The sequence below is a fragment of the Nocardiopsis mwathae genome (genome assembly GCF_014201195.1).
Lineage (GTDB): Bacteria > Actinomycetota > Actinomycetes > Streptosporangiales > Streptosporangiaceae > Nocardiopsis_C > Nocardiopsis_C mwathae.
On record NZ_JACHDS010000001.1, the window covers coordinates 2,648,490 to 2,758,143 of the forward strand.

The 109,654-nt window shown below is 70.1% G+C and carries 129 protein-coding genes, 2 tRNA genes and 1 pseudogene (1 of these 132 running past the window's edge); 31 read left to right on the forward strand and 101 right to left on the reverse strand.

Features of this window, described 5'->3' with window-relative positions:
- Positions 1–426: 426 nt before the first annotated feature.
- From HNR23_RS11245 to HNR23_RS11260, 4 genes are all read right to left on the reverse strand, one after another.
- On the reverse strand, positions 427–693 hold the full coding sequence (locus HNR23_RS11245; protein ID WP_184075526.1) for a hypothetical protein: 267 nt from the start codon (positions 691–693) through the stop codon (positions 427–429).
- A gap of 109 nt (positions 694–802) precedes the next feature.
- The gene (locus tag HNR23_RS11250; RefSeq protein WP_221308092.1) at positions 803–1,711 is read right to left on the reverse strand and encodes a DNA cytosine methyltransferase; all 909 of its coding nucleotides are present in this window, start codon (positions 1,709–1,711) and stop codon (positions 803–805) included.
- A gap of 155 nt (positions 1,712–1,866) precedes the next feature.
- A tRNA-OTHER gene (locus HNR23_RS11255) sits at positions 1,867–1,941 on the reverse strand.
- 17 nt (positions 1,942–1,958) lie between these two features.
- Positions 1,959–2,213 carry a helix-turn-helix transcriptional regulator gene (locus HNR23_RS11260; RefSeq protein ID WP_184075527.1) on the reverse strand — a complete coding sequence of 85 codons (255 nt, stop codon included), beginning with the start codon at positions 2,211–2,213 and terminating at the stop codon, positions 1,959–1,961.
- A 268-nt stretch (positions 2,214–2,481) separates the two neighbouring features.
- Between HNR23_RS11260 and HNR23_RS11265 the strand changes: the two genes are divergently transcribed.
- Complete coding sequence (locus HNR23_RS11265; RefSeq protein ID WP_184075528.1) at positions 2,482–3,534, forward strand: hypothetical protein; 1,053 nt, start codon at positions 2,482–2,484, stop codon at positions 3,532–3,534.
- A gap of 512 nt (positions 3,535–4,046) precedes the next feature.
- Positions 4,047–5,171, forward strand: coding sequence for a methyltransferase domain-containing protein (locus tag HNR23_RS11270; protein WP_343070520.1), 1,125 nt, complete (start codon positions 4,047–4,049; stop codon positions 5,169–5,171).
- A 54-nt stretch (positions 5,172–5,225) separates the two neighbouring features.
- Here HNR23_RS11270 and HNR23_RS11275 read toward each other — a convergent pair whose 3' ends face one another.
- The 41 genes from HNR23_RS11275 to HNR23_RS11475 all read right to left on the reverse strand — a co-directional run bounded on the left by HNR23_RS11275 (position 5,226) and on the right by HNR23_RS11475 (position 27,626).
- Complete coding sequence (locus HNR23_RS11275; RefSeq protein ID WP_184075530.1) at positions 5,226–5,468, reverse strand: hypothetical protein; 243 nt, start codon at positions 5,466–5,468, stop codon at positions 5,226–5,228.
- Positions 5,469–5,525: 57 nt separating this feature from the next.
- Positions 5,526–5,990 (reverse strand): hypothetical protein, encoded by a 465-nt coding sequence (locus HNR23_RS11280; protein WP_184075531.1) that lies wholly within the window; start codon positions 5,988–5,990, stop codon positions 5,526–5,528.
- Between the two features lie 65 nt (positions 5,991–6,055).
- Complete coding sequence (locus HNR23_RS11285; RefSeq protein WP_184075532.1) at positions 6,056–6,205, reverse strand: hypothetical protein; 150 nt, start codon at positions 6,203–6,205, stop codon at positions 6,056–6,058.
- A gap of 74 nt (positions 6,206–6,279) precedes the next feature.
- On the reverse strand, positions 6,280–6,534 hold the full coding sequence (locus HNR23_RS11290; protein WP_184075533.1) for a hypothetical protein: 255 nt from the start codon (positions 6,532–6,534) through the stop codon (positions 6,280–6,282).
- Between the two features lie 125 nt (positions 6,535–6,659).
- Complete coding sequence (locus HNR23_RS11295; RefSeq protein WP_184075534.1) at positions 6,660–6,869, reverse strand: hypothetical protein; 210 nt, start codon at positions 6,867–6,869, stop codon at positions 6,660–6,662.
- Positions 6,870–7,020: 151 nt separating this feature from the next.
- Positions 7,021–8,001, reverse strand: a complete 981-nt coding sequence (locus tag HNR23_RS11300; protein ID WP_184075535.1) for a DUF3560 domain-containing protein — start codon at positions 7,999–8,001, stop codon at positions 7,021–7,023.
- Between the two features lie 64 nt (positions 8,002–8,065).
- Entirely contained in the window at positions 8,066–8,350 is a 285-nt protein-coding gene (locus tag HNR23_RS27480; RefSeq protein ID WP_184075536.1) for a hypothetical protein, read from the reverse strand.
- A 62-nt stretch (positions 8,351–8,412) separates the two neighbouring features.
- Positions 8,413–8,679: a hypothetical protein gene (locus tag HNR23_RS11310; RefSeq protein WP_184075537.1), complete on the reverse strand. Its 267-nt coding sequence runs from the start codon at positions 8,677–8,679 to the stop codon at positions 8,413–8,415.
- An 86-nt stretch (positions 8,680–8,765) separates the two neighbouring features.
- The gene (locus HNR23_RS11315; RefSeq protein ID WP_184075538.1) at positions 8,766–9,143 is read right to left on the reverse strand and encodes a hypothetical protein; all 378 of its coding nucleotides are present in this window, start codon (positions 9,141–9,143) and stop codon (positions 8,766–8,768) included.
- 153 nt (positions 9,144–9,296) lie between these two features.
- Positions 9,297–9,890 (reverse strand): hypothetical protein, encoded by a 594-nt coding sequence (locus HNR23_RS11320; RefSeq protein ID WP_184075539.1) that lies wholly within the window; start codon positions 9,888–9,890, stop codon positions 9,297–9,299.
- Between the two features lie 164 nt (positions 9,891–10,054).
- Positions 10,055–10,540 (reverse strand): hypothetical protein, encoded by a 486-nt coding sequence (locus HNR23_RS11325; protein WP_184075540.1) that lies wholly within the window; start codon positions 10,538–10,540, stop codon positions 10,055–10,057.
- Positions 10,541–10,626: 86 nt separating this feature from the next.
- Positions 10,627–11,043 (reverse strand): hypothetical protein, encoded by a 417-nt coding sequence (locus HNR23_RS11330; protein ID WP_184075541.1) that lies wholly within the window; start codon positions 11,041–11,043, stop codon positions 10,627–10,629.
- Positions 11,044–11,116: 73 nt separating this feature from the next.
- Positions 11,117–11,329 (reverse strand): hypothetical protein, encoded by a 213-nt coding sequence (locus tag HNR23_RS11335; protein ID WP_184075542.1) that lies wholly within the window; start codon positions 11,327–11,329, stop codon positions 11,117–11,119.
- Between the two features lie 10 nt (positions 11,330–11,339).
- Positions 11,340–12,221: an endonuclease domain-containing protein gene (locus tag HNR23_RS11340; protein WP_184075543.1), complete on the reverse strand. Its 882-nt coding sequence runs from the start codon at positions 12,219–12,221 to the stop codon at positions 11,340–11,342.
- Positions 12,221–12,910, reverse strand: a complete 690-nt coding sequence (locus tag HNR23_RS11345) for a hypothetical protein (protein ID WP_184075544.1) — start codon at positions 12,908–12,910, stop codon at positions 12,221–12,223. Before HNR23_RS11345 ends, HNR23_RS11340 begins: the two co-directional genes overlap by 1 nt.
- A gap of 260 nt (positions 12,911–13,170) precedes the next feature.
- Complete coding sequence (locus HNR23_RS27625) at positions 13,171–13,815, reverse strand: GNAT family N-acetyltransferase (RefSeq protein WP_394353766.1); 645 nt, start codon at positions 13,813–13,815, stop codon at positions 13,171–13,173.
- 171 nt (positions 13,816–13,986) lie between these two features.
- Positions 13,987–14,280: a hypothetical protein gene (locus HNR23_RS11355; RefSeq protein WP_184075546.1), complete on the reverse strand. Its 294-nt coding sequence runs from the start codon at positions 14,278–14,280 to the stop codon at positions 13,987–13,989.
- Positions 14,277–14,606: a hypothetical protein gene (locus HNR23_RS11360; RefSeq protein WP_184075547.1), complete on the reverse strand. Its 330-nt coding sequence runs from the start codon at positions 14,604–14,606 to the stop codon at positions 14,277–14,279. Before HNR23_RS11360 ends, HNR23_RS11355 begins: the two co-directional genes overlap by 4 nt.
- A complete protein-coding gene (locus HNR23_RS11365; protein ID WP_184075548.1) occupies positions 14,603–14,863 on the reverse strand; it encodes a hypothetical protein in 261 nt (86 codons plus the stop codon). The genes HNR23_RS11360 and HNR23_RS11365 overlap by 4 nt, the downstream gene beginning before the upstream one ends.
- A 3-nt stretch (positions 14,864–14,866) precedes the next feature.
- Entirely contained in the window at positions 14,867–15,097 is a 231-nt protein-coding gene (locus HNR23_RS11370) for a hypothetical protein (RefSeq protein WP_184075549.1), read from the reverse strand.
- 169 nt (positions 15,098–15,266) lie between these two features.
- Positions 15,267–16,475 carry a helix-turn-helix domain-containing protein gene (locus HNR23_RS11375; RefSeq protein ID WP_184075550.1) on the reverse strand — a complete coding sequence of 403 codons (1,209 nt, stop codon included), beginning with the start codon at positions 16,473–16,475 and terminating at the stop codon, positions 15,267–15,269.
- 83 nt (positions 16,476–16,558) lie between these two features.
- Entirely contained in the window at positions 16,559–17,680 is a 1,122-nt protein-coding gene (locus tag HNR23_RS11380; RefSeq protein ID WP_184075551.1) for a methyltransferase domain-containing protein, read from the reverse strand.
- A gap of 521 nt (positions 17,681–18,201) precedes the next feature.
- Positions 18,202–18,585 (reverse strand): hypothetical protein, encoded by a 384-nt coding sequence (locus tag HNR23_RS11385; protein ID WP_184075552.1) that lies wholly within the window; start codon positions 18,583–18,585, stop codon positions 18,202–18,204.
- Positions 18,586–18,695: 110 nt separating this feature from the next.
- A complete protein-coding gene (locus tag HNR23_RS11390) occupies positions 18,696–19,436 on the reverse strand; it encodes a hypothetical protein (RefSeq protein WP_184075553.1) in 741 nt (246 codons plus the stop codon).
- A 57-nt stretch (positions 19,437–19,493) separates the two neighbouring features.
- Positions 19,494–19,706, reverse strand: coding sequence for a hypothetical protein (locus HNR23_RS11395; protein WP_184075554.1), 213 nt, complete (start codon positions 19,704–19,706; stop codon positions 19,494–19,496).
- Entirely contained in the window at positions 19,703–20,446 is a 744-nt protein-coding gene (locus tag HNR23_RS11400; RefSeq protein WP_184075555.1) for an exonuclease domain-containing protein, read from the reverse strand. Before HNR23_RS11400 ends, HNR23_RS11395 begins: the two co-directional genes overlap by 4 nt.
- Before the next feature lie 189 nt (positions 20,447–20,635).
- The gene (locus HNR23_RS11405) at positions 20,636–20,947 is read right to left on the reverse strand and encodes a hypothetical protein (protein ID WP_184075556.1); all 312 of its coding nucleotides are present in this window, start codon (positions 20,945–20,947) and stop codon (positions 20,636–20,638) included.
- A gap of 62 nt (positions 20,948–21,009) precedes the next feature.
- Positions 21,010–21,147 carry a hypothetical protein gene (locus HNR23_RS11410; protein ID WP_184075557.1) on the reverse strand — a complete coding sequence of 46 codons (138 nt, stop codon included), beginning with the start codon at positions 21,145–21,147 and terminating at the stop codon, positions 21,010–21,012.
- A gap of 162 nt (positions 21,148–21,309) precedes the next feature.
- Positions 21,310–21,738: a hypothetical protein gene (locus HNR23_RS11415; protein WP_184075558.1), complete on the reverse strand. Its 429-nt coding sequence runs from the start codon at positions 21,736–21,738 to the stop codon at positions 21,310–21,312.
- Positions 21,739–21,805: 67 nt separating this feature from the next.
- Positions 21,806–22,060 carry a hypothetical protein gene (locus tag HNR23_RS11420; RefSeq protein WP_221308093.1) on the reverse strand — a complete coding sequence of 85 codons (255 nt, stop codon included), beginning with the start codon at positions 22,058–22,060 and terminating at the stop codon, positions 21,806–21,808.
- Positions 22,050–22,340, reverse strand: coding sequence for a hypothetical protein (locus HNR23_RS11425; protein WP_184075559.1), 291 nt, complete (start codon positions 22,338–22,340; stop codon positions 22,050–22,052). The genes HNR23_RS11420 and HNR23_RS11425 overlap by 11 nt, the downstream gene beginning before the upstream one ends.
- A gap of 70 nt (positions 22,341–22,410) precedes the next feature.
- Positions 22,411–23,187 (reverse strand): RNA ligase family protein, encoded by a 777-nt coding sequence (locus HNR23_RS11430; RefSeq protein WP_184075560.1) that lies wholly within the window; start codon positions 23,185–23,187, stop codon positions 22,411–22,413.
- An 84-nt stretch (positions 23,188–23,271) separates the two neighbouring features.
- Positions 23,272–23,700, reverse strand: coding sequence for a hypothetical protein (locus HNR23_RS11435; protein WP_184075561.1), 429 nt, complete (start codon positions 23,698–23,700; stop codon positions 23,272–23,274).
- 199 nt (positions 23,701–23,899) lie between these two features.
- The gene (locus HNR23_RS11440; protein ID WP_184075562.1) at positions 23,900–24,259 is read right to left on the reverse strand and encodes a hypothetical protein; all 360 of its coding nucleotides are present in this window, start codon (positions 24,257–24,259) and stop codon (positions 23,900–23,902) included.
- A 233-nt stretch (positions 24,260–24,492) separates the two neighbouring features.
- Complete coding sequence (locus HNR23_RS11445; RefSeq protein WP_184075563.1) at positions 24,493–24,855, reverse strand: hypothetical protein; 363 nt, start codon at positions 24,853–24,855, stop codon at positions 24,493–24,495.
- On the reverse strand, positions 24,852–25,106 hold the full coding sequence (locus tag HNR23_RS11450; protein WP_184075564.1) for a hypothetical protein: 255 nt from the start codon (positions 25,104–25,106) through the stop codon (positions 24,852–24,854). Before HNR23_RS11450 ends, HNR23_RS11445 begins: the two co-directional genes overlap by 4 nt.
- Before the next feature lie 61 nt (positions 25,107–25,167).
- The gene (locus tag HNR23_RS11455) at positions 25,168–25,407 is read right to left on the reverse strand and encodes a hypothetical protein (protein ID WP_184075565.1); all 240 of its coding nucleotides are present in this window, start codon (positions 25,405–25,407) and stop codon (positions 25,168–25,170) included.
- 69 nt (positions 25,408–25,476) lie between these two features.
- Complete coding sequence (locus tag HNR23_RS11460; protein WP_184075566.1) at positions 25,477–25,812, reverse strand: hypothetical protein; 336 nt, start codon at positions 25,810–25,812, stop codon at positions 25,477–25,479.
- A 164-nt stretch (positions 25,813–25,976) separates the two neighbouring features.
- Entirely contained in the window at positions 25,977–26,504 is a 528-nt protein-coding gene (locus HNR23_RS11465) for a hypothetical protein (RefSeq protein ID WP_184075567.1), read from the reverse strand.
- The gene (locus HNR23_RS11470; protein WP_184075568.1) at positions 26,494–27,291 is read right to left on the reverse strand and encodes a hypothetical protein; all 798 of its coding nucleotides are present in this window, start codon (positions 27,289–27,291) and stop codon (positions 26,494–26,496) included. The genes HNR23_RS11465 and HNR23_RS11470 overlap by 11 nt, the downstream gene beginning before the upstream one ends.
- 71 nt (positions 27,292–27,362) lie before the next feature.
- Positions 27,363–27,626 (reverse strand): hypothetical protein, encoded by a 264-nt coding sequence (locus HNR23_RS11475; protein ID WP_184075569.1) that lies wholly within the window; start codon positions 27,624–27,626, stop codon positions 27,363–27,365.
- Between the two features lie 159 nt (positions 27,627–27,785).
- On the opposite strand from HNR23_RS11475, the gene HNR23_RS11480 reads away from it, so the two are divergent.
- Positions 27,786–28,052 carry a hypothetical protein gene (locus HNR23_RS11480; RefSeq protein WP_184075570.1) on the forward strand — a complete coding sequence of 89 codons (267 nt, stop codon included), beginning with the start codon at positions 27,786–27,788 and terminating at the stop codon, positions 28,050–28,052.
- Positions 28,053–28,239: 187 nt separating this feature from the next.
- Here the strand turns inward: HNR23_RS11480 and HNR23_RS11485 are convergent, their stop codons facing one another.
- The 8 genes from HNR23_RS11485 to HNR23_RS11520 form a co-directional block, all read right to left on the reverse strand.
- The gene (locus HNR23_RS11485) at positions 28,240–28,623 is read right to left on the reverse strand and encodes a hypothetical protein (RefSeq protein ID WP_184075571.1); all 384 of its coding nucleotides are present in this window, start codon (positions 28,621–28,623) and stop codon (positions 28,240–28,242) included.
- Positions 28,624–28,625: 2 nt separating this feature from the next.
- Positions 28,626–28,889 carry a hypothetical protein gene (locus HNR23_RS11490; protein ID WP_184075572.1) on the reverse strand — a complete coding sequence of 88 codons (264 nt, stop codon included), beginning with the start codon at positions 28,887–28,889 and terminating at the stop codon, positions 28,626–28,628.
- An 80-nt stretch (positions 28,890–28,969) separates the two neighbouring features.
- Entirely contained in the window at positions 28,970–29,389 is a 420-nt protein-coding gene (locus tag HNR23_RS11495) for a hypothetical protein (RefSeq protein WP_184075573.1), read from the reverse strand.
- 121 nt (positions 29,390–29,510) lie between these two features.
- Positions 29,511–29,978, reverse strand: a complete 468-nt coding sequence (locus HNR23_RS11500) for a single-stranded DNA-binding protein (RefSeq protein WP_184075574.1) — start codon at positions 29,976–29,978, stop codon at positions 29,511–29,513.
- A gap of 541 nt (positions 29,979–30,519) precedes the next feature.
- Positions 30,520–31,236 (reverse strand): ATP-binding protein, encoded by a 717-nt coding sequence (locus HNR23_RS26745; RefSeq protein ID WP_184075575.1) that lies wholly within the window; start codon positions 31,234–31,236, stop codon positions 30,520–30,522.
- Positions 31,233–32,135: a helix-turn-helix domain-containing protein gene (locus HNR23_RS11510; RefSeq protein ID WP_184075576.1), complete on the reverse strand. Its 903-nt coding sequence runs from the start codon at positions 32,133–32,135 to the stop codon at positions 31,233–31,235. Before HNR23_RS11510 ends, HNR23_RS26745 begins: the two co-directional genes overlap by 4 nt.
- Before the next feature lie 73 nt (positions 32,136–32,208).
- Positions 32,209–32,604 carry a hypothetical protein gene (locus tag HNR23_RS11515; protein ID WP_184075577.1) on the reverse strand — a complete coding sequence of 132 codons (396 nt, stop codon included), beginning with the start codon at positions 32,602–32,604 and terminating at the stop codon, positions 32,209–32,211.
- Between the two features lie 30 nt (positions 32,605–32,634).
- Positions 32,635–33,003, reverse strand: coding sequence for a hypothetical protein (locus HNR23_RS11520; RefSeq protein WP_184075578.1), 369 nt, complete (start codon positions 33,001–33,003; stop codon positions 32,635–32,637).
- Positions 33,004–33,135: 132 nt separating this feature from the next.
- Between HNR23_RS11520 and HNR23_RS11525 the strand changes: the two genes are divergently transcribed.
- A complete protein-coding gene (locus HNR23_RS11525; protein WP_184075579.1) occupies positions 33,136–33,375 on the forward strand; it encodes a hypothetical protein in 240 nt (79 codons plus the stop codon).
- A gap of 278 nt (positions 33,376–33,653) precedes the next feature.
- Here HNR23_RS11525 and HNR23_RS11530 read toward each other — a convergent pair whose 3' ends face one another.
- The 7 genes from HNR23_RS11530 to HNR23_RS11560 form a co-directional block, all read right to left on the reverse strand.
- Positions 33,654–34,127 carry a hypothetical protein gene (locus HNR23_RS11530; protein WP_184075580.1) on the reverse strand — a complete coding sequence of 158 codons (474 nt, stop codon included), beginning with the start codon at positions 34,125–34,127 and terminating at the stop codon, positions 33,654–33,656.
- Positions 34,124–34,474 carry a hypothetical protein gene (locus tag HNR23_RS11535; protein ID WP_184075581.1) on the reverse strand — a complete coding sequence of 117 codons (351 nt, stop codon included), beginning with the start codon at positions 34,472–34,474 and terminating at the stop codon, positions 34,124–34,126. Before HNR23_RS11535 ends, HNR23_RS11530 begins: the two co-directional genes overlap by 4 nt.
- The gene (locus tag HNR23_RS11540; protein WP_184075582.1) at positions 34,471–34,827 is read right to left on the reverse strand and encodes a hypothetical protein; all 357 of its coding nucleotides are present in this window, start codon (positions 34,825–34,827) and stop codon (positions 34,471–34,473) included. Before HNR23_RS11540 ends, HNR23_RS11535 begins: the two co-directional genes overlap by 4 nt.
- A 220-nt stretch (positions 34,828–35,047) precedes the next feature.
- Positions 35,048–35,383: a hypothetical protein gene (locus HNR23_RS11545; RefSeq protein ID WP_184075583.1), complete on the reverse strand. Its 336-nt coding sequence runs from the start codon at positions 35,381–35,383 to the stop codon at positions 35,048–35,050.
- A complete protein-coding gene (locus tag HNR23_RS11550) occupies positions 35,380–35,604 on the reverse strand; it encodes a hypothetical protein (protein ID WP_184075584.1) in 225 nt (74 codons plus the stop codon). Before HNR23_RS11550 ends, HNR23_RS11545 begins: the two co-directional genes overlap by 4 nt.
- Positions 35,594–35,767: a hypothetical protein gene (locus HNR23_RS11555; protein WP_184075585.1), complete on the reverse strand. Its 174-nt coding sequence runs from the start codon at positions 35,765–35,767 to the stop codon at positions 35,594–35,596. The genes HNR23_RS11550 and HNR23_RS11555 overlap by 11 nt, the downstream gene beginning before the upstream one ends.
- Positions 35,757–36,014, reverse strand: coding sequence for a helix-turn-helix domain-containing protein (locus HNR23_RS11560; RefSeq protein WP_184075586.1), 258 nt, complete (start codon positions 36,012–36,014; stop codon positions 35,757–35,759). Before HNR23_RS11560 ends, HNR23_RS11555 begins: the two co-directional genes overlap by 11 nt.
- A gap of 175 nt (positions 36,015–36,189) precedes the next feature.
- Here HNR23_RS11560 and HNR23_RS11565 point away from each other — a divergent pair, with 175 nt between their 5' ends.
- From HNR23_RS11565 to HNR23_RS11580, 4 genes are all read left to right on the forward strand, one after another.
- Complete coding sequence (locus HNR23_RS11565; protein WP_184075587.1) at positions 36,190–36,900, forward strand: helix-turn-helix domain-containing protein; 711 nt, start codon at positions 36,190–36,192, stop codon at positions 36,898–36,900.
- A 62-nt stretch (positions 36,901–36,962) separates the two neighbouring features.
- The gene (locus tag HNR23_RS11570) at positions 36,963–37,481 is read left to right on the forward strand and encodes an ImmA/IrrE family metallo-endopeptidase (RefSeq protein WP_184075588.1); all 519 of its coding nucleotides are present in this window, start codon (positions 36,963–36,965) and stop codon (positions 37,479–37,481) included.
- Complete coding sequence (locus tag HNR23_RS11575) at positions 37,482–38,714, forward strand: MAB_1171c family putative transporter (RefSeq protein ID WP_184075589.1); 1,233 nt, start codon at positions 37,482–37,484, stop codon at positions 38,712–38,714.
- Between the two features lie 10 nt (positions 38,715–38,724).
- Positions 38,725–39,306 carry a phosphatase PAP2 family protein gene (locus HNR23_RS11580; protein WP_184075590.1) on the forward strand — a complete coding sequence of 194 codons (582 nt, stop codon included), beginning with the start codon at positions 38,725–38,727 and terminating at the stop codon, positions 39,304–39,306.
- A gap of 454 nt (positions 39,307–39,760) precedes the next feature.
- Here the strand turns inward: HNR23_RS11580 and HNR23_RS11585 are convergent, their stop codons facing one another.
- The 3 genes and pseudogenes from HNR23_RS11585 to moaA all read right to left on the reverse strand — a co-directional run bounded on the left by HNR23_RS11585 (position 39,761) and on the right by moaA (position 43,393).
- Complete coding sequence (locus HNR23_RS11585) at positions 39,761–41,326, reverse strand: recombinase family protein (RefSeq protein ID WP_184075591.1); 1,566 nt, start codon at positions 41,324–41,326, stop codon at positions 39,761–39,763.
- Between the two features lie 36 nt (positions 41,327–41,362).
- Positions 41,363–42,271: pseudogene (locus tag HNR23_RS11590) on the reverse strand (RtcB family protein); the annotation flags it as partial.
- Positions 42,272–42,403: 132 nt separating this feature from the next.
- Positions 42,404–43,393 carry a GTP 3',8-cyclase MoaA gene (gene moaA, locus HNR23_RS11595; protein ID WP_221308094.1) on the reverse strand — a complete coding sequence of 330 codons (990 nt, stop codon included), beginning with the start codon at positions 43,391–43,393 and terminating at the stop codon, positions 42,404–42,406.
- Between the two features lie 412 nt (positions 43,394–43,805).
- Between moaA and HNR23_RS11600 the strand changes: the two genes are divergently transcribed.
- Positions 43,806–44,633: an alpha/beta fold hydrolase gene (locus HNR23_RS11600; protein WP_184075593.1), complete on the forward strand. Its 828-nt coding sequence runs from the start codon at positions 43,806–43,808 to the stop codon at positions 44,631–44,633.
- Between the two features lie 52 nt (positions 44,634–44,685).
- On the opposite strand, the gene HNR23_RS11605 is transcribed toward HNR23_RS11600, so the two are convergent.
- Positions 44,686–46,548 carry an AMP-dependent synthetase/ligase gene (locus HNR23_RS11605; protein WP_184080204.1) on the reverse strand — a complete coding sequence of 621 codons (1,863 nt, stop codon included), beginning with the start codon at positions 46,546–46,548 and terminating at the stop codon, positions 44,686–44,688.
- A gap of 247 nt (positions 46,549–46,795) precedes the next feature.
- Entirely contained in the window at positions 46,796–48,232 is a 1,437-nt protein-coding gene (gene yczR / locus HNR23_RS11610; RefSeq protein WP_184075594.1) for a MocR-like transcription factor YczR, read from the reverse strand.
- A gap of 332 nt (positions 48,233–48,564) precedes the next feature.
- On the opposite strand from yczR, the gene HNR23_RS11615 reads away from it, so the two are divergent.
- The 6 genes from HNR23_RS11615 (at position 48,565) to HNR23_RS11640 (ending at position 54,539) form a co-directional block, all read left to right on the forward strand.
- On the forward strand, positions 48,565–49,254 hold the full coding sequence (locus HNR23_RS11615; RefSeq protein ID WP_184075595.1) for a Uma2 family endonuclease: 690 nt from the start codon (positions 48,565–48,567) through the stop codon (positions 49,252–49,254).
- A gap of 342 nt (positions 49,255–49,596) precedes the next feature.
- A complete protein-coding gene (locus tag HNR23_RS11620; protein ID WP_343070521.1) occupies positions 49,597–51,390 on the forward strand; it encodes a glycoside hydrolase family 15 protein in 1,794 nt (597 codons plus the stop codon).
- Positions 51,391–51,613: 223 nt separating this feature from the next.
- The gene (locus HNR23_RS11625; protein ID WP_184075596.1) at positions 51,614–52,330 is read left to right on the forward strand and encodes an MgtC/SapB family protein; all 717 of its coding nucleotides are present in this window, start codon (positions 51,614–51,616) and stop codon (positions 52,328–52,330) included.
- 433 nt (positions 52,331–52,763) lie between these two features.
- On the forward strand, positions 52,764–53,396 hold the full coding sequence (locus HNR23_RS11630) for a DUF2975 domain-containing protein (protein ID WP_184075597.1): 633 nt from the start codon (positions 52,764–52,766) through the stop codon (positions 53,394–53,396).
- Positions 53,396–53,656 carry a helix-turn-helix domain-containing protein gene (locus HNR23_RS11635; protein ID WP_184075598.1) on the forward strand — a complete coding sequence of 87 codons (261 nt, stop codon included), beginning with the start codon at positions 53,396–53,398 and terminating at the stop codon, positions 53,654–53,656. The genes HNR23_RS11630 and HNR23_RS11635 overlap by 1 nt, the downstream gene beginning before the upstream one ends.
- A gap of 208 nt (positions 53,657–53,864) precedes the next feature.
- Positions 53,865–54,539 carry a uracil-DNA glycosylase gene (locus tag HNR23_RS11640; RefSeq protein ID WP_184075599.1) on the forward strand — a complete coding sequence of 225 codons (675 nt, stop codon included), beginning with the start codon at positions 53,865–53,867 and terminating at the stop codon, positions 54,537–54,539.
- A 94-nt stretch (positions 54,540–54,633) separates the two neighbouring features.
- Here the strand turns inward: HNR23_RS11640 and HNR23_RS11645 are convergent, their stop codons facing one another.
- The 5 genes from HNR23_RS11645 to HNR23_RS11660 form a co-directional block, all read right to left on the reverse strand.
- Positions 54,634–55,959, reverse strand: coding sequence for an HNH endonuclease (locus HNR23_RS11645; protein WP_394353767.1), 1,326 nt, complete (start codon positions 55,957–55,959; stop codon positions 54,634–54,636).
- A 418-nt stretch (positions 55,960–56,377) separates the two neighbouring features.
- On the reverse strand, positions 56,378–56,611 hold the full coding sequence (locus HNR23_RS26750) for a tautomerase family protein (protein WP_343070522.1): 234 nt from the start codon (positions 56,609–56,611) through the stop codon (positions 56,378–56,380).
- A 6-nt stretch (positions 56,612–56,617) separates the two neighbouring features.
- Positions 56,618–56,788, reverse strand: a complete 171-nt coding sequence (locus HNR23_RS26755) for a tautomerase family protein (protein WP_246421717.1) — start codon at positions 56,786–56,788, stop codon at positions 56,618–56,620.
- A 1-nt stretch (position 56,789) separates the two neighbouring features.
- A complete protein-coding gene (locus HNR23_RS11655; protein WP_184075601.1) occupies positions 56,790–57,380 on the reverse strand; it encodes a TetR/AcrR family transcriptional regulator in 591 nt (196 codons plus the stop codon).
- Positions 57,381–57,475: 95 nt separating this feature from the next.
- Positions 57,476–57,874, reverse strand: a complete 399-nt coding sequence (locus HNR23_RS11660) for a VOC family protein (RefSeq protein WP_184075602.1) — start codon at positions 57,872–57,874, stop codon at positions 57,476–57,478.
- A gap of 141 nt (positions 57,875–58,015) precedes the next feature.
- On the opposite strand from HNR23_RS11660, the gene HNR23_RS11665 reads away from it, so the two are divergent.
- Positions 58,016–61,453, forward strand: coding sequence for an NACHT domain-containing protein (locus HNR23_RS11665; RefSeq protein ID WP_184075603.1), 3,438 nt, complete (start codon positions 58,016–58,018; stop codon positions 61,451–61,453).
- A 16-nt stretch (positions 61,454–61,469) separates the two neighbouring features.
- On the opposite strand, the gene HNR23_RS11670 is transcribed toward HNR23_RS11665, so the two are convergent.
- On the reverse strand, positions 61,470–62,243 hold the full coding sequence (locus HNR23_RS11670; protein ID WP_184075604.1) for an SIR2 family NAD-dependent protein deacylase: 774 nt from the start codon (positions 62,241–62,243) through the stop codon (positions 61,470–61,472).
- Between the two features lie 424 nt (positions 62,244–62,667).
- On the opposite strand from HNR23_RS11670, the gene HNR23_RS11675 reads away from it, so the two are divergent.
- Positions 62,668–63,546, forward strand: a complete 879-nt coding sequence (locus tag HNR23_RS11675) for a sulfotransferase (protein ID WP_184080208.1) — start codon at positions 62,668–62,670, stop codon at positions 63,544–63,546.
- Between the two features lie 62 nt (positions 63,547–63,608).
- Here HNR23_RS11675 and HNR23_RS11680 read toward each other — a convergent pair whose 3' ends face one another.
- The 4 genes from HNR23_RS11680 to HNR23_RS11695 all read right to left on the reverse strand — a co-directional run bounded on the left by HNR23_RS11680 (position 63,609) and on the right by HNR23_RS11695 (position 69,810).
- On the reverse strand, positions 63,609–64,343 hold the full coding sequence (locus tag HNR23_RS11680) for an alpha/beta hydrolase family protein (RefSeq protein ID WP_184075605.1): 735 nt from the start codon (positions 64,341–64,343) through the stop codon (positions 63,609–63,611).
- 149 nt (positions 64,344–64,492) lie between these two features.
- A complete protein-coding gene (locus tag HNR23_RS11685; RefSeq protein WP_184075606.1) occupies positions 64,493–66,892 on the reverse strand; it encodes a bifunctional salicylyl-CoA 5-hydroxylase/oxidoreductase in 2,400 nt (799 codons plus the stop codon).
- Positions 66,893–66,902: 10 nt separating this feature from the next.
- On the reverse strand, positions 66,903–68,540 hold the full coding sequence (locus tag HNR23_RS11690) for an AMP-binding protein (RefSeq protein ID WP_184075607.1): 1,638 nt from the start codon (positions 68,538–68,540) through the stop codon (positions 66,903–66,905).
- A 22-nt stretch (positions 68,541–68,562) separates the two neighbouring features.
- Positions 68,563–69,810: an acyl-CoA dehydrogenase family protein gene (locus HNR23_RS11695; RefSeq protein WP_184075608.1), complete on the reverse strand. Its 1,248-nt coding sequence runs from the start codon at positions 69,808–69,810 to the stop codon at positions 68,563–68,565.
- 331 nt (positions 69,811–70,141) lie between these two features.
- Between HNR23_RS11695 and HNR23_RS11700 the strand changes: the two genes are divergently transcribed.
- Positions 70,142–71,023: a PaaX family transcriptional regulator C-terminal domain-containing protein gene (locus HNR23_RS11700; RefSeq protein ID WP_184075609.1), complete on the forward strand. Its 882-nt coding sequence runs from the start codon at positions 70,142–70,144 to the stop codon at positions 71,021–71,023.
- A 40-nt stretch (positions 71,024–71,063) separates the two neighbouring features.
- Here the strand turns inward: HNR23_RS11700 and HNR23_RS11705 are convergent, their stop codons facing one another.
- From HNR23_RS11705 to HNR23_RS11730, 6 genes are all read right to left on the reverse strand, one after another.
- Positions 71,064–71,531: a RidA family protein gene (locus tag HNR23_RS11705; protein ID WP_184075610.1), complete on the reverse strand. Its 468-nt coding sequence runs from the start codon at positions 71,529–71,531 to the stop codon at positions 71,064–71,066.
- Positions 71,532–72,359 carry an enoyl-CoA hydratase family protein gene (locus HNR23_RS11710; protein ID WP_184075611.1) on the reverse strand — a complete coding sequence of 276 codons (828 nt, stop codon included), beginning with the start codon at positions 72,357–72,359 and terminating at the stop codon, positions 71,532–71,534. It lies immediately after the preceding gene.
- 292 nt (positions 72,360–72,651) lie between these two features.
- On the reverse strand, positions 72,652–73,482 hold the full coding sequence (locus HNR23_RS11715) for an aldo/keto reductase (RefSeq protein WP_184075612.1): 831 nt from the start codon (positions 73,480–73,482) through the stop codon (positions 72,652–72,654).
- Positions 73,483–73,781: 299 nt separating this feature from the next.
- A complete protein-coding gene (locus HNR23_RS11720; protein WP_184075613.1) occupies positions 73,782–74,102 on the reverse strand; it encodes a hypothetical protein in 321 nt (106 codons plus the stop codon).
- A 69-nt stretch (positions 74,103–74,171) separates the two neighbouring features.
- Positions 74,172–75,599 carry a nitronate monooxygenase gene (locus HNR23_RS11725; protein WP_184075614.1) on the reverse strand — a complete coding sequence of 476 codons (1,428 nt, stop codon included), beginning with the start codon at positions 75,597–75,599 and terminating at the stop codon, positions 74,172–74,174.
- Positions 75,600–75,713: 114 nt separating this feature from the next.
- Positions 75,714–76,199, reverse strand: coding sequence for a hypothetical protein (locus tag HNR23_RS11730; protein WP_184075615.1), 486 nt, complete (start codon positions 76,197–76,199; stop codon positions 75,714–75,716).
- A gap of 294 nt (positions 76,200–76,493) precedes the next feature.
- Here HNR23_RS11730 and HNR23_RS11735 point away from each other — a divergent pair, with 294 nt between their 5' ends.
- From HNR23_RS11735 to HNR23_RS11760, 6 genes are all read left to right on the forward strand, one after another.
- Complete coding sequence (locus tag HNR23_RS11735) at positions 76,494–77,318, forward strand: alpha/beta fold hydrolase (RefSeq protein WP_184075616.1); 825 nt, start codon at positions 76,494–76,496, stop codon at positions 77,316–77,318.
- 155 nt (positions 77,319–77,473) lie between these two features.
- A complete protein-coding gene (locus tag HNR23_RS27200) occupies positions 77,474–78,262 on the forward strand; it encodes a GNAT family N-acetyltransferase (protein WP_184075617.1) in 789 nt (262 codons plus the stop codon).
- A gap of 203 nt (positions 78,263–78,465) precedes the next feature.
- Entirely contained in the window at positions 78,466–79,413 is a 948-nt protein-coding gene (locus tag HNR23_RS11745; protein WP_184075618.1) for an alpha/beta hydrolase, read from the forward strand.
- 211 nt (positions 79,414–79,624) lie between these two features.
- The gene (locus HNR23_RS11750) at positions 79,625–80,812 is read left to right on the forward strand and encodes a hypothetical protein (protein WP_184075619.1); all 1,188 of its coding nucleotides are present in this window, start codon (positions 79,625–79,627) and stop codon (positions 80,810–80,812) included.
- A gap of 188 nt (positions 80,813–81,000) precedes the next feature.
- Positions 81,001–82,800 carry an L-lactate permease gene (locus HNR23_RS11755; protein WP_184075620.1) on the forward strand — a complete coding sequence of 600 codons (1,800 nt, stop codon included), beginning with the start codon at positions 81,001–81,003 and terminating at the stop codon, positions 82,798–82,800.
- A gap of 131 nt (positions 82,801–82,931) precedes the next feature.
- Complete coding sequence (locus tag HNR23_RS11760; RefSeq protein WP_184075621.1) at positions 82,932–83,096, forward strand: hypothetical protein; 165 nt, start codon at positions 82,932–82,934, stop codon at positions 83,094–83,096.
- Between the two features lie 119 nt (positions 83,097–83,215).
- On the opposite strand, the gene HNR23_RS11765 is transcribed toward HNR23_RS11760, so the two are convergent.
- The 4 genes from HNR23_RS11765 to HNR23_RS11780 form a co-directional block, all read right to left on the reverse strand.
- Complete coding sequence (locus HNR23_RS11765) at positions 83,216–84,547, reverse strand: 2-hydroxycarboxylate transporter family protein (RefSeq protein ID WP_184075622.1); 1,332 nt, start codon at positions 84,545–84,547, stop codon at positions 83,216–83,218.
- Between the two features lie 367 nt (positions 84,548–84,914).
- Complete coding sequence (locus tag HNR23_RS11770) at positions 84,915–86,072, reverse strand: glycerate kinase (protein WP_184075623.1); 1,158 nt, start codon at positions 86,070–86,072, stop codon at positions 84,915–84,917.
- A 34-nt stretch (positions 86,073–86,106) separates the two neighbouring features.
- Entirely contained in the window at positions 86,107–87,168 is a 1,062-nt protein-coding gene (locus HNR23_RS11775) for a tartrate dehydrogenase (protein WP_184075624.1), read from the reverse strand.
- 70 nt (positions 87,169–87,238) lie between these two features.
- Positions 87,239–88,120, reverse strand: a complete 882-nt coding sequence (locus tag HNR23_RS11780; protein ID WP_184075625.1) for a LysR family transcriptional regulator — start codon at positions 88,118–88,120, stop codon at positions 87,239–87,241.
- Positions 88,121–88,935: 815 nt separating this feature from the next.
- Here HNR23_RS11780 and HNR23_RS11785 point away from each other — a divergent pair.
- Positions 88,936–89,193, forward strand: coding sequence for a hypothetical protein (locus HNR23_RS11785; protein ID WP_184075626.1), 258 nt, complete (start codon positions 88,936–88,938; stop codon positions 89,191–89,193).
- Between the two features lie 66 nt (positions 89,194–89,259).
- Here the strand turns inward: HNR23_RS11785 and HNR23_RS11790 are convergent.
- From HNR23_RS11790 to HNR23_RS11845, 12 genes are all read right to left on the reverse strand, one after another.
- Positions 89,260–89,333, reverse strand: a tRNA-Pro gene (locus HNR23_RS11790).
- A gap of 94 nt (positions 89,334–89,427) precedes the next feature.
- The gene (locus HNR23_RS11795; RefSeq protein ID WP_184075627.1) at positions 89,428–89,943 is read right to left on the reverse strand and encodes a 2-thiouracil desulfurase family protein; all 516 of its coding nucleotides are present in this window, start codon (positions 89,941–89,943) and stop codon (positions 89,428–89,430) included.
- A 120-nt stretch (positions 89,944–90,063) separates the two neighbouring features.
- Positions 90,064–91,065, reverse strand: coding sequence for a proline racemase family protein (locus HNR23_RS11800; protein WP_184075628.1), 1,002 nt, complete (start codon positions 91,063–91,065; stop codon positions 90,064–90,066).
- Complete coding sequence (locus tag HNR23_RS11805) at positions 91,055–92,092, reverse strand: dihydrodipicolinate synthase family protein (RefSeq protein ID WP_184075629.1); 1,038 nt, start codon at positions 92,090–92,092, stop codon at positions 91,055–91,057. Before HNR23_RS11805 ends, HNR23_RS11800 begins: the two co-directional genes overlap by 11 nt.
- Positions 92,093–92,096: 4 nt before the next feature.
- On the reverse strand, positions 92,097–93,674 hold the full coding sequence (locus tag HNR23_RS11810) for an FAD/NAD(P)-dependent oxidoreductase (protein ID WP_184075630.1): 1,578 nt from the start codon (positions 93,672–93,674) through the stop codon (positions 92,097–92,099).
- A 119-nt stretch (positions 93,675–93,793) separates the two neighbouring features.
- A complete protein-coding gene (locus HNR23_RS11815) occupies positions 93,794–94,168 on the reverse strand; it encodes a (2Fe-2S)-binding protein (RefSeq protein ID WP_246421719.1) in 375 nt (124 codons plus the stop codon).
- A 165-nt stretch (positions 94,169–94,333) separates the two neighbouring features.
- Positions 94,334–95,590: an NAD(P)/FAD-dependent oxidoreductase gene (locus tag HNR23_RS11820; protein WP_343070748.1), complete on the reverse strand. Its 1,257-nt coding sequence runs from the start codon at positions 95,588–95,590 to the stop codon at positions 94,334–94,336.
- 593 nt (positions 95,591–96,183) lie between these two features.
- Positions 96,184–96,531 carry a hypothetical protein gene (locus HNR23_RS11825; RefSeq protein ID WP_184073542.1) on the reverse strand — a complete coding sequence of 116 codons (348 nt, stop codon included), beginning with the start codon at positions 96,529–96,531 and terminating at the stop codon, positions 96,184–96,186.
- Between the two features lie 333 nt (positions 96,532–96,864).
- On the reverse strand, positions 96,865–97,068 hold the full coding sequence (locus tag HNR23_RS11830) for a hypothetical protein (RefSeq protein WP_184073544.1): 204 nt from the start codon (positions 97,066–97,068) through the stop codon (positions 96,865–96,867).
- A gap of 776 nt (positions 97,069–97,844) precedes the next feature.
- Positions 97,845–98,414 carry a helix-turn-helix domain-containing protein gene (locus HNR23_RS26320; RefSeq protein ID WP_221308096.1) on the reverse strand — a complete coding sequence of 190 codons (570 nt, stop codon included), beginning with the start codon at positions 98,412–98,414 and terminating at the stop codon, positions 97,845–97,847.
- Between the two features lie 30 nt (positions 98,415–98,444).
- On the reverse strand, positions 98,445–98,639 hold the full coding sequence (locus HNR23_RS11840) for a hypothetical protein (protein WP_184075631.1): 195 nt from the start codon (positions 98,637–98,639) through the stop codon (positions 98,445–98,447).
- Positions 98,636–99,091: an ATP-binding protein gene (locus HNR23_RS11845; protein WP_184075632.1), complete on the reverse strand. Its 456-nt coding sequence runs from the start codon at positions 99,089–99,091 to the stop codon at positions 98,636–98,638. The genes HNR23_RS11840 and HNR23_RS11845 overlap by 4 nt, the downstream gene beginning before the upstream one ends.
- Positions 99,092–99,475: 384 nt before the next feature.
- On the opposite strand from HNR23_RS11845, the gene HNR23_RS26770 reads away from it, so the two are divergent.
- From HNR23_RS26770 to HNR23_RS11870, 5 genes are all read left to right on the forward strand, one after another.
- On the forward strand, positions 99,476–100,282 hold the full coding sequence (locus HNR23_RS26770) for a helix-turn-helix domain-containing protein (protein WP_343070524.1): 807 nt from the start codon (positions 99,476–99,478) through the stop codon (positions 100,280–100,282).
- Entirely contained in the window at positions 100,279–100,470 is a 192-nt protein-coding gene (locus tag HNR23_RS11855; RefSeq protein WP_184075633.1) for a DUF397 domain-containing protein, read from the forward strand. Before HNR23_RS26770 ends, HNR23_RS11855 begins: the two co-directional genes overlap by 4 nt.
- Before the next feature lie 267 nt (positions 100,471–100,737).
- Positions 100,738–102,306: a replication initiator gene (locus tag HNR23_RS11860; protein WP_184075634.1), complete on the forward strand. Its 1,569-nt coding sequence runs from the start codon at positions 100,738–100,740 to the stop codon at positions 102,304–102,306.
- A 200-nt stretch (positions 102,307–102,506) separates the two neighbouring features.
- A complete protein-coding gene (locus tag HNR23_RS11865; protein WP_184075635.1) occupies positions 102,507–102,716 on the forward strand; it encodes a MerR family transcriptional regulator in 210 nt (69 codons plus the stop codon).
- A gap of 87 nt (positions 102,717–102,803) precedes the next feature.
- Positions 102,804–104,027, forward strand: coding sequence for a tyrosine-type recombinase/integrase (locus HNR23_RS11870; RefSeq protein ID WP_184075636.1), 1,224 nt, complete (start codon positions 102,804–102,806; stop codon positions 104,025–104,027).
- Positions 104,028–104,192: 165 nt separating this feature from the next.
- Here the strand turns inward: HNR23_RS11870 and HNR23_RS11875 are convergent, their stop codons facing one another.
- A complete protein-coding gene (locus HNR23_RS11875) occupies positions 104,193–104,783 on the reverse strand; it encodes a helix-turn-helix domain-containing protein (RefSeq protein WP_184075637.1) in 591 nt (196 codons plus the stop codon).
- A gap of 457 nt (positions 104,784–105,240) precedes the next feature.
- On the opposite strand from HNR23_RS11875, the gene HNR23_RS11880 reads away from it, so the two are divergent.
- Positions 105,241–106,467 (forward strand): multidrug effflux MFS transporter, encoded by a 1,227-nt coding sequence (locus tag HNR23_RS11880; protein ID WP_184080217.1) that lies wholly within the window; start codon positions 105,241–105,243, stop codon positions 106,465–106,467.
- A 106-nt stretch (positions 106,468–106,573) separates the two neighbouring features.
- Here the strand turns inward: HNR23_RS11880 and der are convergent, their stop codons facing one another.
- From der to HNR23_RS11895, 3 genes are all read right to left on the reverse strand, one after another.
- A complete protein-coding gene (der, locus tag HNR23_RS11885; RefSeq protein WP_184080219.1) occupies positions 106,574–107,968 on the reverse strand; it encodes a ribosome biogenesis GTPase Der in 1,395 nt (464 codons plus the stop codon).
- 198 nt (positions 107,969–108,166) lie between these two features.
- Complete coding sequence (gene cmk / locus HNR23_RS11890; protein WP_184075638.1) at positions 108,167–108,886, reverse strand: (d)CMP kinase; 720 nt, start codon at positions 108,884–108,886, stop codon at positions 108,167–108,169.
- Positions 108,887–108,989: 103 nt separating this feature from the next.
- Positions 108,990–109,654 carry the 3' portion of a prephenate dehydrogenase gene (locus tag HNR23_RS11895; RefSeq protein WP_221308576.1) on the reverse strand. The gene runs 424 nt beyond the window's last position, so 665 of the gene's 1,089 nt are visible here — the last part of the coding sequence; its start codon lies beyond the right edge, outside the window; the stop codon is at positions 108,990–108,992.

Consider the following 109,654-nt stretch of genomic DNA (forward strand, 5'->3'; position numbering starts at 1 on the left):
TCCGATATTGATTTATTCTGTCACTCCCATGGCATTTTGAAAGCTCGTCATCGAGGCTAACCACCCACCAAAGCACCTCAACCAAGGAAATGAGGACTCTTCTCAATTCTTCATTCAATCCTTGATCTGAGCCAGAGGCCTGAGAAGAATACCAGAGATTCCGCTCTTTGTACCGCTCGTGGGCTTCATCAAATCCCCGCCTAGCCAGACCAAGTCGATTCGCGGGGGTATCATCTAAATTCCAAAGCATTCCCCTACCTCTGACCCTAACGCTGTTTCCTGGATGCTGCCCCGGGGACGATCAGGGTATCGCGCGCTCCGCGAAAGCTCAGGCGTCCGCGCCGCGGCAGACACTGAGGGGTTCCCCGCCCTGGGGCCGCGGCACCCCGGAGAAGAACCGGGCGGCGCCTCACAAGGCGGGGAAGATCATCCAGAGAAACGCGCCACCGCCAACACCGTGCCCTCGGCACCCCGCCACTGCTGGGCAGGGATCAGCCCCAAAGCGCGGGCGTCACCCAACGGCAGCTCCCGCACGATGTCAGGGGTGTGCCCGAGCTCGCGTGTCAGCCGAAGAAGGACGTCATCGCGCGGCGTTGTGTCACCAGGATCGAGCAGGATCGTGGCAATGTTGGGGGGCAATTCGTGCTCCGGTTCGCGGTTGGCGGGTGTGGTGTGCCCCGGCCGGCTCGACACCGCCCAACCCCCGTGGGGCGGCGGAGCCGTGGCCGAGGCACGTGGTGGCCGGCAGGGATCGCAGGCGGTGTCCTGTGCGTGGGTTTTCCTGGTGCCTGCCGGGCACGGTCTATCGGGCGGGGTCGGGCCACGCTTCGAGGTCGGCGAGCGCGGCGGCGGCCTGCTGGGGGACGACCCCGTTGCCCAGAGCGTGGCGTTGGGCGGAGTAGGACAGGCCGGGCACCCCCGTCACCCACCCCTCGGGGAGTCCCATGAACCACTCCAGCCACCGCATGGACAACCGCGGCGTCCGGGGGCCTTGTTCGGCCGGGTAGGGGGCGGGGCGGCCTACGACCTGTTCCCACCGCCGGATCGGGGTGTGGAAGCGTCCCCATAGGTCGGGGTCGTGTACCCCCTCGCCGCTGAGGCTTCCAGCAGGGACCGGATCTGGTGTGTCACCCACACCTGGCTTCCCTTCGCTCTCATCTCCTGCTCGGGGCGGCCCCACCCGCTCTCCGAGGCGCAGGGCGTCGACAGCAACGACAAAGACGCGGGGGCGCTGGTGGGGCGCGCCAGCGTCGGAGGCGCGCAGAACCCGCCATCGTGGTAGAAACCCATGCTCGGCCAGACCGTGAACGACGCGTCGCATCGCTTCTCCCTGGTTGGCGGTGAACAGTCCGCGCACGTTTTCGAACACGAGCCGTCGCGGGCGTTGGGGCAGTTGCTGGATTCCGTTGAGGATGAAGTCAAAGATCCACCGTTCGTCGTCGATCCCGCCCCGGCGGCCGGATAGCGAAACCGGCTGGCAGGGGAACCCGGCGGTGATGATGTCGACCGGGGGCGTGTTGGCCCAGTCGATGCTGTGTAGGTCGCCGAGGTTCGGGGCGGGGTAGTTGTGCGCGAGGATGGCCGCGGGTCCGGGTGCGGGGTCGGCGACCCACGCCGTCCGTGCTCCGTAGACCTGTTCGGCGGCCATGTCGAGGCCGCCGTAGCCAGTGCACAAACTGCCGATGAGCGGTGGTTGAGCTGGTTGGTTCAAGCGGTTCCCCACTGGTCTCGCGTGGTTTCTCGGGTGCGGGAGGGTGTGGGGAGGAGTTGGTCCTGACCGCCGATCCCCCCCAGGCGGCGGTCAGGGGTTTTCCGGAAGTGCGCCGGTCCTGGGCGCGAGGGGGTGCGCTCGGTGGGCCGTTTCCGTGGTGTGCCGGGCGGGGTTCGAACCCGCGCCTCCCCCGCCAGTGGGGGGCTCTGCCGGTGTTGAGCTACCGGCACATGGGGGTGTCGTCGTTCTAGGCGGCGATGGTGTGGGCGCGGGAGGTGCCGCGGACGGTGACCGCGTGCACTACTCGCTGGGCGTCGACGATGTCGAAGAGTTTGTTGCCCTGGTGGTCCAGGCCGACGATGGGGAGGACGTAGCGGGTGCCGTCTGGGAGTTTCACGCCGCGTTTCGTCCAGGCGTAGATGGTTTTCGCGGATTTCCCGGTGAGGCGGGCGAGGTCGGGGGCGGTGATCAGGTGTCCGTCGACCAGTGGCACGGCGCGCACGCGTTTTTGTCCCCCTCTGGGTATAAGAAATGCCCCCGCGCCTGGTGGCGTGAGGGCATACGTGTGGTGCTGGAATCGAGTCTACATGTAGATGCGACCACCCAACACCACCACAGCATGTGGGGTCAGCCACATGCTTGGGGCTCGAACCTGCCGTGCACACCCGCGTCACCCTGGATCACTCACTACCGGAATCCACCCAGGCCGGTCAGACCCCACACGTATCCTAGGCAAGCCACTTGGACCTGCCGCTTTGAGAGGATTCAGTGTGACCCCGGACGACCTGTTTACTAAGGCCCCCGATTCCCGGGGCGGCTTCACGATGACGTTCAATCGTCCGCTAGTGGAACAGCTCAGGCGCGGCCCCATGCTCGCCTACCGCGATGAGGACGTCGCTTATCAGCTGGTGTGCCTACTAGAAGCCGAGGTGCCGCTCATCGACGGCCACGGCAGGCTCAGTAACCAGGACGTGTCCGACGCAGTCCGATGCGCGGACGCGGTCCTGGGTCGACTCAACACCTCCCAACGCATACCTTTCGCAACTCGACGCGAATATCTGAATTCTCCGGGATTTGATCGCGATATCGCAGATATCTGCGGACCCATCCTGCGGGCGCTCGCCGATCACGAACGGGCCACGTCCCACGCAGGATTCCGGGGCGTGAACGGCGACCTGCGTAACGTGATATTCGCTGCGACGAAGAAACCAGAACTCGTCTGGGTCGACGTGACCCAGGGAATCGTGGAGATCACGAAGAACGCCGAGCACTGCCTCATGTACGACCGGCCCATCCCCTCCACCGGCCTAACCGTGTCCGACATTCTCGCCTGGTGGAAGAACCGGGACGGCATCCACTCGCTCCCACCCACCGCTCAACTCCAGCAGCTCAAGACCCGACTCGCAGACTCCTCCCCCAGCAGCCAACCGGAAAAAGACCTGCTTCGCTCCTACTGGGCGTTCGCGGAGTCCCGCGGATTCGACTCCACCCCGGCGATCCTGCCCCAGGTCTACCTGCACTACGACCCGGTAACCCAGGCGCAGCGCGACCGCAACGGCGGTCGTGTCATCCCCAATCAGCGCAGGGACTTTCTGCTGCTCGCGCCCGGCTCCCGCAGGATCATCTTGGAGATCGACGGCAAGCACCACTACTCCACCAGCGGTGAGCCCGACCCGCGGAAGTACGCGGAGATGGTCAAAGAAGACCGGCGCCTGCGCCTCCAAGGCTACGAGGTATACCGCTTCGGCGGCTACGAGTTCCAGCCCAGCCAGGCGCCAGACAACATGCTCATGGCGTTCTTCACTGAACTCCTCACCGACTAACTAACTGTTTCCTCTCCTGAGGGGTTGGGAGAGCAGCCTTAGACCGTTCTCTGCTATCGGGTCAGAACAGAAATACAGATGGACCAGGGTGTCCACGGGACCCTCCTTCGAGCACGGGTATCAGGGCGCACGTGTGGCACCCCGTGTCCCCCCCGAAGGGCCGATGAGAAAACGCAGCGCACCCTAGGCCCGCCGCTGGAGCAAAGCCTACCCAGGCGTGGTGGGCAGCGCACCCGGCGGCAGCGGCTACCCGCCCCGCGCATTGGCCGTACCTAGCCGGCGCCCCCGCCACCCCCAATCGACGGGTTAGCGTCGACACGCCTCACCCCTAAGAAACCAGGAGGCCCGATGCCTAGCACCCGAACCACTACCCGCCCCGCCCACCACCCCAGAGCAGCCGACTGTTCCAACTGCGGTGGAAGCGGCGTGGTGTGGGTCGAGCAGGACGGCGCCGGGAAATGGAAGAAAGAGGCGGTGACATGCCCGGTATGCAACGGAAGCGGGGTGGTCTAGTGGGAAACGCGAACGACGCGCTGTACGCCCGCCACACCAACCTCGTCGCCGAACTCGACACCACCGAGGAGATCCGCACCGCGTTCAACGCCCACCCCCGGCACCACTTCATCCCCGACCTGATCTGGCCCACCGCCATGGGGCCGCCCGTGAGCCGCGACGCCAACCCCGACGCGTGGGCCGAGACCGTCTACCGCGATGATGCGGTTACCACGCAGACCGAGGGAACCGGAAGCGTGAACGTGCCGACGTCCTCATCATCGGCGCCCCAGGTCATGGCCGACATGATCCGAGCAGCCGGGGTGCGCCCCGGCATGCGGGTGCTGGAGGTCGGCACCGGGACCGGGTGGAACGCGGCGATTCTCGCCGAACTCGTCGGCACCGGGGGCAGCGTGACGACGGTCGAGGTCGACCCGGGCGTCGCGGACGCCGCACGCCACCGGCTCGCCGGCACCGGAGTTCGGGTTGTCACCGGAACCCGGCCCCCCGGCACCGGCGAGTTCGACGCGGTCCTGGTGACCTGCGCTGTCACCCGCATCCCCGACGCGTGGGCGCTAAGCGCCGCTCCCGGCGGGGTGATGGTGCTGCCGTGGGCGCCCGCACCCCACGCCGAAACCACACCCATCGCCGCGCTCAGCATCGACGGGCACCGGTGGTCCGGCGCTTTCATCCGCGAAGGGTCGTTCATGCGGTGCCGCGACCAGCCCCGCCGTGTCGGCCGGTTCCCCGGCATACAGGCGACGCCCCAGGCTTCCGGTGTGTTCCCCGCGACCTCCGAGGAGCTGCTAGAAAGCGACCTCATGACACCGCTCATGCTGACGCTGCCCGGTCTGCGGTTCGGGGTGGGCATGCGCCCGTTCAACGGCGACCCCCGCACCATCGTCTATGTGGGCGCACCTGACGGTTCCTGGGCGTATGTGTGGCCAGACGCGACCGTGACCATGGGCGGGCCGACCCCTGTCGCTGAACGCCTCGACGCGGCGTACCGCCAGCTCACCGGCTCTGGGGCGCGGCTGGAGGAGTTCCAGCTCGAAGCCGGTACCGGTGCCGCGTCCTACCGGGTCGTGCTCGACGGTGTCGGCAGCTGGGATTACCCCGTTGCGCGGTTCGACCAGGCCGAGTAGACGTTCCGCTCAGCTCTTGGGCGCACCCCCCGCTGAGACGCCCCCGGCGGGGCGTCACTTGGGCGTGGCAGGGGCTGTGTCCAGTCCGAGACGCCGGTGGGGGTGCTTCATCGCTTGGAACTGGGCGGCCCACGCGGCTTCGCTTTCGGGGGTGTCGTCGCTTCCCAGGGACGGTACGACGGCGCGGGTGATGTGGCCTTGGTCGTTGGTGGCCTCCACGGTCCAACGGTTGAGGTCGCGGTCAAGGTGGATGCGGGGGTCGGCGAGGGTGCCGGCCCCGGTGTCGGTGTGGCTCACGGGAGTTCCTAGCCAGAGAGAAGACGGGGGCGGGTGTGCCGCCCCCGCGCGGGCTCATCAGTGCTCGATGTCGCCGTCGAGGACGGCTTGTGCCTTCTCCAATCGCGTCCGTGCCACACGCAGCTCTGCCCGTGTTCTGGCGAGCACAGCGGCCTGCTCCTCCTCCCGCTCGGTGAGGGTTGCGATTCGGCGCGTGTACTGGGCGACACGGTCCTTCGCGACAGCCGTGCTCGGCCGACGTGGAGCACGCGGTCGGTCGTCGCCTCTCGGGCCGCCGCGCGGCTTCTCCTTCTGACGGCGGGCGAACTCCTCGAACTCCGCTCGAACCACCCACTTGGTGGGTCGCATGGCCCCGTTATCCACTTCCATGACGATCTTTGGGAAGTTGGGGTGGCGGCTGATCCAGTTCGAGAGAGCAGCTCGGGTGACTCCGGCGTCACGGGCAGCTTGGGCGAGGTAGGTGAGCTCGTCCTCGCGCCCCTGGTATTCGGGGCGGTACCAGGTGACGTGGGGGCTGTGCATCGTGTGGTCCTTCCGTGGGTTGGTGGGGGCCGGGTTTCCCGTCCCGGCCCCGTGTGGAGTGCGGTTTAGATGCGGCGGACGGGGATGCCTGCCTTGGTGATGGGGGGCTCCTCGGTGTAGTGGTCGGTTTCATCGTCGGTGTTGTAGGCGGCGGCCAGTTCGTTCTCGGCGCGGGCGGCGGCTGCGTCGGTGATGGCTTCGTAGTAGTCGTACACGGTTCGTCTTTCGGTGTGGGGCTAGTAGGGCTTGGTGGGGGCGGGGGTGATCCCCCGCCCCGGTTCGCTGGGGGTTATTCGCCTTCGGGTTCTTCGTGGATGAGGGCGCCGCACTTGTCGCAGTCCACGCGCGTTCCGGGGTCGATGTTCCACGGGTAGATCTCGCCGAGTTCCTGGTTGGCGTCGGCGAGCCGCTGTGCTTCGTGGTGGGGCATGCAGGTGAGGCACATGGCGTGGCCGTTCCAGTCGGTGTAGGCGATGGTGGGGTCGGCGCGGAGGTCACGGAGGGTGGCGGTCAGCTGTTCGGCGGGGGTGGTGTGGTTGTTCATCTCGGTCCTTTCGGGGTGGTGTTGGGGCGGGTTCCCGTTCCGCTCCCAACACCCCAAACACTACACGAAACTACGCACAAGTCAAATCATCGTGTTGCCCTCCGACCCCGCCGGAGGGCGGCGCCCTACAGCTCGGAAAGGACCTCTTCAGGCGAGAACCCGGCCGCGTCGCATACCAGGCCGAATGCCGCTTCGGCGTCGCGGTAGGCGGCGACCGCACCCCAGTCGGGAGCGAATCCACGGTGTGCTGCCTGGCAGGCGCGGCGCATCGCGTCGTGGGCGTCGGAGATGGAGCGGTATTCGGTTTCGGTGAGCTGGTCGAGGACGCCGGACATGCGGTTCCTTTCGCGGTTGGTGGTGCCGGGTGGGGTTCCCGTCCCTCCCGACACACCAAATACTACACGAAACTACGCACAAATCAAAATCCGTGGGGGAAGGAAAGCCGCCCCGGCACCACCGGAGCGGCCACACCCGACCCAGACCCGATCAGTCCCCCCGCACCACCTGTTCGATCTCCTCCGCCGACGCACGCCCGCGCACCCTGTCATAAGGCAGCGTGTCCGTGATCAGACGCCCATTCGCCTTCCGGCCACGCGGGTTAGCGTGAGCCTCCTCCCAGGTGTAGACACGGCTACCCGTGATCCACAGGTGCGCCCACGGGATGCTCAGCGACTTCTTGTTCACCCGAAGCACCGGCACCCACTGCCCCCACACCTTCACGTAGTCGCCCTTCGTGAAGTCCTCGGGCCGCCACACCTTGACCCCCGCCGCTTCGGCCTGGGCGACGTGATCCCGCCAGTAGGCCAGCTCGTCACGCAGCTGGGCGAGGTCGGCCCGCCAGGACGCGCACGTCTCGGTGTACTGAAAATCGCGCAGCAGGCGGCGCTCCCGCTCCTCCAACCGCTCGATACGCCGCAGCGTCGCCGGGACGCTCTCCCGGAACCGGCGGCCCTGTTCGGCGGCGGCCTGCTTTCCATCCCAGTAGGACGCTTTACCGGCCTCCCGGTGGGCCCGGTCGTCGGTGGCCATCATCTTCTTGTGGAACGAGCGCGCCCGGTCGCTGATCAGCGGCTGGCCGATCGGCCATCCCTCGGCCATCTCCTCGAAGCGGGAACGGGCCGCGGCCGATTTCTCGGCTGCCCGGGAGCGGTAGGTCGCGGCGCGCTCGGCCCGCGCCTCGGCGCGCTCGCTGTTCTCGGCTTCGGCGTCGGCGAACGCCCGCCCGGGGGTGGCGTTGTCGACCTCGACGGTGACGGCGAATCCTGCGTCGCGCAGTCGCCGCGCGGCGTCGTCGACGCGCCAGGAGGCGGCCTTGTCGCGGGACCGGGGCACGTACCAGCCGGGGCCGTCTGGGAGGTTGCGAGAGAACCAGAAGCCTGCCGCTTTGAGATGCTGGTCGGTGCCGTCGCCCCGGGCGGTTCCGTCGGCGATGGTCCCGTCTGCGCGGGTGTGGCGGATGGTGATCACAGTGTGTCCTTTCGCGGTTGGTGGTGTGGGGCCGGTTTCCCGTCCGGCCCCCGTTGTGCGGGGGTCAGGCGATGGCGTCGAGCGCGTCGTCTTCGGCGATCCCGGCGGCCTGGCAGGCGCGGCTGAAGGCGAGCCGTGCGGCGGCCCAGGTGCGGTCCCACCCGGTGGGTGAGGGAACGTCGGGGTCGGCGAGCAGGGTGGTCGAAGCGGTGAGCTCGCACAGCTCGTGCGTGGTCCGGATGATCTTTCGCTGCTTGGGGGTGAGCCGTTCCCACGCGGCGGCCGCCCTGTTCGTTTCGGCGGCGCGGAGGGCTGCGGCAAGGGTGTCGACGGCGTGGCTGGTGTGCACGGGGGCGCCCTTGGGTGTTGTGGCGGGGGCCGGGGTTGTGCGCCCCGGCCCCGGGGCGGCGGTTAGAGGCACATGACGTCGCTCATGTCGAAGGGGATTCCGGCCGCCTCTGCGGCTTCCTGGGCGGCGGCGACGCGGGTGTTGAGGCCTGCGAGGACGGCGAGCTTTTCGGCGTCGGTGGGGGCGGGGCCGTCTGCGTTCATGCGGCACCAGTAGGCGCGGGCCTCGGCGAGGGCGTCAAGGTAGGCGCCGTGGGGGCCGTGGATGATGGCGAGGACGAGGGTGCCGTCGGTGTTGGCGGTCATGGTGAGACCTGCGGTGGTGTCCATGGTGGTCCTTTCGGTGGGGGTGGGGGCGGTTTCCCGTTCCGCCCCCGAACAAGAACAACTCTACACCAAACTACGCACAAGTCAAATCATTTGGTGTGGCGAGAATCCCTCAGATTCTCCGCGATCGCCAACAGCTCGCGGAACAACAGGCAGGCGTTGGCCCCCGCGAAGACATCACCGCTGCGCAGGTAGGCCAGAGCCGCGTTCTGCATGCGGATGTGCAGCGCCAGGGCCTCGATAACCAGTTCGTCACCGGACTCGCCAATCCCCACGGAGCGGCGGGCGGCGAGTCGGGCGTAGATGCCTTCCAGGGTGTCGTTTTCGATGCCACACATGGCGTCTTCCATGCCGGGCAGGTAGATGCCGAGCCGGGTGGCGGCATCGCGGGCGATGTACATGGCGCAACCCTGGCCGACGCAGGAGGCGTAGCGGACGGCGTTTTCGGGGGTGCTGTCGAAGCCCATCGGGGGTGCCTTTCGTGGTAGTCCTTGGCGGCCGGCGCGGGGTTCCCGTCCCGTTCCGACACCAACCACTATACACGAAAACACGCACAAATCAAAACACTTGGGTGGAGAAAAGGGCGACCCCGGCCACCCACCGGACACCGCCCCCAACCATCACCCCGAACGCTTGCCCTCCCCCGCCTTCCCCCGCAGCCAAAACCCCGCCTGCAACTCATCCACCCGCCCCCGGCGCCACCTCTCTACCCGATCGGCTCCCACCTCACCCGGCTCCCACAACCCCGAAGACCTGCGGTAGCGCATGGTCGACTCCGGAGTGCACGGCGCCAGGTACGCGCACACCCCCTCCCACGTCAACATGTCCTCAGGCGACCCCACCGGGTCCGGAACGTTCTGCACCCGCCGCCGCACCCGGTCCAGCCCCTCCTCGGGGAACGTCGCCTTACGGTCGCGCTTGGGCCCGGGCTGCGGCCAGATGTCCGCGTGCTCGCGCGGCCACCGCTCCAGGGTGCGCGGCGACAGGCCGTGCTTGGCCGCATACTCGGCGAGGGTGACCCACCCGGGGACGATGCCGCGCGCCTCGTCCAGCGCCTGGGGGTCGAAGAGGGGTTCCCCGCCCCGCTCCCCGACCGGTTCGGGCAGGGTCTTGTGGCGTTTGAGGGTGCGCCGCAGCTTCTCGGGGTCCAGTGGCTTCTCGGGGTCGGGGCTGCGTGCTGCGGCGTACTCAGCGAGGGTGACAAGCTGTACCATGGCAGGCGTCCTTTCGTGGGACACGGGGCGGCCGAGTTTCCCGCTTCCAGCCTGCGGGCTGGTCGCCGGTCCTGGACCGGTAGAGGCCGCCCCACTCTTGCTCTTATGCGCCAGCGGCCCGCCCCCGGTATGTCGGGGCGGGCCGCGCGCTTTCTTCCTTACTTCTACACGTGGTCGGTGATCTGTTCCAATCGGTCGTCCCAGTAGGCGGCCTCATCGGCGTCCGGCCACCCGGAGAAGGCGGCCACGGCCTTGGCGCGGGAGCGGGCCGAAGCCATCACCGCCTCGACACAGCGGTTGATGTTCCGCCCGTAGGGGCTGTTCCACCATGGGATGATCGCGCGGACTCCGAGCGCGGACGCGGCCTCCGAGGTGTCGCGCATGGCGCGCACCAGGACGGGGTGGAGGTCGGCGGGGAGCCCGGAGTTGCGGTTTTCGAGTTTTTCTAGGGCGCGTTCGACACGGTGGCAAGCGTCGTCCAAGTCGCGGAATTTCGCCGTGTTGGGGTCCAGCCGGGGCAGGTGGATGGCTTTGGGGATGGTGGAGAGCATGTCCCGGACGGCGGGGTAGAGGTCGGAGGCCCAGAGGCGGTGGAGGCGCTGGAGTTCGTAGTCGGGGGCGGTGGTGAGGTCTCCGGGCCAGATGGTCATGCTGTGGTTCCTTTCGCGGTTGGTGGCGCCGGGTGGGGTTCCCGTCCCTCCCGACACACCAAATACTACACGAAACCACGCACAAGTCAAACCACGTATTCGGGTGTCGGCCCCACACGCGCCTCCCAGCGGCCCAACATCACCCCGACCTGCCCCGCGTGCGCCGCGAAGTCCCGCACACACCACGGCGCCCCCGATCGGGAGTAGGCCGTGTACTGCGTGGCCGCCGAAACCCACTCCCGGGCGGCCGCCTGCAGGACCACGGTCACCCACCAGCGCCCATCGGCGGTGTGCGCCTCGGCGACCTTGTCGGCCGCCCGCCAGACCAGGGCCTGCCAGCGGAACACGTCGACGTCGCTGCGCGCCTCGGGGGCGCCGAGGTGGATGCCGTGGGCGGCGAAGGCCCGGACGAGGGTGCGCAGGGTGCCGGCGAGTTGGTCTTCCATGTCTGCGAGCTGGGCGTGGCGGCCGGGGCGTTCCGGTCGTGCGTGGTGTGCGGTCATGGGGTCCTCCGTGGGGTTGGTGGTCGGGGTTCCCGTCCCGACACACACCACCTTACACGAATCCACGCACAAATCAAACAGGGTTGGGGGTTGCCAACCGCCACCCCTCACCCGTCGACACGAACCGCACCCCCGGCAGCTCACCAACCCCCAGCCCCGACACCGTGCACAGCACTCCGGCCGGGACCATGACGGGGTCCCCGATCGGATACTCCACCCCCGAGGCCACGCCCGTCAGCTCAGCAGCATCCCCGTCGACCATCGACACCTCGAACACATCACTCATGATCCAAAGGCTAGCCGCCACAAGGCGCATCCAAGCGCCGCGCACGCACGGCGGCGAACAGCCCAGGGTCCCACCCCGCCCGCTGCGCCCGCTCCACCGTCTTCGCATAACACTTGCCCATGTCCGGGTAGACCAGCCCCAACCGCACCGCCGGAGGATGATCCAGGTAGCCCGCCCACACGCACCCCGCGACGTGCGGGCACTCGTCAATCCAGGCGTTGCAGTGACAGCACAGCAGCCCCCGGACGAGCCCGGTGAACGGGTCGTGGTCGACGAATTCCCCCGGCCCGCCGCACGCCGCGCACCCCGGCCCGAACTCCTCCGCCAGCGCCCGCCGGGCTCTCCCCCGTGCACCGGCGCCACCCAGCCACATGGGCCACACAACAAGGCATCGGGCGGGGCACCGCCGCTGTGGCGGCACCAGGGCGGCGTCGACCGGCTCACCCACCGGACGGACCTTCCAGGCAAGGCTGCGTCTACGGCCCTCGCTCCCAGGCGGAGGATGGACGCGGTAGCAGGTACCGTCCGTCCACCAGCAGATGTGCTGTTCGTGTTTCCAAGGGGCATCCTGGCGGGCGCGCACGGGCCGGTGCCCGCACACCATGCGCCCCTCATCCCACAGGTGGAAACGGCCATCGTCGCCCGCAATAGCGCGCGGGGCAACACTGCCCCCACTGCGGACCGGGCAGGCGTAGACCGACGACTCCCGCACCCACGCGTCCAGCCCGGCCTGATCGAAGGTGAGCGCGTATCGCCACACCAGCAGAAGCCGCCGGTGCTCGGGGAGAGCATCGAGCCCGCGCGGCACCGCGCCAGGGATCGGATTCCGGGCGGCCGGCGCATAGGAGGGCGGCGCGGCCACGATGCGGTCGGGGGCCATCCGGCCGCCCATCACATGTCGGCCTTCTCGCACACCTCGCCCGCGCACGCCAGCACGAACGGCCACCGCCACGGCGTGCCCGCCCCGCGCGCGTGCGCATCGTAGGGGTACACGCGGTACCGGCCGCCCCACCGGCGGCACAGCAGCATCACGGCTTCCTCGATCTCGCCCTCCGCCGGGTCATGCATCTCAGAGCGGAACACCACCCCCACATGCCCGTGTGGTGCTGTCACCGTCCACCGGGACAACGGGAACACGTCGCGCGTCTGCCGGAACCCGATCTCCCGCCCAGGCCGGAACCCGTGGTTCTCCTCGAACCCGTCCCAGAACTCGTTAACTTCACGCAGGGGATGGTCTGCGTAATCGTGGTGGATCGCCCCCGGGGACATCTTGAAGGAGTGCGGCTTGCCCACTGCCCGCCCCAAGTAGTCGGCTTGCGCGGTCAGAACGATCCGGGCTCCGCCTTCCGCAGGCACGTCGACACCGTCCATGGGGCCCGCAACGATGGTCCACATTCCATCGCCGGAGGGGCGCGCCCACGCCGTGGACGACACCGCGGTGAAATCCTCACCAGGGGACCATGTCGGGGCGCCGAACTGGGCGTGGGGCAGGACCACCAGGACCTCGAAACGGTCGACGGGGTCGTGCGGGTCAGCGGCCTGTGCCGCTCGGGTGAGGCGTCGGCGCAATCCTCTACGCATCTCATGCCCCCTAAGGTTCAGGGAATCGTTTCGAGGTTACCGGTGGGGACGCGAGGCCGCCTTCGTTTTTGTTGGATAAGTTCTTCAAAGGTGCAGCGTCGTGCGGTGGGAGGCCTGTTCATGTGCGAGGTCGGCGATCGCCTCACGCCGATCCGGTGGTGGCCATCGCCCAGTCGACCATCCGGATGCCCTCCTCGCTAATGAGGTGGTGGCTGTTCAGCTCGATGAGGCCAGGGCGGCCTCCTCGGGCCCATCGGGCCTCAGTCGTTGGGGAGCGCGTCCATGTAGATGAGGTCGCACGGGCGGTGGCCCCAATACCCCCCGCGCCTGATCACCCCAGCCCTCTTAAATCCAGCCTTCTCGTAAGCGCTAATAGCACTGGCATTGGGCTCCAAAGCCTGAAGCCAGACGCATTGCCGACCTGCGACCCCGAACGCGTAATCAAGGGCCAGCCGAGTCGCCATTGCGGCATACCCATTCCCCCGGGCTTCTGGAGCAATGATCAGGTGGTACTCGGCCGTCCTCACAACGTCGTCATTATCGAACCTCACCATACCGACAGGCGTTGAATCGGCGGTGACCAGCTCAAAAGAATGGGTGTCCCGCTGAGGGTGGTCCCATCGCATCTCGTAGCGGTCAAGTGTAGGGGGGAACCGGTTCCCGAAACCCCGAATGGTCTCGCTGTCGGATATCCACCTGTGGTAGACGGGGATCATTTCCTTACGCGACACGGCAAGACTCAGAGGGTTTCCCGGGTATACGATAACGGGTTCGTCCATATGGTGCCCCTGTTTCGCGCGAGTATTCAAGTTACTCATGATGGTAGCACAGCGCCAAAAAATGACCCGTTTCACCCTGACACATCCGGGAAGAATCCGCTCATGGGTGACCTTTCGCATGATCATGGGGCATCATTCAGCGACCAGGGAAAACATGACGGGACGCCCAAGTTCTGCGACCACTGCGGCGCTGACAACTCTGTCATGAGTATTAACTGCCGAAAGTGCGGCCGACCACTGCCGTAGACACACAAGAACCCCTAGCTGGGCCACGCGCCAGGGGTTCCCTCTCACTCCCTACATGGATTCGTCGTTGATCCGCATGATCTGCACCAGCACCTCGTCGAGCTGCCACAGCAGACGGGCAGCCTCAGACGCGCCCTCCATCTCTTCCGGGACGGCCGGCAGGGGAAGGCGGCACAGCCGCCCGTGCAGGATGTAGATGCGGGCCTTCTCGATGGCCGCACGGATCGCCTCAGGGTCGCGCACCGTCTCGGGGTCGGTGAAGTCGCCGAACCACGTCAGCGCGGTGGTGACCATCTCGGCGGTGAGCGATCCGCCGTCGCTGCCTTTGACCTCTAACCGCCTCATCGGTGTCCTTTCCCCGCGGCCACGAGAGCGGCCGGGGCCGCGCCGCCGCCTGTCTCGGTGTCTCCCGCGGTTCGGGATCGGTGTTCGGCCCGCAGGGATGCCGCGCGCCGGTTTTGGCCTTCCAACGCGACCCGCAGCGCCCCCAGACCGACCGCCCGCACCTGGTCATACAGCCCCGGTGTCTCGTACCACGGGGCGTCCAACGGCGTTCGCCGCTGGGCGACGCAGAGCAGGCCACCGGCTATCCGCTCCGTGCGGATCGTCCAGTCGGGGTAGTCGCGTCTGAGCGCGGCCAGCTCGGTCTCGTGTTCCGTTGGGGCGTTCACCGTTCCGGCCTTGAGAGCTCAGCGTTGCCCCGGAGGCCTTCTCTCAGCGCCTCCTGGACGCACAGCTTGTCTTCTAGGGTGCTGAGGTCGGGGGCGGGTAGTTCAGTGTGGACCTGGCCCCACTCGGCGGCCGGGTTGCGGGGCTCGGTGCGGTGCACCGCGCGCAGCAGCCCGCCGGGCTCGGGGGTGATCTCCCAGTGCTGGCCGTGCTTGGCGCGGACCTCCTCGAGCAGCACATCAGTCGTGGGGGATGCCATGGGTCACCGCTCCTTCTCCAGCAGCTCCCGCAACTCGTCAGCGGTAGCCGCGCTGAACTGCGCGGCGTCGGCGAGGCGCTGGGAGCACCACGCACCCGGGGTCATGTCCTCGCGGGTGGCCCGCCAGATGAGGTGGTCGTCGTAGCGGACCCGTAGGAGCCGCAGCTCGGTCTCGTCCTCGCTCTCGCCGGGCCACGCGTGGAGGGTGTGGCGTCGCTCCTGGCGGATCGTCATGTGTCCTCCCTTGTCGTCGGGGTGTCGCCGACGCTACGCAGGCAAAGGGAGGAAACCCAGGTACAAGGTGTACGGTTCTTGGTCTCAGACGACGGCCGACCCGTACAAGGTGTACGGGTCGGCCTTTTCGATCATCGTGACCCGTACAAGGTGTACGGGTCTTCGGCTGCTATTCGCTGCCCTGCATGCCCTGCCCCTCCGACACCGCCTCGGCCATGCGCCGCAGCGCCTCGGGCAGCTGTGTCTTGCGCGCCGCCAAGTCAGCGACGACGGAGTTGGCGACGCGCTGGTGCCGGAACCACTCCGGACTGATGCTGTAAGCCCGGTCGGCGACCGCGATCGCCTCATCCACGCTCCGCCGCCGCTCCAGCGCCGCCGCCTCGTTCAGCGAGTGTCGGGCGTAGCTGATCGGGAAGAGCGCCCGGGGGTCCACCCGCGCGGACGCCTCCAGCGCCTTGCCGGGCTGGTCGGCGGCCGTCCACACGTGCGCTTCCTGCATCGCCACACTGGTCGGCCCGAAACTGACCCAGTAGTCGTGGCGGTCCTCACCCATCAGCTCCGCGCCCGCCCGAGCCCGCGCCAGATACTGCTGGGCGTCGTCGTGCCGCTCCGCTGCCCCGGCCACCACCGCCGCGTGCAGCAGCTGCCCGCCCCACGCCGTGAGCTGGCGGCGGTCGGTGGTCGACCACGACGGCTCGATCGACTCCGCAGTGCGCACCGCCAAAGACTCGGCCTGGTGGTGGCGCCCCATCCGCAGCAGGATCCAGGTGTAGGTGCCGTACAGGGTCGCCAGCCGGTATTCGTCGTCGCCCTCGGTGGCGGCCTGGATCCCGCGCTCCGAAGCCAGGAGGGACGCATCATCCTTGCCGGTGTGGATCATCAGGCACGCGGCGAGCTGGTAGGCGTGGGCGTAGGCGGCCGCCACCGGGCCCGGCCCCAGTGCGTGGCGGGTGACCCGGCACTCGGCCAGCAGGTTCGGCAGCGCGCAGGCGAGCGCACCGAAATGCCCGGCGAAATACGCCCCGTAGGCGCGCTCGACCTGGCGCCACAGCTCGCCCGGGTCGCTGGGCTCCCCGTCCTCCTCGTCCATGCCGGGCAGCAGCGCGGGGTCGCTGACCGCATCGCGCACCGCGAGCACCCCGGCCTCGCCGACACGCTGCACCCGGTTGGACTTGCCGACGAGCACGGACAGGTCTTCGTCGAGGCCGCGGGCGATCTTGGTGAGGCTGGTGAGCTTCGCGGTCTTGCGCGAGCCGCGTTCCAGCTTGGAGATGAGTTCCACGGAGACCCCGGAGCGGCGCGCGAGCTGGGCTTGGGTCATGCCGTGGTCGGTGCGAAGCTTCCGGAGGCGGGGGCCGATGCTGATAGTGTCGTCCATGGATTGAGCCCGTCCTATCTGTCAGTGGCACTGTCAGGATAGGGCGGGCTTTTCCACGTGTCAGGGGAGTGTCGTCGCCGTGACTATCCGGGCGCCGCGTGGGTGAGCGGGCGGTCGGGGTTGTCGAGCCATACCTGCTGGCCCTCGGCGGTGACGGTCAGGCCGAACCGGTCGTGTTCAGGGCGGCCCGCCTTGAGCCACCACGCATAGGCGGCCGCCAGCTCGTCGAACAGCGACCGCGGCCCGTGCTGGCGCACACGGTACTCCCGGACCGTCTCCGGGGTGATCCGCCAGGACGCCCACGACCCCGATTCGGGATCCATCAGGTAAACAGTGAACCGGCCATCGGAGACCTCACCGTCGTGCACCACGGTGGACAGCATCCTTGGCACCCGCAGGCCGACCGCGAACGACGCGTCGAAGTCCGCGACCGGCTCATAGGGGTGCAGGTCGGTGACGGACTCGACGAAGTCGTGGCCGGGCAGCACCCGGTCCTCCACCGCACCGTGCGGGGTGCGCTGCGCGCGGACCCACATGAACCCGGCGTCGCCGCCGAAGCGGCCCTGCGCGGACCCGTCCGGCCCGACGTCGAGCCGCAGCAGCGTCCCGTTGTGGAACGCTGTCCCCCATGGGGTGACGATTCGCCCTCCGGGCTGGGCCTGGGCCACCCACGTGTGGGGCACCTGCTGCACTGCGGCCGTGGAGATCACCCTGTCGTAGGGTGCGCCCTCGGGCCATCCGGCCATCCCGTCACCGGCGACCACCTGCGGGTGGAACCCGGCCGCAGCGATGCGCTCGCGCGCGGTCTCGGCCAGGTCAGGGTCGACTTCTATGGTGGTGACGTTCTCCTCGCCCAGGCGGGCGCACAGCAGCGACGCGTTCCACCCCGTGCCAGTGCCGACCTCCAGGACCCGGTGCCCCTCCTCGGCATTCAGAGCGTCCAGCATCATCACGACGATCGACGGTTTGGACGCCGAGGAGGACACATAGCCGTCCCCCGATCCGGTGCCGTCGTCGAGCTGGGTGATGACGGGGGCGTCGGCGTTGGCGAGTTCAGCCCACCGGGCAGGGTTGGTCGCCCGGTCGACAGGGCGGCGCTGCCCATCCCACACCTGGTCGGGGATGAACGCGACGCGCGGCACCCGCTCGAACGCTTCGCTCCACGCTGGGGGCACCTGGTGCGGTTCGAGGAGGGGGGTGGCCACTACTTGTCCTTCTTCTCGGGCGGGGGCGGTGGGGGGATTTCCTTCTCGGGTTTGTGGCCGTCGTGGTTGGAGTTGTCTTCGTGCTTACCCACTCGGTCTCCTTTTCTGCCACGGGAGCTGCAGCATGACGGTAACCCCGTGGTTGCTGTGTGTCAGGGGTACGGCCGGATCCGGCCACTCGACACACAGCCGACCCCTGGCATCAGCGACAGCGAGCACCACATCTTCTTCGCCGACACCGCAGAGCGCGTCGGTGACCCGGCCGAGGATTGGGCAGCCGAAGGCCGTTCCATGATCTTTCAACCCATTGAGGAAACCCCACCCTCGGCACGAATGGAGATCACCGTGACATGACGGCGCCCCGTTACTGGAGAAGTCCAGTCCAGGACGCTTCCCATTTACCCACTTTAGAAACAAGCGCGAATCGCGCAAGCACCCAGCATTTCATCTGCTGGACGCGCGGCACACTCGAACATTTCCGCTTGCGCAGTTGAAGCGGCATAAGTGCGGCACGGCGTTTTTTATGACCTGGACACTTCGGCTTCAAGGATGGCCCACCGAAGTGCGGCCACGACGCACGGGAACTCTGCATCGTCGTCCGGCTCGTCAGCACCGTGGTCGGTGGCCTCTTCGCACAGCCCGAGCTCCCATGCCTCATGCAGGTTCAGGGACACGGCGAGGATGTTCGGCCGGGCTTGGAAGGAGCGCAGCGCCGACTCCTCCTCTTCACGGGAGGCGGCCAGGCGCGTGTCCCACCCGGTGAGCTGGGCGCCGTCGGGCACGTCGGGCTCCGCTTCCACCAGGTGGCGCCACCACCGCGCCCGTCGCTCCTCGGACCACAGCTTGTCGAAGCGCGCAGTCTCAACTGTCAGCGATTCCACGAGCTTCGCCTGAGCGTTCTTCATTGTTGTCCTTCCTCGGTGATCGGATCTGGTGTCGGGGCCTCGTACAGGACCGTGACCACGGCCGACCTCTCATCCGAGGCAGAACCGAACCCCAGTGTTCGCGGTTCATGTCAGGCTGCCTGTCCGTTTGCGTTCGCGACCTGGTGGGCCACCAGGCCACTGTACTCATCAGGTGCGACAGTGGACCCGCACTGCCCGCACCACGCACTGTCGTCCCCCGCGCGCCGGTGCAGCATCAGGGAACCGCAGCCATCCCGGGGGCAGGGCACCCACACGGCGAGCACGGGGTGGTGGGGGCGGGCCAACCGGTCGGCGGCGCGGTGGGCTTCCAGGAGGTCCAGCCCGGCATCCGCGCCGCCGCGTTCGTCCACGGTGCCGTCGACCAGTCCCATGGGTTCCATGGGGAGCCCGAGCAGCGTCGCCAACCGGTCGGTGAGGAGCCGGCACGCCCCGGTGATGCGGGCGTGCTCGCGCCCCCACGAAGCCACCGGGGCCTCCGGGAGCCCGAGCACGCGGCGGACCCGGGCCTCCCACGCGAACACGAGCCCGGCCAGGTCGGTGAGGGCTTCGTCGACCCGGCCGTTGATCGGCATCGGCGCGCCGGTGCGCGACGTGGCCACCCGCACACCGTCATCGCCGCAGCCGGGGTGGTCGCCGATGAGTTCCCGCAGCTCCCCATACACCTTGGGCAGGTCCTCCAAGGCCCGGCGGATCAAGGTCTCACAACCCGGGCAGAACGCCCTCGGCCCCCTCGCCCCGGTTGTCTCACCGGTGCCGGGGTTGGTGGTGGCCGAGGTGCAGCGCGGCCCGCGAACGCACTCCCGCAGCGGATCGTCGGCGTCGTGGTGCACGGTTCCTCCCCATGTGGTGGCTGGTGTGGGCAGGTCGGCACGCTAACACCCCGGGCGTCACCCGCCGCGCAAACCGGCCTGCCGCAGCCGCGCCCGGTCGTTGAGCCAGGTGCGGGAGCATGACGGCGAGGAGGCGGTGATGACGGGGCGGCGGCTGCCGGGCGGGTACCACGCCCAGTGCTGCGAACCCGGTCGGCGCACCACCCTCCACCCGGCGTTTCTCGCGGCCCGGTACAGTGCCCGGTACTCGCGGGGCACTCTCGCGGTCATGGCTGGTCCGCGGCCGGTTCGGTGAGGATGGGCCACCCGAAGTTGACGGTTCCGGCGCGGGGGTCGTCGTGCTTCTCCCAGTGGGCTTTGAGGCTGCGCGCTTGCTCCTCGGCCCAGTCCACTTGCAGGTCATGGAGCCGGTCCGGTGTGAGCTGTCCGATCCACGCGTGGCGTGCGCCGATCCGGTAGGCGACGCGGACCGCGGCCAGGGCGTCGGCCTCAGCCCCGTGTGCGTCCTGTTCGGACAGCTCCACTTTGTAGTGCCGGGCGACATCGACAAGCTTGCGGGAGCCCTTCCGGTACCGGTCCGCCTGCTTGTCGAGGATCTTCGGGTCGACCACCGGGCGTAGTTGCTCGATCTGCCCGGCGAGGCCGGGGTGGCCGTGCCGGTGCAGCTCGGAGGCGAGGAGGGTCAGGTCATAGGAGGCGTTCATGGCGATCGTGGTGGCGCCATCGTCGGCCAGGCCCAGGAGGGCGCGGGCGATCTCCGCGACCCCCTGTGCGGCGTCCTGCCCGCCTTCCCGGGCCTGGAGTGTCGTCACCCCGTGCACCGCGGCAGCTTCATCCGGGATGGACACCCCGGGGTTGAGCAACCACGTGCGGGTCGCGGTTTCCCTGCCGCCGGCGCCGTCGATGTCGAGGACGGCCGCGGTGACGATCCGGTCCGAGAACGGGTCGGTTCCGGTGGTTTCCAGGTCGAACCCGGACAGGCGGCGGGTGAACCAGGGGGTGGGGGTCATTTGGGGGTTCCTGTTCTAGTTCCGGGGCCGGGCGGGCAGGTGTCCCGCCCGGCCCCGGGTGTTGTGTCGGCGGGACTTAGGCGTAGGACGCACAGGCGGTGTTGATCTCGGCCTGGTCGGGGCCACCGAGGACGTTTGCTCTGCGCGTGTGGACAGGGTGGCCGTGTGGAAGCGGTAGAGGTTCGGTCGTCACGTCTCCTCCCCCGCGAGCACGTACCGGGTCGTGACGACCTGGCGCTCCTCGACCTGGTGCACGGTCACCGGCCCCCCTGCGGGGAACAGGTCCACGTCCTGGTACTCGGTGAGGCCGAGCTGGTAGCGCAGCACCCAGAGGGTGGTGTCGCTGTCGCGGCGCACGATCAGCTCGTGGACCGACACCCACCGGCGGGTCTCGACCAGTTCTGTGTGGACCGGTGTGTAGCCGCCGAAGGGCTTCATGCTGTAGCTCAGGTCGACGAGGGCTTCGGCGGTGTCGAGGGGGATGGTGTGGGTGATGGCCACGCGGGGTCTCCTCATGGTGCGTAGGGGCGGTTGCGGCGTTTGCCAGCAATGGGTTGTGTCGGTCACGTGTCAGGGGCGTCAGGCCAGCACAGCGGGCAATCGCATTCGGTCGACTCGTAGCCCAGGTCGTAGAGGCATTCGTCCTCAGGGGCACCCTCGTATCGGCGCAGACGTGCTGCTTCGCGGGTCCGCTCGCTCATTCGCTTCTCCTTCTCGGGCAGTGGCGCGGGCGCCACCCCGGGCGGGCCGCTGGTGGGTGTAGCCGAGTTCGACGAGGTAGGCGCGGCGCTTCATGGGGTCCACGTGGTCCTCCTTAAGTGCGTGTGGCCCGCCCTGGCCCTGCGAGGGCGGGCCGGTGTGGGTTAGGCGGTGGGGTTTTGGGGGACCAGGCGCCACCACTTGCCGTCAGCGGCGACCGGCGTGCCGGTCCGGGCGGCCTCCGCGACCACCCGGGCGGCGTCAGAGATCGCGGGTTCGCCGATGATCCGACCCTCCTCGGTGGTCTTGGGCGGGGCTGGGGTGTCCGTGGTGATCAGGTGGTAGTAGGGGCCGCGGTCGTCGATGCGGATCGGCATGCCGACCTCGGCGTGGTGGCGGACAGTGTCCAGTGCGCCCTGCACGTCGCGGTTGGCGAAGGGGGCCTCCAGCCCGGCGCGCATCCGGATCATGAGGGCCTTGATGAGGTCGTCGCGGTCGGCGGTGCGCCATTGCTCCTGGGTGCCGTCGAGGACATCGCGGAGCGCGCTTTCGATCTGGTCGTAGAGGTGGTCGGTCGGTCCGGGCCAGGCCATCGGTGCCTCCTTGGTGGTGCGGCTGGGTGTCGTGCCCGCCCCCGGCATTCCTTGCCGTGTGCGGTTGCTAGGCGTCGGCTTCCTTGGCGACGGCGGCGTAGGAGTCGATGTGGCCGCAGGGGGTGTCCCAGACGTGGGTGGCGTACCACTCTCCGTCGTCGTGCTGGTTGAAGACGCGGGGCGTGCCGCGGGGGCCGCCGCATCGCGGGCAGGTGGCCGAAATGGTGACAGTGCGGGTCACGGGACGGAGCGGGCCGGAGCCCCACGGGGCCTCGGCTGCGCGGTCACGGATGCGGACGGTCATGGTAGGGCTATCGCTCATCGGTGCCTTCCTTCGCGGGGGTGGCCCCGGGTGACGACGCCCGGGTGTGGTGGCGGAACCCGGCCGGGATCATCCGTGTGGTCTTCCGGGTGAGTTCGCGCTCGTGAAGGACGAGTGCGACCTCGGCGGGGTCCTGGCGCTGGTCCATGGCGGGACCGATCACGAACCACCGGTCAGCGCGGGTGATCTCCAGGTCGCGGCCGAGGTCGGCGCACGCGTCCAACACGGCTTCGGTGTAGTCGTCCAGGCGACGGGCCTGTTCGGTGTTGTCGGTGGTCATGGTGGTTCTCTCTCGGGGGTGCGGCCCCGACCACAACAGGGGGCCGGGGCCGCGTCTCGGAGTACGGCGTCTACTTCTTGCGTCCGGAGTCCCGACGCTTCAGGGTCCGCTCGTAGTCGGTGAAACGGGCTTTCGCTATCACCGACCGGTCGACGCTGCGCAGCACGATCCCCTCGGGTCGGCCGCCCGCTCCGTCGTCCAGCGCCACACGGGTCGACGGGAGCCGTTCGGCGAGGAAGTCCCGCATCGGCGCGATGCCACTCGGCAGGTCGGCGGCGTTGATGGCGCCGAGCCGCGGAGTGAGGGGGATCTGCTCCTTATCAGCCACCACGTGCAACGCGTCCTCGGGTAGGAAGGACTGCCCGCCCTCCTCGCGCCACGCGGAGATGCGGGCACGGTCCCAGCCCATAAGGCTGCCTGGCACATCGGCGACGTCGAACATGCGGTACCCGACCGTGCGCTGGCCGGTGTACTGCTTACTGGCTCCGGTGACCTTCCCGCCGTACACCTCGAGGTAGTAGACGCGCACCCCCTCGTCGGGCGGTGTGATGCGGTCGGCCAGGTCCCGTAGGGCGTCCACGATCCCCAGTGCCGGGTTCGCGATGAGGTCGCCCCGGGCGTGGAGAAGTTCCTCGCGGCTGCCGATGAGGTAATCCCCGGTGGGGAAGATGATGAGGCGCGAGTTCGTACCGTCCACCTTCTCCGTCAGAATCACCTCCCCTGCGAATTCGGTGGCCGTCTCCAGCAGGCCGCCGTTCTTCTTGTCGAGCTCGTGGTAGGTGGAGATCGACGGGTACTTCGTGGCGGAGTTCAGGGCGTCCAGGTCGATGGTTCGGGGGTCGATCATCGGGTGTTCCTTTCTCTTATGGGTCCTGCTTCGGCGGACGACGTGTCCCACAACAGGGAGCAGGTTTCGTGGGATCGGGGGCGCTCAGGACCGCCCAGTACGAGGCGGTTGGAAGGTCCACCACCCGTCGTAGCCCTCGGGCACGGTGGGGAAGGCGTCCAGCATGGGGCGCAGCACCGACAAATGCCGCTCCATCACCTCGGGCTCCTGGGCGCCCCAGTAGCGTTGCCCGTCCCACCGGCCGTGGCAGTCGCCGCCGTAGCGGCCGTCGAGGTCCGCGCCCAACACGTCGAGCGGGTCGTCGAGGTCGAGGAGCCGGGGTAGGTAGTGGCTCCACAGCTTGAGGTCTCCGATGCACGCCCGAGTCACGCCGCCCTGCCTGCGGTACCAGACCGCGTTGGCCTGTCCGGTGAAGGCGATGCGGTCGCCGCGTGGGTGCTGGGTGCCGGTGATCGTGGCGAGGTCGATGGCGTAGAGGCCTCGGGAGATCAGGAATCGGGTTTCGCGGTGCACGTTGGTTCTCTCTTGTCGGGTGTGCGGGCTGTAGCTAGAGGGGTGAGCACGACATCGCCGACGTCGCGGGGGGCGAGCTTGTTCAGGTGCCGACCGCAGGCTTTGGCCTCGCCCGGGTACCGCCACAGGAGTTGCCACGTCGCTGGGTGCGAGCACTCGTCGCACCAGGGGCCGGGGTGGGTGTCGCGGTAGTAGCGCATCACGCAACCTCCGCGTAGAAAGGGGCGTCGAACAGCTCATCCGGCCAGTTCTCGGGGCGCAGCCACTCCCACCGCAGCCACCGGTCGGTGGTGACGCTGTCCAGCACCTCGTCATCGGTGATGGGGGTGGCGCGGGTCTCCGGCGGGACCGTGCCCGGGGTGAAGGGGTCGCCCGGGTCCTGGTGGTCGGGGCCGACGACGCGGTACCGGTGTGCGTTGTAGCCGTTGGCGCGGTGCCACTCGGCGCGTTCGGCGCGCCTTCGGCGCATACGGTCCAGGATCTGGGCTTCCGTGGGGTGCGCGAACGTGTGCCAGCCAACTCCGGTCTTGTACCGGCTCCAGTGCTCACGAGCGCTCACCCCGCACCACCGGCACCCTGACGGCGCCCTGTCACCGAACGGGGGTTTCGGTGCGAGCTTCCCGGCTGCTTTGGCTTCGGCCACGTCGGCGGACCCGGAGCCATTGCAGGCGGGGCATGGGCGGGTGAGCGGGGTCATTTCTCGATCTTTCTGTGTGCGGTGGTCCCGGGGCCGCCCCCACCCGAAAACCGTGGGGCGGCCCCGGGTGAGCTAGAGGTAGGTGATGTCGGCGGTTAGGGGGCGGTGTGTTCGGCGTCGGCCAGGTAGGCCCGGGCGCGCGCGATCGCGGGATTCTCCCCGGCGGGTTGCTGGGTTCCGGGGTCAAGGTGCTCGATACCGTCCAGCCACCCGTGGCGGCGGCCCACAGCAAGGTCGGCGCCTTCGGACGGGTAGCCGAGGACGAGGGCCCAGCGCAGGCGGGCGCGGGCGAGCTTGTCACCAGGCCCCCACTCGCGGGAGTGGGCGGCCCAGCGTTTGGCTTCGGCGAGGTCTTCCCAGGCGCGGCGGACCTCCGCGATGACGGTCCGCCGGATCTCCGCGTAGCGGGGGTCGGCCTCCCCGAGGGGGACCTGCCCGGGGATGCGGCGCCGGTTCACCGGTCCGCCGGGGGGTCGGGGACCGGAACGAACCCGTTGGCCTCCAGGTGCTTTTCCACGTAGAACCGGCCGTCGGGTTTCCGCACGATGTAGTCATCGACGGTGGCGTTCCTCCGGAACCGGAACGCGGCGCCGTGGATGAGCGGCAGCACGATCCAGGGGTCTCCGAAAGCGTCACGTCCGCCGACCCGGCCTCCGGCCCATTGGGCGACCTGTTCGGCGTTGTCGGGGGTGATTCGGACGGCTCGCACTTCGAGCCGGTACACGGTGGGGGTTATCAAGGGGTCCTGCCTCTCCGGGGGATGGGTGGGGTCAGGTGGTGGAGGCGGCGGCCATCTCACGCACGTGCGCCTCTTCGCGGAGGGCCCGCGCGAAGCGTTCGGCGGCGCGGGCGAGCTCTTCGACCTGGGCGGGGGTGGCATCGTCGGCGGGCCGGATCACGGTGTCGCTGACCTCTTCCAATCCGCGGCCCAGGTGGAGTTCGGGCAGCGGCTGCTGTGGGGTGTCGGCCCAGGCGTCGGGTGTGGACTGGGCGAGGATGATGCAGGTCATAAGGGGCTCCTCAGGGGTGGGAGTTGGAGGGGTGGCCCCGGCGCGAGGGGGAAAGGCGCCGGGGCCGGTTCACCCCCACGCCACGTCGGCGCCGCGGTGGTGCACCCATTCGGCGAGGTCGTGGAGTTCACGCAGCCGCATGGCCAGAAGGCCGGGGCTGCGCCCTCCGTAGACCACGCGCCCGTCGTGGACGGGCGGTCGGCCGTGGGCGTCGTCCGTTGCGGTGTCGACGAGCGCGAGGGCGGTCAGGACCCGCCCCAGGAAGACCGGGGCGGGTTCTACACCGCCGGGGTAGTCGGTGTCGTGCCCGAGGAGTCCGAGAAGCGTGGCGGCGTTGCCGTTGTTCACGTTGACCTGCGGGTCGTTGTCACCGAGGTGGCCGGCGGGGTAGAAGGTGACGGACATGTGTTCCTCCCTTTGTGTTGGAATCGGTGGCCGTTCGGTGGCCGGGAGGAACGGGTGTCCGTTGTGGGGTCCGCTGTTGAGTTGTCAAGGATCTGAGCTTGGGGGTTCACCCCCGCACTGTGTATATACACACTATCATGGGCTCTGTATATACACAACTCGTGTCATGCAGCCTCCCCCGAGGCATCGCCCGAACCGATCTCGTGCCTCAACACCTCCCCCAACAACAGCTCCCCCCGCTCGAAAGCGCACCGCATCGCCTCGAACGCCGCCTCGCGCTCCGGCCCCTCCTCCGGCCGGTCAACCCGCACCGGCGACGGCTTGCTCTCCACCTCCGCCCACGGCACCGGCACGATCTCCCCACGCACCACCACCCCGCCGTACTGGCGAACCTGGTCCTTCACCGACTTCAACGTGGAAGGCCGGATCACCTCGACCACCTCATCGGCCATGTGCTCCTTGGCCCACGCCACCGCCGCCGCCTCATCGACCCGCACCGAGCGCGTGTCCTTGGGCTGGGAGACGGTCCCCACCCGAACCAGGCGGCCATCCGGCCCCGGCAAGGCGACGCCCGAGCGGTCGCCCTCCATCAGCCCGGCCCCGGCCTCGGCACGCACCCGGTCATAGACGTCAGCGACCTCTCCTTTCAGCATCGCCAGCACTGCGGCACGGAGCTTGGGGTCAGGCTGCATCGGACATCTCCTCTTCCTTCTTGTTCTGGGTGAGCATGCGGCGGCGCTTGTCGATCTCGGCGCGCAGCCCCTTGCCGTCGTGCTGGGTCATCTCCAACGCGTCGTATTTCGCTTTGGCCTCGGCTTCCAGGACGACCAGCTCAGCGTCGTCCTCAGCCCCCTGGGCGCGGCGCAGGGCGTCCAGCAGCCACGCCTTGTCGGTGACGCGCTCGGGCTGCTCGCCCTTGCGCAGGCGCCGCCGAGCCTTGCCCCCTTGGGCGATCGCGTTCTCGGCCGTGGGGTCGGCGCGCTCCCCCTTGGACCACAGGTTGAGCGCGACCCCGAAGCGCATAGCGGCGTTGCGAAGGGCGTCACCAATGAGCACCTTGACCGCGTCGGCCTGGTTCGACGGGCAGGACCCGTAGCCCTTGCGGGTGATGCCGCCGACGGTCAGGGTGATCCACAAGCCGACCGGGTTGCCGTTGCGGTCGTGGTCGAGGATGGGCATCCCGTTGTCGTCGGTAGCGAGGAAGTCCCAGTTCCACGCGGGGTCGACGTCGAGAAGGCGGCCGGTGACATCGGCGTGTCCGACGAAGTCGATGTGGATGTGCTGGGGGCTGATCCACTGGTCGCACACCTTGCACCTGGACTTGCTGTGCTTGGCGCATTCGCCGGACCGGGATTCGCGGCAGCCTCCGCAGGTGACGCGGGGCAGCTTCCCGACGACGTCGTCGGAGAAGTGGGCGCGCAGCCGGTTGGAGGTGTCCAGGAGGGCCTGGAGCGCGTCTGTGTCACTCGGTGTGGTCATTGGTTCCTTTCTTGGGTCGGCAGGAAGCAGGGGGCCGCCCCGGGGACGGTCCGGGGCGGCCCGGGTGGGGGTCAGTCGTCCCAGTGGCCGGGGGCTCCGCAGTCGGGGCTGGCGAAGTGGTCGAGGGCGAGGTCGTCGATCTCGTTGATCAGGGCGGTGGTGATGGCGAGGGTGCCGTCCAGTTCGTAGAGGACTTCGTTGCAGGTGCACCGCACGTCGCACAGGCCGATCTCCAGTGCGCCGGGGAGTTCGTTGAGCAGGGCCTCGTAGAAGGCCTCTCTCATGTCGTCGGTGTCGATGAGGTGGGTGGCCGGGGCGGTGAGGGTGGTGGTCATGGGGTCCTCCGTGGGGTGGTGGGCGGGGGTTTCCCGTCCCCCGCTATGTATATACACAATAGCATCATCTCTGTATATACACAAACCCTGGCCCCGCCAACCAGCCCCTTCCCACCCCTCCCGTGCTAACCTCACCCGCGCATATACACAGGAGAGGCCATGACCGACACACCCCAGCAGCCCCCCAGCAAGAAGCGGACTCCCCTGCGGCCCATCAGGGTCGACGACGACATCTGGGAGCCCTACAAAGCCATCTGCGCACGCGACAGCACCGACGCGACCAACGACCTCCTCGGCCACATCGGCCGACGGATTCTCGAGAGCGGAACCCCCGAAGAGATCGAGCGCTACAAAAGGGGCGTCGCCGCACAAGAGGAACGTCGTTCCCGCGTCATCGGCGCCCGCAAGAAAAAGTCCGACGACTAACGGCACCCCGGGCACAGGTCGGGCCGACGCTCCTGGGTGCGGTGCGAGGCGTACCACCCCTCAGCCCGAGCCGCCGCACGCGCATCCGACGCCAAACGCGGCAGCTCGCTGGGGTAGTGCACCGCCCCGCACCGGTGGCACGCCACCACATACACCGGGCCGCCCTGGTGTTCATAGCGGTGAACTGTCACTGCGGACCTCCGGCCTCCCCAGTGCGGGGCGCTTCGTCCACGCATCGGTGGTGACCAACCGCCGTCACCAGATCGGCGAGCGTGTCCCCCGCTTCGGCGAACGCCCCGAACTCGCTGAACAGGCGCGAGCTGCCAGCGGCACAGTCGAGGTGAGCCAGCTCCAGGCCGGTGCCGCTCTTGAGCTCGAACCGCGACAGCCACCCCGGCAACGGCCGCGTCCCTGGCGGCTTGGGTTCCGCCAAGGCGCTCCGGGCCGCAGCGGCGATCCGTTCGGCGTCCTCCCGCAGCGCGGCCACCTCGCCGGACATGGAGTGCCCGGGGGCGTCCGGCTGGTGCAGCTCCACCAACACGTCCAGCACGGCCCGGGTGACAGGGTCCATGTTCAACGGTCCCCCTCGGTGGCCGAGATGAGCCGGTACCCGGCACGCCGGGGTGTCCCCAGGTGCGTTGTGCCGGTTGGGTGCAGGTCCGCGACCAGGAGGCGGCGGGGGTACTTGCCGGTGTGTGCGTCAACGACGACAGCGCGGGTGCTGCCAGGGGTGTAGTCGATGACCCGGATCGCGCGCTCGGGGTGGCGGGGGTCGCAGCACTGGTAGACGTGGCCGGCACGCACTGGGGCCGGGGAGGTGGGGGCGAGGGTGCCCACGGGTGTTCTCCTCACACGGGTTTCTGGGGGGGCCGTGCCGTGCAGGCGAACACGGCACGGCCCCGGATCGAATTCGGGGGTCAGGAAGCGGACTTGTGCGCGTTGTAGAGCGCTATGGCGTCCGGGCGCTCCCAGAACGTTTCGATCACGCCGGACCGGGATGCGTACAGCGCGTCCAGGCGGTCATAGCTGGAGCCGACCCACCGGGCGAGCTCGGGGCTGTGAAAGCGGGGCCGGTAGTGCTCAGCGGCGTAGTCGAACCCCTCGTCCTCGGCTTTCCTGACGAAGGCCACGAGCTCCATGAAGTCGTAGTCCGACAGTTCGAACTCGGCGGGGATGATCCACTGCTCGCGGACCTGCGCCCCGGTGAGCCCTTCGGCTCCGGTGGCGTTCGCGAGGTCGGCGAGCTGGGCGGCGGCGTCGCGCGCTTCGGTCTCGCTTGTGGCGGTGGGGGCGAGGATCCAGTTCACCAGCGTGTGCGTGGCGTTCTGCGGGTTCATGGTGGGGGTGTCTCCGTTCGTGGGGTGGTGTGGGGCGGGTGCGCGCCGGGCTTCCCCTTACCGGCGCGCACCCGGGTAGGTGGGGGCCGCCTACGGGAGCGGCGGCCCCGATCGTGGTGGTTTAGAACGGCGGGGTGTCGTCGGCCGCCTGCGCCCACTGGTCGGTGGCGGGCGCGCCGGTGCCGCCGGTCCGGCCGTAGCCCTGCCCCTGGCCGCCGCCCTGCCGCTGGGCCTTCGTCACGGTCGCGGTCGCCGACCGCAGCGCCGGGCCGACCTCTTCCACATCGACCTCGAAGACGGTGCGCTTGTCGCCGTCCTTGGTCTCATAGGAGCGCTGCTTGAGGCGGCCCTGCACGATCACCCGCATGCCCTTGGCCAGGGACTCGGCGACGTTCTCCGCGTAGGCCCGCCACACCGAGCAGGTGAGGAACAGCGACTCGCCGTCCCGCCACTCCCCGGACTGCTTGTCGAAGGTGCGGGGAGTGGAGGCGACGCGGAAGTTCGCCACGGCCGCACCGTTGGGGGTGAAGCGGAGCTCAGGGTCGTCGACGAGGTTGCCGACGAGGGTCATCTGGGTTTCGCCCGCCATTGGGGGTGCCTTTCTGTCTCTGGGTGCCCACGTTCTTGTTTGCGCAGGTCACCCCCGGATGTTGGCTTGGTTTCCAGCCGATCGCGTAACCCGATCATATCAAGTTTGGCCAAACTTAGCCATACAGATTGAGAGTTTGGCCAAACTTCAGGCTACAACTTGGCTACCCCCTCGCCACCACCTGTACGCCGTAGATCCGACACCGCCGACCATCCACCCGACGCGCCCAACCGGACCCACACCCCGCCCGCATACAGCACCGGAACCACCTCCGGGTCCGCAAACTGCCGCAGACGAAACCCCCGCCGCTCCGCCTCACGCGGATGCGCCTCGATCCACCCATGGCACCCCGTGGTCCCACTTCCGTGCACCAGCACCAGGTTCACCGCAGAATTCGCATCCCGCCTCCGCGTACCACCCATCCCCCGCGCCCGACGGTGCTGCAAACTGTGCCACCCCGGGGAGACACCCCCGCCGCACCAGGCGCACGCCCCGCCGTCGCGATCCCACACCAGATCACGCACACGCTTCGTCGGCCCGCTCACCGAACCAACCTCCGGTCCTCGCCCGTCACCGCGACCCGGCCCCCGGCCGTCATCTCGATCAACCGCCCGCCCGGCGCGTCCCCGAACACAGCAGTGAACTGCTTCAACGGAACATTCGTCGTGATGATCGTCGGCAGCATCACGTTGTACCGATGGTTGACAAGGCGGTACAGAATCTCCTCCGTCCACGCCGAGTCCTTAGCCCGCCCCAAGTCGTCCAGCAGCAGCCAGGGGGCGTCCATCAACCGGCGCAACCCCTGCTCACGCTCCTCACCACTCCCAGGCCTCAACTGGGCCAAAAGCTCCGGCCAGGACGCGAACTCCGCACCGAACCGCGGCAGCCCCGCCTCGGCCACCCGCCGCAACGCGCCGAACCCGGCGAAGGTCTTCCCGGTGCCGGTGGGCCCGTACAGCAGCAGCGACGGAACCGGGACCGGCTCCGATGTGGCGCGCGACCTCCACGAGGCCACCGCCGCCTCCACCCACGCCACAACTTCCGGCCGGTCGGAGGTGGCCGATCGGTACCGCAACGGGGTGACCCGCGCAAGAACGCGGCGGGCGTGCTCGACGCGCTGGCGGTGGTGGTAGTCGGGGTGACCGGGTTCATCCGGCGAAAGCGCTGGGGGCTCCTCTGCCGGATCGGCGATTTCGAGGGTGTCGCAGATCCGCTGGATGCGGGCGATAGCGCCGGTGGCGTCGAATCGGATTGTCACGCAGGGCTCCCTTCGTTGGTGCCGTCGGCCCAGGGGTCGGCCCACGGGTCGGGGTCGTCGCCGAAAGAGGTGGGATTGCGGTGGGGCTGGTGGACTTTGCGTGTCTTCGCCTCGTTCTCCGCGACAGACACGAAGTCGTCAGCCCACGCCTCGCCGTTCAACCACGTCGCGGGGTTGCGGACGTAGCCCCGATCAACATCCGGCGACCGTTTGTAGTTCTCCAAGCCAGCCATGAGCTCGTCGAAGCTGGCCTTCTTGATGGCGGCCCGCCATGCTCGGCGCGCTTGCCCCTTGCTCACCTTCTTGGGGTACTGCGCCCACCAGGCGCAGAACTGGGGGTCGTCATCGCTACCAGGCTCCGGCGGCTTGGGCTGGTGGGGGTCGGGTTCCGTGTCGGGCTCGCCTCCCGGCGTCAGCCGGGTTTGTGTGTATGTCTCCGTCTTCTTCTCTTCGTCTTCTTCCTCTACGTCTTCTTCAGGGGTCGCGTGTGCCGACCCCCGGGGGTCGGTGTGCTGACCCCCCGGGTCGCTATGCCGACCCCTGGGGTCGCCCTGCTGACCCCCCGGGTCGCTATGCCGACCCCCCTCCGTGTGGAAGGGCTCATTGAACGCGATCACGTACTCGTTGGTGGTCTGCCGGCCCCCATCGAACCGGGGCTGCACCACCAGCGCACCCACCGCTTTCAGCTCCCGCACGTGGTCGATCACCGTGCTCTTAGCGACACCGAGGTCAGCCGCGAGCTTCTTGTAGCCGGGGATGGTGCGCTCATAGTGGCCGTAGCGGCCGTGCAGCCACGCGTAGGTGGCGATCGCTTGAAGGGACACGCCGGTTTCGAACAGCCACAAGGGGATGCGGGCGTACTTGGTTTCGGTGCTCCGGCCGCGGAGACCTTCGGGCATTCAGATTCCTTCGAGAATCGTGGGTGGTGGTTCGGGAGGTCCGGCCGGTTCGGGAGACCGGCCGGGTGGTTCGCTACTGGTCGATGCGCGCTGCGATCCGCGCCAGCTGCCGCCTCGCCTCCTCCAGCTGCTCGATCAGGTGTTCGGGCTCCATACCGCCGCGCATGTTCAGGCCCAGGCGGTTCATGTTCCGGTCGAGGTTCGTGATCTCCAGGGCGGTGGTCCGGGCCCGGTTGTCCGGGTGGTCCGGGTGGTCCGTCCAGATGTGCGCGATCGCGCGCAGATCCGGGCAGGAACCGACACGCTTCGCCGCACCGCCCTTCAGCGGGTCGTAGCCGCACCCCTGGCAGTCGGCGTCGTCGTTGGCGCGGTCGCCTTCGTGGTTGTCGAAGATGGTGCGGAGTGCCCGGTAGGCGGGGAGGTCCGGCGCCTCGTCGAGGCGGTCCGCGAGGAAGTCACGGATGGTCATCAGGGTGGTTTCCGATCGGTTCGCAGATGGTCAGCAGCGGGGGCAGGAGTCGGTGAGCCGGTACTGGTGCGTGCAGTAGGTGCTGTTCGCCAGAGCCCGGCCGGGGCCGCAGATGTGGTACGCGGGGTACCGGTCGACGTCGGCCTGGGTGATGCGGGCGGGGGCCGGGTCGGGGTGGGGGTCGGTGGCCCAGCTGAAGTTCTGGTAGCGGGCGGGGTGGTGCTCGCTGAGGAGTGCCCTGCCGGACAGGGTGAGGTAGAGGGCTCTGTCGGGGCGGTGGCGGGCGAAGCCCTGCCGCACCAGAGGTACGGTTGAAGCGTTGTCGGCGAGCCGTCCGTGGCGGTCCGCTGTCGCGGCGATGGTTCGTGCTGCCTGGTCGTGGGAGGTGTTGGTGTTCATGGTGTGCTTCCTTGTTGTGGGGGGGGTGAGTGGACACCCCAGAACAGCGCTTCCCTGTAGCGCTACATTGTTGCGCATCAGAGTAGCGAGCCAAGCGGGCAACCGCAACAAAGTTGCGCTACCCTGTTGCGCATGAGCCAGGTGGACGAAGCACTAGACGCCCTCAGCAAGAGCACCCTCCGATACCAGCGCACCGAAAAGGAGCACGAGAAATCACGCGAGACGTCCATCGCCGACGTGGTCGCGGCCCTACGCGCCGGCGCGCGCCCCACCGACGTTGTGAACCGATCACCGTTCAGCCCCGCATACGTGCGCAAGCTCGCACGCGAACACGGCATCGAACCGGCGACCAAGAAGGAAGGCGACGCGTGACCAAGGCCGCCGAGCCGACTACAAGGCCCCTGCCCCCGCGCGTCGCGCCCGCGCCATGACCCGCTGCACCGTCCGGCACGACACACCACACCGGGCCGCCGCAACCGCATATGACCCGCCCGACCGCAGCACCATCAGAACGTCCTCCACCAGCAACGCATGAGAGGTCGGCCACTCGCCGAGCCGACCCGCCGCGGCTTCGCGCCGGTGGCACGCTGTGATCAACCCGCGGCCTCTCAGGAGGCCGACCTTCCCGCAGCAGGCGCACTCCGTCCGCCTCACACCGCACCTGCCACGGCCGGGCGGTGGTACAGGCACCCGCAGCCCGGGCGCACACACCGGCCGTCCTCGCCGATGTGCTCCGTCTCGTCGTGCCCGCACCGGCACCTGCGCGACGCCATCACGATGAGCCGCAGCTGCCCACCGGGAATCTTGTGGGCGGGGTACATGTGCGGCCCGGACACGTGCAGGTGGTCATCGTCGGGCACAACCCCGGCGTCGACCAGCGCGCCGTCCACTGCCGCCTTGAAGCTCGGGTAGAAGTTGGCCGAGTCGAAGCGGCGGTTCGCCGCCGGGTGCACGTACCCGAGCACGAACGCCTCCCCCAGGTACGGGACGCGGGCGGCCAGCGACGCGATCATCGCTTCGTGGCGGAGACGGCGTGTGGCACGCGCCCGGGGGTGGTGGTGGAGGCGTTGGTTGGAGTTCAGGAGTGGAAGCCCGGCCGGGAGCTCGATCTCCCACACGCTCACGCCGCCTCCCTGATGGACGAGGCTGTACCGACCCATTCCCGGCACATCGAACCCTTGGCTCCCGGCCGCCGCGATGGTTGACCACCGGTCGGCGAATGCTCGATCACCCCGGCCTTGCGCATGGCCGACAGCAGTGCACCCCATTGCTTGGCTCCGTTGCCCGGCTCCTCCACCCCGAACCGGGTCACGATGTCGTAGGCCTGGAACGGTTTCCCCTCACGGGCGAGCTGGGCGACCGCGGAGGAAGCGCGCGACCACCAGTCCGGCGAAGCGGCGCGCGCCGTCTCCGCCAGGCCAGGGTTCACCTCCGCGATCGCGTCGGCCAGGGAGAGCTGTTCACCGCTCATGCGGCACCTCCGTACCCGGCCAGCGATACCTCGGCCCGCACGGTCGCGATCTTCGTCCGGCCCACGTCGATTCGGGTGTGCAGGGCGCGGATGTGCGCCTTCTGCGCCGTCACCACGGCGGCCGCCTCACCCCACGTGCGGAATAGCTGGTCGCATGCCTCGACCGCGGCCATCTTCCTGGCCTCTACTGACCCCACCGCGTCGCGAAACGCTCGCGCCTGCGCCAGCTTGTAGTCGGCCTCGGCGTGCACAGCGGTCACCTCGTGCTTTTCGAGGTCGGACACGGCCTCTCCGAGCGCGAGCGTGAGAGCACCGAGATGCTCGATATTGCGGATGTTCTCCGGTGTCGACACGTGCGCCTCCTACTCCTCGTCCTGGCTTGGGGATGCGGGCTGGTTGTGGCCCCACTGCGGGGCGTGCGGATCGCTCACCCACTCCGACCACGCCGGTTCCAAGAACGGCGCGCAGAGGGGGCGGGGCAGGGTCTTCGGGGCAGGGCTCAACACGGCCTCCAACGCGAGAGGGAAGAAGAAGGGGGCGGCCGGACAGCAGCCGCCCCCGAACGGAAGGTGGCTAGTCGACAGCGATGACCGTGGGAAACATCGACCACATCGGCATCCGGTGGCCTACCGTCGTCACCCGGTGGGTAGCGCCGGGTTCGATACGGGACCACACGTCGGCAGCGGAGAAGTGTGCGCGAAGGGCCACGTCAGCAACGGTGAGCGTCCCGCACTCTTGGGTGTACACGCGGTACGTGCCGTCGTCACCACCGCGGTCTTTGCCGGTGATCGTGCAGGTGTGAACGGTGGCGGGATAGGCCTGGGAAATGTTCCACGCCAGGGCGGCCAGGACGATCACGAGCACACCCAACTCGGGCAGGTAGGCACCCGCGGAGCGGCGATGTGTCATGTCGTAGCCTCCTGGGCCTTCGCCGCGACACACGCGTGCCCGGCGAGGTAGGTGACCAGCCCCGCGAGCATGCGCCCGGAGTCGACATGTCCAACGGTGTGGCCGCAGCGTCGGCAGTAGTGGGTCGAGCCGCCGCCCACGCCCACGACGGCGTCCACGGTCGGGGGTGATGCGGGGTCGACGGTGCGCGGGTCAGTGCGCGCAGGAAGGTCACGCGGCACGAAGGGCCTCCCGTTCCTCGGTGCCGTGCGCCTCGTTGAGTGCGGCCCGGTAGGCGGGGATGAAGATCGGGCGGATGCGTTCCAGGGCCGTGGCTGACAGGGGCGGCTGGTCCTCGACCCAGGCCTGGCGGGCGGCTTCGTACACCTCGGGGTCAAGCAGCACGGTTGGCCCCCTCCTTGGTGAGCAGAGCGCCGGGTTGCAGGTCGAGGGCGGCGATGACCGCGGCGTAGATCTGCCGACTGATCGGGCGTTCGCCTTCCTCGACCTTGTAGAGGTGCGAGGCGCTGTAGCCAACCCGCTCGGCGAGTGACCGCATGGGGATGCCGCGCTTCCGGCGGACGTGGTGCAGAGCGTCGGGGTCGAACGCGGCTAGGTCCAGGGGGCCGCGGTTGACTGTTGGGTGAGGCATGGGGGTGACAGTAGATTAAGTTTGGCCAAACTTTCAACTCGACCCAGAATTTTTGCCCAAACTCGTGGGTCTTCGCAGGCCAGAGGGGTGATGTGGCAGAAGTTACGCAGGCGAACGTTGGTTCACCCATCGAACGTGCGGCTAAATTTGGCCAAATTCAGGTAGCATCCGTCACATGATGCCCACGGACCCACCCCCCCAGCCTCATCACCGATCACCCGAGGCACAGCGACTAGACCACCACCTGAACGCCTCCCGCGAACGCCAAGGCCTCAGCTGGGCGGCGTTCGCACGCAAAGGCGGCATCTCCGAAGAGGCCCTACGCTACATCCGCACCGGAGAACGCAAAGCCCGCCAGTCCAGCATCGAGCGGATCGAACGCGCAGCCGGATGGGCACCCGGCGGCTTCGAAGACGCATTGAACGGCCGCACCCCCCGCCCCGCCCAACCATCCGATCACTATAAAATCGAACAGGTCGCCGAACGCCTTGTCTTCCTCTTCAACAACGTCCGGAAAGACAAGCACGGGAACCTGCACACCCCCGAAGAGGTCTCAGAAGCCCTCGCGCGCACCAAACTCGAAGTCTCCCCCACCGACCTCGACAACATCATGACCGCCGCCAAGGAGGCCCCACTACTCAGCAACGAGGCCCTGGAAGGAATCGCCCGAGTCTTCAAAGTCGATAAGAGCTACTTCACAGACGACCACGTCGCAGAATCCGTGCGCTCCCAAATTCGGTTCGTCAACCGACTCCAGGACGAAGGCGTCCAACAGATCGCCATGCGAACCGAAGGACTGTCTGATCAATCAAGGCAACTCATCATCGGCATGCTCGACCGCGCACGCGAAGCAGAGGGGTTGCCGAAAATAGAAAACAACGAATAACAGACGAAACCAAACCGAATGAAGGCGCAACCCCTATCATTCGGCCTAGAAAGCCTCCCCCGTTGCGAACCAACGACCTGATCCTAGGGCAACGCTGCAAAAGACTCATCCGACAAGTCACCGGCAGCAACAGCATCCGCACCATCGATGAACTCGTCCAACAGTTCTCCGAACGAAACGGGCGCAGCATCACCCTAATCCCAGTCCAAACCCCCGCAGCAACCCCCTGCGGCCTATGGATCAGCACCCAACACGAAGACCGCATCTACTACGAAGAACGCACCTCACCACTCCACCGCCACCAGATCATCGGCCACGAACTCGGCCACCTCGCTTTCAACCACCAAAGCAACAACCAATCCGCAATCGACCTCCACGCCGCCCAGCTCCTCATGCCCAACCTCGACCCCGAACTCATCCGCCAGATGTTCGGGCGCACCTACTTCGACGCACCACAAGAACGCGAAGCCGAAGCATTCGCCGCAGTAGCAATCAAAATGATTGCCCGCAACAGCAACACCCCCCGAAATAAAGACTGCGCAACCGAACGATTCACCCAAGCAGTTGAAGGGGGATTCTGAATGCCCGAGCACGCCCACCTGTTCACAATACCCATCGTGCTCATAGCGCTCACCCACAAGGCGTGGCAACTCTACAACAACCCCAAGAACCCCGTCCTATGGGCCCTCTGCGCCATGATCGCTGCCATCGGAACAGCCGCCACCATCCGATCGCCCGCGATCTACACAGCATTCGACGAAGCAGTCGGAATCCCCAACCTCGCCCGCCTCATTGAACACCTCACCGGCATCATCGGGCTATGCGCTGGAGAATACTTCCTCCTTAACCTCAACAACCCGGAAACCTCCGCAAGAAAAGCCAAAATAAGATACATCGCCATCTCACCACTCTTGGTGATCATGGCCGTCGCATTCCTCATAGAACCCCGCACAATAGAAGCCCCCTCCGACTTCACCGAACAATACGCAACCGCACCAGGCATGGGCCTCTACATGGCCTGCTTCCTCGGCATCTTCGCCCTGTCCATGCTCCACCTCATCCGCACAACCCACCGATACACCAAAAACGCCACACGCCCCCTCGTCCGGCTCGGCAGCCGCCTAATGGCCGCCGGCGGCATACTCGGCTTGGTCTTCATCCTCAACAAAGCCGTCAGCTTCTACGGGCTCCGCTACGGATTCGACTCCCCCATCAACGCAGAACTCTCACGCGCCTGCATCGCAATCGGCATCATCCTCGTCCTCACCGGCGTAACCATCCCCGCCGCAGGACCCCGCCTCGCGGCCCTCTACCGATGGCCGCAACGCCGCCGCGCCTACAGGGAGCTCCACCCCCTCTGGCTCGCGATCTACAACACCACCCCCGCCGTGGTATTCACACCCCCGAGACAGCCGGACAAAAACACCTCACCCGGCCCGATCCAAGCCCACACACTCCTACTGCGCCGCATCATCGAGATCCGCGACGGAGCCCTTGCGCTGCGCCCCTACCTCGACCCACACATCGCGGCAACCGCCGAAACCGAAGCCCGCAACCACGGGCTCACCGGAACCCGCATGCTCGCCACCATCGAGGCCGCCCGGATCGCCGCCGCCATCGAAACCGCGCGCCGTCTCGGCCCAACACCTCCCCCCGAATCCACCCCCGATGCCCTTCCCCTCGCCAACGTTGGAGCGGAAGACCTCGACGCCGACGCCGCCGCGCTGGCGCCCGTTGCCCAGGCCTACGCGCACTCCCCGGTCGTCGCCCGAATCGCCCGCCAGGCCGCAACGGAGGCGACCAGTGCCACGTAGACACCGGTTCGTGGACCTCGCAGCGCAGGCCGCCACCGAATCCCTGTCACCCGCGATCGTGGTGTGCCTCATCATCGCCGCGACAACGCTGCGCTCCACCCCCACCCCGGCCCAAGCCGCCCTGTGGGCATCCGTGGTTTTCCTCTTCGGAGTGGCGATCCCGATGGGCTACGTCTACTACGGCATCCAACGCGGATGGTGGAACGACCGCCACGTGCACGCACGGGCTCACCGCCGCTGGCCCTTCGCCGTGTGCCTCACCTCAGTAGCCACAGGCACCCTCGTGACCCTGGCCGCTGGCGGCCCACGAGACATGGCGGTCCTCGGCGGCACCATGGGCGCAACCCTCGCGGTTCTGTGGGCCATCACTGACCGCGGCAGATGGAAAGTCTCCGTGCACACGGTCGTGGCCGTGGTCGGCGCCGGTATCTTCAGCCTGCTCTACGGTGCCGCAACTGCCGCCATCGCGTGGCCGCTCGCGGCCGTCGTCGCTTGGTCCCGTATCCACCTGCGCCACCACACCCCGGCACAAGTGGCTGGTGGGGCGCTCATCGGGGCCATGGCGATGGCCGCATTCGCGTTCCTCCGGTAGCTACAGTGGCCCGGTACAGACCGGTACCGGGCCCGTCGTGCGCGGCCTGGGCCTCCCCGCGGAGTGTCCGGCGCGAACCTCCGGAGGAACTTTCGGAGTGGAGTCTCCAGGCCGCCGGGGAGATGGTCGTGCTCATCGGGTGCTGAGCCCGTGCACTCGGCGTGGTGAGCATCGTGAACGTGTGGGCGCGGTGGAAAATCTCCGTGCACGCCCTCACGGGGTTCACCACCGCCGCAGGGCTTACCGCGGTCTACGGTGTGCCAGCCCTGATCGTGTGGCCGTTGGCGGTGGCGGTTTCGTGGAGCCGGGTGCGACTGAGGCATCACACAGCCGGGCAAGTAATAGCCTGAGGGATAGTAGGCGCACATCGATCATGTGCTTCGCCTTTTCTTCCGCTCAGAGGGAAGGGCCGGTACGAGTTCCGGGCCCTTGTTCCGCCACCCTTGCGTTTTCGTCACGTCACCCACACGATGTGAAACGATCGCTCCGGATATGATGCCGAATGCCGCCCAGACCTTCCGACTGGCTTGAGCTCTACAGTGTCAGCTATAGCCACCAGGATCTCGCGCCGCTGAAACATATCGAGGCTGGCCCACGCCTTCTCAACCGCACGCTGATCAGGAACTGCGATCTTGTCGACCAAGGGATGCATCCCCTTTGGTCGCGCCGCCTCCTCTAATTTCTTTATCTGCTGCTTCAGCTTGCGCTCCATCGAGGCGGCAAGCATCACCGAGACCTCATCGCGTTCCACCTTGCCGGGCAGTTCCTCCATCGCGCGCCGCACTCTTGCAAGTTCAAGGACGGACTCTCTTCTTTGCTCGCGTTCCTCGTCCGTCTCCTCGAAGTAGTCACGCAACCGGCGATCCGCCAGTCTCGCAATCACTGCCGCCTCGACGATCTCATCGCCCACCGACTGAAGGATGGAGGTATGGCCGCCTCCGCGTGGGTCCCCAGCCGGCCAACCGTCGCATTGGTAGCGCCTCTTCGCTCCCCCCACGAGGACGGCCTTGCAAACGTGGCATTTCCCAATTCCCGAAAGAAGCTTCTCAGCAGTGTCGCGTCGTTCTCGACCACCGATTCGCTTCATCTGCAATCGCCGGTTTGCTTGATACCACAGCTCTTCCTTTATGACAGATGGCCAGATCGCGTCGACCATCTCCAATTGATCAACAGGTTGATCATAGGGCCGGTTTGGGTCATCGGTCACTCCGATTACCCGCTTTCCTATCCAACGCGGTGATCTGGCGACCTGCTTAAGTGTAGTCCGCCCCCATTTAGCCCCTGGCTTCCCAGACGGCGTTGGCGTTCCACGGCTATTGAGATCGGCACAAATATCTGTGTACTTCTCCATCGCCGCCATTCGGGTGATGATCTCCACGCCTACAGGGAACTGCTCTGGGTGGGGTACGACCTTTTCCAAGGCACCACTGGAGTTGTAGACGCGAAGGAATCCCCACTCCGGCCGACCGGAAGGACGGCCAGCGTTTGCGGCGATGATCTTGCCGCGTTGGGAGTCCTGGTGTGTGCGCTCGACCTGGGCTTCGGCAACCTGGTTGGAGATGCCCAGGGTCATGCGGTGGTCGACATTGCCGGGGTCGTACAGCGTTCCCGCGATGCACAGCATCACCCTGTGATCGCGGCACTCGTCTACAAACTCGCGGAGTTCGCGGGTACGAGTCCCTCGGTCGGTGCGGGTGAGCAGGATGACATCGAGGCGTTCTTCCAGCACCGCCTGGCGGGCTGCCTCCCAATCGGAGCGCTCAACCCCCTTGGCGACGCCGAACCGGGACGCGGAGGCGTCGTTGTCGATCCATATGCGGGACTTGGGCAGGTCCCATCCATATCGGTTCGCCATGTGAATGTGAACTTCGCTCTGGCCGTTGACGGAGGTCTCCCCCTGGGTGGGGTCTGAGGACACCCGCCCATAGGCACCAGCGCGAACCTGCTCAGGAGGGATGCGGGAGAATCGCTCGGCGATGGTGATCAGACGATCAAGGGACCGACGGCGAGGGACTGACATGGGATGATCCTATCCTGTACAGTACCCCTAATTAATCATCGTCCCCGGGATGATCCCGACGTCCCCCTGTCCGGCGCGGATCGCGCCCTTGCGGGTGACCAGGACGTCGACGCCGTCGTAGCTCTCCTCGGCCACGTAGTTGTGGTGGCAGGAGATCCACTGCCCGAAGCGCACCCGCGGGAACGCCTTGCGCATGACGTCGCAGGCCAGGCCCATCATCACGTCGCGGTTGCGGCGCGCATAGTCCTGTGCCCAGAACAGGTCGCGCCGGTAGGCGTCCATCTCCGGGGTACCGGAGACGAACACCGCGAGGTCGCGGTCGGGCAGGTCCTGGTTGTGCGGCAGCTTCCGTGCCCGCTCGATGTGGTGCTCGGCCAGCTCCTTGCCGATGTTGCGGGAGCCGGAGTGCAGGACGATCCACACCGCCGCCTCGTCGTCCAGGCAGACTTCGAGGAAGTGGTTGCCGCCGCCCAGCGTGCCCAGCTGGTGCTCGGCGCGCCGGCGCCGGTCCTGCACCGCGGAGGCCAGCCGGTCGAAGCGGTCCCAGAACGTCGCCCAGTCGCCGGTCGTGAGCCCGTGGATGCGGCGCGGGTCGACCGGGGACTTGTGCATCTGGAAGCCGACCGGGACGGCCTTCTCCAGCTCCGAGCGGAGGCGGCGGAGGTCGTCGGGGAGCTCGTCGGCGGTCAGCGACGTCCGGACGGCGGTCATGCCGCAGCCGATGTCGACGCCGACGGCGGCCGGGGACACCGCGTCGCGCATGGCGATGACCGAGCCGACGGTGGCGCCCTTCCCGTAGTGCACGTCGGGCATCACGGCCAGCCCGTGCACCCAGGGCAGCCGCGTGACGTTGCGGAGCTGGTCCATGGCCGCGTCCTCGACCGTCCGTGGGTCGGCCCACATCCGGATCGGAACACGCGCACCCGGAGCTTCGGTGTACGGCATGGGGCCACCTCCCTTTCACAACGGGGTCGACGGTCGCGCGGCGGCCCAACTCCCGCGCCCCTGCATGAAGCCAGAAGCGCGACGGAACAGCAACCTGTTTTCTCCCGTTATGCCCGGTCTGCGGCGGCGTGTTCAGCCTCCGATCGCCGACATCGGACGGGCCGGCTGGAGGAAGCTGGGGTCGTTGATTCCGTGCCCGGGGAGCTTGGTCGCCACGGCCGCGGCCCAGCGGTCGGCGATCTCCTCGTCGGTGGCGCCGCCGCGCAGCAGGGAGCGCAGATCGGACTCCTCGCGGGCGAAGAGGCAGTTGCGGATCTGGCCGTCGGCGGTGAGGCGCACCCGGTCGCAGGCGCCGCAGAAGGGCCGGGTGACCGAGCCGATCACGCCCACGGTCGCCGGTCCACCGTCGACATGGAAGAGCTCCGCGGGGGCGCTGCCGCGGGTCTCGGTGTCGGCGGCCTCCAGTCCGAAGGCGCTGCCGAGGCGCTCCAGGATCTCGTCGGCGGTAATCATGGTGTCGCGGCGCCAGCCGTGCTGGGCGTCCAGCGGCATCTGCTCGATGAAGCGGAGCTGGTAGCCGTGCTCGATGCAGTAGCGCAGGAGTTCGGGTGCCTCGTCGTCGTTGACGTCGCGCATGAGCACCGCGTTGACCTTGACCGGAGTGAGCCCCGCTTCGGCCGCTCCGGCCAAGCCGCGCAGCACGTCGTCGAGCCGGCGACGGCGGGCGAGCCGCTCGAAGACATCGGGGCGCAGCGTGTCCAGCGAGACGTTGACCCGGTCGAGCCCGGCTTCGGCCAGCGCGGGCGCCATGCGCTCCAGGCCGATGCCGTTGGTGGTGAGTGCGGTGCGGGGCCGGGGGTCGAGCGCGGTGGCCGCGGCGACGATTCCGGGCAGCCCTCGCCGGAGGAGGGGCTCGCCGCCGGTGAACCGGACCTCCTCGATGCCCAGGACGGTGACGCCGACCCGGATCAGGCGGTTGAGCTCGTCGTCGGTGAGCAGTTCGGGCTTGGGCAGCCACTCCAGGCCCTCAGGGGGCATGCAGTAGGTGCAGCGCAGGTTGCATCGGTCGGTGAGTGAGACCCGCAGGTCGGTCGCCACTCTCCCGTAGGAATCGGCCAGCATGGGCGTCACCTCCCATTCCCGGTGGCAGTCCAGCTGCGGTCCGGTACGACATAAGGGCCGCGGCAGGTTCTGCCGGGCAGGTTGCCCGCCACGTGATCTCCACCCTAGGAGACGGCGGAAACCGGGTTCGTCCGCCACGCCGCAGGATGAACGACCCTGAACATCAGCAAGACATCACTAATACCGACAATTACCCCCTTTTGGTTGAAATCCACTCGTCTGGCCGTACGAAGGTGCGTCATCGCCGGTCAGCGGTTTTCGGGCGATGTGACAGCCGTCACCGCGCCGCCGCGTCGCGCCCGGCTGCGGTCGCAGCCCCGCTAGCCTGTCCCCGCCGACTTGCCGTCGTCGCCGTGCCGATGCGGCGCCGCAGGGTGGGCGGCCGGATCCGGAACGGGAACGAGGGGGCACGGTGATCAGTACCAGGGAGTGGCGGCTACCGGGCGGGCCGAACGGATCGGGGCACCTGTCCGCGCGCGCCTGGGTCGCGGCCGAGGGCGAGCCGGACTGGCTGGCGGTGCTCGTCCACGGCTACGGCGAGCACATCGGCCGCTATGAGCACGTGGCCCGCCACCTGTGCGGGCACGGCGCGGCCGTCTACGGCCTGGACCACCGGGGGCACGGCCGCTCCTCGGGGGAACGCGTGCTCATCGACGACTTCGCCGGGGTGGTGGAGGATGTGCACCGCGTCATCACCCAGGCCCGCACGGCCTACCATTCGCTGCCGCTGGTACTCGTCGGCCACTCCCTGGGCGGCATGATCGCCGCACGCTACGCACAGGCGCACCCCGGAGAGGTCGCCGCGCTCGCGCTCTCCGGGCCGGTCCTGGGCCGCTGGCACGTCGCCGAGGAGCTGCTGGCGCAGGAGGAGATCCCGAGTACGCCCATCGACCCGGACGCGCTCTCGCGCGACCCGCAGGTGGGCGCCGACTACGTCGGCGACGACCTCGTCTGGCACGGCCCGTTCAAACGGACGACGCTGCAGGCCATCGACACCGAACTGAAGCGCATCACCGCGGACGGGAGCATCGGCGCGATACCGCTGCTGTGGCTGCACGGCTCCGACGACGGCATCGTGCCGATGGCGGGAACGCGCGGCGGGATCGACGCGCTGGCCGGAGACGACGTGACGACGCGGATCATCTCCGGGGCGCGGCACGAGGTGTTCAACGAGACCGACCGGGAGGAGACCCTCGACGAGGTCGCCCGCTTCGGCCGCCGATTCGCCCGGCGCACCTGACGGGCATGCCGGGCGGCCCCTCACCTCCGCCCGGCCCCATCCGGGCCGGGACTCACCCGGCGTACATGCGGCCGATGTCGTCGGCGTACCTGGCCTGGATCACCCGGCGCTTCAGCTTGAGCGACGGGGTCAGCTCGGCGCTCTCCACGGTCCACTCCCCCGGGAGCAGCCGCCACTTCTTCACCTGCTGGACCCGGGCCAACCGGCGGTTGGCCTCCTCCACCGCCCGGCCGACCTCCGCGAGCACCTGCGGGTGCTCGGCGAGCGCGGCCGGATCGGCGGGGTCCGCACCGTTGGCCGCCGCCCACACGGCGGCGGCCTCCGGGTCCAGGGTCAGCAAGGCCACCGGGTAGGGGCGCCGGTCCCCATAGGCCAGCGCCTGCCCGATCAGCGGGTGCTCCTTCAGGCGGTTCTCGATCGCGGCCGGAGCGATGTTCTCGCCGCCTGAGGTGATGATGAGCTCCTTCTTGCGGTCCACGACGTAGACGAAACCGTCCACGTCGATGCTCCCGATGTCGCCGGTGTGCAGCCAGCCCTCGGCATCGATGAGGGCGGCGCTCTCCTCGGGCCGGGCCAGGTAGCCGCTGATGTTGACGGGCCCGCGCACCAGCAGCTCCCCGTCCTCGCCCACGCGCACCTCGATCCCGTCCTGGGGCCGGCCCACGCTTCCGAACCGATAGGCGTCGGCGCGGTTGGCGGTGACGGCCCCGCAGTTCTCCGTCATCCCGTAGACGTCGCGGATGAGCAGGCCGAGCCCGGCGAAGAAGCGCAGCGTGTCCTCGGGCAGGGGCGCCGCACCGGCGATGCAGGCGTCGGCGCGGTCCAGTCCGATCAGCGCGCGTAGGGGCTGCAGCACCTCCCCGTCGGCGCGGGCGAAGCGCTTCTCCAGCTCCGGGGAGCGGGTACGGCCGAACTGGCCCTCCTCCAGGTAGGCTCGGGCCACCTCCGCGGCCGACTCGATGGCCGTCCGCTGCTCGTCCGGCGCCGCGGCGAGCGCGGCCGACAACTTGGCCTGCAGCTTCTCCCAGACCCTCGGGACCCCGAACAGCCCGTGCGGCCGGACCAGGCCGAGGAACTCGCCCAGTCGCGCGGCGTCCGGGCAGAAGTGGATGTGCCCCGCCACGGTCATCGGCAGATAGGCACTGAGCACCCGCTCGGCGATGTGCGCCATGGGCAGGTAGGACAGCGTCGCCCCGGCCTGCGGCAGGCCGCCGGACCGCCGGGTGACGGTGACCTGGAAGAGCACCTGACGGTGGGTCTCGAAGACGCCCTTGGGGTTGCCGGTGGTCCCGGAGGTGTAGAGCAGGGTCGCGTTGCTCTGCGGAGTCAGCGCGGCCAGTCGGGCCTCGACGGGGGCGGGGTCGGCGGCGAAAGCGCGCCGCCCGGCCGCGGTGAAGTCCGCCCAGGACACGAACTCCGGGTCGCCCTCATCGCGGTGATCGGGCACCGCGGCGGCGTCGAGGAGCACCACCGTACGCAGGTGGGGCAGCCGCCCCAGCCCCGGCCGCCACCGCGCGAGCTCGTCGGCGCCGTCGAGGACGGCGACCCTGGCGGCGCAGTCCGCGGCGACGAACTCGACCTGCTCGGCCGCGAAAGTGGAGTAGACGCTGAAGGGGACCGCTCCGGCGTGCACGGCGCCCATGTCGGCGATCAGGTGCTCGGAGCGGTTGGGCATCATCAGGGCGACGACGTCGCCGGGCTCGACGCCGACGCCGAGGTAGGCGGCGGCGAGTTCGAGGGCGGCCCGTCGGTACTCCGCCCAGGTCCGGGTCTCCCAGCCGTCACCGACGCGGTCGGAGAGGGCCGGGAGGTCGCCGTGCTCGGCCGCGGTGCGGTGGAGCAGGTCCACCAGGGTCCGGCCCTCGATCTCGGCTTCGACGCCGCGGCGGAGCCGCAGCACCTCGGTCTGCTCCATATACTCGCTGCCTCCCACTCGCGCAGTGTGGCCCACGTCACCCCCCGGGCCGCCTATCGCACCACGCCCGCGCCGAGCGCGGCAAGCCGTGTACGGGCCGCGGTCCTGAGCACCGACGCACCCCGCGGCCCGCCCGTGTTTGGTCCTCTCCCTCCCCTCACGTCTCCCTTGGCCGCGCCCGCGCCCGCGAGGGCCGACACGGGCGTGGCCGGTTCCGGTCACACGGGTGCGGATCACGCGCCTCCGGTCAGACGAACAGGTCCCGGTTCATCGGTGCCGGGCGCGCCACCGTGTCGGAGTAGGCGTCGGCGAGGCGCTCGACGGCGTCGGCCAGGACGTCCGGCGGCTGGGTGTAGGAGAAGCGCATGTAGCGCTCCAGGGTGCCCTCGGCACCGAACAGCGGCCCGGGCGCCGAGTGCACGCCGTGGCGGACCGCGTTCTCGCGCAGCACCGACGCCACCGGCATCGGCAGTTCGGCCCACAGCACCAGGCCGCCGCTGGGCGGCGTGAACCGCCAGTCGGGCAGCCGGTCGCGCAGCGCGACGACCAGGGCGTCGCGGTTGCGGCGCAGCCCGCTGCTGCGCTCGGCGCGGATGCGCATGACGTCGGAGAGCAGGTGGGTGACGATCAGCTGGTCGAGGACGGGGCTGGACAGGTCGCCGCGCTGGCGCACCGCCATGAGGCGGGAGACCATCGGCGGGGTGGTGCGGATCCAGCCGATGCGCAGCCCGCCCCACAGCAGCTTGGCGGCCGAACCGAGGGTGAAGACGCGCCCGTCGGTGTCGTGCGCGGCCACCGGGGCCGGCTGGTCGCCGGAGTCGATGGCGAGCTCGGCGACGCTCTCGTCGATGATCAGCGACGTTCCGGCGCGGCGCGCTTCGGCGACCACGGCGGCCCGCTCGTCGTCGTCCATGAGGGCGCCGGTGGGGTTGTGGAAGTCGGGTATCAGGAAGGCCAGCCGCGGCTTGGTGGTGCGGAAGGCGTCGATGACATACTCCATGTCCCAGCCACCGGGCGTCACACCGATGGTGCGTACCCGCGCCCCGTGCCGACGCGCGATGTCGAGCGCGTGCGGGTAGGTGGGCGACTCCGCCAGCAGCCCGTCGCCCGGCTCCAGCAGCAGATCCATGAGGAGCGCCAGGCCGTGCTGGGCGCCGTTGGTGACGAAGATCTGCTCCGGTGTCGTGGGGAGGCCGCGCTCGACGTAGCGGCGGGCGATGGCGTGCCGCAGCTCGGGCAGGCCGTGCGGGCTGTAGCCGAGGCCTCCGACGTGCGCGTCGAGCTGGCCGACGGCGAGCCGGGCGGCGTCGCGCAGGCCCTCGATGGCCGAGGGGGCGGCGACGCCCAGGTCGATGTGTTCGGCGTCGGGGACGAACGAGGCCCCCCGCCCTGCGCCGGCTCCGACGTCGGGCAGCACCGTCCAGCTGCCCGAGCCCTGGCGGCTGTCCAGGAACCCGTTCTCGCGCAGCCACCCGTAGGCGGCGGTGACGGTGGTGCGGCTCAGCTTGAGCGCGGACGCGAGGTCCCGCTCGGCCGGCAGCCGCGTGTGCGTGGGGATCCGGCCGTCCAGGATGAGCCCGCTGATCGATCTCCCCACGGCCACGTAGTAGGGGCGCTCGTAGGCGCTCCGCCCGATCAGTCGGGCGAGCAGATGTCCGTTGATCCTTCGTTCGCCGACCGGCATGGCACCACTTTCCCCCGATTGGCTCTGCTCTGGTCGCAGCCACTCAGGCCATTCTTACCTCGGGCGATGATCCCGCTACACCGATATAGGCAGTACGCCAGCACTTGTCCGCGTTCCTTCGCCACTTCCGTCCCACCGTCACCACAGCGACCGTCGGTCCTGCGGATGTCGCCCCCGGTGACGCAGGGTGATCAGCCGAGTGACCGGTTGGCCTCTCGGACCGCCTTCACCGATCGGCCCGTTGTGGGCAGGCCAATCACCGGTTAACGGTCCCCGCAGGGGAGGGATCTTAATGGGAGAATCCAAGAAACGACCGAAACGGAGTGGCGCGCATGGCTACCGTGGGCGACGACAAGGATCCGGCATGCGGAGGCAGTGACATGACCACGACTCCTGTTGTCAAGCGATCAGCGGAGTCCGCGTCGTCCAAGCCGAAGGGGGTCACCTGGCCTGTCCCTCCTCCGGACGGCTACACCGCCGAAGACCTCGACCGGATTCCGGATCTCCCCCCCCACACAGAGCTCATCGACGGGAGTCTCGTCTTCGTGAGCCCCCAGAAGGTCTTCCATATGGTGACCAAGCACCTCTTGTTTGCGAGGCTGGACCAGGCCGTACCTGATCACCTGCTGGTCGCCGCCGAGGTCACCGTGACTCTGGGGAAGCGCCAGCGCCCTGAGCCGGATCTCCTCGTCCTCAAAGCCGACTACGAGAACGATCTGGATCAGTCCAACTACACGGCGGATGCGGTGGAGCTCGCCATCGAGATCGTGTCCCCTGACTCGGAGGAGCGCGACCGAGAGAGGAAGCCTCAGCTCTACGCGGAGGCAGGGATCCCCCACTTCTGGCGGATCGAGAACGACGGGGGCAACCCTGTGGTCTACGTCTACGAATTGGACCCAGCCACTAAGGCCTACGCCTTGACTGCAATCCACCGGGACCGGCTCAAGGTCACCGTCCCCTATGACATGGACATCGACATCAGTGAAGTCACCCGCAGGGGCCGCGGGAGGACCGTTTCCTGATCGCGACCGCACGCAGCGGTCCCGCCCACCTCAGCCCCTCTTGGTCACGTCCGCGTAACTTCTTCGGGGATCACTGGGGGGACAAACCCCCTACTCCCCCACATTTCATCGCGACCCCTCCGGTCCAGGCCCAACAGCGGGTAGCGTGACGTCAAAGCCCGCCGAAAACCGTGACCTCGGCTCGGGCGCGGCAGCGTCGACATCAGCCGCCCCCGAAATAACGTTCCGGGCATGAGTAACTCGGTTCCTGCGCCTGTTCAGGGGATGACCACGGGGCTGACCGCGGTTGGATACGGTACGTCCGCGAGAACGTGATCTTGGATACTCAGGGGGTGAAGCCGCGTGTCAGGCTGGATTGAAGACTACGCGCTGATCGGCGACATGGAGACCGCCGCGCTGGTCGGGCGCGACGGCTCCATCGACTGGCTGTGCCTCCCCCACTTCGATTCGCCCGCGTGCTTCGCGGCCATCCTCGGCGACGAGCAGAACGGCAACTGGTGGATCCGCCCCGCCAGCGGGGGGACCCACGCGACGCGCCGCCGCTACCGGCACGAGACGCTCATTCTGGAGAGCGACTGGGACACCCCGGAGGGCAGCGTCCGGGTCATCGACTTCATGCCGCCGCGCGGCGGCGCCCCGCACATCGTCCGCATCGTCGTCGGCCTGCGCGGCACGGTGCGGATGAGCACCGCGCTGCGCCTCCGCTTCGACTACGGCAACGTCGTCCCCTGGATCCGCCGCAACGGCACCGAACTCGTCGCGGTCGCCGGCCCCGACTCCGTCTGGCTCAGCTCGCCGGTCCCGATGGAGGGCCACAACTTCTCCCACGACGCGTCCTTCACCGTCAGCGAGGGACAGCGGGTCCCCTTCGTCATGACCTGGCACCCCTCGCAGACCGAGGAGTCCGACCACCTCGACGCCGAGAAAGCGCTCTCCCGCACCGAGCGCTTCTGGCGGAGCTGGGTGGAGCAGTGCTCCTACGAGGGCGACTACCGCGACAGCGTGGTCCGCTCGCTCATCACGCTCAAGGCCCTGACCTACCGCCCGACCGGCGGCATCGTCGCCGCGCCCACCACCTCCCTTCCCGAGGAGATCGGCGGGGTCCGCAACTGGGACTACCGCTACTGCTGGCTGCGCGACGCCACCATCACCTTGGAGGCGCTGATCCGCAGCGGCTACAGCGACGAGGCGAACGCGTGGCGCGAGTGGCTCGTGCGCGCGGTCGCCGGGGAGCCGCAGCACATGCAGATCATGTACGGGGTGCGCGGCGAGCGGCGGCTCGCCGAATGGGAGGCCGACTGGCTGCCCGGCTACGAGAACTCACGCCCGGTGCGCATCGGCAATGCGGCCGTGGGCCAGTACCAACTCGACGTCTACGGCGAGGTCATGGACGTCCTGCACCTCGCCCGCACCTCCGGGCTGCACGCGGGTGAGCACGTGTGGGGCCTGCAGCGGTCCCTGGTGAACTACCTCGAATGGTGCTGGGACGAACCGGACGAGGGCCTGTGGGAAGTCCGCGGCCCCCGCCAGCACTTCGTGCACTCCAAGGTGATGGCCTGGGTCGCCGCCGACCGCGCCGTCCGCGCGATCGAGGAGTTCGGCAAGGAGGGCCCGATCGAGCGGTGGAAGGCGCTGCGCGAGACCATCCACGCCGAGGTGTGCGAATACGGCTACGACTCCCGGCGCAACACCTTCACCCAGTACTACGGCAGCAAGGAGCTCGACGCCGCGCTGCTGCTCCTGCCGGAGATGGGGTTCCTGCCCTACGACGACCCCCGCATCATCGGCACCATCGAGGCCATCCGCGACGACCTGATGATCGACGGCTTCGTGATGCGGTACCACACCGACCGCGAGGACGCCGCCGACAAGCTGCCCGGCGACGAGGGCGCGTTCCTCGCGTGCAGCTTCTGGATGGCCAACGCGCTGCTGTCCATCGGACGGGAGAAGGAGGCGCGCGACCTCTTCGACCGACTGCTGTCGCTGCGCAACGACGTCGGCCTGCTCGCCGAGGAGTTCGATCCGAAGCAGGGACGCCAGGTGGGCAACTTCCCGCAGGCGTTCAGCCACGTGCCCCTGGTGACGACCGCGCTCAACCTCTCCCGCCACGACGGCCACCGCCGCGGCGGCAACTGACCGGGTCACGACACGGCAGTGCACCGCACGGCACCGCACGGCACTGCATGGAACTACACGGCACTCCACGGCGGGCCGCCCGCCCCTCCCATCCCCGCACGGCCGCCGGCCCTTCGAGGCGACCCCGCCCTTTCACCTCCTCCCTCTCACCCCACCCCCAACCTCAGGTCACGCCCGGCGTTGCGCGTAGGAGGGGCGCATCCCCAACGGATAGGACGGCGTCATGCAGGACCTGTCCGTCCAAGGGTGGGAGCAGCTTGCGGCGCTGCTCCTCGCGCTCGTCCTGTGCTCCCTGATCGGCCTGGAGCGCCAGTTCCGGCAGAAGAGCGCCGGGCTGCGCACGCACACGCTGGTCGGGCTCGGCGCCGCACTGTTCATCGTCGTGGGCAAGTACGGCTTCGGCGACGTGCTGACCAGGCCGGACGTGGTGCTCGACCCGTCGCGTGTCGCCGCCCAGATCGTCTCGGGCGTCGGCTTCATCGGCGCCGGCCTGGTCTTCGTCCGCCGGGACATCGTGCGCGGGCTGACCACGGCGGCGGCGGTGTGGCTGTCGGCGGCCGTCGGCACCGCGGCCGGAGCCGGACTCTGGGTCGTCGCGATCGCGGTGACCACCGCCTACTTCGTGGTCGCCTTCTGCTACCCGTGGATCCTGCGGTGGGGGGCGCAGGCCCAGCCGGCCACCTCGCTGATCCACGTCGGCTACGAGGGCGGGCGCGGGGTACTGCGGTCGATCGTCACCCAGGCCACCCGGAGCGGTTTCGTCATCCAGGCCGTGCGCAGCCAGCGCGCCGAAGACGGGCGCCCCGGCCCGGCCGTCATCGACTTAGTGATGCGGGTCCAGGGCAAGGGCGACGTCAACGAGCTGGCCGCGGACCTGTGGGAGACCCCGGGGGTCCACCGCATCGACGTCGGCCCCGATGAGGAGGACGTCCAGGAGTAGCTGTACTGCCCTGCGTCAACGGCGCCGGCCCCGGGGAGAGTCGGCGCGGCGGCTTCCCGTCGAGAAGCCGCCGCAGACGATCGGCCTCCTCCAGGGCCCGCGTTCCGCGTTCGGGAAAGACGGCGACGCAATCGGCCCTGGGCGAACCGCCCAGCAGTACGAACCGGCCCGTCGTTGCCCCATGAACCGCCGCCGCGACGGAAGCGGGCTCCGGCACCTCACCCTCACCCTCACCCTCACCCTCACCCTCACCCTCACCCTCACCCTCACCCTCACCCAGGTGGAGTCCAGCATGCCGGGCGGTGACCTCGGACCGGCCGCTGCCGCCGATCGGCCCTGCCTTCCCCCATCCCGTGCAACCCGCCTTGACATATCGTTTTTCGATACTATCGTTTCTCGATAACATCGATAAACGATATGCCGAGGAACGCTGATGACCACGCCATCCGAACAACACCCGAAGACTTGGCTCGGCCCGCTGGAGGCCGTCGCCAGGCTCGCCACCCTGGGCTGCGGATTGCTGCTCGCGATGCTCGTACTGCTGGGCGGAGCCACCGTCACCGGCCTGATCCCCTATGCCCTGGGTGTCGAGGCCCATGTTCCCGCGAGCCAGATCGACGGCCTGCGCGCCGATCCCGGCGCGCTCGCGCCCGGTGTCGCCTTCGACGGCGACGTCGGCCTCACCCTGACCGGCGCCACCTCCGGACAGGTCGCGCTGTCCATGCTCCCCACCGTGTCAGCGCTGCTGTTCGTGCTCGCCGGGGCGACCATCCTCCGCCAGGCGCTCCGCTCGGCCATGGTTGAGGGACCGTTCACCATCGGAGTCGCCGACCGGCTGCGCCGACTGGGCCAGCTCGCTGTCATCGGCGGCCTGGTCCATGCCCTCATCGTTACCGTCACGGACGCGCTGCTGTTCACGACCGTCCTGCCGAGCGGCCACGACGGCATCGCGTGGTCGTTCAACTTCCCGGCGCCCACGATCGTTTTCGGATTCGGCATGCTGGCCGTCTCCGAGATCGTCCGGCACGGCGTGCACCTGCGCGAGGAAGTGGAGGGAACGGTCTGATGGCTGCCGCTGGGAGCGCTGAGAGCGGTGAATCGTCAGCTCAGAACATCGTCATCCGGCTCGACGACATTCTGGCGGACCGGGGGATGACCCTGGCCGAACTCGCCCGGCGGGTGGACGTGACCGTCGTCAACCTGTCCGTGCTGAAGAACGGCCGAGCCAAGGCGATCCGCTTCTCCACCCTGGCCCGGATCTGCGAGGCGCTCGACTGCCAACCCGGCGAGCTCATCGAGCATCGGAAGCAGGCCGAGGATCGTTGATCTCGCCGCACAGGCGGAAACCTACACCTACACCCACACTCGCACTCGCACTCGCACTCGCACCGAAGACGTCGAACATCGCCGCCGTCATTACGATGAGCGTGTCCGGTTCGCTCTGATCCACAGCGGACCGGGTGATCCGATCCGCGCTGGATCCGCACGCCGAAGGCGCCCGAGTTGTCGCCGTCCACCGCTAGGGTTCTGAACCATGTCGGGACGACCTTTGAACGAGATCATGGACGCCGGTTGGGCCAAGGCGCTGGAGCCGGTAGCCGACCGGATCACCGAGATGGGCGAGTTCCTCCGCAGGGAGGTCGCCGAGGGGCGCACGTACCTGCCCTCGGGGGAGAACGTGCTGCGGGCGTTCCAGCAGCCCTTCGACGACGTGCGGGTACTGCTGGTGGGCCAGGACCCCTACCCCACCCCCGGGCACGCCATCGGCCTGAGCTTCGCCGTCGCTCCGGAGGTGAAACTGCCGGGCAGCCTGCGCAACATCTACAAGGAGTACACCGAGGACCTGGGGCTGCCCATGCCGTCCAACGGTGACCTCACCCCCTGGACCGGGCAGGGCGTGCTGCTGCTCAACCGAGCTCTGACGGTGATGCCGGGCAAGCCCGCCTCGCACCGCGGCAAGGGCTGGGAAGAGGTCACCGAGCAGGCGATCCGGGCACTCGCGGAGCGCGGCAAGCCGATGGTGGCCATCCTGTGGGGCCGCGACGCCCGCAACCTCCGCCCCCTGATGCCGGGCGTCCCGTGCGTCGAGTCCCCCCACCCGAGCCCGATGTCGGCGAAGTACGGCTTCTTCGGCTCCCGCCCGTTCAGCCGCGCCAACGCCCTCCTCCAGGAGCAGGGCGCCGACCCGGTCGACTGGACTCTTCCCTAGGCTCTCTCCCTCGGGGTGGTTGAGGGCATGCCGTTATCCCCGTCGGGAAAGGGATCCCAGCAGGGTCCGCGCCCAGGGCACAGAGGTCGGCTGTTCATGGGGATAGTGGGTCGCCGTCGGTCCCGGTGTCCTCGGCTGTCAGCTGCTGGCCGTGCTCTGGGCGCTGGTGCCGGGGGATGCCTGGTGGCGCCGAGCCTGATAGCGGCCGGGACTTCGGGTTCGGGAACGGGTCAGGCCTCTTACCCCCTCGCCTGGGGCGGGGCCGCTGCTCCCATCCGCGCTCTCGCGCCCGGCGGTGCTCCTTCTCCAGGTTGTGGTACCGGCACAACGGCTGCGCGTTGTCCAGGTCCGAAGCCCCTCCGTCCCACCAGGCCAGCCTGTGGTCGACCTGGCACCAGGCGATGGGGCGGTCGCACCCGCCCTCCCACGCACACGTCTGGCGCTGGGCCATCAGCGCGGTGCGCACCTCGGGGGAGAACAGCCGCCGCGACCGCCCCACATCCAGCGGCCTGCCGTCCAATGGATCGCTCACCACCCGGGTGAGCTGGCAGTCGTTGGTGTGCGCGCGGGCGGCGGAGGCCGGCCACAGGGTGCCGTACTCGCTGACCGCCGGAGCCGCCCCCTCCTTACCCTGGAGGGTGTCCAGCCCCACCACCACACTCACCGGGGCAGCACCGGCCCGGCGCAGGGGTGCGGCCTCTGCGGGCAGGGCCACCACAGTGGAGCACACGTCCACCAGGGCATCATGCATCCGCTGGGCCGCGGTGCGCTCCTCCCGCTCACCCGGCGGGGCCAGGAAGGCGTCCAATGCGCCACGCAGCGCGTCCCCGCTCGCCTCGTCGCCCCAGGCCTCCAGGTGGAAGGACCCGTTAACCCCCCGGCTCAGCACCGCGCCCCGCCCGGCGTAGCGGTCCTGGTACTCCTTCTCATGTAGGGCCGGGTTGCTCATGTAGCGCAGCCGACGCCCGGTCCGGTTCACAGCGGCCACCGTGGCCGAAGGATCCACCGCCAGCTCCAGCAGCGACTCCTGTGCTTTGAGCGCGAAGGCCTGGGTATCGGGCCACTCCGCCTGGGAGCGGCAGGCCAGTCCCTCGTTGACCCAGTGGCAGATCCGCTCGAAACGGGCCAGGGGGATCTCCCCTGAGGCATAGGCGCGTTCGGATTCCTCCAGGTGCACCGGACGGTGTGCCAGCGAGGCCAGCTGGGCGGCCTCCGAGGGGGACCGGTCGGCGGTGTGCTGCAGCCAGTGCGACAGTGACGACTGCCCCGACCCCACCAAACCACCGCACGCCTGGAACAACGCGGCAACATCCGCGCATGCCAGCTTCACCTCGTCCAGCGCCCGCAGCACACCGATGAGGTCCTCGCCCAGGGCATGCTCGGCCCCGGGCTGGATGTCGTCCTCGGCTACTGCCCGCACTAGCTGCGCGGCCCGGCGCAGAGACGCCGCAGCCTCACCCAGGCCACCCCCGCAGGGCGGAAGGGAGGCCCCACCGGCGGACACGACCCCATCGCTCATGATCCAACGCTAGGAGCCCCGCAACCCCCATGTCATGGGAGATTTCGCGGCTGTGGATACGTTGCCCTCCGCGTATGCGCGGTGCCCTCGCACTCGGGCCGGCTCAGGGGTGCCGAAGCCGGTGGACCGACCGATGACCGGCTCCGGTCTACGGGGGCGTGGGAGGGGATCCGGCCTCATCGGAACCTCCGGGAGGCCGGGTGTCGACCAGCGCCACGGGAGTGCGCTTCCGGCCGGGGTTCGAACCGACCGCTTGGACATCGCTTGGTCTCGTTCCGTGCGCTGCCGGGGCCCTGTGGCCTCCGTGTGGCGGCAAGCGCTATATCTGGGCGGTGTCGGATCCCGAGCCGACCGCATACTGCGCGACCCCTTCACCGAGCGACCAGTCGATCGACTCGTTCTCGGTCACGGTGACGAACACGTTCCTCGGCTCGGTTCCCGCGTAGTCGTAGGCCAGCTCGGTGATCCGCCGGTACAGCGCCTGCTTCTGCTCCGGCGTACGCCCCGAGCGCATCGTCACGGCGACGTACACGATGCCATCGTCGCGGTGCACCCCCAGCTAGTCGTCGTAGCGCAGCATGCCGCCCACCCCGTCGTGTCCCACCAGGACCTGGAAGCGGTCGTTGTGCGGGATGCCGATCGTCTCCGTCAGGGCGTCGTGCACGGCGCGGCCGAGCGCGTCGAGTCTGCCCCGGTCGGCCCCTATCTCATCGATACGGACGAATGGCATGTCAGCGGTTCTCCTGTCCGGACGGAGACCGTCGGGCGTCGCCGGTGAGCAGGCCGAGGGCTCCGTGGACGGCCCGGGCATGGACGTCGGCCGAGCCGGCGGCGCGGGCCAGCACGTAACCGCCCTGGAGCACGGCGACCAGAGCGGTGGCCGTGGCCTCGGGGTCCAGCCGGGGATCGAGCTCGCCGTTCGTGCGCCCATCCGCGAGCAGCCCGGCCAGGCGGTCGGTGAGCCAGGCGAAGGTCTCCTCGACGGGGCGACGCAGCTCCGGGTCGGCCATCACGTCAGGGTCCTGCGTGAGGCGGCCGACAGGGCAGCCCTTGAGTGCGTCCCGGTCCCGCCGCAGGTAAGCGGTGATGCGATCGACGACAGTGCCGGTGTCCGTGAACACTGCGTCGGCACTGTCCCGCATCTCCCGGGCGCTGCGGCTGATCGCGGCGAGTGCCAGGTCGGACTTGCCGCGGAAATGGTGGTACATGCTCCCCTGGCCGACGTCGGCGCGCTCCTGGATCGCCTTCGGGCTCGTTCCCGTGTAGCCCCGTTCCCACAGCAGCTCGCGGGTGCTGCTGATGAGTCGCTCCCTCGTGTCCATGGCTATGATCGTACATACCAGTAGGTACAGATCCCACGTGGCGGTGGCGACAGGTCGGGGAACCCCATCCCCCACCGCTCGGCCTCGTGGTTCGCTCAGTCTCCGGTGTCGCCCGCGGCGGCGAGTTCCGCGTCGCTGCGTTCGATGCAGAACTCGTTGCCCTCGGGGTCGGCCAGGACCACGAAGCCCTTGCCGTCGGCGGTTCGGTAGTCGGACAGGAACGTGGCGCCCAGCCCCAGGAGCCGGTCCATCTCGCCATCGCGCGTGTTCCCCTCGGGGCCGAGGTCGAGATGGATTCGGTTCTTCACCGTCTTGCCTTCTGGCACGCGCAAAAACAGCAGGCCCGGCTGCCCGGCCGGGGTGTCGATATACGCCTCCTCGGCCCCGGGCCCACATTCCGGATGCAGCGGCTCACCGATCACCTGACTCCAGAATCTCGCCAGCTCATAGGGGTCGGCACAGTCGATGGTGACATTGCGGATGGGCGACGGCACTGCGGCCCTCCGGTGCGATGCTTCGATTGTCGGAGCATCCTCTCATAGTGGTTGTACAGAAAGCGGATTTGAGGCTCCAGCGCACCCCGTACTTCAATGGGGCGCGCGCCCCGTACACACCATGTGAGAGGCCCATCCTCGATGGCGAAAAGGCTCAGCTACGCCGACGCTCTGAAGATCCTGGGCAAGGACGACTCCGCTGTTCTGGACTTCGCCGAGAAGGCGGCGGGCGGTGCACTGGGCGCCGTGGGCGTGCCCGACCTCTTCGGCGCGGAAGGCACGGTCGTCAAGCACGGCCGAAAACTCCTGACGTCGGTTCGCGAGCGCGTGAGCGGAGTCGGGCGGCTGGACCGCACCCAGCGGATCATGGCCGCGCACACCGTCCTGGCGGTGGTCGCCTATTTCGAGGCGGTCGACGAATGCCTGGCGGTGGAGGGTTCTCCGCTGAGCTTGGCCGACCTGGAGCTCACCGCGGCCGAGCAGGCGACGCTGGCCGGAGCGTCGGAGGACCTGCTGGACGCCCAGCGCGCGCCCGTCCCCGAACCCCACTACGAGTTCGAGATCAACCAGGTCCTCCTGGAGGACTTCTACCAGCTGCGCCTCGGATCGGCGCTGATCCATTTCCTCTCCGGTCTCGCCTGCTGGGAGCCACTGTCAGAGACCGACCAGCACCGTGTCATCAAGACCCTGCGGGAACACGTCCCGGAGCGCGCGTTGCGCCGCTACACCGAGGGCTATCGGCGGCTCGCCGTGGACGTGCCCGAGTTCAGGGTGTGGAGCATGATGCAGGAGCACCAGGCCACCCGGTCACGGCTGAGCACGGGGCTGGCCGACCTGCGCGACACGCTCGCCGGCATGACGACCGGGACCACCCCCGGCGAGCAGCGCGACGCGCTGTCCCGACGCTACGTCAGGGCCTTGGAGCGTCCGGTTCTGGCCTCCGACGACGCCCCGGCCGACTTCACCCTGCCCACCCTCGGCAAGGCCTATATCAACCCGCGCGGGCGCGTGGGCCGGGCCGCGGCGCAGAGCCGGCCGTCCACCGAAGAGTGGGTCAAGGTCCACCCCGTCCTCCACGACCTGCAGGGGGTCATCGCGGGTGTGCTGACCGGGCCGTCCGCGATCTCCCACCCGATCGTCGTCCTGGGCCAGCCGGGTTCTGGAAAGTCCAAGCTCACCCAGGTCCTGGCCGCGCGGCTGCCGGCCGCCGACTTCCTGCCGATCCTCGTGGAGCTGCGTTCGGTGACGGCCGACGCGCCGCTGCAGGACCAGATCGAGCAGGGCATTTACGCCACCATCGGGGAGCGCGTGTCCTGGCCGGACCTCGTCCGCTCGGCCTCCGGCGCGCTGCCGGTGGTCATCCTGGACGGCTTCGACGAGCTGCTGCAGGCCACCGGGGCCAGTCAGTCCGACTATCTGGAGCAGGTGCGCCTCTTCCAGGAGCGCGAGGCGGAACTCGACCGGCCGACCGCCGTCATCCTGACGACGCGGACGGCGGTGGCCGACCGGGCCCGGATCCCCGACGGGTCGCTCATCGTCCGGTTGGAGCCGTTCGACGATGACCAGATCGGCCGGATGATCGACGTCTGGAACCGCGCCAATCAGGGAGCCCTGGCGTCACGGGGGCTGCGGCCACTGACGGTCGACACCGTGCTGAACCACCGCGACCTCGCCGAGCAGCCGCTCTTGCTGATGATGCTGCTGATCTACGACGCCGACGAGAACGCGCTGCAACACGCGGGCTCCGAGGAGGCGCGAGCGTCCTCGGACGGCGGGAAACCGGCGCGGTCGGCACTGCCGTCTCGCCGCCATCCGCACGATTTCATCCCGGACGGCACCGCTGCGTCGTCCTCCGGAAGCAGTGGGGAACACGTCGCGCAGACGAAGACCGAGGCCGGCTCCAAGGGAGAACTCTACGAAGAACTCCTCACCTCCTTCGCCCGCCGGGAAGTCCGCAAGCACCAACCGCACCTCGACGACGCGGGCAGGGAACACGCCGTCGACCTCGAACTGCGCCGACTGGAAATCGTCGCCCTGGCCATGTTCACCCGGCGCCGACAGACCGTGACCGCCGATCGGCTCGATTCCGACCTCTCCGTGCTGATCCCGGAAACGAACATGGAAACGCACCCGACCGGTCTGAGCGGATCGACCGGCAACGCCCGCCAGGTCTTCGGGCGGTTCTTCTTCGTTCATGAGTCCCAGGCCCAGCGGGACGCCCGCACGGAGAGCGTGTACGAATTTTTGCACTCCACGTTCGGTGAATTCCTTGTCGCGCGGCATGTATCGGCCACGCTTCACGATCTCGTCGTCGACCGGGCGAACTCCCGGCGCCGCCGGTTCGCCACTCCGCTGGATGACGGCCTGTTGTACGCCATCACCTCGTTCGCCGCATTGTCCGGGCGTCAGGCCACCGTGGAGTTCCTACTCGACATGTTCGAGCGGCGGTTCGCGCAGCATCCCGAGGAGCGAGAGGAGTACCGGTCGCTCCTCCTCGAACTCTTCCACGAAGCACCGTTCCCCCAACCCAATCGGTCATTCGGCGACTACGCACCGGCCCGAATCCCCATCGTCACCCGACAGGCGACCTACACGGCCAACCTGGTCCTGCTCCTCGTTCTCGGTGGCACGAAGATCGACGCTTCCGAGCTCTTCCCGGACTCCCCCGCCCCTTGGAAGCAATGGCGTGTGCTGGCCAACCAGTGGCGGGGCATCGTCGACAACGAGTGGCACGGGCTGGTGGACGTCCTGCGCGTTCGCCACCACTACACCTGGTCGGGGGAGGGCACGACCGTCATCGAGCTCGAACGCGGTGACGACATCAACCTCGGTGAGTGCATCGGGTTCGAAATGAAGGCGAACCCGTTTCGGCACTCCCCTGCCGTCACCGATCCCTACGGGATCGACCTCCCGTTCGAGGGGATCACGTCGAGGCTCCTGAGTTCGATCTCCGTTCGAGCGAACGGCACGGCCGCGCGGACCTTCCTCATGCTCGCCCCCTATCTCACCCATGTGTCCTCCGACATGCTGACGTGGTATGCGACCGCCGGCCTGTCGGACGACGACGCGGTGTGGAGTGAGTTGCACGATGTCCTGGAACTGCGCCTCGCACCCCTGGGCGACGCCCGCGAGGAACGCCTGCGGCGGTATTCGCGGTTGCTCGACACCGAATGGCTCGGCCGCCTGGAACTCTTCGTACTCCGCCAGGCGGCCGAAGACCTCCGATTCGGCCGGGCCATGGGGTCCGATCCTTCGTATATGGCCGGTCTGTCGTCGGAGATCCGGTCGTATCTCGGCAGGGTCCGCCACGTGGTCCAGGGTCAGCGGCTGTCGCCGGACGCCATTCGACCGGTCCTGGGCGCCCTGGAGCTGACCGACAACGCTGATCGACTCTTCCGGAGGATCCTCGACCTCGCCACGACGAACAGCCCACCGGAGCAGAGTCCGGAATGGCACTACCGCTTCTCGTCGGCGAACTCCGGACCCGGCGGCGTGCCGACGAAGGTCGGCACGGGGAGTAGGGCGCAGAAATCCTCCGGCCACCGGAGCCACCGGCCACCCCGGAGCGGCGGTGGATGACGGATCCCCACCCGTGTCAGCGCCCCTGCGCTACCGACCCCCTCACCAGCTCGGGCAGGACTTCCCCGATCGGGTCGCGGAGGACGGCGGCCGCGGCGTCGTCGTACGGGGTCGGCTCGGCGTTGATGATGATCAGGTGGGCGCCGTGGTCCAGGGCGAGGTCGCACAGGCCCGCGACCGGGTGCACCGTCAGCGATGTACCGACCGCGACGAAAGCGTCGCAGTCCTCGGTGGCCTGGACGGCGGCCTCCAGGACCTCGGACCTGAGGCGCTGGCCGAAGGAGATGGTGTCGGCCTTCTGGATGCCGCCGCACTCCCGGCAGTGCGGGTCGGACTCCTCCTCCAGGCGGGCCAGGACCTCCGGCGTTGGGGTGCGCAGGCCGCAGGTCATGCAGATGATCCAGTGCACGGTCCCGTGCACCTCGATGACGCGGCGGGGGTCGGTACCCGCCGCCTGGTGGAGGCCGTCGATGTTCTGGGTGATGAGCGCCCGGAGCCGCCCTGCGCGGTCCAGTTCGGTCAGGGCGTGGTGGGCCGCGTTGGGACGGGCGGTCCAGGCGGGGTGGGCGCGGCGCATCTGCCAGACCTCGCGGCGGACATCGGCATCGGCCAGGTAGGTGCCGATGTCGAACATCGCGGCCGCACCGGGGTTCTTCGTCCACACGCCCTGCGGCCCTCGGAAGTCCGGGATCCCGGAGTCGGTGGAGACCCCCGCGCCGGTGAGCACGGTGACCCGATCGGTCGCGGCCAGCAGTTCCGCGACCTCGGTGTGGCGTGAGATGGAGGGCATGGACGGTTCCTCGGCGTTCACGGTGGCGCGGCGTTCCCGCTCGCACGGTATGTCGGTGCCGCCATTGTGGCAGCGCCGGGCCGAGCGTTTCGAGGCCGCCCCTGGCCGGTGCACCGCCGACAGCGCCGGATGCGGGGCCTGATACGGGTCCGGCCGTTTGCCGACCTTGGCCGACGCGTGACCCGACGGGGACCCGCGCCGCGTCCCGGACCTCCCGGCAGGACGCGGTTCAACGCGATACGCTCACGTCACACCGGGTGGGAGCGGGTGGTACAGGCCCGCCGCAGAACTGCCGCGTGCCCCCGGGCGGCGCTTCTCGGGACGGTGATCCCCGCGCGGCCAGGAGAATTCGACCGCAGTCCCCGCCGAAAAGTGGACCGGATGGACCGAAGTCCGTCAAACGATGTCAAAATCTACATACATCATGAAGCAGCCGTCCTACATCCTCGTCGTCAACGGGACGAAGGTCCACCGCCCCGTCTTCGTCCTCGGCGCACCGCACTCAGGTGTGAACCTGGTCGCCGGGGCTCTGCGCCGCGCGCCCGGCTTCCACATCGGCTGCGGCGACACCGGCGTCCTCAACGCGGTCTACGCGGTCGCCCGCCGCCCCTCCGTCGTCGCGGAGCGCGCGTCGGGCACGGCCAGCCTGCTGCGCGACGCCTTCGCCGAGTCCTGGCAGCTGACCCCGCTCACCTGCCCGCTGTGCTCGGGGAACCGGGTGACGGCGCGCGAGTCGGCCGAGCCCTGCCGCCACGCCAGCCGGGTGACGCGCTTCGGTGACGCCAGCCCGGATCTGCTCTACAGCGCGACCGCGCTCGACGCCGCGTTCGGCGACGCCGTGTTCGTGCAGGTGATCCGGGACGGCCGGGATGTCGTCGCCGAAATGCTCGACGACGAGCAGTCCCTGGCCTGGTTCCGACCGAGCATGGCCACCCTCGACCACGACCTGCCCAACCCCTTCTTCGGCATCGAGACCGAGCAGGAGCGCGAAGACTACCCCGACCTGTCACACGCGGCCAAGTGCGCGATGCGCTGGCGCGGGGCGGTTCGGCTGTCGGCCCAGCTGCGCAGCATGCTCGGCCCCGAACGGCTGATGACACTGCGCTACGAGGACATGTTCGGTGGCGAGGTGGAGGCCGCCGAGCGGTTGCGCGAGGTGACCGGAGCTCGGGTGTCGGCGGTGGAGCTGGTGCGCGGCGACTCCCCCGGAATCGGGGCGTGGCGCGGCCGCCTCACCGGCGAGCAGCGCAACGACGTGCGGGCGGTCGCCCAGGCCGAGCTGTCCCGCCTCGGCTACACCTGATCCGGATCTCCCCCGGTGCCGGGGCCGCCACGGTCGACCGCTCCCGGACGCGGGCGGCCGCTTCAGCGCGCTCCGAGCCATTCCCGGACCGAGCGCCACGACGCGTGTGACGGGTCGATGACGACGAAGTGGTCGGCGTCGGACAGCTCGACGTAGTCGACCCGGTCGCCGGCGCCGCGCGCGGCCTCCACATAGGCGCGGCTCTGCCCGGCGGGAACACGGTCGTCGCGGGAGCCGTGCACGACGAGCTGCGGGGTGCCGACCGGGATCCGCTTCAGCGGGGTGGCGTCCTCGACCAGCGCCGGGGAGGGATCGGGGCCGAGGAAGTCGGCGACGGCGCCCTCGCCGAGCCCTTCGTCCAGGCTCGTCCGCAGGTCGGTGACCGGGGCCAGGCCCACGACCTGTGTCAGCGGTGATCCGGGGGCGGCCATCAGGGCCAGGTGGCCCCCGGCGGAATGGCCGATGCCGACGACCCGGGCGGCGTCCCCCGGTTCGGCTCCGTCGTGCAGCCGGGCGTTGAGGAGGTCCAGTGCGGCGCGGACGTCGTCCAGGGTCTGCGGCCATCCCCCGCCGTCCTCACCGGTGCGCCGGTACTCGATGTTCCACACCAGCCACCCTGCTTCGGCCAGGTCGGCGGCGATGGGCTCCATCAGCCGGGTGTCGAAGCGGTCGCGCCACCAGCCGCCGTGCAGCAGGACGGCGACGGGGAAGGGGGCATCGGCGTCGGTGTCGGGCTGCCGGACGTGGATGACCTGGCTGGGGTGCCTGCCGTAGCAGAGCGTCGCTGACACCGGCATGGGAGGCGCCCCTTTCCTCAGCTGTCACAGGTTCGGCCGCGGCTGGATCCGACGGTAGCGTCCGCGGTCCCCCCACCGCCAGGGTGGTGGGTGCTCCGGCGGCGCTCCCGCGCCATGCCCGGCCGCGCCGCCCCCTCCGGGGGCCATGGTCACGCCGGGCCGCCCTGGGGGCGCCACCGGCGGTGCGCGGTCGTCGGATCACCTTGACCGCGCACCAGGTCCAGACGGGGACGCGGGCCGTCGGTGCGGCCGGTCCGGGGCTTGCGGGATCCGGCCCGGAACTGGACGGGCCAGGTCACCCCGGGCCCGTCGTAGCCCTGTTCTGCGGCGGCGTGCAGGGTCCAGCTCGGGTCGTAGAGGTGGGGCCGCCCCAGGGCGCACAGGTCGGTGCGGCCGGCCAGGATGAGGGAGTTGACGTCGTCGTAGGAGGAGATGGCGCCGACCGCGATCGTCGGGACCCCGGTCTCGCCGCGGATCCGGTCGGCGAAGGGGGCCTGGTAGCTGCGCCCGTAGGCGGGCTCCTCGTCGGGGGTGACCTGGCCGGTGGAGACGTCGATGGCGTCGGCTCCGGCGTCCGCGAAGGCGCGGGCGATGGCGACGGCGTCGTCACCGGTGGTGCCGCCTTCGGCCCAGTCGGTGGCGGAGATGCGCACGGTCATCGGCTTGTCGTCGGGCCAGGCGGCGCGCACGGCGGTGAAGACCTCCAGGGGGAAGCGCAGGCGTGCTTCCAGGTCGCCGCCGTAGGCGTCGGTGCGCCGGTTGGTGAGCGGCGAGATGAAGCCGGACAGCAGGTAGCCGTGGGCGCAGTGGAGTTCCAGCAGGTCGAATTCGGCGCGGTGGGCGGCGCGCGCCGCGGCGGTGAAGTCGTCGCGGATCGCGGCCATCTGGCCGCGGGTCAGCTCGCGGGGGACCTGGTTGACGCCGGGCCGGTAGGGCAGCGGGGAGGGGGCCACGACGGGCCAGTTGCCGTCGTCCAGGGGCTGGTCCATCCCCTCCCACATCACCCGGGTGGAGCCCTTGCGCCCGGCGTGGCCGAGCTGCACGCCGATGGCGGCGTCGGTGTGGGTGTGCACGAAGTCGGTGACGCGGCGCCAGGCGGCCTCGTGCTCGGTGGCGTACAGCCCGGCGCAGCCGGGGGTGATGCGGGCGTCGGCGGAGACGCACACCATTTCGGTCATCACCAGCGCGGCCCCGCCCAGTGCTTTGGACCCGAGGTGGACGAGGTGGAAGTCGCCGGGGGTTCCGTTGGTCGCGGAGTACATGTCCATGGCGGAGACGACGACGCGGTTCTTCAGTTCCAGGTCGCGCAGCCGGAACGGGTGGAACATGGGCGGCCGGTGCGGCGGTGCGGCGGACGGCGGTCGGGCCTGGGAGCCGGACGGGGGCTGGTGCTGGGTGCCGCTGAACCACGCGTCGACGTCAGCGACGAAGTCCGGGTCGCGCAGCCGGAGGTTGTCGTAGGTGACCCGGCGGCTGCGGGTGAGCAGGTTGAACGCGAACCGGCGGGGTTCTGCGCCGGTGTGCCGGTCGATGTCCTCGAACCACTCCAGGCTGGCCTGGGCGGCGCGCTGGGTGCTGGCGACGACGGGGCGGCGCTCCTCCTCGTAGGCGGCCAGGGCCGCGCCGACGCCCTCGTTCTCGTGGAGGGAGGCGGCGAGCGCGAGGGCGTCCTCCATGGCGAGCTTGGTGCCCGACCCGATCGAGAAGTGGGCGGTGTGCGCGGCGTCGCCGAGGAGCACGATGTTGCCGCGGCGCCAGGTGTCGGTGCGCACGGTGGTGAAGGAGCGCCACCGCGAGTTGTCGGGGATGAGGCGGTGGCCGCGGCCCAGGATGTCGGCGAAGAGCTTCTCGCAGGTCTCGACGGCATCGTGGTCGCTGTCGCCGGGGCCCAGGTCGGGCCGGTCGGCGAAGCCGGCGGCACGCCACACGCGTTCGTGCATCTCGACGATGAAGGTGCTGGCGTCGGCGGCGTACGGGTAGCCGTGCACCTGCACGGTGCCGTGCGGGGTGGCGACGATGTGGAAGTTGAAGGCGTCGAAGACGAGGTCGGTGCCGAGCCACATGTACTTGCAGTGGCGGCGGTCCAGGTGTTCGCCGAAGTCCGCGGCGTGGGCGCGGCGGGTGGCGCTGTTGGCGCCGTCGGCGGCGACGACGAGGTCGTGGGCGGCGGCCAGGTCGGCGGCGGGCGGCGCGGTGGTGCGGAAGTGCAGGGCGACGCCGAGGTGGGTGCAGCGGTCGCGGAGGATCCGCAGCAGCCGCCTGCGGTCGATGGCGGCGAAGCCGTGGCCTCCGGAGGTGGTGACCCGCCCGCGGTAGTGGATGTCGATGTCGTCCCAGCGGGCGAACGCCGACCTCAGTTCGGCGTACACGTCGGGGTCGGCGTGCTCGATCCCGCCGAGGGTCTCGTCGGAGAGCACGACGCCGAAGCCGAACGTGTCCTCGGGGGCGTTGCGCTCATAGACGGTCACCTCGTGGGCGGGGTCGAGCCGCTTCATCAACGCGGCGAAGTACAGTCCTCCGGGGCCGCCGCCGATACAGGCGATGCGCATGGGTGCGGGCTCACCCCTCCCTCAGTTTGAACCGCTGGAGCTTTCCCGTGGGGGTGCGCGGAAGGGCGTCGGTGAACTCGACGGCCCGCGGCGCCTTGTAGGGGGCGATCTCGGCGGTGACGAACCGCTTGATGGCCTCGGCGGTGTCCTCGCTCGCGGGGGCGCCGTCGCGGGGGATGACGAACGCCTTGACGAGCTGGCCGCGGTCGGGGTCGGGGATGCCGACGACGGCGGCCTCGGCGACCTGCGGCGCGCGCATCAGCACCTCTTCGACTTCGATGGCGGCGATGTTGTAGCCGGAGGAGACGATGATGTCGTCGGAGCGGGACCGGTACCAGAAATAGCCGTCGGCGTCGCGGACGTAGGTGTCGCCGGTGATGTTCCAGCCGTCGCGGACATAGCGCCGCTGCCGTTCGTCGTCGAGGTAGCGGCAGCCCACGGGGCCGCGCACGGCGAGGCGGCCCGGTGTTCCGTCGGGTACGGGGGCGCCGTCGGCGCCCAGGACGGCGGCGGTGAACCCGGGGACGGGGAGTCCGGTGGCGCCGGGGCGGATGTCGTCGTCTGCGGCGGAGATGAAGATGTGCAGCATCTCGGTGGCGCCGATGCCGTCGATGAGCCGTAGGCCGGTGGCGTCGAGCCAGGATTTCCACGTGGCGGCGGGGAGGTGCTCTCCCGCCGAGACACAGCGTCGCAGCGAGGTGAGGTCGCGGGCGGCCGCGCGGCCGAGCATGGCGCGGTAGGCGGTGGGCGCGGTGAACACCACGGTGGCGTGCTCCTCCTCGATCGCGCGCAGGAGACGTTCGGGTCCGGCCTTCTCCAGCAGGAGGGTGCAGGCCCCGGCCCGCAGGGGGAAGATGAGCAGGCCGCCCAAGCCGAAGGTGAAGGCGAGCGGGGGGCTGCCCGCGAACAGGTCGTCGGTGTGCGGGCGCAGGACGTGCGCGGAGAAGGTGTCGGCGATGGCCAGTACGTCCCGGTGGAAGTGGACGCACCCTTTGGGGCGGCCGGTGGTTCCGGAGGTGTAGGCGATGAGGGCGACGTCGTCGGCCGCCGTGGGGACGGCGGGGAAGGGCGTGCCGGGGGCGGCGGCGACACGGGCGGTGAGGTCGTCGGTGCGACCGGAGCCGTACAGGGTGACGCGGGTGCGGGCGGGAAGGTCGGGCGCGGCGCGGTCGGCCGCGGTGTCGAGGTCGTCGGCGAACCGGGCGTCGCACACGGCGTGGGAGATGCGGGCGGAGCGCAGGATGTCGGTGAGTTCGCCGCTGCGCAGGACGGGCAGGACGGTGACGGCGATGCCGCCGGCTTTGAGGACGGCCATCCAGCAGGCGGCCAGCCAGGGCGAGTTGGGGCCGCGCAGCAGGACCCGGTTGCCGGGGCGCACGCCTATCTCCTCGGTGAGGACGCGGGCGGCGCGGTCGACCAGCCACCGCAGTTCGCCGTAGGTCCACGAGGAGCGTTCGCCGCGGACGGCGGGCCGGTTGGGGCCATGGCGCTCGATGGTGCGGTCGAGGAGTTCTTCCGCGCAGTTGAGCCGGTCGGGGTAGCGCAGTTCCGGGAGGGGGGAGGTGAGGTCAGGCCACTGGTCGAGCGGGGGCAGGTGGTCGCGGGCGAAGGTGTCCGTATAGGCGGACGGTGACAGGGTCGGCTCCATGGGGGCTCCTCGTCCGGGCGGGTCAGCACTGGCGGTACAGCTCCCGCGCGATGATGGTGCGCTGGACCTCGGAGGCTCCTTCGTAGATGCGGGGGGCGCGCACCTCGCGGTAGAGCTCCTCCAGCGGGTGGCCGCGGCGCAGGGCGCGGGCGCCGTGCAGCTGGACGGCGGCGTCGACGACGTACTGCGCGGTCTCGGTGGCGTACAGCTTGGCCATGGCGGCACGGGCGGTCGGGGAGAGGCCGTCGCCGGCTCCGGCGAACGGCCCGTCCGGTGCGGGGGCGGTGGCGGTGGCGGTGGCGGCCGATGGGACCGGGGCGGGTGTTGCGGTCGCGCTCGCGTCGCGGGCGGTGGCGGCGGCGTAGACGAGCAGACGGGCGGCCTCGGTGCGGGTGGCCATCTCGGCGAGCGTGTGCGCGACGCTCTGCAGGTCGCAGAGCGGGCCGCCGAAGGCGTGCCGCCGGGCGGTGTGCTCGCGGGCGAGGTCGAGGGCCGCCTGCGCCATGCCGACGGCGAACGCACCGACGCTGGGACGGAACAGGTCGAGGGTGCGCATGGCGACGCGGAATCCCCGGCCCGGGGCGCCGAGGAGGTCGTCGCGGGTGACGGGGACGCCGTCGAAGGCGAGGTGGCCCAGGGCGTGCGGGGCGATCATGTCGAGGGGTTCTCCGCTGAGGCCCGGGCGGTCGGCGGGGACGAGGAAGGCGGTCACACCGCGCGCCCCGGCGTCGGGGCCGGTGCGCGCGAAAACGGTGTAGAGGTCGGCGTCGGGTGCGTTGGAGATCCAGGTCTTCTCGCCGGTGAGCCGCCAGCGGCCGGGGTTCGGGCCGGTTCCGGGCTCCGGTTCGGCGGCCAGGCGCAGCGCCGCGGCGTCGGATCCGGCGTCGGGCTCGCTGAGTGCGAACGCCGCCACGGCCTGTCCGGCGGCGACGCGCGGGATCCAGCGGGCGGCCTGTCCGGTGCCGCCGGACTGGATGAGGGGGTAGGCGCCCAGCCCCTGCAGCGCCAGTGCGGTCTCGGCGGCGGTGCTGACCTGGGCGAGGTGCTCACGGAGCAGGCACAGCTCGACCGCCGACGCCGGACGGGACGGTCGTCCGCCGTCGGCTCCCGGAAAGAGCGGGGAGAGCAGTCCGCAGCGGGCGAGGCGGTGGAGGAGGTCGCGGTCGACGCGCCCGCTGTGCGGGGGCGGTGCGGCTCGGAACTCGCCCTCGGCCGTCTCCCGCGCCCAGGAGGCGAATCTCCGCTGGTCGGGACTGAGCGTGAACGCCATGGCGGCCCCCTCCGGGACTTTCGGATCGGCCGGTGCTGCGGGATCGGTGACCCTTATGGCCCGAATATACAGAGTTGGTGACGCCCGTCAATGATTCATCACTCGTCCCGGAGATCTCGGAGACGCGCACCGGATGATCGGCGATTCTCGGTGCACGTCGCCGGGGCCAGGGCCGAGGAAAGCGGTTCCCCGCCCCGCCCTTCGCCGACCTCGGAGGCCGCGCGGTTTCGCGGGCGATTCTCGCCCCACGATCTCCGGGACCATCGGCGAGGTGGTGGCGGCGGCGCGCCGACCGCCGGGGCCTACCCTCCCGCCGCGATATCGTGCATGTGTGACGACGACATCGGGAACGGCATACGGCCAGGCCGACGAGCAGCCCGGCGAGCGACAGAACCGCAGGCCCCGGTCGCTGATCGTGTCGTTCTTCGGCACCTACGCCCGGGACGTCGGCGGGTGGGTGCCGGTCGCGGCGCTCATCTCGCTCATGGCCGGGCTGGGCGTGGACGCTCCCGGGGTCCGCTCCTCCGTCTCCCGCCTCAAACGGCGCGGACTGCTCGCCTCCGAGCGGGTCGGCGGGGTCGCCGGGTACCGGCCCTCCCCCGAGGGCCTGGCCATGTTCGGCGAGGGCGACCGGCGGATCTTCGACCGCCGGGTGGCCGACCTGGGCGACGGCTGGGTACTCGCGGTGTTCTCGGTGCCCGAGTCCGAGCGCCACCGGCGGCACCTGCTCCGCTCCCGCCTGGGCCGCCTCGGGTTCGGCACGACGGCGGCCGGGGTGTGGATCGCCCCCGCCCACCGGGCCGACGACGCCCGCCGCACCATCGCCGACCTCGACCTGACCGACTACGTCCAGCTCTTCAGCGGCCACCACCTCGGCTTCGGCGAACTCGCCTCGGCCGTGGCCCAGTGGTGGGACCTGGATGCCCTGCAGGAGATGTACCGGGACTTCGCCGACGCCCATGGGCCGGTGCTGGAGCGACGGCGGCGCACCGGAGGTGCGGTGTCCGCCGAGCACGGGGCCGACGCCTTCGCCGACCACCTGCGGGCGGTGGACGGCTGGCGGCGCCTTCCCTTCCTCGACCCCGGCCTGCCGCCGGAACTGCTGCCCCACCCCTGGGCGGGCAGCAGGGCGGCCGACGTCTTCTTCGAGCTGCACGGGCTCCTGCGCAGGCCCGCCCTGGACCACGTGCGCACGGTGACCGGCCGGGGGTGAGGGTGTCGGCGACCGCGCAACCGGACCGGGCCGGGCGGGGTCACGGCCCGGGGACCACCGCGGTGCCCACCAGCTCGATCTTCGCGTCGGGGTCGAACAGGTCGGTGACACCGAGCAGCGCCATCGCCGGGTAGTGGCGCCCCAGGTGGCGCCGGTAGACCGCGCCCAGGGGCTTGAGGCCGGCCCGGTAGCCTGCGGTGTCGGTGGTGTAGACGGTCAGCGAGACCAGGTGCCCGGCGGTGCCCCCTGCGGCATGCAGCGCCTCCAGGAGGTTGGCGAGCGCCAGATCGAACTGTTCGACCAGCCCCGGGCCGACGATCGCGCCGTCCGGGCCCTGCGCCGTCTGCCCGCCCAGGTGGACGGTGCGCCCGGGCGCGGCGACGACGGCGTGTGCGAAGCCGACCGGCGGGGCCAGGGTAGGGGGGTCGACGATGCGGTGCGGCGTCCCGGCGCCGTCCGCGGGCCGCGGTCGCCCGCCAGGCCGCCCGGTGTCCTTCGGTGCGCTCATCTACCGCCCCTTCCACCGCGGGTCGCGCTTGTGTGTGAACGCCGCGTGGAACTCCGCATAGTCCTCGCTCTTCATGAGCAGCGCCTGGGTCATCGCCTCCAGCTCGATGGCGCCGGAGAGGTCCATGTCCAGCTCACGGGAGAGCAGGGCCTTGGTCTGGGCGTAGCCGAACGCGGGGCCGTCCGACAGCCGCGCGGCCAGCGCGGCGACCGAGGCGTCCAGCTCGTCGTCTTCGACCAGCTCGCTGACCAGGCCGTAGCGGTCGGCGTCAGGGGCGGGGACGGTGTCGCCGAGCATCAGCAGCTTGGTGGCGTGGCCGAGTCCGACGACACGCGGCAGCAGGTAGGCGGCGCCCATGTCCGCTCCGGACAGGCCGACCCTGGTGAACAGGAAGGCGAAGCGGGCCGAGCGCGCGACGACGCGGAAGTCCGCGGCCAGGGCCAGCACGGCGCCCGCCCCGGCGGCGATCCCGTGGACACCGGCGATGACGGGGACGGGGCACTCCCGCATCGCCTTGACGACCTCGCCGGTCATCCGGGTGAAGGCCAGGAGGTCGTCGGGGGCCATCTTCAGGGTCGCGCCGATGATCTCGTTGACGTCGCCACCGGAGCAGAAGCCGCGCCCCTGCCCGCGCAGCACCAGCACACGCGTGTCACCGCGGTGCGGCAGCTCGATGAGGAGGTCGCGCAGGTCGGCGTAGACGTCGAAGGTGAGGGCGTTGATCTTGTCGGGGCGGGCGAACGTGACCGTGGCGACGCCGTCGGCGCGGGTCAGCTCGAAGTGCTCCCAGGAGTCGGTGATCGGGGCGGACGCTCGGAACGGGCTCATGTCCGGATGCCTCCTCCGTCGAGGGCAGGGGCCGACCGTCGGCGCACGCGGCGGCGTCGGGTACCGGGGCCGGGTGCACGGCGGGCTCCGTGCGGCGCACGCTATCACGCCTGTGTGACCCTCGTCATCGGTGCAATACATCACGACCGGGCTCCGGGCGGGCGCGACCATGGGGCGCAGGCCGGGAGGCGAGGGGACACGGCGCAGGACAGCGGTGGCCCGCCCCGTTACGGGGCGGGCCACCGCTGTCGCACGCGTTCGTCACCTCCGGTCACCGACCGGACCGGGCTTCTCAGGCCTGGTGGAAGGTGTCGGGATTCGGACCGAACCGCTCGTCGGCGTTGAGGTCGGAGATCGCCTGCACGTCGCCGCTGGCCAGCTCGAAGTCGAAGACCTCGAAGTTGGAGCGGATCCGCTCCGGTGTGGCCGACTTCGGGATGACGATGTTGCCGGTCTGCAGGTGCCAGCGGATGATCACCTGGGCCGGCGTCTTGCCGTAGGCGTCGGCGATCTTCACGACCGCCGGGTCCTGCAGCAGGTTGCCCTGGCCCAGCGGGCTCCACGCCTCGGTCGCGATGTCGTGTCGGGCGTGGAACTCGCGCAGCGGCGCCTGGGTCATCTTCGGGTGCAGCTCCACCTGGTTGACCGTGGGCGCGATGCCGCCCTCGTCCAGGAGGCGCTGCAGGTGCTCGATCTGGAAGTTCGAGACCCCGATCGCCCGGACGCGGCCCTCGATGTACAGGCGCTCCAGCGCCTTGTACGTGCTCATGTAGGCGTCGCGTTCCGGCATCGGCCAGTGGATCAGGTAAAGGTCGAGCCGCTCCAGCCCGAGCCGCTGCATCGTGGCGTCGAAGGCGCGCAGCGTGGTGTCGTAGCCCTGGTCGCTGTTCCACACCTTGGAGGTGATGAACAGCTGGTCGCGGTGGATCCCGGAGCGGCGGATGGCCTCCCCTACCCCCGCCTCGTTTCCGTAGACCGCGGCCGTGTCGATACTGCGGTAGCCGGCTTCGAGCGCCGTACCGACGACGCCCACGACGTCCTCGTCGGCGACCTGCCACACCCCGAACCCCAGCTGCGGAATCCGCACGCCGTTGTTGAGGGTGACCTCGGGAACCGTGAACATGTATGTACTCCCCCGTCACTGCAGGCTCAACGGTCGCGTTGAGCTTCGCATAACTCCCTCAGCGGCAACCCCTCGAATGCGCGGGCACATTCCCCGCACCCGCGCACTGTGAAAAGCCCCACTCCCCCACCAGTACCCGGATTCGGGCACGGCACGCACGGGATTATGCGCGGTGACAGAACCTCCGACCCGCTGGACACTCCGCGCGACCCGCCGTCACCCGGCCGATCGCACCGGGCCCCGGCGCGGCCGCGGGTACCGCGGTGACAGGGCCCCACGGCCCCGCCGCCGGATCTCGCTCAGTCGTCGAACCGGTACACCACGCCGAACACGACCAGCGCGTCCGACGCCTGCCCCAGGGCCAGGTCCTCGAACTCCGCGGCCGTCCCCTGCCTGATGACGTAGGGCGCGCCCGGCCAACGGGTCTCGATCTCGTGCGAGATCGCCGTGCGCGCGGCCGCGGCGGCGACCTCCCGCTGCTCGGGGGTGTCGATCTCCTCCGCCTGATAGGAGCGGGGAACGAGGTCGACGGCGTGCGCCTGTTCCGGAACCAGCCGGGAACGGCGACCCACCGCCGCCAGCCGCGGACGGAGCCAATCTTCGCTGCGCTGTTCCTCCATGCCTCATCTTCTCTCCACGACCACGGATTGTCACGTGTCACAAGCGAAGAGATAGGCCTCGGAGCGTACCTATTCCGGCAAGAGGTAGCGGACGACATCGGATGCGGAGTAGTCGCCGTCCGCTCCCAGCAGGTCCGGCAGGAAGCCGAGATCCTGGCCGAGCGTCAGCAGCGGGGGCTCGACATAGCCGCCCGGGCGGTGCCGACCCAGGCCGACGCCGGCGACGAGGCCGTTGCACAGGCACTGGCGCCCCACGGTGTCCTCGGCTGCCCCGCCCTTGGCGAGGTACTCGTCGACCGGTTCGGCCGGGCAGCGGTAGCCGACCCCGCCGTCGGGCCTGGCGTAGGGGGTGCGGAGGTACCCGAGGTCGCAGAGCCGGGGGCGGCCCTCGTAGACGTCGTCCTCGGACAGTGTCCCCGGGACCTCGGCGACCTTGAACGGGAACCCGGCCGGGGACGCGAGGGGATCGTTGCGCACCGCGAGCGTGCCCTCGGCCACCCGCTGGAGGAGGCGCCGCCGCAGCCGCGGATCGAGCCCCGACTCCCGGCAGAGCGCGAAGGCGCTCCCCACCTGGATCCCCGCTGCCCCGGCGGCGCCCGCGGCGGCCATTCCCCGCGGCGACGCGTATCCTCCGGCCGTCCAGAAGGGCAGGCCCAGCACCGCGACCTTCGCCAGGTCGACGCGGTCGCGCGGACCGTAGACCGGTTCACCGGACGCGTCCAGGCGCATGCGGCCGCGGGGCGGGGCGCTGTGCCCGCCGGCCGACGGTGCCTCGACGACGAACCCGTCGGGCCGGGTGACCGACGACCTGTTCAGGTACATGGCCAGGACGTCGGAGGAGACGATCGCGAGGAAGCGCGGCCGCGGCAGCGGCCCGACCTCGGGGAACGCGGACGGGTCGAAGGCGACGGTGTGGCGCTCGTCGGTTCCGGCGACGTCGACGGTGAGCTCGACCGGGGACCGCGCGGCCAGCGCGTCGAGCAGCGCCGGGATCTCGGTGGGGATCCCGGCTCCCATCAGCACGTAGTCGACCCCGGCGAGCATCGCCCCGTAGACGGCGGCGGGCGTGGCGAGCTGGATCTTCTCCAGGTAGTTGACGCCGACGAGCCCACCGTGCCCTTCCTTCGCCAGCCACACCTCCGCGAAATTGCCCGCGACGGTGAGATCCGTGCGCGTCCGGTTGGGCCGCAGGGAGGGTCGCGGGACCGGACGGAACCGGCGGCGGTCGGCGGCGACACCGCCCGGAACGTAGTAGCGCCGCAGGATGCGCTCGGCGGCCTCGGTGTCCGGGAAGTGGGCCAGCGCGCGCCGCAGGTGCCCGTCCGGGTCCCCGAGCCAGAGGCGCCGCGCCAGCTGGACGTCGAGCGCCACCCCCGACACCACGCCCAGCTGCCCGGTCCGGGCGACGGCCCGGGCCAGCCGCCACCCCGACACACCGACCCCCATTCCTCCCTGGATGAGGGCGGGGAGGTCGGAGGGTTCCGCGACGGGTGCCATGGCGCGCCTTTCGTGAGGGTGGAGCAGGGTGAGGGACAGGCTGTCGGAGTCCGAGCGGCCGCGGCCGACCGCCCGGGGGCGGCGGGGCCGCAAGATACGGGCGTGGCCGGCGCGTCAGAGGCCGAGCGCCGCACCGGAGGCGATGAGCGCGGCACCCAGCGCGGTGAGCAGCGCCCCCAGCCCCACCACCAGCGTGGTGAGCTGCCACGCCTGGTAGGCCGACATCAGCGAGGCGCGCAGGGACTCCCCCATGAAGGCGGTCTGGCGGAGGTCGGCCAGCTTCTCGTCGGCCGACCCCGAGGCGTAGTACTCGTCGCTCAGTTCGGAGTAGGTGCGCCCGCGGGTGGCGCCGTCGAGGTGCACCTTGATGAGGTCGGCATAGGCACGTGCCTCGGCCCCGGTCCGCACCGGCTTCCCGGCGTAGGCGGTCAGTTCGTCGGGGAGCCCGCGCTCGACGGGGAAGGTGATCTTCTGGGCCGCCAGCTCGGTGCGGATCTCCTTCTTGCCGCCGCAGCCCCGCAGCACCATGACCGGCCCGGCGGCCAGTAATGCCACGCCGACGACGCCGAGCGATACGCTGGCCACGAACGTGCTGAGCATGCGTTTGCCTCTTCTCCGGGTCCGAGCCTTGCGGCCGCGTCCGATCTGCCGTCACCAGGCTCCGGCACACTGCGGTCGCCAACGCAGGGTCGCTGTTCGCCAAACAACAGGCCAAAAGTCCCCTACGCCCCCATATGTGACGATCTGCCCGCATTCCATGACGCCGTGATGCGGACGGGCCCCGAGGCGGCACCGCGGCCGCTGTGTGGGCACCGCGCACGGCGGGTACCGAGGCTGCCGACGGGTGCGGGCACGCGGCGCGCCCCGGGGAACCCCCGCCGCGAGGGAGCATGCATGCCGACGATCCAGGTCAACGGTGCGACGATCGCCTATACCGACACCGGCCCGCCCCCGGACCACCCCGACGCGCCGACCGTGCTGTTCGGCCACGGGCTGCTGTTCAGCGGCTGGCTCTTCCACCACCAGGTGGCCGAGCTCCGCGACCGCTACCGGTGCGTCACGCTGGACTGGCGCGGCCAGGGCGACAGCCCGGCCGCCTCCGACGGCTACGGCATGGACACGCTCACCGCCGACGCCACCGCCCTCATCGAACGGCTGGGCCTGGCACCCGTGCACTACGTCGGCCTGTCCATGGGCGGGTTCGTCGGCCAGCGCATCGGCGCTCGCCGCGGCGACCTGCTGCGGTCGCTGGTCCTGCTGGACACCAGCGCCGATGCCGAGGACCCGGCCAAGGTCGGGCGCTACCGGCTGCTCGCGTCCGCCTACCTGCTCCTCGGCATCCGACCGGTGCTGGGGCAGATCCTCCCCCTGATGTTCGGGCCGGCCTTCCTCGCCTCCGAGGAGAGCCGACCGGTCGTCGAGGAGTGGACGCGGCGCCTGCGCAGGTGCAGGCGGACGGGGATCCGCAAAGCGGTCCTGGGCGTCGCCGACCGCGCCCCGGTCCATGACGAGATCGCCGCCATCGACGTCCCCACCCTGGTGGCCACCGGCGCGCAGGACGCGGCCCTTCCCCCCGACCACGCCCGCCGCATCGCCGCCCGCATCCCCGGCGCACGGCTGGAGATCATCACCGACGCGGGCCACTCCAGCACGATCGAGCGGCCCGCTGCCGTGAACGCCCTGATCGCCGACTTCCACGCGTCGGTCGAGAAGGCCTGACCCGTACTCGGCGCGGTATCCGACCGAAGGCCTGTCACCGCCCACCACCGTGCGGCCGCACCCGCGACCGCCGTCCCCGGGAGGCGCGGAGTAGCATTGCCCACCGGTTGCCCTGCCGGGACCACCGGTCGGACGGACGCAGCGACGGGAGACCCATGCCCCAGAAGTCGACGGCCGAGCGCGCCGTCCTCACCGACGCCGCCGGTGCCGGGGTCCTGGACTACCTTCTTCCGCTGCCCGGCACCCCCCGCTACGCCGCCGACGCCCGCCCGCTGGTCCCCGGCGCTGCGCGGACGGTCCTGGACCGGATGCGCGGGTGGCGGATCACCACCCGGGCGGAGTTCGGCGGGGAACTGATCGCGATGGGCGCCGAGCCGCAGCGCACCTCCCGGAAGATGCGCCGGAACCTCGTCGACGACCCGCCACCCGCCGCCTGGGCCGGCCTGGCACCCGACCGGCCCGGTCTCCGCGTCACCGCGTTCGACCAGGGCATCGACCGGCTCTTCCCGGCGATCCAGGAGGCCTTCCCGCCCGGCCATCCGGACAGCCGGTCCGTGCTGGACCCCGGCGCGGACCGTGCGGCACTGTCCGCACTGCTGTCGGGCCGGGCACTCGGCCCCGTCCAGGACCTGAGCTCGCTCGTGGTCGACGACGGCCGGAACGCGGATGACCCCGTCGCCGCCGGGCTGGTCGTCAACGACCGCGCCGCAGGGGTCCTCTGGATCGGTGAGGTCTTCCGGCGTCCCGACGACCGCTACCGCGGCCTCGGCGGGCTCCTCCTCCGCCGGATGCTGGCGGCGGCGGCCGGGGCCGGCGCCCCGGAGGTCGGCCTCGCGGTGACCGTCGGCAACGACGCGGAGCACCTCTACACCCGCCTCGGCTTCCGCGACCTGGGCGTGTTCACCACGGTCCGGATCCCCGGGGAGCCCGAGCGGGCCGGCTGAGCTGCGGACCCAACACGCGCAACACCGCCGGGCGCCGTTTCCCCCCGCGACTCCGGTCGTCCCCTGTTCCCCCGCAGTCCGCGGGAATCCACTGGCGTTCGGGCGATGCGGCCGTTAGAGTCCCGAATCCGCAGCCGGTCCGGAACCCGGTTCTGCCGCCGGTGCCGGGCGACCACCCCCTCCCCACAAGGTCAGGTGCACGCATGCAGCCCACCCAGGAGACCCTCGACTTCATCGACCTGCTCAGCCGCAACCTCCCCGACCTGCGCGCCGGGGCGACCGTCGACGACCTCCGATCCGCCATCAGCGCGGCAACGGCGGTGGACGGCCCCGACGTCGCCGTGGTGCGGGACCTGTCGTGCCCCGGACCGGCCGGGCCGGTACCGCTCCGGCACTACCGGCCCGTCCCGGACACGATCGCGCCCGGCATCGTCTTCTTCCACGGCGGCGGGTTCGCCACCGGCGACCTGGACACACACGACCACATCTGCCGCATCATCGCGGCGGGGACGGGGGCGGCCGTCGTGGCGGTCGACTACCGGCTCGCGCCCGAACACCCCTTTCCCGCGGCGCCCGACGACGCCTTCGCCGCGACGCGGTGGGTGGCCGAGAACGCCGAGGAGCTGGGCATCGACGCGGGACGGCTCGCGGTGGCCGGGGACAGCGCGGGCGGCTGCCTCGCCGCGGTCGTCGCCCAGCTGGCCCGCGACGCAGGCGGTCCCGCGATCGCCTACCAGGCCCTCGTCTACCCCGTAGTCGACTGGGACGACACCGCGGCCCGCGAGCTCTACCCGTCGCGCACGGGCAACGGCGACTCCTACTTCCTCACCGCCGAGGCCATGTCGTGGTTCGGCGAGCAGTACATCGCGGACCCGTCGGACCGCACCGACGTCCGCGCCTCCCCCATCCGCGCCGCCTCCCTGGCGGGACTGCCGCCCGCGCTGGTCCTCACCGCCGACTTCGACCCGCTGCGCGACGAGGGCGAAGCCTACGCCCGCGCCCTCGCGGCCGCCGGGGTCGCCACGACGACGGTGCGGATCAACGACGGCTTCCACGGCATCCTCGGCTTCGGGGCCTTCCTGAACTCGGCCGAACGCGCGGAGACCGCATTGGTCTCGGCCCTCCGTGCCGCCCTCGCCGACGCGTCCTAGAACGGCGGTCCGCGGTACGACCGAGCAGCGGAACCTGGCCGGGGGTGTCCCTCGGGGATCCCTTCGGGCGTCCAGCGGCGGCCGGTTCCGGTCGCCATCCGGGGCAATGAGTCGAAATCGCCCCGGATCAAGCTGGTTCGTCGGAGAATATGCGCATTCTCGGGCCACCGGTGGGCGGCCCTGAGGGGCGTCGGCGGGGTGGTGGTCGGTCATGGGCGCGCGTCAGCGGTGGTCCGGTCTGCGGAGAGCGACGCTCGGATTGCTCGTCCTGCTCGCTGCGGCGCGTGTCGTCGCGCGGGGCCGGAGTCCGGTCCCCCGGCCTCCGGCCAAGGACGCGCCGGCTCCGCGAGGTGGCCCCGGCGGCGCCGGACGCGGCTGGGGGCTCGCCGTCCTCAGTTGGAACGGGTGGCTGGTCGTGGCGCTGGTCGCCGCGACCGGCTACGTGTTCTCCCTCGGCCAGGAGATGTATCGCAACGGGGCGCAGGAACCGCCGGTGCCGCCGTCGAACCCCGGATGGCTGCTGTTCTACACGACCGACCCCGATGCCGAGCCCGTGGTAGCGATCACGGTTCACGGCGAGAAGGGCACCGGCGCTCACGACGACGGTGCCGCACCGCCCCAGGCGTGGCTCGATCTCACCGTCGTTCCGGACACCGGCCGTGACCACCACTGGGCGCTGGTGTTCGACCGTGTGCTCCTGCCGGAGAGTCGCCGACTGCACGAGGCGGGGAGCTACTGCGAAACCGCGGGGCCGGATGACAGGATCTGGCACTCCTCCGGTTTGGCCGCGGTGTGGAGCGAGGTGGTCGGCTTCCGTGAACCACACGGTGCATTCTCCCAGGGAACCGTGATCGTCGGCCGCCCCGAACCGAACGATCCCCCCTCACTGGGGCCGGCCGCAACCGGCGACGCGCTGCTGCCCGAGTACTGCCTGCGCGTCCCCGTGGACCAGGGCATCGTGTCTCCGACCCCCGCCCAGTACCTGGTGCAGTCGCCGGTGATGGGCATGCCCCGGGAGAAGCGGTATCCGGAGTGGAGCCAACCCGATCTGCGGCCCCGTTCGGACGAGTTCACCGATCTGCTGCTCGACGAGGACGCCCCCCTGAGGCTGGCCGACGACACCCTGTATCGCGTGCGGATCACCGACCACGTCGGCCACATGCTGTCGGAGGCTCCCATGGATCCGCTCAGTGTCTCGGACTGGACGTGGGAGGGCACGGGTTCGCTGGAGATGCGGGCGCTGATCAGCCGCCCTGCCCAGCAGGCCCAGCAGCAGCGCGACATGTTCTGGGCGGGGGTGCTGCTCTCCGGTGCGAGCGCCCTGCTGCTCTGGACCGTGGAACTCACCTTCGGGCCGGAGCGCCGCCCGCTGCTCGCCCGGCGGCCGCCCGGTGGATGAGGAGCCCGGCGGCGCGCACCGGCGGGCCTGCTGCGGGGTTCTCACCTGCCGATTCGCCGCCGCCCCTTGACGAACGGCAGTGTGATCTGCGACATATCCCAGAGGCCATAAGCGACCGAAACAGGACGAGATCCATGCCCGAAAGGCCGTAGACCACCGCGCGGCCGCAGAGGAACGAGGGACGACACGTGCCGACATCGCATCCGGCTGTCCTCAGCCTGCTGGCCCTCCTCCCCATCCTCGCCATCGGTGTACTGCTCGTCGGACTGCGGTGGCCGGCCAAGTACGCGATGCCCGTCGGCTACGGGGTGGCGGTCACCGTCGCCGTGGCGGTGTGGCAGGTGGGGTGGTGGGACATCGCCGCCTCCACCGTCCAGGGGTTCGTCATCGCCGCCGGGCTGCTCTACATCGTCTTCGGCGCGCTGCTCCTCCTCGCCACGCTGAGTGCGAGCGGGGCGCTGCGCTCGATCCGGGCGACCTTCACCCGGATCACCCCCGACCGCCGGATCCAGGTCATCATCGTCGCCTGGCTCTTCGGCAGCTTCATCGAGGGCGCCTCCGGGTTCGGCACCCCCGCCGCCGTGGCCGCGCCGCTCCTGCTCGCGCTGGGGTTCCCCGCGATGGCGGCCGTGCTGGCCGGGCTCATCATGCAGAGCACACCGGTCAGCTTCGGCGCGGTCGGGACGCCGCTCCTCGTCGGCGTGCACGGCGGGCTCTCCGGGGCGGCGGAGGTCGAGCAGAACCTGCACGCCGCCGGGACGGGGCTGGACGCCTACATCACCGGGCCGGTCACCGTACACGTCGCGCTCATGCACGCCATCGTGGGCACGCTGATCCCCCTGTTCATGGTCTGCATGCTCACGCTCTTCTTCGGTGAACGCCGCAGCGCGGCCGACGGCCTGCAGGTCGCGCCGTTCGCCCTGTTCTCGGCGCTGGCGATGACCGTCCCCTACCTCCTTACCGCCTGGCTGCTCGGCCCGGAGTTCCCCTCGCTGTTCGGCGGGCTCATCGGACTGGTGATCGTGGTGTCCGCCGCCCGGCGCGGGTTCCTGATGCCGACCGGGACGTGGGGATTCCCGCCCCGCGACCGCTGGCTACCCGACTGGATGGGCCGCATCGTCCCGGACACGCGGGAGGTCGGCGACGGGGACGTGGGCACGGCCCGTGCCTGGACCCCCTACGTCCTGGTGGCGGCGCTGCTCCTGCTGACCCGCCTGGCCCTGGCCGACCCGCTCCAGGCTGTGACGGTCGGTTGGAGCCGCATCTTCGGCACCGAGATCTCGGCGGACTTCAGCCCGCTGTGGTCTCCCGGGTTCGTGTTCCTCACCGTCATCGCCCTGACCTACGCGCTGCACCGGATGAAGCGCCACGAGATCGCCGAGTCCTGGAAGACCGCCGGCCGTCAGCTCGGCGTCGCCGCGGTCGCCCTGCTGGCCGCCGTCCCCATGGTCCGCGTGTTCATCAACTCGGGCACCGAGTTCAACGCCTCCGGCCTGGACAGCATGCCGCTGACACTCGCCGCCGGGGCCTCGGCGCTCGCCGGAGAGTCCTGGCCGGTCTTCGCCCCGTGGATCGGTGCGCTCGGCGCCTTCGCCGCCGGGAGCAACACGGTGAGCAACCTGATGTTCTCGCTGTTCCAGTTCTCCACGGCCGAACAGATCGGCGCCCCCACCGCGGTGGTCGTCGCCGCCCAGGCGGTCGGCGGCGCGGCGGGCAACATGATCACCGTGCACAACGTGGTCGCCGCCTGCGCCACGGTCGGCCTCATCGACCGGGAGGGCGCCCTGATCCGCAAGACCGTGATCCCGCTGGCCTACTACTGCCTGGCGGCCGGGATGCTGGCCTACGTCCTCGGCTTCGGCCTCGGCCTCAACACGGGCACCATCGGGTTGACGCTCCTGCTCCTCACCCTGGCGGCGGCGGCCGCTCTCGCCTGGCGCTCACCGGCAGCGCCCGTCGGGCAGCCACCGGCCCCAGGCGGGCCGTAGCGTAGTGCGCACGACCGGCCGACGGCCCGCGACCCCGGCGGCCACACGCTCGCGGCCTCCACCCTCACTGTGTCACCGCGGACTTCGGCACCGTCGACCTCGCGATGCCGCCCCCGCAGAGGATCGGGCACGTGGCCGCGATCGGCCGGAACGACCGGGACATCACCGGGGTCACCGCCTTCGGCGCCCGCTCGGTGATCGCCGATAGTCGACGACCCCGGACTCGCCGCCCTCCGGTACTCGTCGCGATCGCCGCGGTCGTCTCCCAACTCCCATCGGCTCGGGCGACGCGGTGATCAGCCCGGCCTGGGCTCCGCCCGTGCACGACCGAGGCGGTCGAGTCCCATCGGCGGCGGGCGTGATGAGGCGCCCCGGCCGACCGCTGCCTGCGGGGAGCGCGGCGATGCGCCGCCGCTCAGAGCAGCAGTGGGGCCACCAGGGATGTCACGATCAACATGCCCGCGCCCCCGATCCGTGAGGCGATCTGCACGAAGGGCATGAGTCCGAGCCGGTTCGCGGCGCTGAGGACGGCGACGTCGCCGGAGCCGCCCATGTCGGCCATGCCGAGGCCGGCGGCGATCGAGGACTCGATGAAGTAGAAGCCGATCACGAGTCCGACCAGGCCTGCCGCCACCGCACCGGCCACGACCGTCGCCACTGTCAGGGTCAGGTAGGCGGGATCGGAGACGACGTCGAGGACCTGGGCGAAATCGATCACGCCGGCGCTGATGGCGACCAGGATGGCGGGAACCCATGCCTGGGCGATGAACGCGTACCAGCCCTCCGCGCCCGCGTTGACCCGTTCTGGCAGCAGCCGGAAGACCTTCAGTGCCGCTGCGGCCGCGATGATCCACACATAGGCGTGCACGCCGGGGACGACCGAGGCCGCCAGCTCACCGAATGCGTAGATGGCGATCGACAGGACCATGCCGGTGGCCAGCAGGTCCAGCGGCACGGCCGAGGACGGTCGGGGTGTCGCGGCGCCGCCCTCCTGGCGGCGCAGCATGGCTCCGTCCCCTGACAGCGCCGCGAACCGGCCGCGCTTGCCCAGCCCGTTCAGTACGCCCGCGAGCAGGATGCAGATGATGTTGGCGAGCATCACCGCCGGTGCGAGCCGGGCGAGGTAGTACCCGGCGTCCCCGGGACCTGAGGCGGCGTAGATCTCCGCCATCGGGATGGCGCCGGCGGCCATCCCGCCGCCCATCGTCGGAGCGACGACGAACAGGACCGCGTTGGCCGCACCGAAGCCCATCAGATATCCCGCGAGAGCCCCGGTCGCGCCCGCCATGGCCACGGCGAAGACCAGGGGGACCAGGAACCGCGAGCCGATCCGGATGAGCAGGCGGCGGTCGATGCCGAGAACGCTGCCGACGATGATCCCGGCGACCGCGAATTCGGCGAACCCGAATTCGGTGTAGAAGTCGTCGGTGAGCTGCCGCACACTGTCCGGGAGGACGCCGAGGTAGAGCAGCAGCGCAGGGACGACGATACACAGCAGGGGGCCGCCGCCGAACGTGTTGAAGATGGGAATCCGGTCGCCGGCCCACTTCAGCGCGCCACCGATGAGGACGGCGATGACCATTCCACTCACGATATTGTTCGGCAGGGCTTCCCGGTAGATCGCGGCCAGGACAATGCCGAGCAGAACGATGTAGACGGAAACACTGAAACCGGAGATCTGGAGCTTTCGCGGGCTTGGTCGGTCGCTCGATTCGGCGGCATCGGCCACGGAACTCTCGCTGGACATTGAGGACGCCTCCCGAAAATTCTGCCGCGCGGGCAGATAAAGGGGATTTTTCGGTTGATAGGGACGGGATGTCCGTGGGCCCCCGGAAAGATCTTTCGAACAACGATCCGCGTCAGCGGAGTGCGGCGGGGCGGGTCGGGTCGGGGCCGGTGGCGCGCACCACGGGGTCGGCCGCCGAGTCGGCGCGGACCCGCCCCGGTCGTGTTCGCCATGGCATGTCCGGGGCGCGGTTGGGACCGCAGCCATCGGCCCTACGGCGGATCCCCGACCCCGTGAAGGTCCGACCGCTGAACGGGGTGGGCCGTGGCGCGGTCATGGCGCGGTCATGGCGCGGTCATGGCGCGGTCATGGCGCGGTCATGGCGCGGTCATGGCGCGGTCGCCCGACGGTCCGCGACGACGGAGGGGCAGGTTGTGGCCAGCTCATGCCCGAGGAGCCGGAGCTGGTGCACGCTGAGCTCCGGGTCGGTAGCGCAGCGGGGGTCGCGGTCGGCGAGCGCGTGCACCGCAGCGAACCCGGCACCGCGCCACTCGGCGGCGTCGATCAGGCAGCGTCCCACCGCGGCGATCGCGGGCACCCCGGCGGAGCGGGCCTGGGCGGCGACGATCAGCGGCAGCTTCCCGGCGAGGGTCTGGGAGTCAAGGCATCCCTCCCCGGTGACGGCGAGTGACGCGCCCGAAAGGACTGCGGGCAGCCCGGCCAGTTCCGCGAAGTACTCCGCGCCCGACACATGGCGGGCGCCGAGCAGGTACGCGCCGAACCCGATGCCTCCGGCCGCTCCCGCCCCCGGGAGCGCCGCGAGGTCCGCCCCCGTGCCTGCGGCGGGCGCAACCGAGGCCAGGACGCCGAGCGCGTGCTCCAGCAGGGCCGCCTCGGCCGGGCCCGCGCCTTTCTGCGGGCCGAACACCGCGACCGCCCCAGAGGGCCCGAGCAGCGGCGCGTCCACGTCTGCGGCGAGCACCAGCTCGGCGTGGGAGAGCCGGGGGTCGACCCCGGCCAGTTCGAGGTGCGCCACCGAGCGCAATGCTGCAGCCCCTGCGGGCAGTCGCCCTCCGGCCGCATCGGTCAGCCGGCCACCGAGCGCGGTGAGCATGCCGGCTCCGCCGTCCATACTCGCGCTGCCGCCTGCGGCCAGCACGATCCGGCGCGCACCAGCGTCGAGCGCGTGCCGGATCATGTCGCCGACCCCTGAGCTCGACGCCGCCAGAGGCGCCCGGTTGCCGCCGAGCAGCTGCAGACCGCACGCCTCGGCCGCTTCCACCACGGCGGTTCCGCCGCCCAAGGCGAACCGCGCACCGACCCGATCGCCCAGCGGCCCCCGGACGCGTACCGTCCTTGCGGCGAAGCCCGCGCGGAGGCATGCGGCGACGCTGCCCTCACCACCGTCTGCGAGTGGCCGGACGGTCACCTCCAGCATCGGGTCTCCGTCGAGGAGACCGAGCCGGAGCGCGTCCCCGACCTCATCCGCCGTCAGCGACCCCTTGAACTTGTCCGGCGCGACCACCACACGCCTCGCTGTTGCCATGGCCGTTCCTCCGCGTCGGGCAGCGCAGGGCCGCTTACCGGGACAGCGCCGCCAGCACTGCCTTGGTGAATTCTTCGGTGCCTGCGGTACCGCCCAGGTCCGGGGTGCGCACCGGTGTCCCGGCCAGCACCGCGGCGATCGCGTCCTCGACCTCCGCGGCCGCTTCGCCATGCCCGAGGTGGTCGAGCAGCATCGCGGCGGTCCATACCGCGCCGAGCGGGTTGGCCACCCCTCGGCCCGCGATGTCGGGGGCCGATCCGTGGATGGGCTCGAACATGGAGGGGAAGTCGCGTTGCGGGTTGAGGTTGGCGCAGGGGGCGATGCCGATGCCGCCGGCGACCGCGGCGGCGAGGTCGCTCAGGATGTCCCCGAAGAGGTTCGACGCGACGATCACGTCGAACCGGGACGGTTCGAGCACCACCTTGGCGCACAGCGCGTCGATGTGCTCGGAGTCCCACACGACCCCCTGGTGCGCGGCCGCACGCTCAGCGACGAGCTCGTCCCAGAACGGCATCGTGTGCACGATGCCGTTCGACTTCGTCGCCGACGTGAGCCGGCTGCGCCGCTGCGCGGCGAGATCGAAGGCATAGTCGACGACCCGCGTGACGCCTTGGCGGGTGAAGACCGCTTCCTGGACGGCCATCTCCTCGGCTTGCCCCCTGCCCAGCCGGCCGCCGATCTCGCTGTACTCGCCTTCGACGTTCTCGCGGACCACGACAAGATCCACGGACCCGGGGGCGGCATGCCGCAGCGGGCTCTCGACGCCGTCGAACACCTTGATCGGGCGCAGGTTGACGTACTGGCGGAAGCCGCGCCGGATCGGAATGAGCAGGCCCCACAGCGACACGTGGTCGGGGACGCCGGGATCACCGACCGCGCCGAGGAGGATCGCATCGTGCTGCCGGATCATCTCCAGGCCGCGCTCGGGCATCATGGCGCCCTCGGTGAGGTAGCGCTTGCACGACCAGTCGAACTCGTCGTAGCGGAAGGCGATGCCGTGCCGGGTGCCGACGGTGTCGAGGACCGCGCGGGCGGCGGGGGTCACCTCAGGGCCGATACCGTCACCGGCGATTACTGCGATTCGGTGGTTCTGCATGCAGCGAATTGAAGCAACACCCGCGCCACGGCGTCCAAGACGTAATCCGGGCCACACATATAGGAAATGCCTATAGGAGCTCCGGTGCGGCGGTCTCCAGGAACGCGGCCGCGGCGGGGGTAAGTCGGCCCTTCCTCCTGGCCAGCGCGACATACAAGTAGGCGGGCGGTTCGAGGTCCAAAACGAGCAACCCGGCCTGCCGGGCTAGAGCGGCCCACGACTCAGCGAGCACGGCGAGCCCCACCCCGCTGAGTACAAGCGGCAGGATCACCTCACGGTGCTCGGATTCCACGACCCCGGTCAGCCCCACTCCGGCCGCCTGGATGTCTTCCACCAACCGCCGCATTCCTGTGCCGCGCTGCCCGACGACGAGCCGCTGGCCCTCCAGCTGCTCGCGCCGGACCGGGAGCCCTTCGGTGAACGGTCCGTCCTTCGGGGCAATGAGCACGAACCGCTGCCGCGCGATGGTGCGCAGCCGCACATCCGCAGCAATGGACCCGTCCGGGGTCCCGAGCAACCCCAGCTCGGCGCTCCCGCTACGCACCAGCTCGATGGTCTCCTGCGGGGTGAACGCAGCGCGGATGAGCACCGAGATCCGCGGGTGCTCCCGGGTGAAGTCGGCGATCAGGCTGCTCAGCGGCTCGACGGCCTGCGAGGGCATCGCCGCGATCTCGACCCGGCCCGCCTGCAGGCCGCCCACCGATTCCACGCCGGCCCGCGCGGCCTCAAGGCCGCGGACCACGTCGCGGGCGGGCTCCACCAGTGCCCGCCCGGCGTCGGTCAGCACGAGGCCGCGGCCGACCCGGTGGAACAGGTCGCAGCCCAGATGGCGCTCAAGCGCCCGGATCGCCTGCGACAGCGACGGCTGGGCGAGGTGGAGCGCGTCCGCGGCCCGGTTGACGCCGCCATGGTCGACGACGGCGAGGAAGTACTCCAGCTGCCGTACATTCATACGCTGAGTGTGCCAGCCCGGTATGCCGCGGCCTTCTTCCGTGAACAGGCGCTGCGGCCGAGAGGGCAGATCACCAGGCCCGCCCGCACCTCATCGAGTCGATCGAATCCCGTTCGGCATTTTACGTGTTCGTGAAACCGGAACTGACCGCCGCCTTCAGGAGTGCGTGAAAAACGCGTTGACATCCCTCGGTGCGCCCTGATCCTTCTGGGGAAAGCTTGAAAAGGGATATGCCATAGCGAAGGGAAGTTCGACCGTGGAACGCTGTGCAGTCCGACACCGCCAGACGGCGCAGGGGGCGTCGCGCCCAGCCGCGCTGGAACACAATGCGGATTCCGCGGCCGTGTGGCCTCGGCCCCGGAGCCACGCACACCAGCCCCCAGTAGAGTCCAAGGCGGTTGTTTATCGCTCAGATGACCATGTCGTGGACTGACGATGCGACCCCTGGATTCCGTTCCGGGCGTGCACTGGTTCCACAGTGCGGCCATGCATGAAAACTGAATTCAGGCAACTTCACAAATGATGGCTCCACCAAGGCCGATAACGGCCACCGCAGCCCGGGCCGCACATCTCCCGTCTCTTGCCGACGTCATCGCGGGCTCCCCTGTCGGAAGGGGAGCCCGCCTTGTGGATGGCAGCTCGGCCTACCCGCATAGCTCAGCGAACAGAGCACCGAATCGCAGAGCCGCGGGCACAGATTCGACTCTTGGTGCGGGTGCGGCGATCCGGGCCGTGTGGCCGGATCCCGGTAGGCGTCCACAGCCATCCTGGCCGAGCGTTGCCGCAGCTCATCGGGGTATTTCCTCAGGTCTGCCATGACTCTCGTCCTTCCCGGAAACGAAAGCCTCCGTCACACCCGGCACAAGGCAGTCCTCCTGCTGACGATGGCGCTGCGCAAGGGCGAGCTCTCGGGGCTCCCCCGGTCGAGAGTTCTGTGTACCGGCGTGGCGCGCGCCATCCTTCGCCGCAGTAAGATCGCGACGACGCTGGAGGTCTACACGGAAGTCGCTACGGAGCAGTTCCGGGACGCTCTCCAGAAGCCGGGTCAGAGCCTGAACGGCCCGACAGAGTAGACATCAGCTGCACTCAACAGCTGTACGGCCGCTTCCGACAACCTCGGAAGCGGCCGTTTCCGCCGGTCGGGACGGCGGGATTTGAACCCACGACCCCTTGACCCCCAGTCAAGTGCGCTGCCAAACTGCGCTACGTCCCGGTGTTGCTCGGGGCTTTTCCGTCCCCGCCAACGAGTAAGACTCTATCGCATCCCCGCGCGTGCTCGTGACAGCTTTCGCCGCCGGGGCAGGGGTTCAGGTTCCGTTCGTGTCCTCTGTGGCTTCGAGGGCGAGCAGGTGGGCCTCGGCCTGGGGGAGTTGGTGTTCGGTGAAGGCTGCGATGCCGTGGGTGCGGAGGAGGCGGGCCGTGACGCCCTCGCCCGGGGTGGCGGCGCCGGTGAAGGTGCCGTCGTGGACGCGGTGGACGCCGCAGGACGGGCTGGACTCCTTCAGGACGGCGATGCGGGCCCCGTGCCGTTGGGCGGTGGCCAGGGCGGCGCGGGCGCCGGAGAGGAAGAAGGGTGTGACGTCGGCGCCCTGCGGGGTTCTGATGCGGGCGGCGCCGTCGAGGACGGCCTCGGCGTCGGCCCCCGGTTCGATTTCGGCCGGTGGCCGAGGAACGGGCAGGCCCCCGGCGACTTCAGGGCAGACGACCACCAGCCGCTCCTCGGCCCGCCAGCGGTCGAGGATGGTGTCGTCCACCGTCTTGGCGCGGCCGTCGAAGCGTACGCGCCTGCCCACCAGGCAGGCGCTGATCAGGATCTTGTGCACCTCGCCTCCTCGCCCCCACCGGTCCTTGTTCCTCTCCCGACCACGCTACCCGCGGCCGGGCCGCGGGCGATCTCCGCGCGTGCGGGGTGGGGACGCCCCCGGAGTCGGGCAGGGCGGGGGCTAGAAGGCGAAGCCGGCGGGAAACGGGTCGGTGGGGTCGAGGGTGTAGTTCGCGGTGCCGGTGATCCAGGCGCGGCCGCTGATCTCGGGGACGACGGCGGGGCGTGCGCCGACGCGGGTCTCCCCCGTCAACCGCCCCTTGAAGCGGGTCCCGATGAACGACTCGTTGACGAACTCGGTGTCCAGGGCGAGCTCGCCCCGGGCGTGGAGCTGGGCCATGCGCGCCGAGGTCCCGGTCCCGCAGGGTGAGCGGTCGAACCACCCGGGGTGGACGACCAGGGCGTTGCGCGAATACTCGGCCGTGGACCCCGGCGCGACGAACTGCACATGCGAGCAGCCGTGTACCCCGTGCAGCTCCGGGTGGCGGGGGCGGTCGGCGGCGTTGACCGCGTCCATGACGGCCAGCCCCGCGGCGCGGATGTCGGATTTGCGGTCGCGGTCGAAGGGCAGGCCGAGGTCGTCGAGGTCGACGATCGCGAAGAAGTTGCCGCCGTAGGCGAGGTCGTAGCGCACCGCACCGTGGCCCGGCACGTCGACCTCGGCGCCGAGCCGGTCGCAGTAGGCGGGGACGTTGCCGATGGCCACCTCGCGTGCGGCACCGTCCTCGACCGTGACGAGCGCGTCCACCGGTCCCGCCGGGGTGTCCAGCCGGATGGTGGTGACCGGCTCCGCCACCTTCACCATCCCCGTCTCCACCAGGACCGTGGCCACCCCGATCGTGCCGTGCCCGCACATCGGCAGACAGCCGCTGACCTCGATGTAGACGACGCCCCAGTCGGCGTCGCCGCGGGTCGGCGGCTGCAGGATCGCGCCGCTCATGGCGCTGTGTCCGCGCGGTTCGTCGACCAGGAACCGGCGGATGTGGTCGAGGTGGGCCATGAAGTACCGGCGCCGCTCGGCCATGGTCGCCCCCGGGATGGGTCCGACGCCGCCGGTGACGACGCGGGTGGGCATCCCCTCGGTGTGCGAGTCGACCGCACTGATGATCCGGTCAGTGCGCACCGCCGGCCGCCTTTCGCTGCGCCGCGCTCCGCGAAGCGTCCGCCCCGGCGCCTTGGGGCGTGCGCCCGGTCCCCTGCTGCTGTGCTTCGCGCGGCCGCGGTGTCTCCAGCGTCGCGATGTGGGCCATGGCCTGCCGCGCCGCGGCCATGACCTCGTCCCGGTGTTCGGCGACGAGCGGGCCGCGCGGCGGGCGGCAGGGCCCGCCCTTGCGCCCCGCCATGTCCATCGCCGCCTTCACGGCCTGCACGAACTCGGTACGCGAGTCCCACCGGAAGAGCGGGAGCAGCGCGGCGTGCAGCTCCTCGGCCTGTCCGGCCTCACCCGCGCGGATCAGGTCGAACATCCGCACGCACTCCACCGGGAAGGCGTTGGGGAACCCCGCGAACCAGCCGGTGGCGCCGTCGGCCAGGTTCTCCCAGAGGAGGTCGTCGGCCCCGGCGACCACCTGGAGGTCGGGGGCGAGCTCGCGGATCCGCGCGACCCGGGCCGGGTCGCCGGAGAACTCCTTGACGGCGACGACGTTGTCGATCCCGGCCAGCTCCGCGATGAGGTCGGGGGTCAGGTCGACCCTGGTGTCGGTCGGGTTGTTGTACAGCATGACCGGCAGCCCGACCGCGGCTACCGCCGCGTAGTGGTCGCGGATCTCGGCGCGGTTGGCCCGATACATCGTCGGCGGCAGGCACAGCACGGCGTCCGCGCCGTCCTCGGCCGCACACCGCGCCCAGTATTGCGCCTGGTGTGCGCCCGCCCCGTGCACGCCGGCGACGACGATGCCGACCCCGTCGACCGCCTCGACCGCGGTCCGGACGACGGCCCGGCGCTCCGTATCGGTCAGGGAGGAGTATTCCCCCAGCGACCCGTTGGGGCCGACGCCGCGGCAGCCGCTGGAGATCAGCCAGCGGCAGTGGTGGGCGTAGCCGTCGTGGTCCACGGCCAGGCCCCCGGGCGCGGACGCGTCGCGCCGGTAGGGCAGGGCCGTGGCGACCACGACGCCGCCGAGGTCGGTGGCCGGGTGGGTGGCGGCCATGTCGTCACGCTCCTTCGGGTGGTCGGACGGGTGGCGCGGCGGGCCGTGCCCCCGCGCGACCGCCCTGGTGGTGGCTGGGGTGGTGGCCGGTTTCGCGTGCGGGAGCCGGGGATGTGGTCGGGCCGGTAGCCGCGGCGCCGCACGGTGCGTCGAGCCCGGCGAGCTCGCCGAGCCGGATGGGGGCCGCGATGGGGCGGCGGTCCACCGGGGCGGAGGACACGGCGTGCTGCGCCCGGCGGCGGACCAGTTCGGTGAGCGCCGTGCCGCACATGCGCCCCTGGCAGGGGCCGAGGCCAGCCCGGGTGGTCAGTTTGATCGAGCGCAGGCCGCGTGGCTCTCCGGCTCCGGTCCGCGCGCAGGCGGTGTCGATCTCGGCGGCCGTGACCTCTTCGCAGCGGCAGACGAGGGTGTCGTGGGTGAGCCACGCGGTCCATCCCGCGCCGATGGGGTGGGCGCTGTGCATGCGCGCGGCGAAGGCGCGGTGGCGTGCCCGGATCCGCGCCGCCCGGCGCAGCAGCGGGTCGTCGTGTCGGCCGCCCGCCGCCGCCCATCCCGCCACCAGGCCCTCGGCTACGGCGAGGTCCGCCCCGCCGATACCGGTCACTTCCCCGGCCGCGAACACCCCGGGCACCATGGTGCGCTGGGCGTCGTCGACGCCGACGATGCGCTCGGGGCCGATGCCGCACCCGGCCGCGATGGGGAGTTCCAGGCGCGGGACGAAGCCGTGGCCGACGCACACGGCGTCGACGGCGACGCGCCGCTCGGTGCCCGGCACCGGTGACCAGTCGGCCCACAGGGACGCCACGGTCACCTCCTCCACCTGGTCCGAGCCGTGGGCGGCGATCACCCCGGTGCCGGTCCGGTAGGGGACGCCGTGGCGGACCTGCCCGGCCAGGTAGCCGGCGAGCTCCCCGCCCCTGTCCGCTGCGGCGTCGCGGAGCACCGCGAGGGGCGAGCGCAGCCATCCCGCTGCGAGCCGCGCCGCGCCCGCGGCCTCCAGGACGCCGACGACGTCGGCGCCGGCGCCGGACAGCGCCGCTGCGACGGGCAGGAGGAAGGGCCCGCTGCCCGCCACGACGGCCCGCCGACCCACGGCGACGCCGTCGCCCTTGGCCAGCGCCTGGGCGGCGCCCGCCGTGTAGACGCCGGGGAGATCCCAGCCGGGGAAGGGCAGGGTCAGGTCGTGGGCGCCTGGTGCGAGCACAAGCGCGTCGGGGTGCAGGGTGTAGGGGGTGCGGTCGCCGTCGGCGTCGCCGCGCAGGGCGCGCACGGTCGGGCCGTGCCCGCCCGGTTCGAGCGCCCACACCGACGTGCGGGTCAGCAGGGTACTGCGGGGGTGGGATGCGACCGTGTCCACAGCGCGCAGGAGGCGGTCACGGGTGGTGGATGGCGTGCGGCAGGCACGCGGTGGCGCGGGTGGCGCGGGTGCTTCGGACGGCGCGGTTCGGGTGGCTCCGCGGAGGTACTGGCCGCCGAGGTGCTCCGCGCTGTCGACGACGGTGACGCGGGCACCGGCGCGCAGTGCGGCGAGGGCCGCCCCGATCCCGGCTGGGCCACCGCCGACGACCACCACCTCACGCATTGCGGCCTCCCCTGTGCGACGATTCCCCGGTCGGGGTGACGGGCGGTGCTGTTCCGCCGACCCTGGCCGCCCCGGCGGCCTCCCCCGTCCTGTGCGGCCCTGCCCCACGGCGGCGCAGGTCAGTCATGATCCCCTCCGCTGGGTGTCGCCCCGGGCGCGTCGATGACGTCGCCGTCGCGTGCGATTCGCTGACAGGCCCGGACGTCCGGGACGCCGTTCACCGTGACCAGGCAGTCGAAGCAGACGCCGATGCCGCAGAACACCCCGCGCGGGCGCCCGCCCCGCGCGGTCGTGCGCCAGGCGGTCACCCCGTTGGCCAGTAGCACACCGGCGATGGTCTGGCCTGCCGAACCACTGAGCGCCGTGGTGCCGAGGTGGACCGTGACACGCGTCCCGGGGGGAGGGGGCGGGGGGAGTGGGGGAACGTCGGAGGACGGCATGTCGGGGGCGCCCGCGCCACAGGGACACCGGTCGGGCGTGGGAGAACCGTTCATGACTGGGCACCCTTTCCTGAACGCGGGCCTACCGGTGAACGGGGCGATCCATCACCGCCCCTGATACCGGCACTGGGCACCCTGGGGAGGGAGACGACGGGCTCTGAACGCATCCGCTCCGCTCGGACGTGGGAGAACCGTTCATGGCACGGCACCTTTCACCGATCAGGGGGAGGCGGATGAGCTGGTCGGGCGGTCGGTGTCTCCGGCTCCGGTGGAGGTAGCGGCGGCGAGGCCGGGGCGCAAGGGACGGAAGGGGCGGGGGTCGACGACGGGTGGCTCTTCGAGGATCATCTGCCGGATGAGCCGGGCGGTGGCGACCGACAGGCCGATCCCGGCGCCCTCGTGGCCGGTCGCATGCCAGAGGCCGGGGACGCGTTCGTCGGGGCCGATGATCGGCAGGTGGTCGGGGACGCCGGGCCGGAAGCCGCCGTAGGCGCGGATGACCGGGACATCGGCGAGTCCGGGAAAGAGGCGTACCGCCTTGGCCGCGATGCGGGCGAGCACGTCCACACGCAGCCGGTCGTCGAAGCCGACGTGCCGGCGGCTGGAGCCGACGAGCAGCGGCCCGGCGGCCGTCGACTCGACGACGCTGGAGGTGAGCGCACCCGACGCCGTCGTCTCCTCGCTCTCTCCCCCGGTGTCGGCGACCGTCGCGACGTAGTCGGCGTCATAGACCTTGTGCCGCACCGTCCACGGCGGCACCCGCGCGGTGACCAGCACCATGCCGCGCCGAGGCCGGACCGGTACCGGGGCGCCGAGCAGGCGGGCCACCCGGCCCGCCCAGGGGCCGGCCGCGTTGAGGACGACCGGGGTGTGCCAGGGACCGGCCGTGGTGTGCACGCCGCGCAGCGCACCCGACCGGTCGCGGATGGGGCCGAGCACGGCGGTGGCCTGGCGGACGCGTGCGCCGCGGGTGCGGGCGGAGGCGAGCAGCGCCTCGGCCGCCGCGACCGGCTGGACCTGGGCGTCCTCGGGGTAGCGGACGGCGGCGGTGATGTCGCGGCTCAGGTTCGGTTCGAGGCCGGGAACGTCGCCGAGGTCCACGGGCTGCGCGTCCACACCGGTCTGCCGCTGCTCGCGGGCGAACGCGCCGAGGCCCGCGGCTCCCGCCGCGGTGGTGGCGACGACCAGGCCGCCCTTGCGGTCCCACTCGATGTCGGGGAGTCGGGGGCCGAGTTCCTCGCCCAGCTCCGCGACCGCCTGCGGCCACAACCGCACCGACGCCCGGGCGAGGTCCAGCTCGGGGCCGGGTGCCTTGTCGGAGACGAGGATGTTGCCCTCGCCGTGGGCGGTGGTCGCGGAGGCGGCGGCCGCCCGGTCGAGCACGGTGACCGAGCATTCGGCGCCGGCCAGTTCCCGGGCACACGCGGCGCCGATGATCCCGGCGCCGATGACGACGATGTCGGCCCGCACCGCCACCTCCAAGGCGTTCGGTATAGCGAACGATGAACATCGTAAGTCCGCGCCTACGCCGGGTCAATGGCGTGCGTCGGGTGGAGGCGGGGCGCACGGTCCGAAGACACCCGCCACCGCCCTTCCTCTCCGTTGATCTCGGGGATATGGGGGTAATACCGGCGAGTATTACCCCCATATCTCCGAGATCAACGGAGGAGGGGGTGGGATTACGTTCTCCCGCGTGGTGAGTCGGTGTGCGTGCGGATAGGGGCGGCCGGATCGGGGGCTGTGCGGTACGACCGGAACTGATGACCGGGCCCGAAAGGCGCCCAGAAGGCGATTTCCGGTCCCGTTTACGTCGGCCTCGGGGATATCGACCGAATAATCGCCGTCATTTGGTCGATATCTCCGAGATCAACGGATGCCGGATTCGGACGTTCCGGGGTGGTCCGGCCTGTTGTCGACTGTTGTCGTCTGCCCAGGTGGCGCCCTGTTTCCCTGGGTTGGGCGTTCCGGTCTAGTGGTGACTGTTCCGGGGTGGTCCGGGTGTGTAGGTTGACGCCGGGATGACGCTGGGGGCTCCGGCCACGCGGCGGGCGCGGACGGTCCGGGACACGTCAACGGGGGTCATCACCGAACGCGTCATCGATCGCGTTGCGTAGGCGGGCCTCGTCCAACCGGTCGCGCAGGGGTCCGCCTTCTTCGTCGATGGCGGCCATGACGGCGCCGTCGCGGGTGGTGCGCACGGCGACCTTCACCCCGATCTCCTTGCCCGCACGGCGTGCGGCGCGCTTGATCGCGGCGCGCTCCTCCTCATCGGTGTAGGAGAGCTTCGCCCACTGCTGGCGCCGGAGGTCGGACGCTATGAGGTCGGCAAGGCGCGCGGTCTCGGCCTCCTGGGCGCGCTGGCGGGCCTTGGCGGTGGGGGCGCTGGTGATGGGGCGCACGCGGTGCGGGTCGCTCATGGCGGCAGGATAGACCGCCGCGCTTGGGCGCGCCTACCCGCGCGGGCAACGGCGGGAGGGTGGACGGTTCCGGTCGCGCAGAGCGCGGCGCGGCGGGAGGATCGGGGGCCGCTACGCTGGCCCTGAGCGGTCGGAGCCTTCGGGCTCCACCCCTTTTCTCCGACCGGCCCCCGATCCTTCGGGTCCCGCCGCGACGCGTGAACGCGGACGGAACCGGCCACCCGGCCCCACCGCGCACCCGTGCCCGCGGTGCGCCTGCATGCCGGTGACCGCGCAGGTGAGCACACGGAAAGGCCCCAGACCCGAGGGTCCGGGGCGCGCGGCCCGGGGGCGCTATGCGGCCTCGTCCGGCTCGTCGTCGGCCAGGTAGTACTCGACCCCGGCCAGGATCTCGGTGCGCAGCTCCCGGGGGAGGGCGAAGGCGAGGCGGAGTCCGGCGGTGACCTCGGCGGGGTCGTCGGAGCAGATGAGGTAGGCGGCGCGGTCGGCGGTGCGCAGAGCGGTCGCGTTTCCGGTCGTGGTGGCGGCGGTGTTCATGGCGGCCTCCTGGGGGGTCGGTTCGGCCTGACGGGGCCGTCTGGATCACGCCCGGGGCGGGGGTCAAGGTGGAGCACTCCACGACTGAACGACCTTGACCCCCGCCCCGGGCGTGATAGGTCCCGGAAAGTCAGGCCGGATCGACCTCCGGGAGGGTGCCCGCTACCGGTGCCACGGTCGAAACGCTGAAGCGCACCGGTGACCTTGTCCGCCTACCGGAACCACGCGCGCGACGAACACGGCGAGCTGGTCCGGCCCGGTTCCCGGAGCCCGGCCGGGGGCTGTGCACGGTCGGCGGGCGTCGGTGCGGCGGTGTGCAGGGCGTTCCTGCGCGGGCGGGCTCGCCCTCGTGCGGTAGGCGGGGCGGTGGAGGCGGGGCACGCTGGTGAGGCCGGGGAGGGCGGGTGTCGGGGCCGCGCGCGAGCACCCGACGAAGTCGGGCGCGCAGCGCGACGTGTCCCGTAAGCCCGTCCCGACCTGCGGCCGACCCCCGGCGCACACGTCCGCTGCCCGCCCGCGCCATGGCGCGGGCGGGCAGCCTTGACCCTGTAGGGAAAGTCGTCACCGATCGCATGGTGCGCCTGGTCGGCGGTCTAGCGAACGGTGTGTCCGTGGCGGCGGTAGCGGCCTGCGGGCACTTCGGGCGGCTCCGGAGTGCTGCGGGGGCGGCTGGGGTTGGTCCCAGCGTTGTCGGCGCGGGACGGCGTGGAGGCCGCGTGCGGGCCGGATGAGCCGGGCGGCCAGGGTGAGCGCGTCGGCGCACGCTGCGAGCGCGGTCATGGCCTGCTCTCCTTGATGAGCTGGCGGATCTGCTCTGCTGGGTAGCGGGGGCGTCCGCCGGGTGTGTAGATGACCGGCACACGGCCCTGGCGGGTCCAGTCCCGTACCGCGCGCGTGCGCACGTTGAAGAGGTCGGCGACCTCGGCCGTGGTCAGTAGCTCGACCGGGGCACTCAGGGCGGGGCGGGGCCGGGTTGCGTGGGCGCTGCCCGTGGTGCGGGATGCCGGTGCCCGGTGGCGGCCCGGCGGGCGGCGCGGGATGCCTGCCTCCTGGAGCCGGTTGAACACGGTGCTGGTGCTTGTGTCCAGAAGCTCGGCGATCTGGGGGCAGCTGCGGCCCTCGGCGTAGAGTCGGGCGCATTCCTCGGTGGTGACGTCGGGGCGGGTGCGGGGGCGGTGCCGGATGCTGCGGCCGGACTCCTTGAGCACCCGGCGCACGGTGTTCTGGGAGCGGCGGGTTGCGGTGGCGATGCGTTCGATGGACGCGCCCGCGTCGAAGCACGTGGTGATCACTAATCGGTCGGTGCGGGTGAGGGGGCGGCGCGCTGCGGGGGCGGTGGCTGCCATAGGGGCGTCCTCCTTCCTCGTCGTCGGGGGTCAGTGGCGCCGGGTGAGGCAGTCGCGCCGCCATTGGATGTCTTCAAGCTGCCATCGCAGGCGCTCGATCTCGCCGTGCACGTTGGGCGGCGGTGTGCGGGGCGAGACGTCGACGGCGCCCCGGAACAGCACGACCACGCGTATTTCTGCGATTTTGCGGCGCAGTTCCTCGGCCTCGTCCTGTTCGCCGTTCACCGGTCCTCCCCCTTTACACCTGCTCGGGCGGGGGTGGGGGCGCTGCTGGTGGTGGCCCAGGCGAGGCGGAAGAACACGCCGCATCCCTGGGGCAGGGGGCCGGTGTGGTCGGCGAAGTGCCGGACCAGGTGCAGCCCCCTGCCCTGCTCTGCGTCGGGGCCGGTGGACAGCAGGCGGGGCGCGCTGTCGGCGGCGCCGTTGTCGGCAACGCGGGCTTCCAGTTGCCCGGGTGTCAGTACCAGGCTGACGGTGAAGCGTCCGCCCTGGCGGCCGGTGTGGGTGTGGCGGATGGCGTTGGTGCACAGCTCGGACAGGAGGAGCACGGCGGTTGCGGTGGTCTCGTCCGGGGTGCCGGGGCCGTGCACGGCGGTGGTCAACACGTCCTCGGCCCAGTGGCGTGCCTCGGCGACCTGCTCGGGCACCCCGGGGAAGCTACGGGTGTAGAAAGCCATGGTCACACCGCCTCCCCGGTGGTCATGCGGTGGACGTAGGGGCGCACCCGCGCGGATCGCCGGTGGTGCGGGTTCCGAACGCGGCAACCTAGCCTGACGGTCGTTTGCTCCGTCTGCTGGACGATAGTGTTCATGTTGGGTCCTCACCTGCTCCTTGTGGTTCTCAGGTTGGGGATCAAGGCCCTGCGCTCGGTGTGTGCCTACACCGACCAGGGCCGCATGTGTGCTAGCAGAGTAGTGATCTTCGGGCGGCGACTTAACTGCCGCTGGGGACAACACAATGTCTGCACTAAAGATCGCTTGCAATACCTTTTACTAAAGTGCTTTCCTTGGTCTTATTGGGTGCCAATCGGTAGAGGAAGCGTAGTGAGGGGTGTGTGATCGGTGCAGGGAAACAGGAGTCGCTGGATCCGGATTGGCAAGCAGATCCGCGCATTCCGCGAACGAGCTGGTGTTTCGCAGGAGGACCTAGCGAAGGCGGTTGGGATCTCGCCAGCCATGCTCAGTGCAATGGAACGCGGCGCACGGGGGATCAAAAGGGAGCATACGAGGCACCTTGATCGCGAGCTCAACACAGGCGGTGCACTGACAGAGCTGTGGGATCGGTTGTCGGAGTCTGCTCTAGCCCCTGGCTACCAAGACGCTGCGGAACTAGAGCGCGCTGCGTCGGAGATCTGGGAATTCCACCAGATGGTTGTGCCCGGCCTGCTGCAGACGGAGGAGTACGCCCGACACATTCTGAGGACGGGACTTCCTCGTGACACTCCTGATTCGATCGAGGAACTCGTGCAAATTCGCATGAAGCGTCAGGAACTTCTTAAGTCGGACGAAGCTCCTGCCCTCGTCTTCGTCCTAGACGAGTCGGTTCTGCGCAGGCCAACAGGCGGACGAGAGATCATGGCACGTCAGTTGGCGAACCTTCTTGAGAAATCGCAACGCCCCAAGGTCGCGATCCAAGTCATCCCATTCGCCACAACCGACCACCCTGGGCTGAGTGAAGCCTTCGAACTCTTCAAGGTCCCTGGCCAGGGGGTCATCCTGTACCTGGAAACTCGACGGGAGGGCACAATCGTGCACGATCTCGACGCAGTGGACGACTACTCTCGACTCTTCGGAGATCTACGCGGTGCAGCCCTCCCCCTGGATGCAACCCGCCAACTCATCGCGACCGTACAAGGAGAGTTCTCGTGAGACCTCATGACCTGGCGTGGCGCACGTCCACCTACAGCAACAACACGGGCGGACAGTGCGTTGAGGTAGCCGGGACTCGACAGGGCACGTTCGTACGTGACACGCAGAATCGGCACCTTGGATACCTGGCCGTCCCCGCCCGGGAGTGGGGGGCGTTCCTCTCCGGCGTGCGCAGCGACCTTCTGTAGTGACCTCCACCCTTCCCCATCCCTTGAGACGCTTGGGCCTCCCGCTGTTCGCGGCCGGGGGCCTTCTGCTTGCCCTCGTCTTTTCGGACGTTCCTTAATTTCCCCTGCTGCGCGCGTTTCGGTCCGCCTCACCTTTGGGTGTGTTCCGGTCTGGTCGGGTCTGTTGGGCGGATCGTCGATCCGATCGAAAGTCGTCGGCTCGGTTCTGCCGTTTGCCCTCAGGCTTGTTGTAGGACGGGTGTTCGATGCGGGTGCGGGAGGTTGCGCGTGGGGGTGTCGCCGGTAGAGCGGGCGTTGATGGACCGGTTGACGGGCGAGGATTTTCCGGCTTGGAGGCAGCAGGCGGAGCGGGCGCGGTTCTGCTCCAACCCGGTCCGTGTGGCTGGGGGCGCGGTGTCGGCCGACGCCGATACGGGTGAGGTGCGTGCGGAGGTCGATACCGCGTCCCACCCTGATGGGGTGTTGCTGGTGGCGTGCGGGGACCGGCGGGCGTCGGTGTGTGGGTCGTGTGCGGAGGTCTACCGGCGCGATATGTGGCACCTGGTCGCGTCGGGGATATCGGGGCGGATGTCGGCGACTTCGTCGGGTGGGGCGGGGGCGCGTCAGGACACGGTCGGCTCGGTGGTGCCCGACACGGTGCAGGGGCACCCGCGTTTGTTCGTGACGCTGACGGCGCCCAGCTTCGGGCCGGTGCACTCGGCGCGCGGCGGTGGGGTGTGCCGACCACGGCGCGACACCCGACGGACGTGCGCCCATGGCCGTCTTCTCGGGTGCGCCCTGACTCATGACAGCGATCACCCCATCGTCGGCACTCCGATCTGTCCGGAGTGCTATGACTACACCGGTGCGGTGCTGTGGAACGCGTACGCCGGGGAGTTGTGGAGGCGTACCCGGGTGGCGATCGACCGGGCGTTGGCCCCGCTGGTCTCCGAGGTGCTTGGTACCCGGGTGTCGGCGACCGGTCTGCGTGACCTGGTGCGGACCTCGTATGTGAAGGTGGCGGAGTTCCAGCGGCGGGGCCTGGTGCACCTGCACGCGGTCATCCGCCTGGACGGGATCGATCCCGATGACCGGGGCCGGATCGTGGAGCCGCCGGTGTGGGCGTCGGCGGGGCTGCTCGCGTCGGCGGTGAGGCGGGCGGTCGATCAGGCGGCGGTGGCCTTGCCGTCCACTGATGGGCGGTTGCGGGTGGCCTCGTGGGGTGCTCAGCGCGACGTCACCGACGTCTCGGAGGGCGGGCCGGTCACCAACACGCGGCGTCTGGGTGCCTATCTGGCGAAGTACGCGACCAAGACCGCGTCGGATGCGGTGTCGGCGTCGGGGGCGTTGGCGCGGCGGTTTCACCGGCTGCACCGTGGGTGGCTGCGGCGGGCGGTGGGGGCGCATCTGGCGCGGATGGTGGAAACGGCGTGGGACCTGGGGGCGCGGCGCGACCTGGAACACCTGCGGTTGCGCAAGTGGGCGCACTGCTTGGGGTTTCGGGGTCACTTCGCGACCAAGTCGCGGGTGTACTCGGTGACCTTGGGGGCGCTGCGGGCCGCTCGCCGTGCCTGGCGCGCGAACCAGCGGGAGGCGTCCGGGGAACGCGATGTGTGGGCCACTGGTGGTGACGGTTCGACGCTGGTCATCGGCCACTGGGCGTACGCCGGTCGCGGCTGGGTCAAGGCTGGCGATTCTATGCTCGTCGAACAGATGGCGCGGGAGTACGCGATCGCACGCGAGGAATATCGCCGCGTGCTCTGCGATGAGAAATTGAGGCGGGCGGAACATTTTTCGCTGACATGGGCTCCAGTGCGGCAGCGCCGGGAAGAAATGTCGCGCGAAGCGCGTCCTTGAATGCGTGAACCCGGATCTGTTCCGCTTGCGCCGGCCACTGGAACAGGAATACGGCGCGCGTAGCGCGTCCTTTTACGCCCTTGGCTCCGCCGGGCGAGGGGTGGGTGGTCGGGGGATTGGTCAGTGGGCGAGCCCGGCGCCCGATCACTTTTATCGACCATCTGATATTCCATTCTCGGTTTCCTCTTTGGGGGTTTCACGTGAAACGCGAAAACAAACAAGGAAACGATTCCCCCGGGTCCCTTGATGGGCTGTGGGCGGTCGATGATGTGGCCGCTTACCTGCGCAAACCTGTGTCGTGGGTGCACGACAACCACCGCAAGTATTTCCATGCGGCGCGCGTCGGCCGGGAACTCCGCTTCTCCGCAAATGAGGTCAAGAAATGGATCAGTGGCCAGATCCGGCCATGATCAACAGACTCTTTAATCGCCGAATTCCACAGATTTGGATAGAATGGGCGATAGAAAGAAAGAACACGAGGAAACGGAGATGGGACCATGGCGAAAAAGGCGGTCGGCTGGGCGGTCGGGACCATGCGCGACGGAATCCGCAAAACCCTCAACCAGACCAAGACCAAAGCCGCCGGGCGTGAGGTCTACGCCTACAAAGTGCCCTACCGCGACGGCGACGGAAAGCAGACCTCCCAGACCTGGGACACCCTGACGCAAGCCAAGGAGTTCCGGGACCTGGTGCGCGGACAGAAGAACTCGGGCATCCTCCAAGACTTCAAAGCCGGGCGCATCACCGTCTCCGCCTGGGGCGCCGAATGGCTCTCCACGATCAAGGCCACACGCAGACCCTCCACGCACGCCACCTACCGCACCTGGGTCAACCGCTACATCCTCCCCGAACTGGGCGGGATGACGCTGAACGCCGTCACCCCCCACGATGTCCAGCGGGCCGTCAACGCCTGGGCGACGCGCCACGGCCTGTCCGCCTGGACGGTGCGCCTGATCTACCGGGCGTGCAAGGGCCTGTTCCAAGGAGCCGCCGACGCCGGGAGGATCCCCGCCTCCCCCTGCCGCAACGTCCGCCTTCCCGAGGTGCACACGAGTGAGGTGGTGCCCTTCACCGTCGCGGAAGTCGAGGCGATCGCCGAAGAAATCACCCCCCGCTACCGGCTACTCGTGGTCATGGGCGCCTGCCTGGGCCTGCGCATCGGCGAACTGCTCGGCCTGACCTGGGACCGGATCGACCTGGAAGCGGGCACGGTGAGTGTTGACCGCCAGCTGCAAGACGGGCGCCTGTCCCCGGCCAAGACCCGCACGTCCATCCGGCGCGTCCCGCTCTCCCAGCGGGTCATCACCGAACTGCGCACCCACCGGGACCTGTACCCGCCCCAGACGGTCAGTGCCGAACAGGACGGCGCCCCGGGGCGCACGGAGGTCGAACCGGTGTTCCGCTCCCCGCGCGGGGGGATGGCCAACCCCGCCACCGTCCGCTACCGGTTCCGCAAGGCCTGCGCGGCCGCCGGGCTGCGCCCGGAGGTCCCGCACAAGCTGCACAACCTGCGCCACACCTTCGCCAGCGTCTGTATCGAGCACAACACCTCGCCGAAGAAGATTCAGACGTGGATGGGGCACGCAAGCATCAGCGTGACCATGGACGTCTACGGCCACCTGATGAACTCCTCCGACGACTCGTTGCGCTCGGCCATGGATGCCGCGTTCGCCACCGATGCCCCCGACACTCCCGGCGGCCCCGACGCTCCGGCCCATTGACGCCTGTTCCGGGGTGGTGGCGTGTAGTACGTTGACCCCCTGCTGACCTCGAACCCCCGGCCCACCCACCGCGCGCCTGTCACCAGGCACAACGCGGAGGGCGGGCCTTACGCATGACAATCCCCGAGATCAACGACAGGAGCCGGTGGCACCGTGGGTGGAAGGTCAGTCTTCACCGGGAACGCAGCCGCCGGGCACGCGGTGGTCGGGGTGGGCGTGGGTGAGGATCAGCACCGACTCCACATCGCCGTCGCGCGGGACGTAGGCGTGCGGCAGCGACGCGGGGAACCACACCGAGTCGCCGGGACCCAGGTCGTGCTCGCGGCCGTCGATCAGCGCAGTGAGGCGCCCGGCCGTGACGATGGTGTGCTCGGTCCCGGGGTGACCCGCCGACTCCTGCCGGGTCCCGGAGCGGAAGCGCTGGTCGTAGACCTCCAGAACGCTGATTCCGGTGCCCTCGCGGCGGAGCGGCCGCAGGTCGGCGCCACGCCCGCTGAGCACCTCGGACTCCGCTGCCCGCACGACCCTGACCTGTTCCCGGCCGCCCTCGCTCAGCAGGCTCGACACGGGGGTGTCCAGCGCCCGTGCCAGGGAGAACACCGTTTCGATGGTGGGGTTCCCGCTGCCCGATTCGAGCTCGGACAGCGTCGCCTTGCTGATCCCCGCCCGACGCGCCAGTGCCGATAGCGACAGCCCGCTGCGCGCCCGCAGTGACCGGACATTCGCCGACAGGAGCCCTGCCGCGGAGTCGTCCACCGGGTCCTCGCTTCCGTGCGTCCCGCCGTGGGCCGCGCCGCCTGGCGCACCCCACGGGAATGTGTGTTCGGATCAGCGAACACCATGGTAGTGGGCGCGCCCTGGAGGGGCGCCGGGGCGCAGCCGTGAGCGCCCTCCCCGGTCTCCGGCGTGGCCGCCTTCACAGTCTCCGAAACCGCCGCCGTGCACGGGTTTCGCGCCCGGTGGCACAGGTCACCGGAATAACCCGGAGTGTCCGGGATTGCCTCCCCCCGAGCCTGCGTTGCAAGCGGGAGTCGCCCCACGTAGGGCTGTCCGGCACCCCGCGCATCACACGGCGGCTCACGGTGCCACCGCCTCTGTCATTCCAGAGAACCCCTGAACCTTCCCGAACCCGTTCATCGTGCTTTCTTGGAGTACCGCTGTGAGCCATGTCCTCGTGCGCACCCGCCGCCCGCTCCGCCGTTCGTCCGTGTCCATGGGACCGGCGCCCCCGCAGCCGCGCCGGTCCGTCGTCCTCCTCGTGTTCATCCTCGGCGTCCTGTCCGCCACCAGCCCGCTGGCCACCGACCTCTACCTCCCCGCGTTCCCGCAGATCGCCGACGACCTCGGCGCGACCGAGTCCCAGGTCCAGCTCACCCTCACCGCCGTCATGGTCGGCCTGGCCCTCGGCCAGCTGGTCATCGGCCCCCTCAGCGACCGGTTCGGGCGCCGCGTTCCGCTGCTGATCGGCACCGCCGTGTTCGCCGCGACGTCGTTCATGTGCATGTTCGTCACCTCCGCCGAGATGTTCACCGCGGTCCGCTTCCTGCAGGGGCTCTCCGCCGCGGCGGGAATGGCGATCTCCCGCGCGGTCGTCCGCGACACCTTCGACGGCGACTCCGCCGCCCGCTTCTACTCCCGGCTCGTCCTCCTGGTGGGCCTGGCCCCCATGCTCGGCCCGATCATCGGCGGACGGATGCTCCTCATCGGCCCGTGGCAGCTCATCTTCGCCGCGCTCGGCGCCGCAGGGCTCGCCAGTCTCGCCCTGGTGTACTACGGGCTCCCCGAGAGCCTGCCGCGCTCCCAGCGGACCCGCCAGGACCCCGCCCTCATGCTGCGGACCTTCGGCCGACTGCTGAGCGACCCGCGCTTCATCGCGCCCTCGCTGACCATGGCGCTGAGCTTCGCGATGACCTTCACCTACATCTCCTCGTTCTCGTTCGTGTCCCAGTCGCAGTTCGGGGCCACCGCCCAGCAGTTCAGCCTGATCTTCGGCGTCACCACGCTGGGCATGATCCTCGGCAACCAGGTCAACGCCGCCCTCATCGGCCGCGTCGGCACCTCGCGGCGGCTGTTCGCGGGCCTGGCCGGAGCCGTGCTCACCGTCGTGCTGCTGATGGCACTCGACTTGAGCGGGTCGGCCGACCTGGTGACGGTCACCGCGGTGCTGTTCGCGATGATGTTCTGCACCGGCCTGATCTCCCCGAACGCCACCACCCTGGCGATCGCGAGCCAGCCCTCCGCGATCGCCGGAAGCACCTCCGCGCTGCTGGGCACCCTGCAGTTCGCGCTGGGCGGCACCATCGCCGCCGCAGCGGGGTTCACCGGCACCGGCGAGGCCACCCTCACCAGCATGATCGTGGTCATGCTCGGCACCGCCGTGGCCGCGACGGCCATCTTCGCCGCGGCCGCGCTGCGCGGGCACGCCGACACGGTGCGCTGATCCCGGCCGCCGGCCCCGGAAACACCGATGGCCCGCGCCGAGGAGGTTCCTCGGCGCGGGCCGTCGTCGCGTCAGGCGGTCGGAGCGGTCGGAGCGGTCGGAGCGGTCAGCGGTTCCAGTCGGGGCGGACGCTGCCCTTGGATGCCTTGCCTCCGCCCTTCTTCTCACGGATGCGCATGCTCAGCTTGACCGGGCTGCCCTCGAAACCGAAGTCCTCGCGCAGGCGCCGCTCGATGAACCGCCGGTAGTTGTCCTCCAGGAACCCCGTCGTGAACAGGACGAAGTGCGGCGGGCGGGCGTCGGCCTGGGTGGCGAACAGGATCTTGGGCTGCTTACCGCCGCGCACCGGCGGCGGCGTGGCGGCCACCAGGTCCTTCAGCCAGCTGTTCAGGCGCCCGGTCGGGATGCGGGTGTCCCAGCTGGCCAGCCCGGTCTCGATGGCCGGCACCAGCTTCTCCACGTGCCGCCCGGTCAGCGCGGAGATATTCACCCGCGGCGCCCAGGCGACCCGGGACAGCTGCCGGTCGATCTCCTTCTCCAGGTAGTACCGGCGCTCCTCATCCAGCGTGTCCCACTTGTTGAACGCCAGCACCAGCGCCCGGCCCGAGTCGACGACCTGCTCGACGACCCGGATGTCCTGCTCGGCCAGCGGCTCGCTGACGTCCATCAGCACGACCGCGACCTCGGCCCGCTCCAGCGCCGAGGACGTGCGCACGGTCGCGTAGTAGTCGGCCCCCTGCAGTGCGCGGAACCGGCGGCGGATGCCCGCGGTGTCGATGAACTTCCAGGTCCGGCCGCCCAGCTCGATGAGCTCGTCCACGGCGTCGCGGGTCGTCCCGGCCACCGAGTCGACGACCACCCGGTCCTCCCCGGCCAGCCGGTTGAGCAGACTGGACTTGCCGACATTGGGCCGCCCCACCAGCGCGATACGGCGCGGGCCGCCCTCCTCCTCGGCTCCCTCGGCCGCGGGCGTCTCCGGGAAGGCCGCCACCACGGCGTCCAGCAGGTCCCCCGTTCCCCGCCCGTGCAGGGCGCTGATCGGGAACGGCTCGCCCACCCCCAGGTTCCACAGCACCAGGGCGTCGGCCTCCTGGAGCTCGCCGTCGACCTTGTTGGCCGCGAGCACGACCGGCCGCTTGGTCGCGCGCAGCACGCGGGTCACCGCCTCGTCGGCGTCGGTGATGCCCACCGTCGCGTCGACGACGAAGAGGATGACGTCGGCGGTCTGCGCCGCGTACTCGGCCTGGCGGGCCACCATCGCGGCCAGCCCGCTGACACTGGTCTCCCAGCCGCCGGTGTCGACGAGCGTGAACTCGCACGACTGCCAGGAGGCGTCGTAGGCCACCCGGTCGCGGGTCACGCCCGGAACATCCTCCACCACCGCCTCGCGGCGGCCGATGATCCTGTTCACCAGGGACGACTTGCCCACGTTGGGGCGCCCGACGACGGCCACCACGGGCTTCACGGCGGCCTCCGCGGCCGCGTCGTCCTCTGCGGGCATGCCGGATGCGGCATTGATGTTCTCGGTCAACTCGTTCACTCCCGGTAGCGATGCCCCACGCGCCCAGGATGCGTGCCGTGGGGATTGGTAACAGTGTGCCGCGCGGCCGGTGCCGGACGCACCCGGCGGGCGCCGAGGCCGCGCCGATCCTCCGATGATCTCGGGAGAACGATGGAAGCCGACTTCGCGGGTGGAAGGTCAGTGGCGCACCGCGGAGCCCTCCACGGCCCCGACGGCCTCGTCGGCCAGTTTGACGACGATCGCGATGACCTCGTCCAGGGTCAGGTTGCTCGTCTCCAGCTCCAGCGCGTCCTCGGTCTGAGTGAGCGGCGAGTCCGACCGCGTGGAGTCGAGCAGGTCGCGGCGGGCCAGGTCGGCCTGGGTGGCCGCGATGTCGTCGGTGTCGACTTCCTTGCTGCGCCGGTTGGCCCGCGCCTCCGCGCTCGCGGTCAGGAAGATCTTGACGGGCGCGTCAGGGGCGACGACCGTCGTGATGTCGCGGCCCTCCACGACAATGCCCGCCGCCTCGCGGCACGCCCGAGCTATGGTCTCGCGCTGCAGCGCCACGAGCCGCTCGCGTACCGCCGGAACCGCGCTCACCGCGCTGACGCTGCCGGTGACCTCCTGGGTCCGGATCGCCGCGGCGACATCCGTGCCGTCCACGTCGACGGTCGGGGCGGCGGGGTCGGTGCCCATCGTGATGACGGGGCGCGACGACGCCTCGGCGACGGAGTCCGCGTCGTCGACGTCGATTCCCTGGTCGAGCATCCACCAGGTCATCGCCCTGTACATCGCCCCCGTGTCGAGGTAGCGAAGCTCACGTGCCCTGGCGACGCCCTTGGCCGTGCTCGACTTGCCCGACCCCGAGGGACCGTCGATGGCGATGACGATGCCCTCCGCGTGGCCCTGCGCACTCACTTCGGCTCTCTCCTTGCGGGGATGATGTCCAGTTGAATTCCAACGCTTCAGCCTACCGGCGCCGACGTCGTGCTCGCCCCGCCGCAAGCGAAGGCGCCCGCCCTCAGGCGTGGACCGACCAGCCGCCCTCCGCCAGGGTGCGCGATAGCGCGTCGGCGGCCTCGGGCAGCACCGCGAGCTGGGCGACACCCACCGGAAGCCCCGGGGAGTGGTCGATCCGCACGTCCTCGATGTTGACATGAGCGGCACCGGCGGCGGCGAAGAGCCGCCCCAGTGCGCCCGGCTCATCCGGGATGACGACGGGGATCACGGTGTAGGCGGGCGTGCGCTGCGCCCCGTGCTTGCCGGGGATGCGGTCGTGACCGCGCCGACCGCGTTCGAGCAGGTCCAGCACGTACTCCCGGTCGGATGCGGGAGCGTCGGCGGTGTCGGCCGACCCCCGGCCCGGGCCGCGCAGCGCGGCCGCCGCCCCGTGCAGGTCGGCGGCGATGTCCTCCAGCAGTTCAGCGACCGGCCCCGGGTTGTTCCGCAAAATCTCCCACCACAGCCCAGGGTCGCCGCCCGCGATGCGGGTCACGTCGCGCACCCCCTGCCCGGCCAGCGCCAGCGCGGTGTCGTCGCCGCCGAGCAGCCGCGCTGCCACCGCCGAGGCGGCGACGTGCGGCGCGTGCGACACCAGCGCGACGGCGCGGTCGTGCGCGGCGGCCGACAGCGTCACCGGCTCGGCCCCGCACAGCCGGGCCAGCTCGGTGGCCGTGGCGACGGCCA

Excerpts from the sequence above, each read along its gene's own strand:
- HNR23_RS11430 (WP_184075560.1), bottom strand. The coding sequence starts at position 23,187 with ATGATCGACCCCCGAACCATCGACCTGGACGCCCTGAACTCCGCCACG.
- HNR23_RS11545 (WP_184075583.1), bottom strand. The coding sequence starts at position 35,383 with ATGACACATCGCCGCTCCGCGGGTGCCTACCTGCCCGAGTTGGGTGTG.
- moaA (WP_221308094.1), bottom strand. The coding sequence starts at position 43,393 with ATGCTGGCCGATTCCTACGGGAGAGTGGCGACCGACCTGCGGGTCTCA.
- HNR23_RS11845 (WP_184075632.1), bottom strand. The coding sequence starts at position 99,091 with ATGGCTTTCTACACCCGTAGCTTCCCCGGGGTGCCCGAGCAGGTCGCC.
- HNR23_RS11715 (WP_184075612.1), bottom strand. The coding sequence starts at position 73,482 with ATGTTCACGGTTCCCGAGGTCACCCTCAACAACGGCGTGCGGATTCCG.
- HNR23_RS11510 (WP_184075576.1), bottom strand. The coding sequence starts at position 32,135 with ATGCCCGAAGGTCTCCGCGGCCGGAGCACCGAAACCAAGTACGCCCGC.
- HNR23_RS11750 (WP_184075619.1), top strand. The coding sequence starts at position 79,625 with ATGGGCGCGCGTCAGCGGTGGTCCGGTCTGCGGAGAGCGACGCTCGGA.
- HNR23_RS26320 (WP_221308096.1), bottom strand. The coding sequence starts at position 98,414 with ATGGCAGCCACCGCCCCCGCAGCGCGCCGCCCCCTCACCCGCACCGAC.
- HNR23_RS11870 (WP_184075636.1), top strand. The coding sequence starts at position 102,804 with ATGGCGAAAAAGGCGGTCGGCTGGGCGGTCGGGACCATGCGCGACGGA.
- HNR23_RS11775 (WP_184075624.1), bottom strand. The coding sequence starts at position 87,168 with ATGCAGAACCACCGAATCGCAGTAATCGCCGGTGACGGTATCGGCCCT.
- HNR23_RS11470 (WP_184075568.1), bottom strand. The coding sequence starts at position 27,291 with ATGACCACACCGAGTGACACAGACGCGCTCCAGGCCCTCCTGGACACC.
- HNR23_RS11735 (WP_184075616.1), top strand. The coding sequence starts at position 76,494 with ATGCCGACGATCCAGGTCAACGGTGCGACGATCGCCTATACCGACACC.
- HNR23_RS11685 (WP_184075606.1), bottom strand. The coding sequence starts at position 66,892 with ATGCGCATCGCCTGTATCGGCGGCGGCCCCGGAGGACTGTACTTCGCC.
- HNR23_RS11770 (WP_184075623.1), bottom strand. The coding sequence starts at position 86,072 with ATGGCAACAGCGAGGCGTGTGGTGGTCGCGCCGGACAAGTTCAAGGGG.
- HNR23_RS11355 (WP_184075546.1), bottom strand. The coding sequence starts at position 14,280 with ATGAGGCGGTTAGAGGTCAAAGGCAGCGACGGCGGATCGCTCACCGCC.
- HNR23_RS27625 (WP_394353766.1), bottom strand. The coding sequence starts at position 13,815 with ATGATCATGCGAAAGGTCACCCATGAGCGGATTCTTCCCGGATGTGTC.
- HNR23_RS11745 (WP_184075618.1), top strand. The coding sequence starts at position 78,466 with ATGCAGCCCACCCAGGAGACCCTCGACTTCATCGACCTGCTCAGCCGC.
- HNR23_RS11785 (WP_184075626.1), top strand. The coding sequence starts at position 88,936 with ATGACTCTCGTCCTTCCCGGAAACGAAAGCCTCCGTCACACCCGGCAC.
- HNR23_RS27200 (WP_184075617.1), top strand. The coding sequence starts at position 77,474 with ATGCCCCAGAAGTCGACGGCCGAGCGCGCCGTCCTCACCGACGCCGCC.
- HNR23_RS11475 (WP_184075569.1), bottom strand. The coding sequence starts at position 27,626 with ATGACCACCACCCTCACCGCCCCGGCCACCCACCTCATCGACACCGAC.
- HNR23_RS11780 (WP_184075625.1), bottom strand. The coding sequence starts at position 88,120 with ATGAATGTACGGCAGCTGGAGTACTTCCTCGCCGTCGTCGACCATGGC.
- HNR23_RS11515 (WP_184075577.1), bottom strand. The coding sequence starts at position 32,604 with ATGACCATCCGTGACTTCCTCGCGGACCGCCTCGACGAGGCGCCGGAC.
- HNR23_RS11525 (WP_184075579.1), top strand. The coding sequence starts at position 33,136 with ATGAGCCAGGTGGACGAAGCACTAGACGCCCTCAGCAAGAGCACCCTC.
- HNR23_RS11675 (WP_184080208.1), top strand. The coding sequence starts at position 62,668 with ATGAAGCAGCCGTCCTACATCCTCGTCGTCAACGGGACGAAGGTCCAC.
- HNR23_RS26755 (WP_246421717.1), bottom strand. The coding sequence starts at position 56,788 with ATGCCATTCGTCCGTATCGATGAGATAGGGGCCGACCGGGGCAGACTC.
- HNR23_RS11565 (WP_184075587.1), top strand. The coding sequence starts at position 36,190 with ATGATGCCCACGGACCCACCCCCCCAGCCTCATCACCGATCACCCGAG.
- HNR23_RS11680 (WP_184075605.1), bottom strand. The coding sequence starts at position 64,343 with ATGCCGGTGTCAGCGACGCTCTGCTACGGCAGGCACCCCAGCCAGGTC.
- HNR23_RS11335 (WP_184075542.1), bottom strand. The coding sequence starts at position 11,329 with ATGAGTGATGTGTTCGAGGTGTCGATGGTCGACGGGGATGCTGCTGAG.
- HNR23_RS11340 (WP_184075543.1), bottom strand. The coding sequence starts at position 12,221 with ATGGGCGGCCGGATGGCCCCCGACCGCATCGTGGCCGCGCCGCCCTCC.
- HNR23_RS11480 (WP_184075570.1), top strand. The coding sequence starts at position 27,786 with ATGACCGACACACCCCAGCAGCCCCCCAGCAAGAAGCGGACTCCCCTG.
- HNR23_RS11520 (WP_184075578.1), bottom strand. The coding sequence starts at position 33,003 with ATGAACACCAACACCTCCCACGACCAGGCAGCACGAACCATCGCCGCG.
- HNR23_RS11280 (WP_184075531.1), bottom strand. The coding sequence starts at position 5,990 with ATGCACAGCCCCCACGTCACCTGGTACCGCCCCGAATACCAGGGGCGC.
- HNR23_RS11805 (WP_184075629.1), bottom strand. The coding sequence starts at position 92,092 with ATGGCCGCCACCCACCCGGCCACCGACCTCGGCGGCGTCGTGGTCGCC.
- HNR23_RS11575 (WP_184075589.1), top strand. The coding sequence starts at position 37,482 with ATGCCCGAGCACGCCCACCTGTTCACAATACCCATCGTGCTCATAGCG.
- HNR23_RS11415 (WP_184075558.1), bottom strand. The coding sequence starts at position 21,738 with ATGGCCTGGCCCGGACCGACCGACCACCTCTACGACCAGATCGAAAGC.
- HNR23_RS11400 (WP_184075555.1), bottom strand. The coding sequence starts at position 20,446 with ATGACCCCCACCCCCTGGTTCACCCGCCGCCTGTCCGGGTTCGACCTG.
- HNR23_RS11500 (WP_184075574.1), bottom strand. The coding sequence starts at position 29,978 with ATGGCGGGCGAAACCCAGATGACCCTCGTCGGCAACCTCGTCGACGAC.
- HNR23_RS11615 (WP_184075595.1), top strand. The coding sequence starts at position 48,565 with ATGGCTACCGTGGGCGACGACAAGGATCCGGCATGCGGAGGCAGTGAC.
- HNR23_RS11425 (WP_184075559.1), bottom strand. The coding sequence starts at position 22,340 with ATGACCACCGACAACACCGAACAGGCCCGTCGCCTGGACGACTACACC.
- HNR23_RS11420 (WP_221308093.1), bottom strand. The coding sequence starts at position 22,060 with ATGAGCGATAGCCCTACCATGACCGTCCGCATCCGTGACCGCGCAGCC.
- HNR23_RS11815 (WP_246421719.1), bottom strand. The coding sequence starts at position 94,168 with ATGAACGGTTCTCCCACGCCCGACCGGTGTCCCTGTGGCGCGGGCGCC.
- HNR23_RS11765 (WP_184075622.1), bottom strand. The coding sequence starts at position 84,547 with ATGTCCAGCGAGAGTTCCGTGGCCGATGCCGCCGAATCGAGCGACCGA.
- HNR23_RS11640 (WP_184075599.1), top strand. The coding sequence starts at position 53,865 with ATGTCGGGACGACCTTTGAACGAGATCATGGACGCCGGTTGGGCCAAG.
- HNR23_RS11635 (WP_184075598.1), top strand. The coding sequence starts at position 53,396 with ATGGCTGCCGCTGGGAGCGCTGAGAGCGGTGAATCGTCAGCTCAGAAC.
- HNR23_RS11880 (WP_184080217.1), top strand. The coding sequence starts at position 105,241 with ATGGGACCGGCGCCCCCGCAGCCGCGCCGGTCCGTCGTCCTCCTCGTG.
- HNR23_RS11375 (WP_184075550.1), bottom strand. The coding sequence starts at position 16,475 with ATGGACGACACTATCAGCATCGGCCCCCGCCTCCGGAAGCTTCGCACC.
- HNR23_RS11830 (WP_184073544.1), bottom strand. The coding sequence starts at position 97,068 with ATGAACACCGCCGCCACCACGACCGGAAACGCGACCGCTCTGCGCACC.
- HNR23_RS11370 (WP_184075549.1), bottom strand. The coding sequence starts at position 15,097 with ATGACGATCCGCCAGGAGCGACGCCACACCCTCCACGCGTGGCCCGGC.
- HNR23_RS11485 (WP_184075571.1), bottom strand. The coding sequence starts at position 28,623 with ATGGACCCTGTCACCCGGGCCGTGCTGGACGTGTTGGTGGAGCTGCAC.
- HNR23_RS11410 (WP_184075557.1), bottom strand. The coding sequence starts at position 21,147 with ATGAGCGAGCGGACCCGCGAAGCAGCACGTCTGCGCCGATACGAGGGT.
- HNR23_RS11345 (WP_184075544.1), bottom strand. The coding sequence starts at position 12,910 with ATGCGTAGAGGATTGCGCCGACGCCTCACCCGAGCGGCACAGGCCGCT.
- HNR23_RS11495 (WP_184075573.1), bottom strand. The coding sequence starts at position 29,389 with ATGAACCCGCAGAACGCCACGCACACGCTGGTGAACTGGATCCTCGCC.
- HNR23_RS11385 (WP_184075552.1), bottom strand. The coding sequence starts at position 18,585 with ATGAAGAACGCTCAGGCGAAGCTCGTGGAATCGCTGACAGTTGAGACT.
- HNR23_RS11310 (WP_184075537.1), bottom strand. The coding sequence starts at position 8,679 with ATGGACACCACCGCAGGTCTCACCATGACCGCCAACACCGACGGCACC.
- HNR23_RS11705 (WP_184075610.1), bottom strand. The coding sequence starts at position 71,531 with ATGAGCGCACCGAAGGACACCGGGCGGCCTGGCGGGCGACCGCGGCCC.
- HNR23_RS11315 (WP_184075538.1), bottom strand. The coding sequence starts at position 9,143 with ATGGGCTTCGACAGCACCCCCGAAAACGCCGTCCGCTACGCCTCCTGC.
- HNR23_RS11330 (WP_184075541.1), bottom strand. The coding sequence starts at position 11,043 with ATGACCGCACACCACGCACGACCGGAACGCCCCGGCCGCCACGCCCAG.
- HNR23_RS11655 (WP_184075601.1), bottom strand. The coding sequence starts at position 57,380 with ATGGACACGAGGGAGCGACTCATCAGCAGCACCCGCGAGCTGCTGTGG.
- HNR23_RS11585 (WP_184075591.1), bottom strand. The coding sequence starts at position 41,326 with ATGTCAGTCCCTCGCCGTCGGTCCCTTGATCGTCTGATCACCATCGCC.
- HNR23_RS11725 (WP_184075614.1), bottom strand. The coding sequence starts at position 75,599 with ATGGCACCCGTCGCGGAACCCTCCGACCTCCCCGCCCTCATCCAGGGA.
- HNR23_RS11560 (WP_184075586.1), bottom strand. The coding sequence starts at position 36,014 with ATGCCTCACCCAACAGTCAACCGCGGCCCCCTGGACCTAGCCGCGTTC.
- HNR23_RS11730 (WP_184075615.1), bottom strand. The coding sequence starts at position 76,199 with ATGCTCAGCACGTTCGTGGCCAGCGTATCGCTCGGCGTCGTCGGCGTG.
- HNR23_RS11630 (WP_184075597.1), top strand. The coding sequence starts at position 52,764 with ATGACCACGCCATCCGAACAACACCCGAAGACTTGGCTCGGCCCGCTG.
- HNR23_RS11810 (WP_184075630.1), bottom strand. The coding sequence starts at position 93,674 with ATGCGTGAGGTGGTGGTCGTCGGCGGTGGCCCAGCCGGGATCGGGGCG.
- HNR23_RS11670 (WP_184075604.1), bottom strand. The coding sequence starts at position 62,243 with ATGCCCTCCATCTCACGCCACACCGAGGTCGCGGAACTGCTGGCCGCG.
- HNR23_RS11825 (WP_184073542.1), bottom strand. The coding sequence starts at position 96,531 with ATGAGCGACCCGCACCGCGTGCGCCCCATCACCAGCGCCCCCACCGCC.
- HNR23_RS11720 (WP_184075613.1), bottom strand. The coding sequence starts at position 74,102 with ATGGAGGAACAGCGCAGCGAAGATTGGCTCCGTCCGCGGCTGGCGGCG.
- HNR23_RS11395 (WP_184075554.1), bottom strand. The coding sequence starts at position 19,706 with ATGACCGCGAGAGTGCCCCGCGAGTACCGGGCACTGTACCGGGCCGCG.
- HNR23_RS11460 (WP_184075566.1), bottom strand. The coding sequence starts at position 25,812 with ATGTCCGTCACCTTCTACCCCGCCGGCCACCTCGGTGACAACGACCCG.
- HNR23_RS11320 (WP_184075539.1), bottom strand. The coding sequence starts at position 9,890 with ATGGTACAGCTTGTCACCCTCGCTGAGTACGCCGCAGCACGCAGCCCC.
- HNR23_RS11690 (WP_184075607.1), bottom strand. The coding sequence starts at position 68,540 with ATGGAGCCGACCCTGTCACCGTCCGCCTATACGGACACCTTCGCCCGC.
- HNR23_RS11325 (WP_184075540.1), bottom strand. The coding sequence starts at position 10,540 with ATGACCATCTGGCCCGGAGACCTCACCACCGCCCCCGACTACGAACTC.
- HNR23_RS11365 (WP_184075548.1), bottom strand. The coding sequence starts at position 14,863 with ATGGCATCCCCCACGACTGATGTGCTGCTCGAGGAGGTCCGCGCCAAG.
- HNR23_RS11455 (WP_184075565.1), bottom strand. The coding sequence starts at position 25,407 with ATGACCTGCATCATCCTCGCCCAGTCCACACCCGACGCCTGGGCCGAC.
- HNR23_RS11535 (WP_184075581.1), bottom strand. The coding sequence starts at position 34,474 with ATGAGCGGTGAACAGCTCTCCCTGGCCGACGCGATCGCGGAGGTGAAC.
- HNR23_RS11605 (WP_184080204.1), bottom strand. The coding sequence starts at position 46,548 with ATGGAGCAGACCGAGGTGCTGCGGCTCCGCCGCGGCGTCGAAGCCGAG.
- HNR23_RS11295 (WP_184075534.1), bottom strand. The coding sequence starts at position 6,869 with ATGTCCGGCGTCCTCGACCAGCTCACCGAAACCGAATACCGCTCCATC.
- HNR23_RS11625 (WP_184075596.1), top strand. The coding sequence starts at position 51,614 with ATGCAGGACCTGTCCGTCCAAGGGTGGGAGCAGCTTGCGGCGCTGCTC.
- HNR23_RS11465 (WP_184075567.1), bottom strand. The coding sequence starts at position 26,504 with ATGCAGCCTGACCCCAAGCTCCGTGCCGCAGTGCTGGCGATGCTGAAA.
- HNR23_RS11695 (WP_184075608.1), bottom strand. The coding sequence starts at position 69,810 with ATGGCGTTCACGCTCAGTCCCGACCAGCGGAGATTCGCCTCCTGGGCG.
- der (WP_184080219.1), bottom strand. The coding sequence starts at position 107,968 with ATGCCCGCAGAGGACGACGCGGCCGCGGAGGCCGCCGTGAAGCCCGTG.
- yczR (WP_184075594.1), bottom strand. The coding sequence starts at position 48,232 with ATGCCGGTCGGCGAACGAAGGATCAACGGACATCTGCTCGCCCGACTG.
- HNR23_RS11290 (WP_184075533.1), bottom strand. The coding sequence starts at position 6,534 with ATGAACAACCACACCACCCCCGCCGAACAGCTGACCGCCACCCTCCGT.
- HNR23_RS11665 (WP_184075603.1), top strand. The coding sequence starts at position 58,016 with ATGGCGAAAAGGCTCAGCTACGCCGACGCTCTGAAGATCCTGGGCAAG.
- HNR23_RS11710 (WP_184075611.1), bottom strand. The coding sequence starts at position 72,359 with ATGAGCCCGTTCCGAGCGTCCGCCCCGATCACCGACTCCTGGGAGCAC.